This window comes from Bradyrhizobium guangzhouense (assembly GCF_004114955.1).
Classification (GTDB): Bacteria; Pseudomonadota; Alphaproteobacteria; order Rhizobiales; family Xanthobacteraceae; genus Bradyrhizobium; species Bradyrhizobium guangzhouense.
Map to the genome: position 1 here is coordinate 2608149 of NZ_CP030053.1, position 110791 is coordinate 2718939.

Genomic DNA, 110791 nt, shown 5'->3' on the forward strand with positions numbered 1-110791 from the left:
TGGAGACGGTCGGCCAGCTCGCCGGCGGCATCGCTCACGACTTCAACAACGTGCTCTCCGCCATCATGATGGCGAACGACTTCCTGCTGAACGCGCACAAGCCGACCGATCCGTCGTTCCAGGACATCATGCAGATCAAGCAGAACGCCACGCGTGCTGCGACGCTGGTGCGGCAGCTGCTCGCGTTCTCGCGGCGGCAGACGCTACGGCCGCAGGTGCTCGATCTCGGCGATGCGCTGTCCGACCTCACCATGCTGCTGCGCCGTCTGATCGGCGAGAAGGTCAAGCTCGACCTGATTCACGGCCGCGATCTCTGGCCGGTCAAGGTCGACGTCTCCCAGTTCGAGCAGGTCATCGTCAATCTCGCGGTGAACGCGCGCGACGCCATGCCCGACGGCGGCAAACTGATCATCCGAACCGCCAACGTCGCGACGGAAGAGGCGGGCAAACTCGCCTACAAGGGCATGCCGGCGGCGGATTATGTGCGGATCGAGGTGGCCGACACCGGCACCGGCATTCCCGCCGATATCCGCGACAAGATCTTCGAGCCGTTCTTCTCGACCAAGGAAGTCGGCAAGGGCACCGGCCTCGGCCTTTCGACCGTCTACGGCATCGTCAAGCAGACCGGCGGCTTCATCTACGTCGATTCCGAACCGGGACAAGGCACATCGTTCCACATCTTCCTGCCGCGCCACCACGCCGAGCCGGAGGTGGAGGTCGAGCAGCCCGCCGCTGCGGCCGCCGCGACGAATGGCGCTGCCAAGGACGCTGCGCCGGTCGCCGTGGAGACCAAGCCTCGCACCGATCTCACCGGGCAGGGCACCATCCTGCTGGTCGAGGACGAAGAGGGACTTCGCGCGCTGAACGCCCGCGGCCTGCGCTCGCGCGGCTACACCGTCGTCGAGGCCGAAAACGGCGTCGAGGCGATGGAGATGCTCGATGAGCAGAGCGGCGCGATCGATCTTGTGGTTTCCGACGTGGTGATGCCGGAGATGGACGGTCCGACGCTGCTCAAGGCGATGCGGGAGAAGAACCCTGACATCCGCTTCATCTTCGTCTCCGGCTACGCCGAAGACGCCTTCGAGAAGAGCCTGCCCGAGGGCCAGCAGTTCGACTTCCTGCCAAAGCCGTTCACGCTCAGCCAACTCGTGGCGGCGGTGAAGGAGACGATGACGAAGCAGGGGTGAGCATGGGGGCGAAGGCGCCTCATACTCCGTCATTGCGAGCGTAGCGAAGCAATCCAGGATCTTTCCGCGGGAGCAGTCTGAATTGCTTCGTCGCAAGGGCTCCGCAAGAGGGGAGGGAGCGGAATTCTTGCCGAGATAGTTGCCGGTAACCCGCGACCACAGCTCCCGTCGTTCCCCAGCCAACCCCCCGTTAAATATGGGCTTTTACCATATACCCGCGACCGAGGGCCGCAGACGGGGGTTCCAAAACCGGCTTCCCTTTTGTAAACGGCTGCCCATCTTACTGGCACGTCCCCATGCCGGGGATTTGGGAAACGAACATGAATTTCTCGCAATGGTCCCGCCGTCTCGTGAAGACGATTGCCGTCGTCCTGGCGCTCGCGCTGCCGACGGCGCTTGCGATCTCGTCCGCCGATGCCCGCGTTGGTGGCGGCTTCTCGTCGGGGTCGCGCGGCTCGCGGACCTTTTCGGCCCCGCCGTCGACCACGACCGCGCCGGGCTCCGCCTCGCCATTCAACCGCACCTATAGTCAGCCTGGCGCCGGCATGAACAATGCTTTGCCTTCGCGCGGCGGCCTGTTCGGCCGCGGCGGCGGTTTCCTGGGTGGTCTTGCGGCCGGTTTTCTCGGTGCCGGCTTGCTCGGCATGCTGTTCGGTGGCGGCCTGTTCGGCGGTCTCGGCGGCCTGTCGTCGTTCCTGGGCCTGATCATCCAGATCGTGCTCGTGGTGTTCGTGGTGCGGCTGGCGATGTCCTGGTGGCAGCGCCGCAACTCGCCGCAGGCGGCCTACGCAGGTGCGGGACCGCAGGCGAGCTATCGCAGCGGTCTTGGTTCCGGCCTCGGCAGCGGCTTCGGCGCCAACAACGCGCCGCTCGAGATCAAGCCCGCCGACTACGAGGCGTTCGAGCGCCTGCTTGGCGACATCCAGTCCGCGTGGTCGAACGAGGACGTTGCGAAACTGCACACGCTCGCGACGCCGGAAATGGTCTCCTATTTCGAGCAGGACCTTGCCCAGAACCGCGCGCGCAATGCGGTGAACAAGGTAACCAACGTCAAGCTGTTGCAGGGCGACCTCGCAGAAGCCTGGCGTGAAGGCGAGACCGACTACGCGACCGTGGCGATGCGTTTCGCGCTCACCGACAAGACCGTCGATCGCAACACCGGAGCGATCGTCTCCGGCAGCGAGCAGCCAGGCGAGGTCACCGAGGTCTGGACCTTCGCCCGTCGTCCAGGCAGCCCCTGGGAATTGTCGGCGATCCAGCAGACCAACTGATCGCACGCAGAACAACAAACGAGGGCGTCGTGCTTCGGCACGGCGCCCTTTTTCATTGAGCCGCCGATATCCCGATACGGCCGAGCATTTTCCGTGAAGCACTTAATTGCTTGTTGCCCGCGCCGAGCTCCCGCAATTTCGCGCTAGCCATTCGGAGAAGGAGATATTCGGTGAGCCAGTCTGTCGCGCGCTCCAGGACACATCATGACAACAGCGCGAGGAATCCGTCCCTGCCGCTGGAGGCGATCGAGGCTGCCTATGACCGGATCGAGGCCGAACGCGACCGCAATTGCTGGATCCATGTCCGCCCGCGGGAGGAGGCGCTGGACATATGCCGCAAGCTCGTGGCGCGCGCGCGGACCGGCGAACATCTTCCGCTGCTCGGCATTCCCTTTGGTGTGAAGGACAATATTGATGTCGAGGGGATGCCGACCACCGCCGCATGCCCGGCGTTCAGCTACACGCCCTGGCATTCCGCGCACAGCGTCGAACGCCTCACCTCGGCCGGTGCAATTTGCCTCGGAAAGACCAATCTCGATCAGTTCGCCACAGGCCTGTCTGGCGCGCGTTCGCCTTATGGCGCCTGCGCCTCGGTTGCCGATGCGCGCTATGTCTCGGGCGGCTCGAGCTCCGGGTCCGCGGTCGCCGTGGCGGCGGGGCACGTGGCGTTCGCGCTCGGCACCGACACCGGCGGGTCCGGCCGCATCCCTGCCGGCTTCAACAACATCGTCGGAATCAAGCCGACCGTCGGGCTGGTGTCGTCACGCGGGCTGGTGCCGAATTGCCCGACGATCGATTGCGTCTCGGTGTTCTGCAACACCGTCTGCGATGGCGAGGCGATCCTCGACATTATCGAAGGGTTCGACTTCGAAGACCCCTACAGCCGCCGGCCCAGGGCGTTTTCTTTCGCCAGTGGAGCGCTGTCATCGTTTCGGTTCGGCCGCATTGCGTCAGCCGATCTCGAATGCTTCGGCATGCCGGAATGCGGCGAGCTCTATGAGCGCGCCTGTGAGCGTTTCACCGTGATCGGCGGAACGGCTGTTGAGGTGGACTTCGCTCCGTTCCGCCAGGCCGGGGAGTTGATGTTCAGCGGACCCTGGGTGGCGGAGCGGCACTCGGCCATCGCCTCGCTCCTGGACATCGAGTCCGGCTCCCTGCTTGATGTCACCAAAACGGTTCTCGCCTCAGCCGCAGGCTATTCGGCGATCGACACGTTTGGCGCCATTCACCGGCTGCAGCGTCTTCGTCGCGACGTCGAGGCGATCTTTGCGGGGATCGATGCGCTGGTGGTCCCGACCGCACCGCGGCCGTTCACGCTGGAGGAGATGTTTGGCGATCCGATCACTCTCAACAATCGCCTCGGCTACTACTCGTACTTTGCCAATCTGCTCGATCTTTGCGGCGTCGCGGTTCCGAACGCGACATTGCCCGATGGCATGCCGATGGGCGTGACCTTGCTGGCGCCGGCCTGGCACGATCGCGCACTGATCGGACTGGCGCGGCGGTTCGAGGCCGGCGCAGGCGAAGCGGCTTTCGAATTGAAATCGGGCGCCTGAAGCCCGGCGATTATTCCATCTCCCGCCCGAGCACCGAAAGATCCAGGATCGATATCACGGATCTGTCGTACCGGATCACGCCTTCCGCCTGGAGCCGCGCGAGTTGCACGGTTACCCATTGGCGGGTCGATCCGATGAGATTGGCGAGATCGCCGTGGGTAAACGGCATACCGACGATGATCTCGTTGTCGCGCCGCACGCCGTAGACGTGCGACAGGAAGATCAGCAGGCTATGCAGCCGCTCGGTCACCGAGCGCGTCCCGAGCATCTGCGCCATCGCCGAGTAGCAGCGCGCCTTGAACGCCAGGGCATCCAGCAGGGCGACGGCGATCTCAGGCGATTCCAGCGCAAGCCGCCGCAGCGCCGGTCCGGGCATGAACGTCAACTGGCTGCGTTCGGCCGCAACCGATGTCCACATGTGCGGGCCCGTTCCGAAGATGTCGGGGCCGCCGACGAAGTTGCCGGGAAACCAGTAAGCGAGGGTGACCTCGCGCCCCGACGGCGCCGCATAGTAGCTGCGGATGCGGCCCTCGCTGATCAAATAGATCCCGGCCTGTGCGTCGCCTTGAGACCAGACCAGTTGGCCGGCTTCCAGCGTCTTCTCGCGTCCGATCGCACGCAAACGATTGCGATCGGCTCGATCGAGGCCGTCGAGCAAGCCCGGCAGTGGCCTGACGAGATCGTCCGACTCGGCCAGCATCACACCTGCCGCTATCGCGCTGTTCGCCCTGTGCATGGCCGGCTCCGCTGTGAGACCCGGCATCGATTATTCAAGAACCATGCCAGCGCGCTGCGGCCCGTCTCTCGATCTGCGAATTCGAGGCGGTCAGCTCGCGTCCGACTGATTGAACGCCCGCAACCCTTCCGCGCGGATGACGTCGAGACAATCCTTCTTGAGGGAGAGATAAGTTGGCTCGACCATGATCGAACTCGACCGCGGGCGCGGCAGCTTGACCGCGACATCGCGCAGGATGCGGCCGGGTCCCGCGCTCATGATGAGAACGCGGTCCGCCAGCACGATGGCTTCATCGATGTCATGGGTGACGAACACGATGGTCGACTTGATCCGGTCGCGCAGCTCCAGCAGATTGTCTTGCATCACCGCCCGCGTCTGCGCGTCGAGGGCCCCGAACGGCTCGTCCATCAGCAGCACGCGGGGCTGATTGGCCAGCGCTCGCGCGATCGCCACGCGCTGCTGCATGCCGCCGGACAGCGTGTTCGGATAGGCGTCGGCGAAGCGCTTGAGACCGATCATCGCGATCAGATCGTCGGCAATGGCATTCGCTTCCTTCTTTGGCTTCCCATGCATCCTGGGGCCATGGGCGATGTTCCTGCGGACGGACTTCCAGGGGAAAAGATGCGGCTGCTGGAACACCATGCCGACATCGGGCCGTGGGCCGTGGACAGGCGAACCCTCCACCAGGATGTTGCCTTCAAACGGCACTTCCAGTCCGGCGATCGTATTGAGCACCGTCGACTTGCCGCAGCCGGAGGGCCCGACGATGCAGACAAACTCGCCAGGCGCGACGTCAAACGACACGCGATCCACCGCGATGGTCTGCCCGCGGTTGGTCTCAAACACGATGCTCAGGTCTGAGACTTGAATGGCCGGTTGCTTCCGCGCCGGTTCCACGGAGGCCGATGCGCTTGCCAGGGCCAATTTCACGATCGATCGCGATCCCGACATCAGCGCCACCAGACGGTACGTTCGGCCAAAGCCGCAAACAGCCGGTCGGCGACGAACGATATCAACCCGAGCGCGGCGAGGCCGCCCATGACCTGGCCCGTCTGCATGTTCTGCTGCGCAATCTCGATCCTGTAGACAATGCCCGCGAAAGTGCCTGCAAGTTCGGCCGCGACCAGCGTGTAAAAGGAGATGCTGACGGCGGTGCGTAACCCGACCACGATGTAGGGCAGCGCGCCCAGCAACACGATCTCCTGGAGCATCTGCCGCCGTGGCGTGCCGAGCATCAACGCCGCCCGGATCAGGCCGCGGTCGACCTTCTGCACGCCGATGTGCGTCGAAAGCCAGACCGTGAAGAACACGCCCCATACGACGAGGAACAGTTTTCCCGCCTCCGACAGGCCGAACCAGAGAATGACGATCGGCACGAAGGCAATCGGCGGAATTGGCCGCAGGATATGGAAGAGCGGCGACAGCAGGCTGGAAATGACGGGGAATTGGCCGGTAAGGATGCCGAGCAGGATGCCGAGCGCGCCGCCCACGATGAATCCCGTGGTGACGCGAAGGAGGCTGGCCGAGAGATCGCCGAGGAATTGTCCGCTTCGTATCCATTCGAGGACAGCCGCAGCAACCACCGTCGGCGGCGGAAACAGCACCATGTTGACGGCCCCGGAGCGGGACGCCAATTCCCAGAGGCCGACGAACAGGGGCAGCGACAGCGCTCCGACCAGAAGATTGATGCGGCGAAGACGAGCTGAATCCGACCGCCGATTGCGACCATCACCGCGGAGAGCAATCTCTTGTGGGGCTGAGGTGCCGTCCTGCATGGCTGTGCGGGCGCCTATTTCCATGAAAGGGTGACACGTTCGGGGGCGATCGTCTTCAGTGGCTCGGTGACAACGACCTTGCTGAAGTCGGGCATGACAGCTCCGGGAGGATGGTTGCCGCTCTCGAGGCGCCATGCCGAGTGGGTCTTGAGGATCTCGACCAGGCGGTTGTCGAGACGCACGTGGTAAACATAGTCGGTCCAGATCGGGGCCAGTTCGTCCCGCTTCATGCCGACCGCGTCCGCCACCACCGTGATCGCATCCTCCTGATGCGCCTTCGTCCAGGCCTCGGCATCGATCAGTGCGGCGATGAACGCCTCGACCAGTGCGGGGTTGGCATCGAGATAGGGCTTCATCACGACGATGTTGAACGTCTCGGAGTAAGTGCCTGCAGTGTCGAGCTCGGCGACGGCTTCGCCCAGGGCCTTCTTCGCGTTGGCGATGTGGGGCTCCCACGTGTCGATCGCGTCGATGCTCCCTGCGGCGAGTGCCGGCAGCATCTCCTGCGGCCGCAGGTTGACCAGGGTGACATCCTTGGCCGCCAATCCCGCCGATTTCAGCAGCGTGGCCGTGTACACCTCGCTGCCGGTGCCGGCGGTGAATCCGATCCGCTTGCCGCGAAGATCTGCCTTGGTCTTGACGCCGGCCTTGGCCGCGACGACCGTCTTGAGGTCGGAATATTCCATGCCCGCGACGAAGGCGATGGGCTGGCCTGCCATCGCCGAGGCGGTGACCGGCGCCTCGGCCGTCGTCGCGATGTCGGCGCCGCCTCCGATCACGGTGTCCAGGCATTGCTTGCCGGACGTGAAGTTCGAGACCGTGATGTCCAGTCCGTGCTTTTCGAACATCCCCTTCGATTTGGCGACGATCGCAAGGCCGGAGATCGGCCCGAGGTTTTGCGCAAGCCGGGCTTTGAGCAACTCCGCGGCCGAGGCGCAGCCTGGACTGATGGCAAGGCAAAGCGCCACATAGCCGGCAATCGCTGAAATTGGGCGGACGGTGTTCCAGTGCATGACGATCTCCCCTCGTGCCGCGCCCGGCGGCAGCCCCGATGCGATCGCGGATACCGCCCTGAACGGCTTCCGCCACAGACTCCCGCGTCCTCCCTGGCCGGCCGCTTGAGGATCGGCCTATGTCGGCATGCTCGCCCGGCGCTACGATCCCGGGAAGCAATTAATCGACACGGCTCGGGGACGACGGCCTCGGGACGACGGCCTCGGGGTGACGGCCTCGGGACGACGCCCTTCGGGCAATCGGCGCGATGGTGTGTCAGCAAGGCGGCGCCGTCCCGTCCTGACGGAACCTTCGACTGCGTGCTACATTGGGGTTCGTCGCTCCCACGCTCACGGACCCCTCCCATGAAATACGAGCTTTACTACTGGCCCGAGATCCAGGGCCGCGGTGAATATGTGCGGCTGGCGCTGGAGGAGGCGGGTGCGGCCTACGTCGATGTCGCACGCGGCCCGCGTGGCTCGGCTGCGATGATGAAGATGATGGACGCGCACAAGGGCACGCCGCCCTTTGCGCCGCCGTTCCTGAAGGCGGGCAAGCTCGTCATTGGCCAGACCGCCAACATCCTGCTCTATCTCGGCGCGCGTCATGGGCTCGCGCCGAAGACGGAAGCGGGCCGACTCTGGGTACACCAGCTTCAGCTGACCATCACCGATTTCGTGGTGGAGATTCACGACACCCATCATCCGCTCGGGCCCTCGCAGTATTACGAAGACCAGAAGGCGCCCGCAAAGAAGCGCACGGCCGATTTCTGGGACGAACGCGTGCCGAAATATCTCGGCTATTTCGAGCAGTTGCTCGACGACGCCGGCGGCGCCCATGTCACCGGCCGACGTCTGACTTACGTCGATCTCTCGCTGTTCCAGATCGTCGATGGCCTGCGCTATGCGTTTCCCAAGCGCATGAAAGCGTTCGAGAAGAATATCCCCGGTCTCGTCGACCTGCATGACCGCGTCGCCGCTCGGCCCAACATCAGGTCCTATCTCGCCAGCGAGCGCCGCATTCCCTTCAACGAGCAAGGCATCTTTCGACGCTATCGCGAGCTGGATTCCTAGGTCACCACACTCCCGGCAGCAGGCGATAGCGCACCCGCGCCGCGTAGTCGGCATAACCTGATAGCCCCTCCATCAGCGTGCGCTCCTCGATGCGGATGCGGACCGCGAGCAAGAGGACCAAGAGCGGCGCGATCGCAAGGCCCCACCACGAGCCGAGGGTCAGCGGCACGCCTGCGAAGAACATGAGCATGCCGCTGTACATGGGATGGCGGACGTGGGCGTAAGGCCCTGATGAGATCACGTGCTGGGCGCGCTCGGCCTGCAGCTTCACCACAGGCGCGGCGAACGAGTTCTCGCGGAATACCCGCATCGTGAACAGCGTGCAGGCCAGATACAGCGCGAAGCCGACTGCCTGCAATGCGAGCGGCACGTTGGAGGCAACAGCGCGCCGGTCGAGACCGATCGCAACCAGCCAGACCAGGATCGCCAGCATGAAGGCGATGATGAAGCCCTTGTCGGCGCGCGGCTGTTCCCTCTGGATGACAGGGCGGAGCCGCTCTGCCAGCAATCCCGGATCGATCCGGTGGAGCCACCAGCCGCAGAGCGGGCCGAGCAGGGCGGAGGTGACGAGGAACAGCCAGGCCGACGGCCAATGCAGCGTGCCCGCGGAGGCGAACAATATCGCGCCCATCGCAACGACGAAGATCGTGTTCTGCAACAACAGGCGTGCGATCATGCGCGGTTCCCGCGGGCAGTCTCGCACTAATATGGCCGCGCTCTCAGGCAAAGTTGCGACCGCACACGCGAAAGGCCCGGTCGACGGGACCGGGCGATCCATCGCATAAACGCCGGATCAGGCGAGCTGATCGATCCGGGTGCCTTGACCAGGCGGCAGGGGCGCCGGCGGCGTCGGCTGGTAGGTCGGGTCGGTGTCTTTGGTCTTGGTCTGGTCGTCCGGCTGCTTGGTCGTGTCGTAGCTCGGGACCACGATCGTGACAGGCGGCGGCGCAACGCTGGAAACGCTCATCCACAAATCCTCACAGATTGAACCTGATGAGCGTGCCCTGTGAGGGACGAAAGGTCCGTCAAGCCGATCGTTAAAATGCGAGGGATCTGGCGCGAAAAGATGCGCCTACTCGTCCTTCGGCCGCGTGATCGCGATCGCCGCGTCCGTCTTGGTGCGGGTGCATTCCATGTTGAGGCGCTTGTAGCGCATCGTGATCTTGTCGCCGCGCAACAGGCCCATGCGCTTCAGGCAGCGCGTTGCGCCGGTCGTGGTGTCGTCTTTCGTCACCGTGAAGATGATCGCGGCTGCGGAGGCCACGAGATCATAGAATTGCGGCGTCGGCTTGCGGTCGCCCTTGGCGTAGAGCTCGTTGGAATAGGCCGCTCCTTGCGCGCGACAGCCGAGCGAAAGCTCCTTCGCGGCGGGGTGGGTGAGGTAGATGATGTTGGCGGCCTTGAAATTGACCTTCAGCCCGTCGATGCCGCCGGCGAGCTGTTTTGCGATGTCGTCGCACTGGTCGGCGCGGGCAGGCGCGGTGAGGGTCACAAGGCCGGTGATTGCGGCGGCGACAACAATCGCGCCGCGGACGTCCAATTTGAAAATCATGATGAAAAGCCCCTTGAGCGCGCGCATTCAACCGTCGCCGCGCGCGAAGCGCAAGGGGTGCAACCGGGCTCGACCGGGCTCAACTACAGCTATTGAACGCCGGCGGCAGAAATGGCCGCCATGACACCGAATCGGGATGCCGGGCCGCACCAGGACGCCTTCCCTTTGTGGCAAAAAAGCTTAGAAAGCTTCTATGCTTAGAGGCCCGAGAGGGCTGCAAAACCCGAGATCGCTCATGAACGCTCCCACCGCCTTCCCCGACGCCTCAAAACCCGTCCCGCCCTACAAGCACACCCCGCTGTTCCCGCTGGGCAAGGACGAGACGCCCTACAAGAAGATTTCGTCCGAGGGCGTCCGGGTCGAGAAGGTCCTGGGGAAAGACATGCTGGTGGTGTCGCGCGAGGCGCTGCGGGCGCTGTCGGAAGCGGCTTTCGGCGACATCAATCACTATCTGCGCCCCGGCCATCTGAAGCAGCTCCGCGCGATCCTGGAGGACGGTGAGGCCAGCCCGAACGACAAGTTCGTCGCGCTGGATTTCTTGAAGAACGCCAACATCGCTGCCGGCGGCGTGCTGCCGATGTGCCAGGACACCGGCACCGCGATCATCATGGGCAAGAAGGGCTGCAACGTCATCACCGACGGTGAGGACGAGGCGGCGCTGTCGGAAGGCGCGCGCGATGCCTACCTGCGCCGCAATCTGCGCTACTCGCAGGTCGCCCCCTTGTCGATGTACGAGGAGAAGAACACCGCCAACAACATGCCGGCGCAGTGCGAGATCTATGCCGAGGGCGACGACGCCTACAAGTTCATGTTCATGGCCAAGGGCGGCGGCTCCGCCAACAAGAGTTTTCTGTTTCAGGCCACGCCCTCGGTGTTGACCAAGGACCGGCTGCTCGCCTTCCTGAAGGAAAAGATTCTCACGCTCGGCACCGCGGCGTGCCCGCCTTATCACCTCGCGATCGTGATCGGCGGCACCTCGGCCGAGCTCTGCATGAAGACGGTGAAGCTCGCCTCCGCCCGCTATCTCGATGCGCTGCCGACCCACGGCTCGCCCGACGGCAACGCCTTCCGCGACGTCGAGATGGAGAAGGAAATCCACAAGATGACGCAGTCGCTCGGCGTCGGCGCGCAGTTCGGCGGCAAGTATTTCTGCCACGACGTCCGCGTGATCCGCATGCCGCGCCATGGTGCCTCGCTGCCGATCGGGCTTGGCGTGTCCTGCTCGGCCGACCGCCAGGTGCTCGGCAAGATCACCAAGGACGGCGTCTATCTCGAGGAGCTCGAGCATAATCCGGCGCAATATCTGCCGCAGGTCGAAGAGGCGCTCGGCGGCGAGGTCGTCAAGATCGACCTCAACCAGCCGATGAAGGATATTTTGGCGACGTTCTCGAAGTATCCGATCAAGACCCGGGTCTCGATGAGCGGCACGATGATCGTCGCACGCGATAGTGCGCATGCCAAGCTGCGCGAGCGGTTGGAGAAGGGCGAGCCGCTGCCCGACTATTTCAAGAACCATCCGGTCTACTACGCCGGCCCCGCCAAGACGCCCGAGGGCTACGCCTCCGGCGCGTTCGGACCGACCACGGCGGGCCGCATGGATTCCTTCGTCGACCAGTTCCAGGCCGCCGGCGGCTCCATGGTGATGGTCGCCAAGGGCAACCGCGCGCCGGCCGTGCGTGAGGCTTGCAAGAAATATGGCGGCTTCTATCTCGGCTCGATCGGCGGCGCGGCGGCGAACCTCGCCGAGCACTGCATCAAGAGGGTCGAGGTGCTCGAATATCCCGAGCTCGGCATGGAGGCGATCTGGCGCATCGAAGTCGTCGACTTCCCGGCCTTCATCATCATCGACGACAAGGGCAACGACTTCTTCAAGGAGTTGAATTTGGGTTGAGGCTACTTTCCCCGGACGCGACGCGGCATGAAATGCTGCGCTGCTGATCCGGGGTCCATTGTCGCGCAGCATGGGTCCCGGCTCTGCGGAGCAGCGTTACACGCCGCGCCGCGTCCGGGAGACGAGCCTTACGCCCTTGCGCCGGTGAACGGGAAGCTGCCCATCGGGCCGATGCCCATCTCGCCGTTGATGTTGTTGCCGGCGACCTTCCCGCTGAATTCCAGCGTCAGCGGCATCGGGTTGGTGATCGAGACTTTCCAGGAGACGCTGTCGCCGTTGACGGTGCCGTCGAAAATCTCGGCGGTATTGCCGTCCGCACCCTGCGTGCCCGTGAGCGTGCCGCCCGTTTCCTTCAGGCTCAGCGTCGCCTGGCGCTCGCCCATCGGCGTCGTCATGGTCAGATTCCAGTTGCCGTCCACGGCCATTCGCGTCTCCCGAACAATATCCCGGCGGGCTACGACGATCCGCAGCCAGTCCAAGCCTGAGCCTATAGCGCAACTCGGCGCGCGCGCCTAACCCGACGTGAGCGGCCATCAAGCGCGGGCGGCGGCGCGGCGGCGGCTGGTGACGACAAGCCGAAACACCACGTACTGCACGGCGAAGGCCAAAACCTTGGCGCCGCCGGCGATCACCGAGATATAGAAGGCCCACAGCTTCAGATCGCCGGTCCAGGCGACGATGATCGTGCCGGCGCCGAGGGCGAACATCAGCGCGGCCCAGGCATAGCCCGCAGCGGTGACATATTCCGGCGCGGTCTCGACCACCATCGGCGGCATGTAGCGTAGCATCCAGCCGCGCTTGAGCATGATCGCGCCGATCGCGAAATGCGCGATCGCGGGCTTGGCCAGCATGAAGCGGGGATCGTTGGTGAGCAGCGTCACCGTGCCGAGCACGATGACGAGCGCGAGGCTCGCATAGGTCATGTAGCCGAGCTCGCGCCCCTTGACGCGGGCATAGATCACCTGCGCGACCGCACCCGCTATCGCCACCGACGTCGCGAGAATGACGTTGTCGGTGATCAGATAGATCACCAGGAAGACGATGGCCGAGAGGAAGTCGGAGGCGAGGCGGGCGAATACGTCCTTCATTGTCGGTCCTGTCTCACTGGGCTTCCGGCAGCGCGCCTTCAGGCGCACCATACTTGATCTGCCGATATTCGGGATACCATTTGGTGAAGTAGATCGCGCTGTTGCGGGCCGCGAAGGCGACGGCGAGGCCCGACCAGACCGGCAGGCCGGGGAAGTAGAGCAGCACGATGTTGGCGAGCATCATCAGCAAGGCGGCGACGGTCCATGCCGCGGTGATGATGTAATTGGCGGTGAGGAAGCCGGGCATAGCCGCGGTTTCGGCCGGAACGGATTCGATCGCGTATTGCAGCGTGAAGGGCCGGCGCGCCAGCATCGAGCCGAGCGAGATGACGAAGATTCCGATATCGACCGAGAGCTTGACGCCGAGCGCGCTGAGCGTGGGGTGCAGTGCGAGGAAGAGGCCGATGCCTGCAAACAGGATCGCCGAGCCCGCGGCCAGGATCTTCACCGAGCGGCCGCGCACGACGTCGATTGCGATCGTTGCGAGACAGATCGCCGAGCCCGCGAACACGGCCACCATGGCCGAGGTCATGAACATCAGGGCCGTGTAGACGCCGTAGGGGGCAAGGATCAGGAAGATCGTCATGGATGCCTCGGTCGCACCAATCTTTACGATGTCAAGATTGATAGTTCAGCGCCGGCGCTGGGTCAAGCGAAATCTTTACAGTGTCAAAATGACGTGAACGACCTGTAAAAACTCAATTGTCGCAACGGCTTGGTTCGACAGTTCGTCGGCCATGGCGGCCCAGGGCAGGCGCGACAGGATGGTCAGGGCGCAGGACACCAGAAGGCCGATGGTCAGGACAATGCCGCCGACGCGGCAGATCGTGAATCGGAGCGAGCCCGGCGTCGCATACATGCCGAGCGGATGCAGCAGCCGCGACAGCAGAAGCGCGCCCATCAAGAGGTGAATGCGCAAGGGCGACGCGCCCGACATCTCCAGAAGCGCCACCATCAGCGCGATGATCGGGACGTATTCCATGAAGTTGCCATGCGCCCGGATCGCACTGCGCAGGTTTTCGTTGCCGCCGTCGCTGAAGGGCGCCTTGCTGCTTCGTCGCAGCCGGATGACCTGCAACGCGAGCGCGACGTAGATCAGCGCGAGGATGGCGAGGTAGTTCGCAGTGATCGCGGGGACGTGCATGCGAAGTCTCCTCTTGCCGTCATTCCGGGTTGCGCGAAGCGCGAACCCGGAATCCATGGTGAGACAGTCTCTGTGGCCTGATGGATTCCGGGCTCACGCTTCGCGTCCCCCGGAATGACTGGGAGTTATTACGCCGCTCCCACCCAATTGCCGTGGAAGCCGTCAGGCACGCGATGGCCGAGCTGCACCAGCGCGGCGGGGCCGGCTTCGATGTCGGTGGCATTGAACACGGCGAGGTCGCTGCGATTCTCTCGCGCGCGCCAGACCACCGCCAGCAACCAGCCGTCGCCTTCCGCCGCATCCTTCGATCGCTCGACGAACACAGGCTCGGAGATGGTGTCGCCCGCCGGGAGCAGATACTGGCCGAGCCGCTTGCCGGTGCCGTCGACGTGAACGATGCCTGACAATGCGCCAAACATCGGCAGCCGCGGATTGGCGCAGGCGTACCAGCCGTGACGGCTCTTCAAGCCGGCGCGGCGATCGTCGATGCGCGGGAATTCGCCGGTGATATCGTCCAGATAGGTCTGCTGGAAGCGGTCGGTCTTGCCAGAGAGGTCGAAAGCCCAGCGGCAGTGGCGGGCGCGCGACTTCTCCGGATCCGTCGGCCGGCTGTCGGGATGCGGAAAAAGCGGGGCCTCTTCGAACTGCATGACGTCGGCGATGATGCGGTCGCCGTCCTCCCACGCATTCATGACGTGGAAGACGTAGCAGGCCTCCGCGCGAAACCAGACGATGTCCCTTGCCGCGCCGTTGCGCTTCATCACGCCGACATAGGCGCCTTTCTCAGGCTCCCACGCATAGGGCGGCTTGCCGCTCATTGCACGCTCCATGCTGCCTGATATCGGGAGGATCGGAAACAGCACATGATTTTCGGTGACGATGAAGTCGTGCACCATGCTGGCATAGGGCGTCTCGAAACGCTCGAAGCGCGTCACCTTGCCGCCTGCATCGATCGATCCGTAGGAGAGGGCAGGCGTCAGCGGGCCCGCGGCATTGTAGCCGAAGAACACCAATTCGCCCGTAACAGGATCGACCTTCGGATGCGCGGTGAAGGCACCGGCGAGACGGCTCTGGTAATTGCAATAGCCGCGCGTCTCCAGCGTGCCGGGCTCGATCTCGGTCGGCAGATGTCCTTCCTCGAGCGCGAGCAGCTTGCCGGCATGGAAGATAATGTTGGTGTTGGCGACGCCGCCATCGGTCAGGTTTTGCGGCGCATCCGGCAGCCTGCGACCGAATCCGCCGAACAGCGCGCGGCCGGCATCGTGCTCGGCGAGCCATTTCGGCGTGCGGACCCAGCGGTTGCGGTAGGAGGCGCGCCCGTCTTCGAGATGAAAGGCGTGCAGCATGCCGTCGCCGACGAACCAGTGCGCGCCGGGGGAATCGAACTGCGGATTGGGGCCGTTGCGGTAGAGCGTGCCGTTCAGCTCGCGCGGCAATTCGCCGACGATCTTGAGGAAAGGCGCGTCCGCCTCGAACGGGATCGGCGCGATATTGTTGCGGCGCTCGGCGACGGCGTCCTGGTGCACGGCGTATGCCTCCCTATCTTTACATCGTAAAGATCCATAGGGCCAGGCGCGGCTTCCGTCAAGTGAAATCTTTACACTGTCAATATTGCGTCATATAGCTTGCAAATGGCCAAGAGCAACACCAAGGGCGACACCAAGGGTGCAACGGCGCGTAGTCCGCGCAGCCCCAAAAAGACATCACAGGCGTCTCGTCCAGCGCGCCGCCCGACGGCTGCGAAGACGGAGACGCCCTATCATCACGGCGCCCTTCGCGAGGCGCTGCTTCAGGCGGCAGAACGGGTATTGGAGCGCGATGGGCTGGCCGGGCTGACGTTGCGCGCGGTGGCACGCGAGGCCGGCGTCTCGCATGCCGCCCCGACCCACCATTTTGGCGATCTCACCGGGCTCGTCAGCGAACTCGCGGCAATCGGCTTTCGCCAGTTCAATGCGGCGATGGCCGCGTCCTGTGACGCGGCGACCTCGCCGCTGGAGCGCGCGCTGGCGCGGCCCAAGGCCTATGTCGCCTATGCCCAGGCGCATCCCGGCATGTACGGGTTGATGTTCCGCACCGAGCGCCTCGACTATTCCAGGCCGTCGTTGCACGAGGCCGCGGAATCCTCCTTTGCCGGCCTTGCCAATGCCATCAGCGCGATGCGGCAGGAGCCGATCAGTGGCCACGCGCTGACCATCGAGCAGGGCGCCGCCATCGCGCGGGCCTGGTCGATGGTGCACGGCTTCACCATGCTGCTGCTGGACGGACGGCTCGAGGATATTTTGGAGCGGCTGCCCGCGGGCACGACGGCTGAGCAACTCCTGGAAGCGATCCTGAAGTCGACGGTGGCTGGACGGCTGCCCACCAATACCTGATCGAACGAAACGCCCGCAATTCGTTGTGAACCCTCGCCATGCTTGGGCGTTGAGGCCCCATGGCAAGATTACCTCGCGCACCCTGGAAGCGTCCAAATCCGCGCAAACGGGCGGGCAAGACGTCCAAACATCTTACCTCCGCGCAAAAATCGGCAGCAAAGGCGAGTGCGCGCCGCGCTGGCCGCCGCTATCCCAATCTCGTGGACAACATGCGCATGGCAGCGAAGAAGACCACCAAGGCGAAATCCTCCAGGACGTCACCGGCGAGAAAGGCGCGCAAGAGCGCCGCCCGCAAGACCGCAAAGGCGCGCAAGCGCCGTGCGTCGACGCAAGAAAAGGATCCGCGCGGCGGCCTGACCGCGGCAGGCCGCAAAGCCTTCGCTCGCAAGCAGGGTGCGCATTTGCGCCCCGGCGTCACCAAGCGAGCCTCCGAGATGACGCCGCAGGAGATGCGGCGCAAGGGCAGTTGGGCGGTGCGCTTCTACGGTCGGGCGAAGCTGCCGCCTTTGGTCGATGCCAAGGGCCGGCCGACGCGGCATGCCCTGTCGGCTCATGCCTGGGGCGAACCGGTGCCGAAGACTGTGGCAGCCGCGCGCCGCATCGCGGCTAAGGGCGAGCGTCTCTTGGCGCGCTATCGGCGTATCAAGGAAGCAGGCCGGTGACATGCGACATGCGAGATGCCGCGGAACTCACGTCCTTGCACATTCTTCACTGTGGGCAAGCATCAAACCTTACCGGGATAGGCCTGACAGCGGCGCGGAATCGTTCTAGAAGAGCGGCTTCGCTCAGGCTCAAGCAGCCTCGTCCGCGTCCTCATTACACTTGATCATGCCAGCCATCGCTCCCCGCAAAGCCTATCGCGTCGGCCGTTCCAAGACCGGACTTGGCCTCTTCGCCACCATGCCGATCAAGAAGGGCACAAGGATCATCCGTTATTTCGGTCCGATCCTGGACTGCCGGATTCCCGGGCAGGATGAGATCGAGAACAAATACCTGTTCGAGCTCAACGGCCGCTGGACCATTGACGGCTCGGTGCGCAAGAACCTCGCCCGCTATATCAACCATTCGTGCCGGCCCAATGCGGAATCCGACGTGCGCCCGCGTGAGCGGAAAGTGTTCATCCGCGCCATCAAGAACATCGAGCCGGGCGACGAGATCAACTACGACTACGGCACCGATTATTTCAAAGCCTATTTGAAGCCGATCGGCTGCAAGTGTCCGTCCTGTGAAAACAAGCGCAAGAAGCAGCGTGCCGAGGCCCGTGCCGAGCGCGCCAAGGTGAAGGCCCGCGCGGAGCGCAAGGCCCAGAAGGCCGGCGCGAAAACCACCGCGGCGAAAAAGAAGAAGCTGAACGGCAAGCATTTTGCCGGCAAGGTCGGCCGCGCGAAGGCGTAGCTTGCGCGCGACGGCCGCCGGCTTTCGCACCAGTCCCTGATTGGTCCTCAGGCTGCTAGGCGCTTCGCTGCGCGTCCGGGACACGAGAGCATCACGCAGCCACCGCACTCCCGCTCTTTCGCAAGCCCACATATTGCAGCTCGGCGAACACACCCGTCGCGATCGCCTGCGCCACGACCATGAGCGCGCCGGCGAAGTTCGGCGACACCGCGCCGGAGAACAGCAGCGCAATGCTGCCGACCGTCCAGGCGGCGTTGCCGACGACGACCAGCAGCACCAGCGGCCTCAGTACCATTGTGCGCGAAGCAAGCCAGCCGACCAGCGCGGTGTAGACGATCAGGAACAGGCCGGTTTCACGCAGCAGCGCCTCGGGCAGACTGAACAGTGTGGCGAATGCAGCTGCACCGAAAGTCAAACCGAGCGCGGAAACGCCGCTGAAGACGGCGTCGGCGAGCAGGGCACGGCGCAGGAAGCTGGATGCGTCGATCATTAGAGGTCTCCATGGTTGGGGTGGCTTGGGTAGGCTTGTGGGAACTCAAGGCCTCCTGCGCCACCAGGCGCGGAGCAGGCCGCCGAGGCGGGACGGGCAGAGGCTTCTGCCGACGCTGTGCTCGAAGGCAGTGACATGGGCGACGACATAGTCGCCGGTCGAATGAACCAGCGGCTCCGGCATGTTGAGGCTGCGCGCCAGCATCCGGGTCGCGAACGTCATCGCCCAGGGAAGCAGGTGGTCTGCAAGGGTGCGGTAGAGCAGCAGCGCGATCATGGTCATCTCCTGTGCCCAGGAAGATGCGCTGGTCAGGGGCCCAATTCGATTACCTCGCGGGTAATGGAAGGGGTGAAATGCGCATGATAGGTTTTGGACCATGAACGCACATGCATCCACGGCACGCGCCGAACCCAGCCAGCCGATCCATATCGGCGATCATTTGCGCGAATGGCGGCAGCGCCGCCGCATGAGCCAGCTCGACCTCGCCGGCGAAGCCGAGATTTCGGCTCGGCATCTGAGTTTCGTCGAGACCGGCCGCGCCGCGCCCTCGCGCGACATGGTGCTGCGACTCGCCGAGCGCCTCGATGTGCCGTTGCGCGAACGCAACGTGCTGCTGGTTGCCGCGGGCTTTGCGCCGGCCTTCCCGCAGCGCCCGCTGGAGGATCCCGCCTTGAAGTCAGCCCGTCAGGCGATCGACCTCGTGTTGAAGGCGCACGAGCCCAATCCGGCGCTGGCCTATGACCGGCACTGGAACCTGGTCTCCGCCAACCGCATGGTTGCGCCGCTGCTCGCCGGCATCCCGGAGCGGCTGCTGGCGCAGCCCCTCAACGTGCTCCGGCTCGCCTTTCATCCCGAGGGACTGGCGCCACGCACGGTCAATCTCGCGGAATGGTGCGCGCATCTGCTCGAGCGTTTGCACCGGCAATGCGAGGCGACGGCCGATCCGGAGCTCGTCAAGCTCTATCACGACCTCAAGAGCTATCCGATTCCGGCGCGCGCGGGCCCGCTGTCGGGCGATCATGTCGCGATTCCCTTCAAGCTTCGGCATGACGGCGGGATACTAAGTTTCTTCTCCACCACCATGGTGTTCGGCACGCCCGTCGACATCACCCTGTCGGAGCTTGCGCTGGAGACGTTCTTTCCGGCCGACGAGCGCACCGCCGCCTGGCTGAAGCAGGCGGCAGCAAATCTGGTTTAGCGCCCTTGCCTCGGGCGGTGTTCGGCTTATCTTCCGACAAAACCGCATCGCCCGAAGGAGGCGCTCATGAGCACCCTCAAACCGCTCCAGATCGATGTCGTCTCCGACGTGGTGTGTCCCTGGTGCTATATCGGCAAGCACCGGATCGAGAGCGCGCTCGCGCTCGTGCCCGACGTTCCGGTCAAGCTGAACTTCCGTCCGTTCTTCCTCAATCCCTGGGTGCCGCGCGAGGGCATCAGCCGTGAGGATTACCTCACCACCAAGTTCGGCTCGGTCGAGGCCTATAAGAGCATTGCCGGCCGCGTCGTTACGGCGGCAGGCGAGGAGGGGCTCGTCTACAAGCCGGAGCTGGTCGCACGCCAGCCCAACACGACCGATTGCCATCGCCTGATCCTCTGGGCCGAGGCGATCGGCAAGGCGCCCGAGATGAAGCAACGCCTGATGGAGCTGTATTTCCGCGACGGTGGCGATCTCACCGACGTGAACGTGCTGGTGCAGGCGGCCACCGATGTCGGGCTCGATGCCGACGACGTGCGCAAACGCCTGGCCACCGACGAGGACGTCGCGCGTGTGTCGGCCGATGCGCAGGAGGCCGCCGACAAGGGCATCTCCGGCGTGCCGACCTATGTCTTCGCCCAGAAATATGCCGTTTCCGGCGCGCAGGATCCGAACCTGCTCGCCCGCGCCATCCGCCAGGTGTCGGCGGAGATCAACGCGCAGGCGGCGGAGTAGCCTCGGTTCGTTTGCGGAGCAGGTGGACTACGCGGCGCGCTGCCGCGCGTGCGTAGCCACGCGTGATGAGCGCCGCGTGAATGAGCGCCACCATCGGGTCGTATCGTCGCAGCGGGATCAGCACATCGCCAATCGCAAGGCGGTCGCGCCAGATCGGGTTGATCATGGGATGGTCGGCGCTCGCGGTGGAATCCGCACTCGCGATGGTGGGATCGGCGCAGAAATGGCGCGTCAGGTCGAGCGTGAGCTGCACGCCCGGTGAATATTTTGCGAAGCGCTCGTCGATGCCGAGCTTGAAGAAGAAGGCGCGATCCTGGTGGCGCAGCACGATGCCGGCTGCCACCGGCGTCGTCCCGGCGCGCAAGCAGACGATCTCGCATTGCGCGGTCTCGGCAAGCGCGGGGACGGCGCGGCGGATGAAGGTCGCATCGCCCGTGTCCTGAAGCAGCGCGGTGCCGCGCTTGCCCTTCCAGCCGCCGGCTTCGAGTTGCAGGAAGGTTTCGAGCGCGGGCTTGATCTCGTCGACCTTGCGCGCGACCTCGAAGCTGATCGCGCCGTGCTCCGCCAGGCGACGACGCTGCCGGCGCAGCTCCTTGAGCTTCTTGGCACCGAGCGCCTCGTGCAGCAGCCTGTCGCCATCCTGCGTCGCATCGAGGCTGGCACGGAGGTGGAAGCCGAGCCCGCGCGGCTTCAGGCCGGCCCGGCCGAGCGCTTCCTTGATCGAGCCCATTGCGGCGCCATCAAGCGCGACGTCCCGCAGAACCAGCGCATGCGCGCCAGCTTCGCGCGCCCGCTGCAGCAGGCGTGCCGTGGCCTCGGCCGACACGTCGCGGTCGATCAGCGGGCTGCACAGCGTGCCATAGGGATGCGCGCTCACCAGTGCGGGCAGGGGGATTTTGAGGGCATGCCAGAGCGAGACCACCGGCATGAGCCCGATCAGTCGCGTCGAGGAGCCTGCGGTTACGGACAGGGCCGAAGCACCGATGCGGCCGCGCGCGGTTGCGCTGACGGCGAGCTCCCAGGCGGGCAGATAATAGCCGTTCGGCTCGACCGCCCGCTGCGCCAGCGCGCGCCATTGGCCAGGCTCGATCGCTTCCAGCGGGACGAGCGCGGGCGTTGCATCCTTTGCCGATGCCGGATTGATCGCAGCCTGGTGCGCGATGTCGACCACGTCCCGTCGTCCCCGTTCACGCCGACATCAGCCGGCGTTACGCCGTCATGCTTAGCGCAAAGATTGGAAGATACCGTTGGGATGCGCGTTCAATTCGAGCGGTAGTGTTAACCGTTCGTTGACCACAGGCGGCCCGGCTCGGAGTGCAGCAAGGAGAAGGCGATACCCATGAACATGCTATAGGCGAGCACCATCGCGAGAGAGAACGCTGCGGGAAGTACGCCGAGCTCCAGGCGCGCTGCGAATGGTCCTCTTCCCAGAATCGGAAAGTAGAGCAATCCCATCGCGATCCAGCCAATTATGCCGAAGACGAATCCCTTCACGATCGCGTTATGGCCAGGCAGCAGGTGGTAGGTGGACCGGAAAAGGATGCCGAGCACGAAAGTGCCATTAACGAAGGACATGGCCCAGGGCACGGTCGGGTGGACCGCGCCGCCGAGCCAATCGCTCAGGCCATGCTGAAGGTCCCGGTAGGGGTGAAAAGTCGGAAGCCATTGCATCCAGCGCTTCAAGAACATGACGGTGCTGTGGGCGGCGTTGCCACACAGGCCGGCCGCGATGGATTTCCAGACCTTATGGGCTTCTATCTGATGCATCGCCCTTTCGCTGGGTCCATCATCGATCGGCCGGTATAAAATGGTCGCGGGCGGTCACCGTCTGTCCGCTCGCAACATCGGTCGACCCGATCTCGACATCGACAGCCGACTTCGGCAATTGCGCTGGAGGAACCTGCACCGACATCCTGATCTCTCGGGTCTGGTCCTGCCCGACCTCGACGATCAGCCGGCCGTCCGGCTGGCGCTCGATGCCGGCGATGCGCGCCGTCGCATCCGGCAAACCCGAGACCTCGATCGCGAATGATCGCGCCATGCCTTTGTTGAGGATGCGAACGGTATAGTCGTTGCGTACCCCACCGTCGGCGAGCTGTACAAACAGCGGATTGCGCTCGTGCAGGACATTGATGCTCATCGTGCTGCGTGTCGCGAGAGCATAGAGCATGACGCTGCCGACGACGGCGATGGCCGCGGCATAAATCACCGTGCGCGCGCGGATCAGGCGGTAGATCGGCGCCTTGCCGTCGCGGCGGCGCTGCATGTTGATGTCGGTGTCGTAGCCGATCAGGCCGGCGGGCCGGCCGATCTCGCGCATGACGTTGTCGCAGGCGTCGATGCACAGGCCGCACTGGATGCAGCCGAGCTGGATGCCGTGGCGGATGTCGACGCCGGTCGGGCAGACATTGATGCATTGGTGGCAGTCGACGCAGTCGCCGGCAAGATCGCCATGGGCGCGGACGGCTTCGGCCTTCTTCACCGACATGCGTGGTTCGCCGCGGTCCCGACGATAGGTGACGTTGAGCGCCCACTCGTCGGTCAGCGCCGCCTGGATGCGCGGCCAGGGGCACATGTAGATGCAGACCTGCTCGCGGGCGTGGCCGGCGAAGAGGTAGGTCGTTGCGGTCAGGATGCCGATCCAGAGATAGGCGATAATGGGAGCCTGGAAGGTGGCGAGATCCTTCACCAGTGTCGGAGCGTCTGCGAAATACAGAACCCACGCGCCGCCGGTCCACCAGGCGATCATGATCCAGAGAAAGTGCTTCAGCGCGACCTTGCGGACGTGATCGAACGTCCAGTAGCGCTTGTCGCCCTGCATGCGCTCGCGCCGGTCGCCCTCGACCCAGCGTTCGACGGCGTAGAACAAGTCGGTCCACACCGTCTGCGGGCACATGTAGCCACACCACAGCCGGCCGGCGACCGCATTCATCAGGAACAGCGTCATCGCCGCGATGATGAGGAGGCCGGTGAAATAATACACCTCCTGCGGCCACAACTCGATGAAGAAGAAATAGAAGCGGCGATGCGGAAGGTCGATCAGCACGGCCTGGTCGGGCAGGCCGGGCCCGCGATTCCAGCGCACGAAGGGCAGCAAGTAGTAGGTTCCGAGCGTGACGCAGAGGATCGCCCATTTGATGCGGCGGAACCGGCCGTGCACAGACTGTGGATACACCTTCTTGCGCTTCTCGTAGAGAGGCCCCTCGATGAAGGTATCGTCAGTCATGGCAAATTCCCCCGCATCACAACCGGCCATCCGCACGTTCAGGAAAACGCGCAGCCGCTGCTCAGCCCCAGCTTCTTGAATACGATGGCTGCCGGGCAGAAGCCCGTGAACGAGGCCTGCAACATGTTCAGCCCCGCGAAGGCCGTCAGCAGGTACCAATACGCATTGACATAGGTGCCCAGTGCAAGCCCCAGCAGGACGACGAATCCAGCGAAGGCGAGAACGGCTCGATCGACATTCATGGCATGCTCCTTTTCAAATAAGGTCTCGTTACGAACGGGTCAGACCGGCTTCGGTCCAGGCGACGATGCTTCGCGCGTCCATCGCTCCGGCCTGGCGGGCGATCTCGCGGCCTCCGTCCATCAGCAGCAGAGTCGGAATGCCGCTGATGTTGAGGCGCGACGACAGCGCGGGCGCGTTGTCCGAATTGAGCTTCAATAGCCGGACCTTCGGCTCCAGTTGCTGTGCGGCGCGCTCGAACATGGGCGCCATGGCGCGGCATGGGCCGCACCATGGCGCCCATACATCGACGAGCACGGGAATGTCGTTGTTGGCGACGTGGCGGCCGAAGGCTTCTTCGTCCACCTCGATCGGATGACCGGTGAACATCGGCTGATGGCAGGCGCCGCAGCGCGCGCCCTGCGGCGCGCGGTCGGCAGGCAGGCGGTTGATGCGCCCGCAACTTCCACAGACGATCTGGCGTGTCGTGCTCATGTGCCCGTTTTGACCTCCTTGAGCTTTGAGATGTTGAGCTTGTCGAGGACGAAGCGCTCGTAGAACGGTTCGCTCTCGCCACGCCGCATCTTGCGCAGGAAATACTTTTCGAAGGCGACCTTGGCGTAATGCACCCATTCACCCTTGGACGACCAGTTGACATTGCGCGGGGGGATCTGGGGCTGCGCCAGGAAGGCGACGCCGGAATCGCCGAAGTCGGCGAGACAGATCGCGTTCCAGGTCGGCACCGAGGTCGGATTCTTGCCACGCAGCAGGGCACCGATGTTCATCGCGGTAGCCGTCACCATGGATTCGATCATGAAGCCGGTCTTGGGCACGCCGACCGGCACCGGGGTTGCGCCGACCGGTGCGATCGCCACGCAGACACCGACGGCGAAGATGTTGGAGAAGGTCGGGTTGCGCTGATGCTTGTCGACGATGACGAAGCCGCGAGGGTTGGTCAGCTTCTCGATGCCGCGCACTGCTTCGACGCCGCGAAAGGCGGGCAGCATCATTGAATAGGCGAAGGGTAGCTCGTGTGCCTTGCGGGACGTGCCGTCGTCGGCAAACTCCTCTACCGACATGACGCCCTCGTCGATACGATCGACGCGGGCATTTGTGATCCACTTGATATGCTTCTCGCGCAATTCACTTTCGAGAAGGCCCTTGGTGTCGCCAACGCCGTCCAGTCCGAGGTGACCGATATAGGGTTCGGAGGTGACGAAGGTCATCGGTACCCTGTCGCGCAGTTTTCGTCTGCGCAGCTCGGTTTCCAGGATGAAGAGGAATTCGTAGGCCGGCCCGAAGCAGGACGCGCCCTGAACCGCGCCGATCACCACCGGCCCAGGGTTCGCGGCAAGCTTCTCGAAGGCTTCGCGGGCGCGGGCAGCATGGTCGACGTGGCAGATCGACTGGGTATGACCCTGAGGCCCAAGGCCCGGAATTTCGTCGAACGCGAACTCAGGCCCGGTCGCGACGACCAGATAGTCATAGTTGATCGACGTGCCGTCGCCGAGCTCGACCCGGTTCTCGGTTGGGTGGACACGCTTTGCACCCTGCGTCAAAAGCTGCACGCCCTTGCGTTTCATGATATCCGCAAGATCGATCTCGATCTCGTCGCGCTTGCGCCAGCCGACCGCGACCCAGGGATTGGATGGGACGAAGTGATAGACCGCGCCTTGTGCGACGACGCTGAGACGATCGTCCGGTCTCAGCTGCGGTAGCAGTTCATAGGCCATGAGCGTTCCGCTCAGGCCGGCTCCGATTACGACAACTTCCGCCATGGCTACCTCCGTTGGATCAGGGCTGCCTCGCCGGTTCAGTTCCGGCCGTCACGCAGCTCTTGACGATATATTCGTAACTTCGTATATACGCAAGTATGAAAGTTGATGCTGAAGTGATGGAACGTGCCGCCGATCAGGCGAGCGAATTGTTGAAGGCGCTCGCCAACCGGCACCGCCTGCTGATCATCTGCCAGTTGATCGACGGCGAGCGGTCGGTCGGCGAACTCGCCGAATTCCTGAACCTGCGGGATTCCACCGTCTCCCAGCATCTTGCGCTCCTTCGCAAGGACGGTCTGGTGTCTGCCAGACGTGAGGCGCAGACGATCTTCTATTCGATCGCGAGCGAGCCGGCCCGCGAAGTGCTGAAGACCCTCTACGAAGCGTTCTGTGCGCCGAAATCGGCCAGGACTAGGTAGAGCCTAGGAACGATTGGACGGGAACGCCTTGAGCGAGATCAACGCGTCGGAGCCTGACGCGGATGAATGTTCGCTGCGGCGTGGCGATGCTTAGATGATGACACGGAATTGTCCCATGCAACGGTTGGCGAGATGCTTGAGCGTGCTGGCCGCCTTCGCGGCGATCGGCCTGTCTGCAAGACCAGTCACGGCGGCCGAAACCTTCGTCGTCGCGCCGCAATCCATCGCTGATGAAAAGGCCGTGTTCGCCACGGTCGAAAGCATCAGCGTGGTGCCGGCGCGCGGACGAATCGGCGGCACGGTGGCTCAGCTCAAGGTCAGGGAGGGCGATCGCGTTGCCGCCGGTCAGGTGATTGCAACCATCGGCGACGAAAAACTGGTCCTCCAGATGAAGTCTCTCGACGCGCAGATCGAAGCCCTTCAGGCGCAGGCGAACCAGGCGCAGCTCGACTTCACCCGGACCGAGGGACTGGTCGAGCGCGGCATTCTGCCCCGGGTCAAGCTCGACGAGCAGCGCACCGCGTTGAACGTTGCCGACAACGGCCTGCGCGCCAAGACCGCCGAGCGTGCGGTGATCAACGAGCAACTCAACCAGGGCCAAGTACTCGCGCCGGCGGACGGACGAGTGCTGAAGCGGCTGATCACCATAGGGTCAGTGGTGCTCGCGGGCGATCCCATCGTCACGGTCGCTCAACAGGATTTCAAGCTGCGGCTTCGCGTGCCGGAACGGCATGCACGGTTCCTCAAGGCGGGCGACAAGATTCGCATCGACGGTGCGGAATCCGTCGGAGAAGCTGCCAAGTCGGGCGTCATCGATCTCGTCTACCCTCAGATCGAGGAGGGACGCGTGATTGCGGATGCGACCGTCGAAGGGCTCGGGGAATATTTCGTCGGTGACAGGCTGCGGGTGTGGATTTCCGGCGGCGCAAGAACCGCCTTCGTCGTTCCGGAAAGCTACGTGACCACCAGGTTCGGTATCGATTACGTCAGGCTCCAGAAGGACAGCCGGACCATCGACGTACCGGTGCAGCGTGGCCGCGAATTGCCGACCCCGGCACTGCCCGATGGACTCGAGATCCTGTCCGGCGTTTCAGCCGGCGACCAGCTGGTGCGGCCGTGAATCTTGGGCTGTCGGGGCGGCTCACCAGGGCGACGATCGCATCGCCACTTACGCCATTGTTTCTGCTCGCGGCGCTCGTCGTCGGCCTGATCGCGGTCGTCATGATACCGCGCGAGGAGGAGCCGCAGATCAGCGTTCCCATGGTCGACATTCGCGTCAATGCGGACGGGCTGCGCGGACCGGATGCGGTTGAGCTCGTCACCAAGCCGCTGGAGTCGATCGTCAAGGGCATCGACGGGGTCGAACACGTCTATAGCCAGACCGAGGACGACCGCGTGATGGTTACCGCGCGATTTCTGGTCGGCACCAAGTTCGAGGACGCGATCCTGCGGGTGCACGAGAAGATCCGCGCCAATCTCGATCGGATCCCCATTGGTATTTCCGAGCCGCTGATCGTCGGCCGCGGAATCAACGACGTCGCGGTGACCGTGCTGACGCTATCGCCGAAGCCGGAGGCTGCAGCGCGCTGGACCGACCGGGATCTTCACCAGCTAGCCGAAAAGCTGCGCGCGGAGCTTATGAAGGTCGACAATGTCGGACTGACCTACATTTCGGGGGGCGCCCCGCAGCAGATTCGGGTCGAGCCTGATCCGGAGAAACTGTCGCTGTTCGGGATCACGCTGCAGCAGCTCGTCGCCAAGGTGAAGGATGCCAATCGTTCCTTCCTGGCCGGCCAGGTTCGCGATGCCGGCACCGTACGTAACGTCGCGGCCGGCCAGACGCTGTCGGGCATTCCAGACATCGGACTACTACTCATCACGACCCGCGACGGCCGGCCGGTCTACGTCAAGGACGTCGCCGCCGTGATCGTCGGCCCGAGCACCGTCGAGCACCGGGTCTGGAGCGATGCGCGTGACTCGAACGGGCAGTGGGCGCGCGCGCCGGCAGTCAGCCTCGCGCTTGCGAAGCGCGCCGGCGCGAATGCCGTGGTGGTGTCGGAGGATATTGCCAAGCGTCTCAATGACCTGAAAACACGTCTGATCCCCGACGACGTTCAGGTGACGGTGACCCGCGATTATGGTGAAACCGCCAACGAGAAGGCCAACGAGCTGCTGTTCCATCTCGGGCTTGCGACGATCTCGATCGTCGTGCTGATCGCGATCGCGATCGGCTGGCGCGAGGCGCTGGTGACGCTCGTCGTCATTCCCACGACGATCCTCCTGACGATGTTTGCCGCCAATTTAATGGGCTATACCATCAACCGCGTCAGCCTGTTCGCATTGATCTTCTCGATCGGCATCCTGGTCGATGATGCCATCGTCGTCGTTGAGAACATAGCGCGGCATTGGGGCATGCGCGATGGTCGGTCGCGGCTGCAAGCCACCATCGAGGCGGTCGCCGAGGTCGGCAATCCCACCATCGTCGCGACGCTGACCGTGGTTGCAGCCCTGTTGCCGATGCTGTTCGTATCGGGCCTGATGGGCCCCTACATGGCACCGATTCCGGCCAATGCCTCGGCTGCGATGCTGTTCTCGTTCTTCGTCGCCATGGTGGTCGCACCATGGCTGATGTTGAAGCTGGCGCCGAAGGGCGAGACGTCGCCTGCGCATGCCGCGCATGACGAGGGCCGCCTGGGGCGACTTTACCGCCGCTTTGCCACTCCGATCGTCCGCAGCAAGCGCTCGGCCTGGATTTTCCTGCTTGGCGTCGGCGTCGCGACGCTGTTGTCAATGACGCTGTTTGCGACCAAGTCGGTGACGGTCAAGCTGCTGCCGTTCGACAACAAGTCCGAGATCGCGGTCGTCGTCGATCTGCCGGAAGGGGCGAGTCTGGAGGCGACCGAGCGCACGCTGTTCGGCGTCGCCGAGACCGCGCGGCAATTGCCTGAGGTCACCTCGTTGCAATCCTACGCCGGCACACCGGCGCCCTTCAATTTCAACGGCCTTGTACGGCACTATTATCTGCGAGAAAGACCTGAACTCGGCGAGGTCCAGGTCAATCTGGCGGCCCGCGGTGAGCGCAAGCGCGCCAGCCACGAGATCGCACTCGAGCTGCGCGAGAAGCTGAAGGCGCTCGATCCGCCCACGGGAACCAGCATCAAAGTGGTCGAGGTGCCGCCCGGACCGCCGGTGCTTTCGACGCTGCTGGCCGAGGTTTACGGACCCGATGCGGCGACGCGCCGCGCCGTCACGGCCGAGCTCAAGAAGGTTTTCGCGGAAGTGCCGTTCATCGTCGATGTCGACGATTCCATTGGCGAGAAGCGACCACGGCTGCGACTCTCGATCGATCAGGACCGGCTTGAATTCTTTGGCGTCGAGCAGCGCGACGTCTATGACACGATCCAGACCTTGTTCGGCGGCACCTCAATCGGCTACTCGCATCGCGGTGAGGATCGCAATCCGATCGAGATTGCGGTGCATCTCGGCAAGCGCGACCTGGTCTGGGACGAGGCACTCGCCTCCACGCCCGTGCCGGCCAATACGCTGCCCGGCAGCAAGACAGTGGTTGAACTCGGTCAGGTCGTGAAGGCGACCATGGAGGAGGGATCACCGACGATTTTTCGCCGCGATGGACGTTTCGCCGACATGGTGATGGCGGAGCTCGCCGGCCGCTTCGAGGCGCCGCTCTACGGCATGCTGGCGGTCGCGGACCGGGTCGATGCCCATGATTGGGGCAAGCTGCCGAAGCCCGTGATCAGCCTGCATGGCCAGCCGACGGATGAATCGCATCCCACGCTGTTGTGGGACGGTGAATGGGAGATCACCTGGGTGACCTTCCGCGACATGGGAGCTGCCTTCGGCGCTGCCATCCTGGGCATCTACGTGCTTGTCGTCGCCCAGTTCGGAAGCTTCCGCCTGCCGCTCGTGATCCTGACGCCGATTCCATTGACGCTGATCGGCATTCTCGTCGGGCATTGGTTGCTTGGTGCCCCGTTTACTGCCACCTCGATGATCGGTTTCATCGCACTTGCCGGCATCATCGTTCGCAACTCGATCCTGCTCGTCGATTTCATCCGCCACAGTGGCGCCGAGGGCAAGTCGTTGCGCGACGTCGTGCTTGAGGCCGGCGCCGTTCGCTTCAAGCCGATCCTGCTGACCGCGCTTGCCGCCATGATCGGCGCCGCGACCATTCTGCTTGATCCGATCTTCCAGGGGCTGGCGATCTCGCTTCTGTTCGGCCTCGCGTCCTCGACGCTACTCACCGTGCTCGTCATTCCGGCGATCTACATCGCCTTGCGCACGCCGCGCGAGGTGGCTTCCACCCCGATCAAGCCCAGTTAGCGAGGGTCCGATGGACAAGAACTACGTCGATATCACCAGAAACATCTCGGCCAATTTGAAGAAGCTGCGCAACGACATTCCGGACACGATGAAGGGATTTGCCGCGCTCGCCCAGGCCGCGACGCGTGACGGAGCGCTGGACAAGAAGACCAAGGAGCTGATTGCGCTCGCGCTCGGCGTTGCCGCGCATTGCGACGGGTGCATCGGCTTTCATATCGAAGCGCTGGTCAAGCTGGCTGCGACACGCGAAGAAGTCGAGGAAGCGCTTGGTATGGCCGTCTATATGGGTGGCGGGCCGTCGCTGATGTACGCCGCTGACGCGATCGCGGCGTATGAACAGTTCCAGCAGCAAGCGGTCGCTGCCTGATCCGATCGGGTGTCAAGTCGAGCGAACAGGACCGGGCGCAGTCTCTCGTCCGGTCCCGTCAGCCCTGTTGTGCTACTTACCAGCGGTCGTCGCCGACTCCGACGCCCACGCTGACACCAGGCGCGCGAATGCCGACGCCGGCGTGCGGGCCGTCATCCCAATCGCGGTAGGTGTGGCGCTCGTAATAGCGTTGCCTCGGCATGCGGGCGTAGGAATCGCGTACGATCACGCGTGCGCCGCCATGGGTGCGGTAGCAATTGCCGGCGTCATCGCAGACGAGCCGGACCTCCTGAATGAGATCCGGGCTGGTGTAGTCGCTGGTCGTGTAGAAATCCGCAGCCTTCGCCCCGCTCCCTGCCGTGAGCGCGCCGACACCAGCCAGCAGTGCAATCGTTAACGTCCTCATCCTGTCCTCCTCCGAAGCTGCCCTCGGCGGTAACAAGAATGAGAGGCCGTGATCGTTCCGGCTGAATTACAGGTTTTTCCCGGAACCTGATTGTCGCGCGGCGTGATGTTTCGCTAGATCGGCTCGTACGCTTCCGAGCCGCAGATGTCCTCGGCTTCCGCGCGCCGCCGGTCGATGATCTTCCCGCCCGATATCGTGACGATGTAGGTCTGGGTGCCCAGTGCCGAGCCAGTGGCGGAGGTGAGTTGTGCGCGCACGCAGGCAGTCCACCCCGATCCGCGGACCTCGTGATGAGGCAGGGCGACCTGCACATCGTGCGGATAGGATGTGTTGAGAAAGACCACATCAATCTGCTCGCGGACCACGCGCTTGACATCCGGCGGCGGCTCGGGCGGTGGCTGTTCGGCTTCTTTGATGCGCATGAACTCGGGCACCGGCGCGCGGCTGTCGGCAAAGCCGCACGCACCGAGCGCGAGGACGCAGGCAAGCAGCGCCACATGAGCAACAATCCGCAACATTCGTGAAGGTCCCCCTGCGGGCCAACAGATAGGCGCGAATTCGACGTGACGAAGTCCTGCTCGATCAACATTTGCTGAAGGACTGGCGCGCGCCGTCTTTGCTATTAACGCACTGCCGCTAGTTTGTACCCCGGATAAGGGGGATCGCGCCAATGAAGATGTTGATCCCCCTGACTGCGGTGTTGGGGCTGACGGTTGCTTCGGCGCAGGCGCAGATGGGCGGCGGCCGGCGCCATCCCGACGAAAGCGGCCCTTGGAGCGGGGCACGTCAAAACGAGCCTCCCAAGAAACCAAAATTGTGAAGCGGGTGGTGGCGGGGCGGCTGCGAATTCGGCTGGGCCTCGTCCTGCTGCTTGCGGTGCGGCCATGCCTCGCCTGGGAGAGCCGGGGCGGCGATCCCGGCGTTCACGCTTTTCACCCCTGCGCAAGATCACGTCCGACAATGTCGGCCAACTCGTCCGCGCCTTCGAATTGCACACCGGTGATGTCGCTGTGCGTCCGCCGAACGTCACGCGGCAAACCAAGTTCGAGGCGTTCGGGCTGCTCTGCAACAAGCCACCGTGGGGAGAGATGGTCGCGGCCGAGCTGAAAGCCGCAAGATTGTCTGCCCGATGAACGTGATGCTCGCGTGCGTATCGTGCGAACGGTCGTTCACACCGTGCGCGCTATTGCACGAAGGCGAGGCCGACGCGCCTGTCGTTTCGCCAAACCGCGCGGCAATCGCGCACGAAGTTGTCGCATGAAATCGACAGCGTGAACGAATGCGGCAATAAACCAGGGTTTTCAAGGTCGATCGCGGCGCCGCTGTCCGAGATGTTGCGCACCGTGCAAGCCACTCCGCGGCCTTCAAAGGTGACCGTACCACCCTTGAAAACCCGATGACGCTGCGTTGCACGCTTCTCGATCATCCGCGTTGGTCCATCGTGACGATTGTGAAATAGCGCATACAAATTGCGTTGATCTAAACTCAATACTGGCGCTACTTGCGCAGCGCTTAAGATTTCGTTTACGACGTTGAGGCGGCGAGTTACTCCGCCGCGTTTACCCTGCAAGCCTTTCTTTTATGGCGTTACGCGCCGATGGAGATTCCGATGAAGACCACGCTTTCGCTTTTGTTCGCCGCAGCGCTCTCGCTGACATCGATGCCCGCCCACGCCGTCAAGTGGGATCTCTCGACCATGACCTGCAAGCAGTTCCTCGAGAGCGGCGAGGACAACATAGCGGTCGTGCTGACCTGGATGGACGGCTGGTACAAGGGCGACGAGGACAACGCGATCATCGACACCGAAGTGTTCATCGAGAACGCCAAGAAGTTCGGTGCCTATTGCGCAAAGAATCCGACCGTCAGCGTCGTCACCGCGGCCGACGAAATTCTCGGCAAGTAGGTCTTGAAGTAGTCTTGAAGCGAGTTGGGCGAGGCGTGATTGCGATCGCGCCTCGGCCTCTCGCTTCGACATCACGGTCATCGAGAGCCGCGATGCGCTTTGCGCTCACGCGGCCCTCTTCGTCTCAGACGATGCTCAGCCCGGCAGCATCGCGAACGCGCTCGACACCATCGCGACCTGCTTGTTGTCGGTGGCCGAGAGCAGGGTGACGCGGCCGAAGCTCATGGTGCGTCCGAGCCGTACCACGCGCGCGTCCGCCAGCACGTCCGACGAGGCGACCGCGCGCATGAAATGCGTGGTCTGGTCCACCGTCGTCATCGGACGATAGCCTCTGTTGGCGGCGAGATTCGCAATCACCATCGCGGTGTCGGCCAGCGCCATCAAGGCCTGGCCGCAGACAACGCCGCCGTTGCGGCACAGCTTCTCCGAGAACGGCATGCGGAGCAGCGCGCCGGGCTGCCAGTCCGGCGCATCGGCTGGCGGCGTGTACTCGATGCGCTCGACGGAGAGGTTGAGATCCTGGACCCAGGGCGCAAAGACCTCGCCGAGGATGCGTCTGGCCTCGGCGATGCCGAACTCGACTTCTGGCTGTGATGGCATTGCGCTCGTTCCCTCCTGTGTTGCCGAATGTTTCGCCCACTCTGCCCGCTTGGGCGCGGTAAAGTCACTGCTGCGGTCGGCTTGAAAATGCCTGACTTCGCCCGATATGATGCCATGCTTGGGAGCGGGTGGACGATGTTGCGTCGATGTGTCCTGATATTCTGCCTGGCCGCGCTGGGTCTGGCGCTGAATGGCTGCACCAAGTGCGGCCCGATCTGGGACGACTGGCTCCACGGGCCGAAATCGTGCAGATCGGATCGGCTCTAGCGGGTTGAAGTGGCGCTCGGCGCCGGCAGGACGGGCAGGGTGTGGTATCCGCCCCCTCTATCCATGAATCAGGGAGTGAGTAATGAAGCTTTTCCGTGTGGTGGCGGTGCTGGCGCTGGTGGCTGGACCAGCCTTCGCTCAGGAGTCGCCCCATATCAACCTGATGGCAGATGGGCCGGGCAAGACCGACGACGAGAAGGCCGCGGATGCCGAGCGCGACAAGGCCTATAAGGAAACGCTGAAGAAGATTCCGGACGCCAAGGCGTCCAACGATCCCTGGGGCGGAATGCGCGCCGACCCGCCGAAGAAGCAGCCCGCGCCGAAGACCTCGGCCGCCACCAGCCCGCCCAAGAAGCCCAAGGCCGGTACGGCCGCCAATTGACCATGGCTCGGCGAGCTGACGCCTCCGGCGGGACTCGCCTTCGCCGGATACGGATCCTACATTCCTTCGCAGTGTTGCGTTGAGGAGGCAGGACATGGCGGACCGCCCGCGGGACCTCGCCGAGCGGATGGCGCGCCGGCGCAAAGCGGTCGCTGGATCGGGCGACCCGGCTGGCGACGGCTATCTGCGCGAGAGCTTCACCCTGCCGCGTGCGGCGGCGCGGGCAAGGGCGCAGGCCTTTTTCGCGCGGTATCCGAAGGCGGGCTATATGAGCGAGGTCGAGACCTGGCGCGAATTGCCTGATGGCGACATCGAATTCACCATGCGGCGGTTGCCCAGCGCGGACTAGTCGTTCCGGTTCCAGCCGATCCGGCCGGTTCAGGCGGTCTTGCGCCCGATGGCCTTCAATTCCCGGTCGATGCGCAGCTGCACCCGACGGATCGCCAGGAGGTCTATCTTCGTCTCGGTCTTGCCTGTCTTGGTCGCGTCGCCGATCCGGAACTGCCATTGCCAGATGCCCGGGATCGCGGTCTTTGCAACCGTGAACTCAACGCCCCTGTGATTCATGGTCAACCTCCACGATTCACCTATCCATGATCGCTAACATGTTGGGCGTGATAATATTCCGTCGACAAGCGAAATTTGCCGTTAAGTCGAGGAAAATTCACGAAAATCCCGAAAGCGCGCGCAGTTCGAAGCATGCGAAATCAGATTCCGAAAGCCGGGATCGATGATCGCGTTGCAGGCGTCCGGATCCGCCGTCTCGTTAGGCCCAGGAACTCTGTTCATGGCAGGAGAACGACGGAGGAGGGCGGCTGAATCGGCGGCAGAGGCGCCGTTCGCCACGGGCGAGCCAATGCGGCAGTGCAACCGGCGTGGCCGGCGTTGCCGGAACTTCTTGTGCACATCGGGTAGGCGAAGGAGCACTCGCAACGAATGCGCCCATGCCTTGCTTTTCCACTTTTGCGTGCGGTGCAATTGTGATCTTCTCAGTCCAGACGACAGGGACTCGCGTGTCGTGCAAGGGGACGACGTGAACTGGCTCAGACATCTCGCGCAGCGTTGGGGGGCACGACATCTCCCCTTGGTCTGTCCGCAATGCCAGCAGCCGGCGTCGTCGCATGTGTACAAGCGAGGGCGCTTCAAGCTCGGTGACGAGAGCCTCGTCTGCGAGCAGTGCGGCGAGGCCAGCGTGGTCACCTTCTGGCGTTTCGAAGGCCTGGCAAGCCATGACGATCGCACCTCCTTCATGGACAGGCGCGGCTGGCAAACGCATCGCGCGGACGTCGCCTGACGCGCACGCGACATGCGCGTCCATACAAAAAAAGCCCGCCAGGGGAGAGCCGGGCGGGCAGAAGGTTATTGGAGGCTGAGGTGCTGGGCTGCAACACCATAGCCAAATGACCGTAGCCCGCTCAGCTTACGACAGCCTGACAGAACGGGTCGGATGGGGATCCCCGAGCACGGTCGAATTCCTCGCGCCGAACTCCAGTTGAACTCCAGCCGAACTCCAGCCGAACTCGATGAGTCGGCAACGCAACGTGTCCGCCAAGAAGCCGAAGACCCCGCTCGGGCGGAGCGGGGTCGACTGGGTATGGAGGCCCGGTGTTGGTCCACCGGACAAACCGACGCTAGAGCATTCGGCTTGCAGATGCCTGACGTGAGGCTTGCGCGAGGCTTGCGATCGGATTCGTGCGTCCCAATTCAGACATCTCCGCGCACAACTTCAGACACAACACTTGGCGACACTCTCCGCGCACGGCGAAGCCATGGGGGATACGTGGCGCGCCGATAGCGGGGTGGCATCATGGACAAGGTTGAGCGGTCATTCGCCGCCGCGACGGCGGCTGGCTTCGTGGTGTTGGTGATCGGGATCGTGCTGCTGGCGCTGATGTAGCCGCAGCCCGGCCGGCACGCGCCGGCGAGAACTTGCGAAAACAACCCCATGCACAGTAGGCCGCGATCTGTTTCGCCTGGCCTTTTCCCTCGTGCACCCTGACCTCGTCCAAGGGCACCTGTAGATCGGCGGCGCGTTCCTCGGCGGGACGGACCAGTCTCACATTTTGCGGAAGCCAGGGGCGCGCCCTGCTTTCATGTTATGGTCCCGCGCCGCATCGGAGATGGCCAGGGAGATGGTCATGGGCTTCTGGCTTTTCGTCGTCATCTCGGTTGGATCGATCCCGCTCGCCGGCGCGATGGCGCGCGAGCGCAACAGGTCGTCCCGAAGGTGGTTTTGGATTGCCGCCCTCGTCGGCCCTCTGGCGCCCTTGCTGCTGCTGATTCTCGGGGATGCGAAGCGCCCGGCCGCTGCGAATTAGGAGGCTTTTCAGGGCGCAACGAAGTGCAGGACGACGGCCGCCGCGATGCAGAAGCCAATGGAGACGGCTGCTCCATAGCGATGATATGGCCAGGCCCCGCCCGCGACCAACACGAGCCCGGCAGAGGCGGCTAGCTTCAGCGCGTTCATGACCATGTGCCCAGTCTGGGTCGCGCCTCGCCTTGGGAACACTCACAAATTCGAACCCGGGGACTTCCGGAGGTCAAAATCCCCCCAAATCGGATATATACCCTCTAGACATGTAGAACAAACCCTGATATAGAATGGGCATTCTCCGAGGAATGCGCCATGGCCCAGAAGCCCTCAAAGATACGTGAGTTCCAGAAGCGGTTTCCCGATGAGGATAGCTGCCTAACTCACCTGATGCGCACGCGGTTCGGCGAGCGGTTCACCTGCTTCAAGTGCCAGAAAGAGGCGACCTACTACCGCGTGAAGGCGCGTCGGTCATTCGAGTGCGAGCATTGCGGCTATCAGGTCTATCCGACCGCTGGCACCCCGTTCGAGAAGACCCGTACCAGCCTGCGGGACTGGTTTTATGTCATGTTCCTGTTCTGCGAGACGCGGAACGGTGTGGCGGCCAAGGAGGTGCAGCGCCAGCTAGGCGTGACTTACAAGACGGCATGGCGCATGTGCCATCTGATCCGCCTGTACATGGGCTACGTCGATGGCGACTTCCCAATGGGCGGCCCCGGCAAGACAGTTGAGATCGACGAAACGTTCATCGGCGGCCACGACAAGATCGGCGAGGACGACAAGGCGATTGTCATGGGCGTCATTGAACGGGGCGGGGACGTTGTTACCCGCGTCGTGCAGGCCCGCACCAAGGCTCACATTCTGCCGCACGTCGTGCGGTTCGTGAAAGAGGGATCGCGCGTCCACACGGACGAAGCATCGAACTTCAAGCTGCTCACTGAGAAGTACGGCTATGACCACGAAAGCGTGGATCACTCTGCCAAGGAATACGTGCGCGGCGACGTGCACACCAACTCAATCGAGTCTTTCTGGTCGCAGGTGAAGCGCGGGATCAACGGGACTTACGTTTGGGTTTCGAAGAAGCACTTGCAGCTTTACCTTCGCGAGTTCGAGTATCGCCATAACTTGCGCCGTCAGCCTGCCTTGATGTTCGAGCTTCTTTTGCAGGCTTTTCCTCGGGTACGGGTTGAGTGACCATTGCCTGCAAAAGCTGATCAAACCTTTTTCGGGCGGAGTGCTTGTGGTCCGTCATCCGTGCAGCTCCCTTCTAGATTTCTCGACCAAATCCTGTCTTTGCGATACCCATTTCAGTAGTTCGTCCCGAGCTTTACCAAATGAATTTGCCGAAGCCACTACCATTTGGCGCAACTCGCTATTGGCAGCGGGGACGGTGTCGTTGAGTTTCATCCAGACTGATATGTTGTTGCGGTACGCATCTGCGGCAATCATGAAATTAATGAGCGGTTCTTTTGGAAATAAGATGCGATTGATCTCCACTCGATAATCTCTCTCCTGTCCCAGCAAATCATCATAGAGAGAGGTCTCCATTGCTTTTGACGCGGCCCTAATCCCATCCAATTTGTCCAGATATCCCTTCGCCTCTCCGACTGGGCGCGCTAAAAATCTGTCAAGCAGGACTTGGTTGGCAGGTATGAATATTCCCTGGTCCGTCTTGTTCATCTGTTCCGAGATGCGATCTAATCGGTTCGACAGATTCTCTTTGTACTGTGTCGATCGAAAGATGCTCTGATCTGCCACTATTGGGGGCTTTGGAACTTCCGCTGGTGCGCTCCTGAGGGACCTCGCCGCCGCCAATTCCTCCCTCGTCGATTTAAGTTCGCTGTTCACATGATCGAAGGCGAGAAAGGACCCTAACGCGAGCCCAAATATGGCGAGCCGTTTGAAGAGCCTATGTCGCTTTTCTGGGGGCCAGAATTGATCAATCCGTTCAATTGTTTCCGGGTGCCAGAAGTTCTTGCTTAGAAGCTGATCTATAAGAAATGGCACGGTCGTTACCCACCATAGCCAGTAGGTAATGACAGCCCAACCGAACTCCCATAGCCGCGCCAGATAATCGCCCATTCGCACGTCTCCCGCCGCGCTAGACCGACTCTAGCGCTAGTGGCAGAAGCCCTCCATGTACACGATTCAGCGTACATGTTCAAAGGGTATATATCTGCCCCAAATCTGCAAAGAACATATTGCGAACAGAGAACAGATGGTGTACATTGCGGATATCGACGACCCGCCGCGCCAATCGTTTGTCCCGCACCCGAATCCTCGCCATAAGGAGCACGACCCAATGTCCACCACTGCCCTGCGTATCGTCGAAGGATCTTCCATGGACAAGAGTAAAGCTCTGGCTGCCGCGCTCTCCCAGATCGAGCGCCAGTTCGGCAAGGGCTCGGTGATGAAGCTCGGCAAGAACGACCGTTCGATGGACATCGAGGCGGTGTCGTCAGGCTCGCTCGGGCTCGATATCGCGCTTGGCATCGGCGGCCTGCCCAAGGGCCGCATCGTCGAGATCTACGGGCCGGAATCCTCGGGCAAGACCACGCTGGCGCTGCACACGGTGGCGGAAGCCCAGAAGAAGGGCGGCATCTGCGCCTTCATCGACGCCGAGCACGCGCTCGACCCGGTCTATGCCCGCAAGCTCGGGGTCAATATCGACGAACTCTTGATCTCCCAGCCCGATACCGGCGAGCAGGCGCTGGAAATCTGCGACACGCTGGTGCGTTCGGGTGCGGTGGACGTGCTGGTGGTCGATTCGGTTGCGGCGCTGGTGCCGAAGGCCGAGCTCGAAGGCGAGATGGGCGATGCGCTGCCGGGCCTGCAGGCCCGCCTGATGAGCCAGGCGCTGCGCAAGCTGACGGCCTCGATCAACAAGTCCAACACCATGGTGATCTTCATCAACCAGATCCGCATGAAGATCGGTGTGATGTACGGTTCGCCCGAGACCACGACCGGCGGCAACGCGCTGAAGTTCTACGCCTCGGTCCGCCTCGACATCCGCCGCATCGGCGCGATCAAGGAGCGCGACGAAGTGGTCGGCAACACCACGCGTGTGAAGGTGGTGAAGAACAAGCTGGCGCCGCCCTTCAAGCAGGTCGAGTTCGACATCATGTACGGCGAGGGCGTCTCCAAGATGGGCGAAATCCTCGATCTCGGCGTCAAGGCCGGCATCGTCGAGAAATCGGGCGCCTGGTTCTCCTATGACAGCCAGCGCCTCGGCCAGGGCCGCGAGAACTCGAAAGCGTTCCTGAAGTCCAACCCCGACATCACCGCCAAGATCGAGACCGCGATCCGCCAGAACTCCGGCCTGATTTCCGAGCAGATCCTGGCCGGCACGCCCGAGAGCGACGCCGACGGCGAAGAGCCCGCGGACGAGTAAGCCTTCGAGTAACAGTTCGCGAGGAGCGGGCGCTGAGGACGTTGAGTTGCCGACGTCGTCAGCGTCCGTTTTCGTTTTGCGTTGGAGTGGGGGCGTGATGAGGCGTCTGATCTTGACCGGCTGGGGCGGCGGCAGCGAGCTTGCGCGATCGGGTTTGGCTGAGATCGTCATTCCCTTCCATTTTCAATTTGCGTGGGGGCCGCTTCCGCCGGCGGAAAAACTCTCGGCATATTTAGCGGCCTACACGACGGATCTAGGACCGGCCGAGCACTGGTCGGATTGGGTCCGCTGGCCACGGGGCGCCAAGGGGCGCAAATCGTCACTGGCCGAATTTTGCGAGCCGTATGACAAGGTCGAGCTCTGGTTCGCCGCGACTGTTCGAGACCAATTGCAACTCGTCTGGTTGCTCGATCACCTGAGCAACTATCCAGCGCTGGCGCAGAAGCTCGGGCTGCGATTGCTGGATTCCGATCTGATGTTCAGTCCCGACTATGATTTCGCTAAGGGGGAACGCCATATTCCCGTCGGACGAGTTGGCGCGAAGGAATTCGAGATTGCAAAATTGGCGTGGTCGGCCTACCGCGCGCCGACCCCGGAGGCCTGCATCGATCTGCTTCACCGCGATCTGAGTGCCTTGCTGATGCTGCGGCCGGCCTTGCTCGAGCTACTGGCAGAACTCCCGTCTCCATTGACAGGGCTCGGTGCGACCGAGACGCGATTTCTGGAGATGCTTGACTGGTATGTGAACACGAATGCGCTGTTCCATTTGCGCTCGCTACGGGGCACTTACGTGTGGGGTGAGGTCGAACTGGGATATTTGCTCGAAGGCCTCGCCCTCGGTCCCAAGCCAGCTGTGGCCGGGCTGGGCGAAGAATTGCGCACCATCGACCTTGGCGATCTCAGAGGCCGGCACGAGGTTTATCTCCGCAGCCGGCTGTCGTTGACCGAGTTCGGCAAGGCCGTCCTGGCTCATCAGGAGGATTTCAGTCGCCACAATCCGATTGATCGTTGGTGGGGCGGCACGCACCTGACCAACGAGCGGCTGTGGCGCTACGGCACTGTCTTGACGAAGCCCTGAGGCCACGAGCATGACACGGCTCATTGTTACGACAGACTCGTCGATCGCCGGCGCCATTCAAGGAGCGGGCCTCGCCGATCTGGAGGAGGGGCGGTCTTGGCGGGAGAAAAGGACTTCCTTCCTCCGATACAACCCGATCAAGCGCTGGTGGGGCGGTGCGCTTCTCACCAACGAACGTCTCTGGCGGTGGGATGCCCGAGGGCGGTCGTTGATCGCACCTGCCTGACAAAGCCGCTATCTGGTCATGACGCTTCGGTATCCAATTCGGTTGAGAGGACGGCGTGTCACATTTGATCCTGACAACAGACGATCACGCTGCACATTGTTTGCGCCCGACATGTTTGGCAAATGAAGTCGTCGGCTTCGATCTTCGCTTCGTCACGGGACAATTGCCGACAGAGGCCGAGCTTGCCGTCTTGCTGGAGCCGCGCTCGTCCAAGCATGACCGCGAGGGCAAGCACTGGCTCGATCATTTTCGACGGATGGGGATAGGGCGAACGACTGACCGGACTCGCGGTCTCCTGGAATTTTGCGATACGTTCGACTCGATCGAGCTTTGGGCCGATCCAAACGCCAACGCTCAACTCATCCTCATCTGGCTGCTCGATTTTCTTCGTCCCTACAAGGAAGTCTCATCGAAGTTGAGCCTCGTCCAGGCCGACGATGAGATCGCCAACTATCTCCCGGAATCACTGAAGGAATGGAAGCTGCCAGTGTTCAAGGTCACTGACCGCCACCTCGCGCTTGCCAGCCGAGCCTGGCAGGCCTGGCGCGCTCCCACTCCGGAAGGCTGCTTTGAGCTCCTGATGCAGGACACGACGATCCTGCCGCGACTTCGCCCCGCGATCATCGCATTGCTCGAGGAGCTTCCGGATAGTCTGAACGGCATCGGGGCCAGCGAGCAACTTATGCTGGAAGCTCTCAGCTATGGCTGCACCGATCCGGGCCAGGCGCTTTACGCGGCGCGGGACCGACGTGTCATCAACGAAGGCGAGGCGGGCGACCTGTTCGATGAGCTCGCGCAATGTCCCGAGCCGCTCATTTTCGGATTGGGTGAGGGGCCGTTCGATCCGAGTGAGCACACCCGCTACCAGCGGTATCGCAGGGCAAAGGTCGGCCTCACCAAGCTCGGTCAAGCGGTGGTGGAAGCGGAGGATGATTTTTCTCGTCACAACCCGATCAAGCGCTGGTGGGGCGGCACTGAATTGACCAACGAACGGCTCTGGCGCTGGGATCGCGAAATCCGTTCGTTGGTTGCGCCTGCCTGACGGCGTGCATGCTCAATATGTTCCTGTCTTGCGTATCAATTTTGAGAGGCGACTGTGTCTCATTTGATTTTATCCACGAACCATCTTGACGAAAGCGTGCTTCGCCAGACGCGCCGCGCGAACATGGTGCTCGGATTTTACCCACGCTTCGTCTGGACAAAATTGCCTTCCGCGGAGCGGCTTTTGACGGGGCTGGAGCGCCGATCGGCAAAGCACTGCAATCCGGGCGATCATTGGCTCGATGACGCTTCTCGAGGTTCGCTGGAAGGTTTCGGAACGCGCGACATCGGCTTTTTCGAGCTGTGTGCGAAGTTCGACTCAATTGAAATATGGGTCGATCCCCGACCAAATGATCAGCTTGTGCTGGTCTGGCTGCTGGACCTGCTTCGCCCCTACAAGGAGATCACAACGAAACTGAGCCTGTTGCACACAGACGATCATGTTGCGGACTATGCTCCAGAGTCTGTCGCAAAATGGAAGCTGCCGGCCTTCAAGGTGACCGACAATCACCTCGCGATCGCAAGCCGCGCCTGGCAGGCCTATCGGGCGGAAACGCCAGAGCCTTGTTTCGATCTTCTGATGACGGATTTGATGATCCTGCCGAGACTTCGATCGGCGTTCATTGCCTTGCTTGAAGAGCTTCCGGACAGCGTGACGGGCCTGGGTGCCACTGAAATGGATATTCTGGACTTTGTGAACGATGGGCACACCGACCCAAGACGTGTCACCGAGGCGAGGTGGATGCGCGATGTGCTCGAAGAAGGCGAAGCGCGTGATGCTCTGCTCGAGCTGGGCGCACATTCGGCGCCAGCGGTCCTGTTGGGCGATCCGGCTTTCAACAATGAGGACCGCTATTTCGGCAGGAGCGAGTGGAAGGTCACGCTGACCGAACTCGGGCGTTCCATTTTTTCGCGCGAGGACGATATGTGGCGCCACAACCAGATCTATCGCTGGTGGGGCGGGACTGAATTGACCAACGACAAGCTCTGGCGCTGGGATCGCGACAGCCGTTCGTTGATTGCGCCTGCCTAGTCTACATTGCTCAAAGGTTTGAAGATCAATTTGAGACGCGATTGCGTCTCGTTTTGGAGTAGGGCACGGGGGCCATGAAGCGCGTAATCCTGACCAGTCCGTCCGGCGTTGGACTCACCTACGCCGATCGCGCCGACATGGTCGTCCCGCTGATCTTTCGATTCGTCTGGGGCCCGCTGCCGACGTCGCACCACCTTGGGGAGTACCTCACGGGAGGCTATTTCAGAGGCGACCCGGAGGTACGTTGGTCCGACCTTGTCGCGCGGTCGCCCCAGAGCGGTCTCGCGCACAAGGAGCTTGGACTGGTCTGGTTCTGCAAGGCCTATGGTGTTGAAGAGATCGAGCTGTGGTTTGATCCCAGCCCGAGCAACCAATTGCAGCTGGTCTGGATCCTCGACTATCTCCGTTCCGAGCCATACGCGGCGGAGCGTACAAAGCTGCGACTCGTCGATTTCGATTTGCTCGGAGCAGACGGCGACAGGCTTCGCGATCATGCCATCCGGCAATTGGAGGTCACGGAGCCCGACTTCGAGGACGCCCGCATCGCCTGGGAGGCCTACCGGTCACCAACGCCGGAGCTCGTTTCGGGGCTGCTCAATCGGGAGTTTCACACGCTCCCGTTCCTGAAGCCGGCGATGGAAGAATTGTTGGCAGAATTGCCGTCTCCAGTCAGCGGACTGGGCGCGACGGAAGCGCAGCTTCTCGACCTGATTGCGAAGGGGCACAATCGCACCAAGGAGCTGTTTGAGCCGGGCGGGCTGCTCGAAACGCGTGTGTTCGACCAATGGGAGCTGGGTCCGTTGCTCGAAGGGCTGGCGTCCGGCCCGATGCCGGCGATCGCGGGTCTCGATCCAAAACTTTCAACTCTCCCACGGCACGATGCGAGAGGTCGCAACGCCGCCTATCGTCGGAGCCGGCTGTCGCTGACCGAATTTGGCCAGGCCGTCCTTGCAGGCCGGGAAGATTTCCGCCGCCACAATCCAATTCGGCGCTGGTGGGGTGGCACGCTGCTAACCAACGAACGGCTGTGGCGGTGGGATTGCGAAGGCCGATCGTTGGTTTCACCTTAAGTGCCGTAGGGTGGGTTAGCCTCGCGGATTGCGCGAAGCGCAAACCGCGCGGCGTAACCCACCATTGTTCGTCTCTGCGGAAGCAGAAGTGGTGGGTTACGCCGACGACTGCGCTTTGCGCAGCCGCCCGCTAACCCACCCTACAAAGCTTACTCCGCAGCTTCTGCGTAATCGCTGACCGGCGGGCAGGACAGTAGGGTGGGTTAGCCTCGCGGATTGCGCGAAGCGCAAACCGCGCGGCGTAACCCACCATTGTTCGTCTCTGCGGAAGCAGAAGTGGTGGGTTACGCCAGCGACTGCGCTTCGCGCAGCCGCTAGCTAACCCACCCTACGAGACCACCCGTTGTGGCTTACTCCGCGGCCTCAGCGTAATCGCTGACCGGCGGACACGAGCACACCAGATTGCGGTCGCCATAGACGTTGTCGACGCGGCCCACGGGGCTCCAGTATTTGTCGGTGCGCGAAACACCTGATGGGAAGCAGCCTTCGCTGCGGGCGTAGGCGCGCTTCCAATCGTCGTCGGCGATGTCGTGCACGGTGTGCGGGGCGTGACGCAACGGTGACGCCTCGATCTTGAAGCGGCCGGCCTCGACCTCGGCGATCTCCTTGCGGATCGCGATCATGGCATCACAAAAACGATTCAGCTCCGCCCTGGATTCCGACTCGGTCGGCTCGATCATCAGCGTGCCCGGCACCGGGAAGCTCATGGTCGGGGCGTGGAAGCCGTAATCGATCAGGCGCTTTGCGATGTCGTCCACGGTGACGCCCGATGTCGTCTTGAGCGGGCGGGGATCGACGATGCATTCATGCGCGACGCGTCCCTTCTCGTTCTTGTAGAGCACCGGGAAATGCGCATCGAGCCGCGCTGCGATGTAATTGGCGTTGAGGATCGCGATCTCGGTGGCGCGCTTCAAACCTTCGCCGCCCATCATCAGGATGTAGATGTAGGAGATGGTGAGGATCGAGGCCGAGCCGAACGGCGCGGCTGAAACCGGACCCACCGGCGCGTCACCTTTCGTTGCCGGATGGCCGGGCAGGAACGGTGCGAGATGCGCCTTGACGCCGATCGGGCCCATGCCGGGGCCGCCGCCGCCATGCGGGATGCAGAAGGTCTTGTGCAGGTTGAGGTGGCTGACATCGGCGCCGTAGTCGCCGGGCCTGCTGAGGCCGACCTGCGCGTTGAGGTTGGCGCCGTCGAGATACACCTGGCCGCCATGACCGTGTACGATGTCGCAGATCTCCTTGATGTGCTCCTCGAATACGCCGTGGGTCGAGGGATAGGTGATCATCACGGCGGCGAGATCGGTCGAATGCTTTTCCGCCTTGGCGCGGAGATCATTGACGTCGACGTCGCCGTTTTTCTCGCAGGCGACCACCACCACGTCCATGCCGACCATCGCGGCCGAGGCCGGGTTGGTGCCGTGGGCGGAGGAGGGGATCAGGCAAATCTTGCGATGGCTTTGCCCGCGCGCCGCATGATAGCCGCGGATCGCAAGCAAGCCTGCGTATTCGCCCTGCGCGCCCGAGTTCGGCTGCAGCGAGATCGCGTCATAGCCGGTGATGTCGCACAGCCACTTTTCCAGCCGCGCGAACAGCGCGTGATAGCCGGCCGCCTGCTCGCGCGGAGCGAACGGGTGCAGCGCGCCGAATTCCGGCCAGGTCAGCGGCATCATTTCGGTGGTCGCGTTCAGCTTCATGGTGCAGGAGCCGAGCGGAATCATCGCGCGGTCGAGTGCGAGGTCGCGATCGCTGAGCTTGCGCATGTAGCGCAGCATCTCGGTCTCCGAGCGATGCGCGTGGAACACGGGATGGGTGAGGAAGGCGGTGCTGCGCTTCAGTGCCTCCGGCAGCGCCTCGCGGGTGGTGGCGTCGATCTCGGCGTAGGCAAGCGTGCCGCCGAAGGCGCGCCAGACGGCTTCGACCGTCGCCGGCGTCGTGGTCTCGTCGAGCGCGATACGGAGCGCCGTTTCGCCAATACCGAGATTGATCTTTTCGTCCGTCGCGCGCGCGATGATTTCGGCGCGCTTGGCGCCGGCATCGACGCTGAGCGTGTCGAAGAAGCTGTCCGATTGCGGCGCGAAGCCGAGCTTGCGCAGGCCGGCTGCGAGCACGGCGGCGCGGCGATGCACGGTGCGCGCGATTTGCGAAAGACCTTCGGGGCCGTGATAGGTCGCATACATCGCCGCGATCACCGCGAGCAGCACCTGCGCGGTGCAGATGTTGGAGGTCGCCTTCTCGCGGCGGATGTGCTGCTCGCGGGTCTGCAGCGCCAGGCGATAGGCCGGCATTCCGCGGGAATCGACGGAGAGGCCGACGATGCGGCCGGGCAGCGAGCGCTTCAGCGCATCGCGCACCGCCATGTAGGCCGCGTGCGGACCGCCATAGCCCATCGGCACGCCAAAGCGCTGCGCCGAACCAATAGCGATGTCGGCACCGAGCTCACCGGGCGAGGCGATCAGCGTCAGCGCCAGCAGGTCAGCGGCAACGATCGCGAGCGCGCCCTTGGCCTTCAGCGCTGCGATCGCGGGCCGGAGGTCGCGCAGCGCGCCGGACGAACCAGGGTATTGCAGCAGCGCGCCGAGCACGTCTGATTTGTCGAGATCGGTGAGGGGATCGCCGACGACCAGAGTCCAGCCGAGCGGCTCGGCGCGGGTGCGCATCACCGCCAGCGTCTGCGGATGCACATCCTTGTCGACGAAGAAGGCCTTGGCTTCGACCTTCGAGTGCCGCTCGGCGAGCGCCATGGCTTCGGCGGCGGCGGTCGCCTCATCGAGTAGCGAGGCGTTGGCGACGTCGAGGCCAGTGAGGTCGCAGATCATGGTCTGGAAGTTGAACAGCGCCTCGAGCCGGCCCTGGCTGATCTCGGGCTGATAGGGCGTGTAGGCCGTGTACCAGGCGGGGTTCTCCAGGATGTTGCGCTGGATCACTGCGGGCAAAATCGTGCCGGAATAGCCTTGGCCGATCAGCGAGGTGAACACCTGGTTCTGCGCCGCGAGCTCGGCCATGTGGGCGATCGCCTCGGTCTCGCTGAGCGGCTTGCCGAGATCGAGCGGGGCGGCCTGCCGGATCGAAGCGGGTAGCGTCTCCGCCATCAGGGCGTCGACGCTTTTGGCGCCGACGGTTTCCAACATGGCGGTGACATCGCGCGCGGAAGGCCCGATGTGGCGGCGAACGAAGGAGGTGGTCTCGCCATTGGATTTGCGGTGCGCGGTCATCATGGGTCCTCGCTTTAGATTTGGCTGGCGCCGTCATACCCCGCGAATGCGGGGCATCCAGTAAACGCAGGCGTCACGGCTTGAACCGAGAAGGCGCGGCGTACTGGATCGCCCGCCCCAGTGCGCAGTGCGCACAAGGCGGGCGATGACACCGAATATGAGGTGAGAATTTGCTTCATCTCACGCCGTATGGGCCTTGTAGGCGGCTTCATCCATGAGGCCGCCGAGCTCGCTCTTGTCCGCAATCCTGATCTTGAAGAACCAGGCCGCGGCTTGCGCGTCCGAGTTGACCAGCGCGGGCTCGGCGGCGAGCGCGTCGTTGGTCTCGAGCACTTCGCCGGAGATGGGCGCATAGACGTCGGAGGCGGCCTTGACCGACTCGACGACGGCGGCGGCTTCAGCCTTCTTCAAGGTGCGGCCGACCTTGGGCAGCTCGACGAACACGACGTCACCGAGCTGGGACTGCGCGTAGTCGGTGATGCCGACGGTGGCGACATCGCCATCGATCGCCAGCCATTCATGGTCGGAGGTGTACAGCGTCGTGGTCATTTTCTTGTCCTCAGCGTTTGTAGGTGTTTTTCACGAAGGGCATGGCGGCGACGGTGAGCGGCAGACGCTGTCCGCGCACCTCGGCGAAGAGTTTTGTCTCGAGCGCGCTTAAGGCAGTGGGCACGTAGCCCATCGCAACCGGCGCATTCAGGCTCGGGCCGAAGCCGCCCGACGTGACCTTTCCAACGGGCTCGCCACCCGCGCTGTCAGCAAACAGCAGCGCGCCCTCGCGGACCGGGGCACGACCCTCAGCGCGCAGGCCGATGCGGCGGCGGGATGCACCGTGATCGAAATGGGCGAGAATTTTTTCGGCACCGGGAAAGCCGCCGGCGCGCGCGCCGCCGCTGCGTCGGCTCTTCTGCACCGACCATTCCAGCGCGGCTTCGACCGGCGTGGTCTCGGTGTCGATGTCGTGACCGTAGAGGCAGAGGCCGGCTTCCAGCCGCAGGCTGTCGCGGGCGCCAAGGCCGATCGGCATCACATCGGGATCGTCCAGGAGCGTCCTGGCGAGATGCTCGGCGTCGGTCGCGGGGACCGAGATCTCGAACCCGTCCTCGCCGGTATAGCCGGAGCGCGAGACGAAGCATTTGATGCCGGCAACCTCGTGCGGGCCAGCGTCCATGAACTTCATGGAAGGCGCTTCTGCACATAATTTCGCCAGCGCTGACTCGGCCTTCGGACCCTGCAGTGCGATCAGCGCGCGATCGGCAAGCGAATCGATGACGCAGGTGTCCGACAGATGCGCGCGCAGATGCGCCTCGTCCGCGTCCTTGCAGGCGGCGTTGACCACCAGGAACAGGTGGTCGCCGAAATTGGCGACCATGAGATCGTCAAGGATCCCGCCATCTTCATTGGTGAACTGGGCGTAGCGCTGCCGTCCCGGTGCGATCGCCACGATGTCCTGCGGCACCAGCCGCTCCAGCGCGCGGGCGGCGTCCTCGATGCTCCCGGATTTCGGCCGCAGCGCGAGCTGGCCCATATGGGAGACGTCGAACAGGCCCGCCTGCTTGCGGGTATGGAGATGCTCTTTCAGCACGCCCGCAGGGTACTGCACGGGCATGTCATAGCCTGCGAACGGCACCATCTTGCCGCCAAGGGACACGTGCAGGTCGTGGAGGGGGGTACGTTTCAGGGAGTCTTTGTCGTCACGCGCCAGCATCTCAAGGGGCCCTCGGCGGTTCCCCAGGGACGATTCCCCGGAAGCAACCCATCGAAGCCCCATCTGTCGCTGTGCCTGAGAGTATTATCCCGTCGGCGGACGCTGGTCCGGGTGTTCGGCCGGTCAGCGCCTCTTTCCAGATGTCGTCAAAGCCACGCGGTCCTTTTGCCTGAGAGTTTCCGGGGCGGTTGCTCCTTCGGCGCCGGCAATGAAGCCGGTCTCTCCCGACGTGGCCGTACGATACAGATGGGTACAGACCACAGGCCGGCCAAGCCTGTCAACGCGCCCTTTTCGGCTTTCAACGGGATTACGCGGCTGCGGCAACGCTTTGATCTCTCTGCACAGTTTCTGGACAGGAAAGCTGGCCTTGTCTAAAAGCGCTTTGGCCCGCAGATATCAGCCCAAATCGTCAGGTTTGGATGGCAAATTGGCGGGTTCTAAAGCGCGATGAGAGTCATCGCGCTTTAGCTCTTTGTTTGAGCATGATCCTTCCGGAAAACCGCTTCACACTTTTCCGGATCATGCTCTAGCACACCCGATTGGATGAACATGAGCGGCGTCAACGAGATCAGGTCGACCTTTCTGAACTTCTTTGCCGAGAACGGCCACGAGATCGTGTCGTCCTCGCCATTGGTGCCGCGCAACGATCCGACGTTGATGTTCACCAATGCTGGCATGGTGCAGTTCAAGAACGTCTTCACCGGCGTCGAGAAGCGGCCGTACCAGCGCGCCACCACCTCGCAGAAATGCGTGCGCGCCGGCGGCAAGCACAACGACCTCGACAATGTCGGCTACACCGCGCGCCATCTCACCTTCTTCGAGATGCTCGGCAATTTCTCGTTCGGCGACTATTTCAAGGAGCGCGCGATCGAGCTGGCCTGGAAGCTCATCACCAAGGATTTCGGGCTGAAGAAGGACAAGCTGCTCGTCACCGTCTACCACACCGACGACGAGGCGCACGGGCTCTGGAAGAAGATCGCCGGCTTCTCCGACGACCGCATCATCCGCATCCCGACCTCGGACAATTTCTGGGCGATGGGCGACACCGGTCCGTGCGGCCCGTGCTCGGAAATCTTCATCGACCGCGGTGACCATATCTGGGGCGGTCCTCCCGGCTCGCCGGAAGAGGACGGCGACCGCTTCCTCGAATTCTGGAATCTCGTGTTCATGCAATACGAGCAGGTGACGAAGGAGGAGCGCGTCGATCTGCCGCGTCCCTCGATCGACACCGGCATGGGCCTCGAGCGCATGGCCTGCATCATGCAGGGCGTCGACAGCGTGTTCGAGACCGATCTGTTCCGCCATCTGATCGATGCGACGTCGTCGGCGCTCGGCAGCGGGCCGAACGAGCAGACCGTCGCCTCGTTCCGCGTCATCGCCGATCACCTTCGCTCCTCCGCCTTCCTGGTCGCTGACGGCGTGCTGCCTTCCAACGAGGGCCGCGGCTATGTGCTGCGCCGGATCATGCGCCGCGCGATGCGCCATGCGCAGCTGCTGGGCGCGAAAGAGCCGCTGATGCATCGCCTGGTCTGGGCGCTGGTCCGCGAGATGGGCCAGGCCTATCCCGATTTGATGCGCGCCGAAAACCTGATCGAGGAAACGCTGCGTCTGGAAGAGACCCGCTTCCGCAAGACGCTGTCGCGCGGCCTCGCCATCCTGGACGAAAAGAGCGCGTCCTTGAAGAAGGGCGACATGTTCGACGGCGACGTCGCCTTCACGCTCTACGACACCTACGGTTTTCCGCTGGACCTGACGCAGGACGCGCTGAAGTCGCGCGGCATCGGCGTCGATCAGGCCTCGTTCACCGATGCGATGGAGCGGCAGAAGGCCAAGGCGCGCGAATCCTGGAAGGGATCTGGCGAAGCGGCGTCCGAAGCGATCTGGTTCCCGCTGCGCGAGAAGCTCGGCGCGACTGAATTTTTGGGCTACGAGACGGAGAGCGCTGAAGGCGTGGTCTCCGCGCTCGTGAAGGACGGCGCGGAAGTGGCCAGCCTCAAGGCCGGCGACACCGGCGCGCTGCTGCTGAACCAGACGCCGTTCTATGCTGAGTCAGGCGGCCAGGTCGGCGACACCGGCGTGCTGACGGGTGAGGGCGGAATCAAGTTTCGCGTCACCGACACGCAGAAAAAGCTCGGCGATTTCTTCGTTCATGTCGGCAACGTCGAGAGCGGCGAGCTGAAGGTCGGCACTGCGCTGCAGCTCGAAGTGGATCACAGCAGGCGCTCGTCGATCCGCGCGCATCACTCGGCGACGCACCTCATTCACGAGGCGTTGCGCCAGGTGCTCGGCGATCACATCGCCCAGCGCGGCTCGATGGTCGCGCCCGACAGGCTGCGCTTCGACTTCGTGCATCCGAAGCCGATCACGGCGGAGGAGCTGGCCCGCGTCGAGGACATCGCCAACGACGTGGTGCTGGAGAACGACGAGGTCACGACCCGCGTCATGGGCGTCGACGAGGCCCGCGAGGCCGGAGCGCGCGCGCTGTTCGGCGAGAAATACGGCGATGAGGTCCGCGTCGTCTCGATGGGCAAGACCGCGCGCGAGCGCGGCGCCAATGCGCTCGGCTGGTCGGTCGAGCTCTGCGGCGGCACGCATGTGCGGCGCACCGGCGATATCGGCCTGATTACGCTGACCGGCGAGAGCGCGGTGGCTTCCGGCGTGCGCCGTATCGAGGCGCTGACCGGCAATTATGCGCGCCGGCACGCCAACGAGACCATGGCGCTGGCGAAGACTGCGGCGAATGAGCTGCGCACCTCGCTCGACGACGTTCCCGCGCGCATCACCGCGCTGATGGAGGAGCGCAAGAAGCTCGAGCGCGAGCTGTCGGACGCCCGCAAGAAGCTGGCGATGGGCGGCGGCGCGGCTGCCGGTGGCGGCGCAGCTTCTAGCGTGCGCGAGGTCGGCGGCGTCAAGCTGATGGCGCGCGCGGTCGAGGGCATCGAGATGAAGGATCTCAAGAGCCTCGCCGACGAGGCCAAGAAGCAGATCGGCTCCGGCGTGGTCGCCATCATCGGCGTCGCCGAGGACGGCAAGGCGGGCGTCGTGGTCGGAGTCACCGCGGACCTGACCGCGCGCTTCAACGCCGTGAATCTGGTGCGCGTCGCGTCCGAAGCGCTCGGCGGCAAGGGCGGCGGCGGCCGGCCCGACATGGCGCAGGCCGGCGGCCCCGATGGGGCCAAGGCGACCGAGGCGCTGGCGGCGATCGAAAAAGCGATGGGGGCAGCGTAAATCGCCATGCGCCTCGTTCCGAAAGGACGTGGCTCATCCGATCCCGATTTGAGGGATCGCCTCTACGAATTGCTGGAGCACGATCCGTTGGCCTACTCGGTCGGGTCGCGCTTCATTCAGATCATCATCAGCGTCATCGTGGTCGACGTCATCGCGATGATCCTGGCTTCGGTACCGGAGCTGGACGCGCAATACGGCGTGCTGTTCTCGGCGATCAAGATCGTCTCCATTGTCGTGTTCGCGCTGGAATATGCCGCACGGCTGTGGACGGTGGCGGGCCACACGCCGCGCAAGGGCTCGGCGCTTTCTGACCGGCTCGGATATGTCTTCTCGGCGCTCGGCATCATCGACTTCATGGCGTTCGTGCCGGATGCGATCGTGCTGGCCATCGGCCGGCACGCGACGCTGGCGGCGCTCGGCGTGCTGCCGTTCTTCAAGCTGATCAGGTACTCGCCGGCGATGCGCTCGCTGCTGGCGGCCGTGCATGCCGAGCGGCGGGCGCTGATCGGCTGCGTCGTCATCCTGATCGGCGTGGTGCTGACCTTTGCCTCGCTGCTCTACGCGATCGAGCGCGACGTGCAGCCGACCAAGCTCGGCACCATTCCGGATGCGATGTGGTGGGCAATCGTGACGCTCGGCACCGTCGGCTATGGCGACGTCGTGCCGGTGACGGCGCTGGGAAAATTCGTCTCGGTGTTCGCGATCATCTCGGGCTTTGCCATGATCGCGCTGCCGGTCGCGATCATCTCGACAGCCTTCGCCGAGGAGGTGAAGCGGCGCGACTTCGTCGTGACCTGGGGCATGCTGGCCCGGGTGCCGCTGTTCTCGCATCTGTCGGCAGGAGAAATCGCCGACATCATGCGGCTCTTGCGCGCACGCACGATCGAGCAGGGCGAGATCTTGGTGCGGCGGGGCGATGCGGCCTCGTCGATGTATTTCATCACCGCCGGCGAGGTCGAGATCGCGCTGCCGAGCCAGCATGTGCGCCTCACCGACGGCACGTTCTTCGGGGAGATCGCGCTGCTGCATAAGACAAAGCGCAGCGGCACCGTGACGGCGACGCGCAAGACGCGCCTCTTGGTGCTCGACGCCCAGGACTTTCACGCCCTGATCGCACGCATGCCGACGCTTGCCGCCCATGTCCACCAGACCGCGAAAGCGCGGCTGGAGGAGACCGGCGATCTTGCGGCCGCCGAGCTCGCGCAGGCCGAGCGCGACGGCAGCGGCCGCTGAGCGGTCAGCCCTTCTTCAGGAAGACATATTCGGCCGAGTAGGGCGCGCTTTTGAATTCGCCGGCCTTGTCGCAAGAACCCTCGAGCTTGCCGCCGTGGGTGTTGATGCGTTGGACCGTGGTTACAGGCGTCAGCACGCCGCTGCCGCGGTGGGAGGCGACTTCCAGCTTCAGCCAGGGGATATCGGCAGCCGTAGCGCCCGGCGCGTTGCCGATGGCCTTGCCGACCACCGCGCTGCCGTCGGCGTGCTCCCAGTTCGGGCCCGCATAGTGGCGGCCGATGGTCTTGCCGTCGGAGAGCAGCGTCGCGATCGGCTCGCGGAAGGCCCAGGCGAGCTTGCCGTCGGTGCCGGCCTTGCACTCATAGACCTGCGCGCCCTCGGCGTGGACGCTGAGCACGACGCTCTCACCTGATGCGGCGATGGCGGCGGGAAGCTCCGCAGCCCCTGCTGCTCCAATCATGGCCGCGAGTGACAACAGGCACGGGGCAGCGAACTTGACGAACATGGTCGGTCTCCACAAAGGGTTCTCAGAAAACGAATGGGCCGCGCCTGCGCGCGGCCCATCATGATGTCTAACCCCGATCGGGCGAAAATAATGCCGGCGGCAGCTTACGCCGCCAGCGCCTTCACCAGATTGTCAGCGACCTTGTCGAGGAAGCCGGTGGTCGAGAGCCAGCGCTGGTCGGCGCCGACCAGGAGCGCGAGGTCCTTGGTCATGTAGCCTTCCTCGACCGTGTCGACGCAGACCTTCTCCAGCGTGCTCGCGAACTTCGCCAGCTCGGCATTGTTGTCGAGCTTGGCGCGGTGCGACAGGCCACGGGTCCAGGCGAAGATCGACGCGATCGAGTTGGTCGAGGTCTCCTTGCCCTTCTGGTGCTCGCGGAAGTGGCGGGTCACGGTGCCGTGAGCGGCTTCGGCCTCGACGGTCTTGCCGTCGGGGGTGAGCAGCACCGAGGTCATCAGGCCGAGCGAGCCGTAGCCCTGCGCGACGGTGTCGGACTGCACGTCGCCGTCGTAGTTCTTGCAGGCCCAGACATAGCCGCCGGACCATTTCAGCGCCGAGGCCACCATGTCGTCGATCAGGCGATGCTCGTAGGTCAGGCCCTTGGCGTCGAACTCCTTCTTGAACTCCTTGTCGAAGATTTCCTGGAAGATGTCCTTGAAGCGGCCGTCATAGACCTTGAGGATCGTGTTCTTGGTCGAGAGATAGACCGGATAGCCGCGCAGCAGGCCGTAGTTGAAGGAGGCGCGGGCGAAGTCGATGATGCTGTCGTCGAGATTGTACATCTCCATGGCGACGCCGGCGCCCGGCGCCTTGAACACTTCCTTCTCGATCACGGTGCCGTCCTCGCCGACGAACTTCAGCGAGAGGGTGCCCTTGCCCGGGAACTTGATGTCGGTGGCGCGGTACTGGTCGCCATAGGCGTGGCGGCCGATGATGATCGGCTTGGTCCAGCCCGGAACCAGGCGCGGCACGTTCTTGCAGATGATCGGCTCGCGGAAGATCACGCCGCCGAGGATGTTGCGGATGGTGCCGTTCGGCGACTTCCACATCTGCTTGAGGTTGAACTCCTTCACCCGGGCCTCGTCCGGGGTGATGGTGGCGCACTTGACGCCGACGCCGACCTTCTTGATCGCCTCGGCGGCGTCGATGGTCACCTGATCGTTGGTGTGGTCGCGGTATTCCATGCCCAGGTCGAAATACTGCAGCTCGACATCCAGGAACGGGTTGATCAGCTTGTCCTTGATGTACTGCCAGATGATCCGGGTCATCTCGTCGCCATCGAGCTCGACGACGGGATTGGATACCTTGATTTTTGCCATGATCGGAGAAGCCTTCTTGGGAACTGGTGGTGGAAATCTCCCGCGCTATAGCACCGCCCGGGGGCGGGCGGAAGCGGAGCGGTTATGCACTTTCAGCCCATCTTTTCGCCGAGATCAGTCATTCCGGCGAGGCCGGAATGACCGATGCGGCACCTTGTTTGGGCACCCATCCCGCGCGCGATCCGGGGTCCTTCCGGAGCGCCTCTAAAAGGCGGCCTGGGTCGCCGTGCCGGCTACGATGTACCAGGTGACGAACAGGCCCGAGATCAGGGCGCCCGGCAGGCTCGATCCGGTCCGTCGCCAGGTGAAGGTCGCGATCACGGCGACGATGGCGAGCAGCGGTACGAACTGGATGGCGACGATGGTCGAGAGCGGCACGAAGCCGGGATCGGGCAGCGGGTTGAACAGCTTTCCGGTCAGCCAGAGCGTGCCGTATTGCAGGACCAGCAGCACGATGAAGCCCAACGTCAGCGCCAGGATGTTGGTCAGGTAAAGCGCGAGCCGCGGCGCCTCCATCGTCGAGAAATTCCGGTGCAGCACGTCCAGCGCCACCACGAAAAACGCCGTGAACGGAATCAAATAGATCAGGAAGATCAGAACCTGCTTCACGTTCATCAGCTTCAGCGCGACGATCCAGAAGCGGAAGTCGATCTTGAAGGCGAGGTCGGCGAGCCACAGCGCGGCGTATCCGACCGCGACCGAGACAACCGCGATCACGAGCGACTGGCCGACCAGCCCGGCGCGGCTTTTGCGCTTCGGGGCAAAGCCCATCAGCGCCAGCGTGATCAGGCCGTTGATGATGGCCCAGACCAGGATCTGGTTGGTGATGCCCTGCGGCAGGAACGCTGACGGCGTCACGAAGGTGCCGCCCAGCGCAAAGGCCGGATAGTAGGTCAGCGCCGGGATGAAGGCCGAGAGAATGAAGGCCGTGGTCCAGCGCCGGCCCGTTGTGGCGTGATGCGGCGGCATGGTGCCGTCGGCGACAGCCGGCAGGCGCAGGCGGGAGAACATCGGCGCCTCCAGCAGGCCGTCGAAGGTACCGATCAACAGCACGACGAAACCGACCAGTGCGATCAGCGTGCCGAGCTCCTTGCTGAACCAGATCTGGTCGTCGGCCGGCCGAGGCGTACCGCCTTGCAACGTCTTGGCGAACCACTCGAGGCTGTAGCCGATCGCCTCATGCGAGATGTGCTCGGCCGGGTGCGTGATCGCCGGCGTGTACAGCACCCGCGCCGTGCCGGCCGCCGGATCGCCATAGACCTTGCCCGGCTCGACCGGGCCTTGCGTGCCGAACATCGCCCACAGCTTGGGGCTCTTCGTCACGTCGCGGGCGCGCTCGACGCCCCACATCAGGGTCGAGAATTCCTCGTACTGGGCGAACACCAACGCTACATTGCGCGGCCAGCTCGTTGTGCCATCGGCCGCGAACGGCTTGCCGGTCGAGGAGCCCTCCAGCACCATCGACTTGTAGCCGTCAGGCATCGCAGCGGCTGCGGCCAGCACCGTCCAGCCGCCCATCGAGTGACCCTCGAGGCCGATATTGGCCTTGTCGACGATGTCGAGGCTGCGCAGATAAGCGAGGCCGTCGGGGCCGCCAAAGCCGTTGGCGAAGGCGGGCGGGTCGCTATAGCCATGGCCGGTCTGGTCGAGCGCCAGCACGACATAGCCGCGACGGGCGAACTCGATGGCGAAGCCGTCCTGGGTCTCGCGCGAATTGATGTAGCCGTGAACGGCGAGGATGCCCGGCGCCGGGGTCTGCGCGGTGGCATTCGCGGGGATGTAGAGCAGGGCACTCATGGTGTTGCCCTTGGCGCCCTTGAACCTGACATCCTGGATCCGGATGCCGCCTGAGGTCTGCGTCAGATGGGCGATCAGGCCGCCCACCACGATCAGGACCAGTCCCAGAAGCGCCAATTTCCATCGGCTCAGCATCGCCATCCCCCCACTCAATTGTTGCTTCAGCTCAGGCCTTTCGGCTTCGCTTTGGTTGTGCTTGATAGCCATATCCGAAAGCAAAGCGCGCGCAAGCCGGGCGGCGAAATCGTCCCCAATTGAGGTGCGATTGCGGTTTCGCAAACGCCGCTAACCCTGTTATCTCCGTTGAGAAAATTGCGCCGCGCGGAAGGCGGCACGACTGCGTCGATGAGGGCTTGGATCAGTGTCTTCAAACAGAGCTTCAGGCTTTTCGGACGCCCGAGACGAACGCTGAACCAGAAAGTGAACTGAGAATGTCCGGCACCGACAAGACCAAGGCAGGGCACGCCATCGACGGTCCCATCGTGATCCTGGTCGAGCCGCAGCTCGGGGAGAACATCGGCATGGCCGCGCGCGCGATGGGCAACTTTGCCCTGAGTGCCCTGCGCATCGTCAACCCCCGCGACGGCTGGCCGAACATTGCCGCACAGCGGGCCGCCGCCGGCGCCGACCACATTCTGCAGAAGGTCGAACTGTTCGACACGGTGGAGCAGGCGGTCGCCGACCTCGATTTGCTGTTCGCCACCACCGCGCGCCCTCACGACCAGGCCAAGCCGGTGGTCGGGCCGGAAGCCGCAGCCAGCGAGATCGCCGGGCATATTGTGGCCGGCGGCAGGTGCGGCATCCTGTTCGGCCGCGAGCGCTGGGGCCTCACCAATGAGGAGGTCGGGCTCTCCAACCGCATCATCACCTTCCCGGTCAATCCGGGCTTCGCCTCGCTCAACCTCGCCCAGGCCGTGCTGCTGGTCGGTTATGAGTGGTTCAAGCAGGCGACGGCAGGCGCGCTGCCGCACGGCATGCCGGAACGTTCCGAGCGCGCCTCGCAGCACCAGATGCAGGCCTTCTTCGACAATCTCGTGCGCGAGCTCGACCGCGTCGAATTCCTGCGCCCGGCCGAAAAGCGCGACACCATGCTCGTCAACCTGCGCAACATCTTCAGCCGGATGGAGCCGACCAAGCAGGACATGCACACCCTCCATGGGGTGGTGATGGCGATCGCGGAGGGACGCAAGGGCCCGGCCAAGGGCGGCGTACTCGATGGCGAGCAAGCCACCCGCCTGCGCGCGCTGCTCGCCGAGCATGGGCAGGCCGGCGGCGCACCCGATAGCGGCTCGACCGTGCGCGGCCTCGCGCGCTTGCTCCGCCGCAACCCGACGGATGCCGAACGCCTGCTCTGGCAGGCGCTGACGCGCGACCGCCGCTTCGCAGGCCAGTTCAAGCGCCAGACGCCGGTCGGCCGCCACATTCCGGACTTCGTCTCGTTCCCGCATCGGATCGCGATCGAGCTGGTGAACCCGGGCGAGGGTGAGCCGATTGCCGCCGACCGCGCGTTGCGGCGCGCGTGGTTGGAGGCGCGGGATTATCGCGTGCTGGAGATTCGGGCTGCGGATGTGGAGCGGGATCTCGAGGCGGAGCTGGTGCGGCTGCAGGGGATGGTGGAGCAGAGTGCGTAATTCACTTGCCCGGCTGGTCCAGGAACGCATAGAGCGTCGCGATCCTGCCATCCTCCAGAGTAATGACGTCCCATCTGATGGTCACAGGGGGATCGTGCGTCTCACATTTACGACACGACGGGGTCTGTCGCGGGCCGTTCGCGCGCTGATCGATCATCTCGCGGCTGGTTTTTCTAGAACGTTGGTGTCGTGGGTGGACTAGCCGAGCAAACGCAATTCGCGCCTCCGCTCGTCTAGGCGACGGGGCTCCGGACACTGGGGCGCTAGGGTGGCAATTGCCGCCGATTAGAGCGGGATGGCGTGGACCTATTCGTTTGACAGCCCGATCGCACGTTGCGCGAACCGCGCTATGCCGGGGTCGTCAGAAGATCGAGTAGTCGATTCCATTCTTTTTCAAGTCATGAACGAAATCGTCCGGGACTCTCGGAAAGTGGCAACGATTCCGCCCATCCGGCCCATGCATCGGGAGTTCGGCATCCACATGAAGTTGAAGTTCGCCTAGCTGCTTCGGCGGCCGTAGTGCGCGCTGGCGTTCACTCCATAGAGTTTGAACTCTGCGCTCGTCAAAAGCATCAACTGAGATGTTCAAGCCAACAAACTCCCCGTGAGGCAATTATAATATCACTTATCCCGGCGGAGCGTTACGTCAGGGCTGCATAAAGGTGTGGATATAGGCTTGAAGTGACTTGTAGTATGCGGCAGCTCAAGCCTGAGTCGAGCTAGATGGAGTTTGAGTCGAATGACCGGACCGCAACAAGTCTATAGTCAGCCGGCGCGGAATGCGGAAGAACTCCGCCGGCGCAGCGTTCGCCCGATACACAGCGGTCATATTTGGCACGGCACCGATCAGATCGGTTGGATCGAGAATGGCGGCGTGTTCAGCGTCGCGACGAAGAAGAAGTTTGCGATGCTCGACGACGACGGCAATCTGTACGACCTGAATGGTCAGTCACTGAATTTAAGCCTTCAACAGGTCAATAGCGGCGGTCGCCTCGGGCCGGACAATCATGCACACGCCGTTGCGCGCTTCAAGGAACTCGGAGATGGCTAGCTCTCAGCCGATCATGGAAGTCCAAGTCTTCCAGCACCCTAAAGGCCATGTCTTGGGAGTCTTTAGACTAGGCGATCCCCGACCGGGCAAGGTGAACGCCTATTCGGCGGCAATGCCGATTGTTGAAGCACTTGAGTGCGCGTTGAAGATCGCACGGTCCAGGTCGGCCGATGTCGTGGTCGACGATCCGCACGGGCGCTTGTTCTGGAGACACTAGCGCAGTGCTGCGAGCGCTCATACCTTCAAGACGTATTGCAGAGCCGGCTGCCCCGAAAGTTCGTCCGTTACCGCGGTTGGCTCTTTAGATATCGTTGCGGCCGCGAGACGCTTCGATGGCTCATTCTCTACGCTGACGATGGCCTCAACATAAAACGATTTGATTTTTGCGTCTCGCGCTAATCCTTGCTTCAATTCGGCTATCGCGGCCGCGACAAGGCGTTTGGCGTGGCCCTTGCGGCGGTACTCCCTTGCGACAGCCACGCCAGCCTGAAAACAAGGTAGCCCGTTCAAAAGCTGGGCGGGGACCATTTGAACCAAGCCCACCACTTTCTTCCCGTCCAGCTTTGCATAGGTCATACGATTTACGCCAGGCGCGGGGTGGTCGAGATGGACGATGAGCTCCCGATCCAATGCACCTTTTTGCACGATTAATTCTCCGTCGCGCAGCGCCCGCTGAAATGACGGTAGAGAGTCGTGCGGGTCAGTCATTTGCGGCAAGGTTTTCTCCGGGCGCCGAGTTCAAGCAAATATATAACATCCGGCGTCGCTCAACGCTACGTGGCGTTCCGTTCTTATGCTGGCTTCGCCTCACGGTCTCTCCCGAATGGTCAGTCTCTCTCTGCGGCCTAATTCAAACTACGACGCGCGCCCAAGCTGCACTTCGCGCGGCGGCGCGAAGCGCGGTCGGCGTGCGTAACCCATCACTTCTGTTTCTGCAGAGACGAACGGTGGTGGATTACGCCTTCGGCTAATCCACCCTACGAGATCTGATCGATCATCTGGCGGCGGGGTTTTCCAGGACGTTGTCCTGAAGCCACGAGCCTCATTTATTGGCACGTTTCGTGCCTCCGAAAGCGGCAGGCGGCAAATGCCTAGCGACGGAGACCATGACATGAAACGCGAAGACCTCACCGAGAAGCTGCTCGACATCAAGCGCGAGAAGGGCTGGAGCTGGAAATACATCTGCGAAAAAATCGGCGGTTATTCCGAGGTGCTGATAACAGGCGCGATCCTCGGCCAGATGAAGCTGACGAAGCCGCAGGCTGCCAATGCCGCCGAGCTGTTCGGCCTGTCGAAGGCCGAGACGTCGATGCTGAACGAGACACCGATGCGCGGCATGCCGATGCCGCCGACCGACCCCCTGATCTATCGTTTCTATGAGCTGGTGATGGTCAACGGTCCGGCCTGGAAGGCGTTGATCGAAGAGGAATATGGCGATGGCATCATGTCGGCGATCGACTTCGACATGGTGATGGAACGCTTGCCGAATCCGAAGGGCGATCGCGTCAAGATCACGATGTCAGGCAAATTCCTGCCGTACAAATATTACGGCGCCAGCGGCAACGTGCCGGAGTACGGCTTCAAGGAAGGCTGAGGCCCTTCGTCATTGCGAGCGAAGCAATCCAGAATCTTTCCACGGCGGCAGTCTGGATTGCTTCGTCGCAAGAGCTCCTCGCAATGACGACGAGACATGTCAGAGGATCGCGCCGGGCGTGTACTTGGCAGCCTCGGGCTTTGCCTTGGCCAGCGCGTCCACCTGCTCAGCAAAATAGTCGACCTGAGCGCCGGCATCGCCGGAATTGGCGCGGCCGTGATCGAGCACTTGGGCGAGCTCGGCTTCACTGAGGCCGAGGCGCTGGTCGGCGGCGAGGCGCTTGAGCAAATCGTTCTGCACGATCTTGCCGGTGCGCAGGTCTCTGATGGCAGCGACGGCGTGCTCCTTGATCGCCTCATGCGCGCCTTCGCGGCCCGCGCCCTTCTTCACTGCTTCCATCATGACAGTGGTGGTGAGCAGGAAGGGCAGGTACCGATTCAGCTCGGTCGCGACGACCGCGTCGAATATTTCCATCTGGTCGAGCACCGAGAGCAGGGTCTCGAGCAGGCCGTCCATGGCGAGGAAGGCATCGGGCAGCATGACGCGGCGGACCACGGAGCAGGAGACGTCGCCTTCGTTCCACTGATCGCCGGCAAGCCCGGCGGCCATCGCGAGATAGCCCTTCAAGACGACATGCAGGCCGTTGATGCGCTCGCAGGAGCGGCTGTTCATCTTGTGCGGCATCGCGGAGGAGCCGACCTGGCCCTTGGCAAAGCCTTCGCTGGCAAGCTCATGGCCCGCCATCAGCCGCAGCGTCTTGGCGAAATTGCCGGGACCGCTGGCAAGCTCGGTCAGCACGCTGACGGCGCGGAAGTCGAGGCTGCGCGGATAGACCTGGCCGACCGCATCGAAGCTCCTGGGCAGGCCGAGATGGACGAGGATGCGCTGCTCGAGTGCGCGCGCCTTGCCGGCATCGCCGTTGAACAGGGTGATCTGGTCGAGCCGCGTGCCGACCGCGCCCTTCAGACCGCGCGCGGGATAGCTGTCGAGCACGCTGACGAGGCTCTGATGCGACACCAGCATCTCCTCGCCGAACATGGCGATGCGCTTGCCGAGCGTGGTGACCTGCGCGGCGACGTTGTGCGTGCGCGCCGTGAACGGCATGTCGCGGAATTGCTTGGCGTGCCTGGCAAAGCGAATCAGCGCGGCGATGCTCTTGGTCTCGACCAGCTGGAGACCGCGATAGACCTGCAGCTGCTCCACGTTCTCGGTGAGGTCGCGGCTGGTCATGCCCTTGTGCAGGTGCTCGTGACCGGCGAGATCGCAGAACTCCTCGATTCTAGCCTTGACGTCGTGGCGGGTGATGCGCTCGCGCCGCATGATGGAGGCGAGGTCGACCTGGTCCTTCACGCGCTCGTAAGCCTCGATCACGCCATCGGGCACCGGGATACCGAGATCGCGCTGCGCCTTCAGCACGGCGATCCAATAGTCGCGTTCGAGGCGAACCTTGCCTTCGCCGCTCCAGATGGCGCGCATCGCGGGCGAGGCATAGCGTTGGGCAAGGACGTTGGAGATGTGATCCTGTGACATGCCGCCCATTTGGCACCGCCAGGAGCCGGCTGCAAGCCCGGGAGCGTGAGGGGTGGATGGGCCTTCCATGCCCATCCCCCGCCCACCGTTGAGATTACGTGCCGGCCTTCACCTCGGCCGCCGCGACCGCGATCAGCTCGCTCATCTTGGCCCGAATCGCCTGCTCGGTGAGGGCCACGTTCCTGGCGGCGAAATCGGCCATGACCTTGCGCAGGACGTCGCCATCGCCGGCCTCCTCGAAATCGGCGGCGACCACCTCCTTGGCATAGGCGGCGGCGGCTTCGCCCGTGATTCCGAGCTTTTCGGCCGCCCACAGACCCAGCAGCCGGTTACGGCGGGCCACCGCCTTGAATTTTTGCTCCTCGTCGAGGGCAAACTTCTTCTCAAAGCCTTCTTCGCGCTTGTTGAATTCGCTCATGCGTCTTCCGATTCCTCCGGGGGGCTGCTGGACGTGGCGGCCCTCGTTGCGAGGGCCCCCGCGCATGCCTAGATAGAGGGCAGGATCGGCGAAACAACGAGCCGTAAAGCCGCAGGCAAGGTGGTATAAGTCAGCGTCGGATGGGCCGGATCGATTGTGCTGGGACAGCCAATCGGATAGGTTGCCTAAAGGCTTGGTTCCCGTTCTGTTTCCCTTGGCGTTTCCAGGGATTGAGATGGGGTTCCAGGTCGTTCACGGCAGCTCCGCTGTGGGTCGTAACCTGGTAACCGGAGCACACCAAATACATGGATTTCAACAAAACACGGTACATCCCAATGAGCCGTCGGCGTCGCATTTATGAAGGCAAGGCAAAGGTTCTGTATGAAGGCCCGGAGCCCGGTACCCTGATCCAGCACTTCAAGGACGACGCCACCGCGTTCAATGCCAAAAAGCATCAGGTGATCGAGGGCAAGGGTGTCCTCAACAACCGGATCTCGGAGTACCTGTTTCAGCACCTCAACGACATCGGGGTGCCGACCCATTTCATCCGCCGTCTCAACATGCGCGAGCAGTTGATTCGCGAGGTCGAGATCGTGCCGCTCGAGGTGGTGGTGCGGAACGTCGCCGCCGGCTCGCTGTCGCAGCGCCTCGGCATCGAGGAGGGCACCCAGCTGCCCCGTTCGATCATCGAGTTCTATTACAAGAACGACCAGCTCAACGACCCCATGGTGTCGGAAGAGCACATCACCGCGTTCGGCTGGGCCACGCCCCAGGAGATCGACGACATCATGGCGCTCGCCATCCGCGTCAACGATTTCCTCACCGGCCTCTTCCTCGGCATCGGCATCCGCCTCGTCGACTTCAAGATGGAGTGCGGCCGCCTGTTCGAGAACGAGATGATGCGCATCATCGTCGCCGACGAGATCTCGCCGGACAGCTGCCGTCTCTGGGATATCAAGTCGAACGAGAAGCTCGACAAGGATCGTTTCCGCAGGGATCTCGGCGGCCTGCTCGAGGCCTATACCGAAGTCGCAAAGCGCCTCGGCATCCTCATGGAGAACGAGCGCCCGCAGGGCACGGGTCCCGTGCTGGTGAAGAGCTGAGAGGAATATCGACGTGAAGGCACGTGTTACCGTTACCCTGAAGACCGGCATCCTCGATCCGCAGGGCAAGGCCATCGAAGGCGCGCTGAAGTCGCTCGGCGTGGACGGCGTCGCCAGCGTCCGCCAGGGCAAGGTGTTCGACATCGAGCTCGCCGGCGCCGACAAGGCCAAGGCCGAAGCCGCGCTGAAGGACGCCGCCGACAAGCTGCTCGCCAACACCGTGATCGAGAACTACGCGATCGAGATGAAGGCATAGGGGTTGGCAGAATGGCCGACGTCACTGCGGAATTGATGTTCGAAGTGATGAAGTCGATTCAAGCACGGCTTGCGCAGGTGGACGGCAAGATCGACGAAATGAATCAGAGTTTGCAAGCTTTGCGAGTTTCGCAAAATGCGACCCGTCAGGAGATTACGGGCGTTTTTCAGGAAATCGCGAGCGTTCATGCGACCCTCGTACGACATGAGGGGCGACTTGATCGAATCCAAAAACGTCTCGAACTGAGCGGCGCACCTACATCATGAAAGCTGCCATCCTCGTTTTCCCTGGAATTAATCGCGAGCGCGATATGGCGCGCGCGCTGAAGCTCATCTCGGGCCATGAGCCGGCGATGGTGTGGCATGCCGAGACCTCGCTGCCTGCTGGCACCGACCTCGTGGTCGTGCCCGGCGGTTTCTCGTATGGCGATTATTTGCGCTGTGGCGCGATCGCGGCGCGGGCGCCTGTAATGGATGCGGTGCGCGGCTATGCGGCCAAGGGCGGCCTCGTGCTCGGCGTCTGCAACGGTTTTCAGATCCTCTGCGAGTCGGGTCTGCTGCCGGGCGTGCTGATGCGCAATGCGCGGCTGAAATTCATCTGCAAGGACGTGCATCTGCGCGTCGAGCGTTCCGATACCCCGTTCACCCGCGGCTACAATGCCGGCCAGGTGATCCGCGTGCCGGTGGCCCATGGCGAGGGCAATTACGAGGCGGATGAAGAGACCATCAAGCGGCTCGAGGGCGAGGGGCGTGTGCTCTATCGCTATTGCTCGGCCGAGGGTGTGGTCGACGAGGCCAACAACATCAACGGCGCGGCGCATTCCATCGCCGGCATCGTCAACGATGGGGGCAACGTGCTCGGCATGATGCCGCACCCGGAAAACCACGTCGAAGACATCATGGGCTGCACCGATGGCCGCGGCCTGTTTGCAGGCCTCACCGCGCATCTGGAAAAGGCCGCCTGATTTCTGTCGGTGCTAACCAAGCGCCCGCTCGCCGCGAGGAGCCGCCGAGCTATGCGTTCGGCTGAGAGAGCGGCTTTCGCTTCACCCGCTTGATCGTCCCGGAGAAGGTGAACAGCGGGCGGCCGGCAGATGCCAGCTTGCCCCGCAGGAAGATCAGCGAGCCGCCGGCGCGGGAGACGTCGCCGGTGCATTCGACCAGCTCGCCCTCGCGGGCCGCATCGAGGAAATCGCAGGCGAAATTGGTGGTCACGGCCGGGCTGTCCAGCTCGTGGGTGGCGATTGCGAACAGGCAATAATCGGCGAAGGCCATGAAGCAGCCGCCATGGACGTTCCCGGAGCCGTTGAGGTGCTTCTTCTCGACCCGGAAGGCGCAGCGGACGCTGCCGTCGTCCTCGACCTTGTGCCAGAACGGGCCGATATGGCTCTCAAAACTGTCGCGAATCCAGGTCCGCCAACCGCTGAATTCGCCCTCGGTGGCGACATGCAGGTCGGGCCGGCGGGGAGCGGGGACTTTGGTCAATTCGTGCAAGGAAATAGGGCCTTCAATTACGGGTCTTCAGCCCTTAAATCCGATCCGTCAGCGCCTTGCAATTCCCGATCGCCGCCGACCCACCTTGCAAAACGTGGGACAGCGGGAAAATGCGCCATAAAGGGCTTTTCGAAGCCGTCCGATCTTCCTAAGAACGGCAAAACGCCGCCGAAAGCCCCTGAAGCCATGACGAACGAACCCAAGATCACCCCCGAACTGGTTGCCGCCCACGGGCTCAAGCCCGACGAGTATGAGCGCATCCTGAAACTGATCGGGCGGGAGCCGACCTTCACCGAGCTCGGCATCTTCTCGGCGATGTGGAACGAGCACTGCTCGTACAAATCCTCGCGGATCCATTTGCGCGGCCTGCCGACCAAGGCGCCCTGGGTGATCCAGGGTCCCGGCGAGAATGCCGGCGTGATCGACATCGGCGACGGCCAGGCCGTGGTCTTCAAGATGGAGAGCCACAACCACCCGAGCTACATCGAGCCGTACCAGGGCGCGACCACCGGCGTCGGCGGCATCTTGCGCGACGTCTTCACCATGGGCGCGCGCCCGATCGCCTGCCTCAATGCGCTGAGCTTCGGTGCGCCCGAGCATGCCAGAACCCGGCATCTCGTCTCCGGTGTCGTCGCCGGTGTCGGCGGTTACGGCAATTCCTTCGGCGTGCCGACGGTCGGCGGCCAGGTGCGCTTCCACACCCGCTATGACGGCAACATCCTCGTCAACGCGATGGCGGTGGGTCTCGCCGATGCCGACAAGATCTTCTACGCGGCGGCCTCCGGCGTGAACATGCCGATCGTCTATCTGGGCTCCAAGACCGGCCGCGATGGCATCCACGGCGCCTCGATGGCCTCGGCCGAGTTCGACGACAAGTCCGAGGAGAAGCGCCCGACGGTGCAGGTCGGCGATCCCTTCGCCGAGAAGCTGCTGCTCGAGGCCTGCCTCGAGATCATGGAGAAGGGCTGCGTCATCGCCATCCAGGACATGGGCGCGGCGGGGCTGACCTGTTCGGCGGTCGAGATGGGCGCCAAGGGCGACCTCGGCGTCGACCTCGATCTCGACGCGGTGCCGACCCGCGAGATCGGCATGAGCGCCTACGAGATGATGCTCTCGGAAAGCCAGGAGCGCATGCTCATGGTGCTCAAGCCCGAGAAGGAAAAGGAAGCCGAGGCGATCTTCAGGAAGTGGGGCCTCGACTTCGCGGTGGTCGGCTACACCACGCCGAGCAAGCGCTTCGTGGTCAAGCATGGCGGCGACGTCATGGCCGACCTGCCGATCAAGGAGCTCGGCGACGAGGCGCCGCTCTATGACCGCCCGCACGTGCCCTCCGCCGCGCTGCCGGTCGTGCATGCGCGCGAGGTGCCGGCCCCGATGGGAGTTGGCGCCGCGCTGGAGAAGCTGATCGGCACGCCCGACATGTGCTCAAAGCGCTGGGTCTGGGAGCAGTACGACCATGTCATCCTCGGCAACACCATGCAGCGTCCCGGCGGCGATGCCGCGGTCGTGCGCGTGCAGGATGGGCCGAAGGGCCTGGCGCTGACCGTCGACGTCACGCCGCGCTATTGCGAGGCCGATCCATTCGAGGGCGGCAAGCAGGCGGTGGCGGAAGCCTGGCGCAACATCACCGCCGTCGGCGGCAAGCCGCTTGCGATCACCGACAATCTCAATTTCGGCAACCCTGAACGGCCCGAGATCATGGGCCAGTTCGTCGGCTGCCTGAAGGGCATCTCGGAAGCCTGCCGCACGCTCGACTTCCCGGTCGTCTCCGGCAACGTCTCGCTCTACAACGAGACCAACGGTCGCGCGATCCTGCCGACGCCATCGATCGGCGGTGTCGGCCTGCTCGACGATTTCACCAAATCGGCCTCGCTCGCCTTCAAGGCCGAAGGCGAGGCCATCCTCCTGATCGGCGAGACCCATGGCTGGCTCGGCCAGTCGGTTTACCTGCGCGACATCTGCGGTCGCGAAGAGGGGGCGCCGCCGCCGGTCGATCTCGCCGCCGAGAAGCGCAACGGTGACTGCGTGCGCGGCATGATCCATGCGGGCACGGCGACCGCGGTGCACGATCTCTCCGACGGTGGCCTCTTGATCGCGCTCGCCGAAATGGCGATGGCAAGCGGCATCGGCGCGAAGCTCTTGGCGGCCCCGACGTCGCTGGTCTCGCAGGCCTATTGGTTCGGCGAGGACCAGGCGCGCTACCTCGTCACCGTGCCGGAAACCGAAGCCGGCCGCGTGCTCGCCAAGATGCGCGGCTGCGAGGTGCCCTGCGTGCGCATCGGCACCACCGGCGGCGATGCGATCGCGATCGCAGGAGAGGCGCCTGTCACGATCGATGCGCTGCGGACGTCATTCGAGCGCTGGCTGCCGGAGTACATGGGCGGCAAGGCGGCGTAAGGCGACCGCCGCATTCTCCGGCGCAATCACGAGCAGGAGAGGGCGTGCCCTACAAGACCCGCGTCGCGCCGGGAATCGTCCGCAAGGCGGCTGTCACGGCCCAGCTGAAAATCACCGTCATCACGAACACCGTCAAAGCCTTCACGACGGCAGGCAGATTGTAGTCGAACAGCCAGTATTGCAGCCACAGCGTGATCGGGTAGTGCACCAGGAACATGCCGAAGGCGGCGGATTGCATCGGATCGAGCAGCATCGCTGAGCCCGACTGCCTGAATCGCTGGAAGAAGGCCAGGATCAGAAACATGATGGCCACGCTGAAGACGGTGACGTTGAGCGCGTAGATTCCTTCATACCAGTTCGGCTGTGGCGACGGATTGCCGAGTATCTGTCGCTTGATGAAGATCAGCACCCACAGCAGGCAATACGGAACGATCGCCAGGACCAGCCACTCCCAGCTCACCTTGGCCATCCTGCCCTCAGCCGAGAGCAGTCCGCGATCCATATTGGCAACGCCGATGCCGGCGCCGAAGAAGAAGTAGGTCGCATAGAGCATCACGCGCCCATGCTGGACCGAAAACGGCCCGAACTCGAACCAGCTGCTGGGTCCGAAATACATCAGCCCGGGGACATAGAACGCGGCGCTGACGGCCAGCATGACCGCGAAGAATTCCGCGGGTCGGCGCCGTCCGCGCACCGAGAGGCGGTTGATAGGGTCGAGCAGGTTGGGCCAAATCCGGTACAGGAGGCACGCGATCAGGTCGAAGGCGAACAAGACCCAGAGGAACCAGATCGGCCCCGATGGCCACGGGCCTTGCGTGATCGTGGTCCACCAGAACTGCGAAAAGCCGATCTCGGGATTATTCCGCAGCGAGATGGCGTAGTAGGCGATCGGAATGACCGAGAATGCGCAAACCACGAAAGGGATGCCGAGCCGGCGGACCCGGTCTTCCAGATAGCTCGCCGGTCCCTTGCGGGCGATTCCCGACCACGCGAACAGCCCCGACAGGAAGAAGAACATCGCCATGAAGAAACTGTCGGTGGCGAGCACGATCATGTCGAAGCCGAAGAAGAACTTCGGGTCGGTATGACCGAAATAGGTGTAGGGGATGACGGCATGATGCAGCAGCACCACCAGCGTCAGGAAGGTGCGGGCGCGGTCGAGCGATAAATTGCGCGTCTTGGCCTTCGGCTCGGCATGCGTCTCTGCGCTCATCGTCGCAGACGTTGACATCGTTGTCATGGTCGCCCCAATCGCGTTTCCCATCCCGGCTGGACCCTGCCCCCGGGAACCCGATTCAGCAGGCGCAGTTTGCGCCGCGACATTCTTCCATCGTGCCCCAGGAACCAGTTCCGCGCAACGCGGTTAGCGTTCCCGAAACGGTGAGTGGCCGCCGATTGAGGCGGCCAATGTTGCGGAGCTGGCGATGACGATCCTGAAATGGGCATTGATATTCCTGCTGATCTCGATCGTGGCCGGTGTGCTCGGCTTCACCGGCATTTCGGCCGCGTCCGCCGACATCGCCCGCTTCCTGTTCTACGTCTTCGTCGTGATTTTCCTGGTGTTACTTGTCCTCGGGCTCACGGTCTTCAGGGCGTGACCGCAGGACTCATTCCCGGGCGCGCGAAGCGCGAACCATGGCGCGCAGTTGCGCACCTGTGCTCGGGTCGTTCGCGCCATCCCTGAATGACGGTATCAGCGCTCAGCCGACTTCCTCGATCTTCACCTTGTCCGGATAGAAAGCGAGATGGCCTGAAATCTCCGTCATTGCGGGGAAGGGCGTCTCATAGGTCCAGATGGCGTTGTCGAGCGTCTTGCCGTCGGCCTTGATGCTGTAATAGCTGGCGTCGCCCTTGTAGGGGCAGTGGGTGGTGCGCTCGGTGCGCTCCAGCAGCGCCATGTTGGCATCTTCTCGCGGCAGATATTGCACCGCCGGATATCTGGCCTCCTTCAGCGTCAGCGCCTTGGAGCTCTCGGCAATCACGATGTCGCCCGCCGTCACGCGGACGCGGCGGGGGTTTTGGGTGATGGTGATGGGGTGGTCGGGGCCTGGAAGCTTCATGATTTCGCGCCTTTTCGATCGATCCGCCGCTCGCGGCACTTTGTCGTGCCTTTATCCTGATGGGATCAGGGATATAGTGTCTGAAGGCGTGACGTAGAAGGCCGTTCACGCTAAGTTTGCCCCTGCCGGCAAGCGTGGCTTTACGAACCCGGGCTCCGGCAAACGATTCGACGCTGAGCCTGTCAGCCGACCACAAGGAGTAAGAGCCGAATGCCCATGGACGCCCACGATATCGAGGCGATGATCAAGGCAGCGATCCCCGATGCCGAGGTGACCATCCGTGACCTCGCCGGCGATGGCGACCACTATGCCGCGACCGTGATCTCGGAATCCTTCCGCGGCAAGTCCCGCGTCCAGCAGCATCAGATCGTCTATCGGTCCCTGCAGGGCCAGATGGGCGGCGTGCTGCATGCGCTGGCGCTGCAAACCGGCGTACCAAGTGCTTGACTAGATTGCAGCTGACCTGATCTCACGACGGGGACCCTGATGGCTGCGGACAATCCGCGCGGTGCGATGTTTCGCGTCATCGTGCCGAACCAGCCCAGCCGCGTCACCAATGCCGAGCTGTTCTTCGACCTCGTCTTCGTCTTCGCGGTCACGCAAGTTTCGCACACGCTGCTGAACCACTTCACGCCGTCGGGCGCGCTCGAGGTCACGCTGCTGTTCCTGGCCGTGTGGTGGGTGTGGGTCTACACGGCCTGGGTCACCAACTGGCTCAACCCCGACCTGACGCCGGTCCGCATCCTGATCTTCCTGATGATGCTGGGCGGCCTCGTGCTGTCGACCACGATCCCGACGGCCTTCGATGGCCGCGGCCTGTGGTTCGCGATCGCCTACGCGGCCATGCAGGTCGGGCGGACCGCCTTCTGGCTGTTCGCGACCCCGCGCCATCGCACTGCTGTCCGGCACAATGCGATCCGCATCCTGGTCTGGCTCTGCGGCTCCGCGGTGTTCTGGATTCTCGGTGGCCTCGCCCATGGCGAGGCGAGGCTGTGGTTCTGGAGCGCGGCGCTCGGAATCGAATACGTCTCGCCGGCGGTCCGCTTCTGGGTCCCGAAACTCGGCTTCTCCTCGGTCGAGGCCTGGGCCGTCGAGGGCGGCCACATGGCCGAGCGCTGCGCCGGCTTCATCATCATCGCACTCGGCGAAGCCGTCGTCGTCAACGGCGCGACCTTCGCCGAGCTGACTTGGAGCGCGGACAACATTCTGGCTTTCGTCGCGTGCCTAGTCGGGAGCATCGCGATGTGGTGGGTCTATTTCCACAAGGGCGCCGAAGCCGGCTCCGAGGTGATCTCGAAAGCGGCCGAATCCGGCCGGGTGGCGCGGCTCGCCTATACCTATCTGCATATGCCGATCGTCGCCGGCATCATCCTGACCGCGGTCTCGGACGAACTGGTGCTGAAGCACCCGACCGGGCATTCCGATCTCCGCACCATCGTCAGCACGATCGGCGGGTCCCCTGGTGTTTCTGGTCGGCACCATCCTGTTCAAGCACTCGATCCGCGGCTTCCTCCAGCTCTCCCACGGCATCGGCATCATCCTGTTGCTGGCGCTGTGGTGGTTCGCCGCCGATCTCTCGCCGCTCTGGCTGACGGTCGCGACGAGCGTGATCATGATCGTCGTCGCGGTGTGGGAGTCGGTGTCGCTCGGATCGAAGCCGGAAGAGGCCAGGGAGCGCTGAGGCGCCGGAGCTTCTACTCCGCCGCCTCCAGCGCATGCACCGAGAACATCTTCGCGGAGTCCGTCCAGCTTTCGCGCACCCGCCAGCCGGCGCCTTGCGCCAGCGCAGCGAAGCGATCGAGGCTGTATTTGTAGCTGTTTTCGGTGTGAATGCTCTCGCCCGGCCGGAACGAGAAGCTGGTGCCGAGCAGGCGCACCGTCTGGTTCTTCCGGCTGATCAGATGCATCTCGATCCGGTGCCGGTCGTGATTGTAGATCGCGCCATGGGTGAAGGCCGACAGGTCGAAATTGCCGCCGAGCTCGCGGTTGATCCGCACCAGCACATTGAGATTGAACCGTGCGGTGACGCCTGCGGCATCGTTATAGGCGGCGTGGAGCAGGCGCTCCTCTTTCTCGAGGTCGGCGCCGATGATCATCTGCGCGCCCTTGCCCAGGATCTGGCGGGCACTCCTCAGGAAGGCCTGCGCTTCATGCGGCTCGAAATTGCCGATGGTCGAGCCCGGGAAGAAGCCGACCTTCGGCATCGACGCGACCGCCTTGGGCAGCTCGAACGGCGTGGTGAAGTCGGCGGTCACCGGATAGATGCCGAGCGAGGGGAAGTCGCGCTTGAGCCCGTTGGCCTGCGCTTGCAGGAAGTCGCCGGAGATATCGACCGGCACATAGGCGGCGAATCTGGACTGGTTCAGCAGCAGGCGGACCTTTGTGGTCGCGCCGGCGCCGAATTCGACCAGCGCCGCATTCTCGGGAATGATCTTTGCGATCTCGCTGCCGCGCTCCTTCAGGATCGCAAGCTCGGTGCGCGTCGGATAATATTCCGGCAATCGCGTGATCGCCTCGAACAGCTCCGATCCGGTCGCGTCGTAAAAATACTTCGGCGACAGCTTTTTCGGCTGCTGCGAGAGGTCCTCGATGGCCTCACGGGCGAAAGCGGTGGTCTGTTCGTCGGGGAGATGGGCTTCGGCCAAAGCGCTGGCGTGCACATTCATGATACTCTCCTGAACGCGCTGTCCGGCGCGTATTCGTCGTCGGATGAGAAACTAGAAATAGTCCGCGAGCCGCAACCCCGTGAATTGCCAGCGGTGGTGCGGATAGAAGAAGTTGCGATATGTGACGCGGCTATGACCGTCGGGGGTCGCCAGCGAGGAGCCGCGCAGCACCAGCTGGTTGACCATGAACTTGCCGTTGTACTCGCCGAGCGCGCCTTCGACGGCGCGGTAGCCGGGGTAGGGCGAATATGACGAACGCGTCCATTGCCAGACGATGCCGAAGGCATCGTTGAGCTGCCTGGTGCGGGCCGCGACCTCCCATTCCATCTCGGTCGGCAGATGCTTGCCGGCCCAGCGCGCAAACGCATCGGCCTCGTAATAGCTGATGTGGCAGACCGGCGCGTCGGGATCGACCGGCTTGACGCCGGCAAGCGTCATCACATGCCACTGCCCGTCCATCTCGCGCCAATGGCCCGGCGCCTGCCAGTCTTCCTTGCTGGCCGCGGCGAAGCCGTCCATCAGCCACAGCGTCGCACGCTGATAGCCGCCGTCGCGCATGAAGGCGAGCCATTCGCCGTTGGTGACGAGATTGCGCGCAATCCTGACCGGGCCGACCAGGGCGCGATGCGCCGGCTTCTCGTTGTCGAAATGAAAGCTGTCGTCGACATGACCGACGGTGTGGATGCCTTCGTTCAGCGTCAGCCAGTCCTCGGCGGCGCGCGTCGCAGCCGGAAAACGCCAATCCCTGTCATAAGCGGGATAGACCGGGTTCTGCGCGAAGGCGTGCAGGATATCGGTGAACATCAGTTCCTGATGCTGCTGCTCGTGGTTCAGCCCGACCTCGACCAGAGGCGCGATCTCGCGGAGCTTGTCCTCGCCGGCCTCGCGGAAGAATTTGACGACGGCCGCATCGACATGGCTGCGATAGGCGCCGACCTCGGTGGCGCTGGGCCGCGTGATGTCGCCGCGATGATTGCGGGCGTGGCGGGGGCCGGCGCTGACGTAATAGGAATTGAACAGGAAGGCGAAGTCGGGGTGGAACGGTCGGTAGCCCGGCGCATGCTCGCCGAGCAGAAACTGCTCCCAGAACCAGGTGGTATGGGCCCGGTGCCATTTCGCCGGACTTGCGTCCGGCATGGACTGGATCTGCTGGTCCTCCGGCGACAGCGGGGCGGCCCGCCGCTCAGTCTCGGTACGGACGGCCAGAAACCCGCTCTCCAGCGCCTGCGCGAGGCCGCCAGGGGCGGCCGATGGTGACGAAAGCGGCGGATCGGCCGTAGCGGAGGCTTGTTTCGTCACGTTTTTCTCCAGACAGGACAAGAGAACGTTGTTGGCGAGACCGGGTTCCAAAACCAAGGTTCGTCCTAGATAGGCGCTCCGTTACGGTATGAAAGTCCTCCCCGGTGATGATATTCGTGTCATCATGCAATGGCGTCGGGGCCGCCCCGGCCTGATGTCCAGGGATCGCTCTTTGCCATTTTACTTTGGATGCACAACGGTTTGGGCTACATATATAGGCAGGTATCGGGTTAGATCGGCTGAGCCGGCCCGGATTGACAGGTGAGGGCTCTGCCCCAGAAGGACACGGATATGAGCATCGCGGAATTCATCGACAACGAAGTGAAGTCGAACGACGTGGTTCTATTCATGAAGGGGACGCCGCAGTTTCCGCAGTGCGGTTTCTCCGGCCAGGTCGTGCAGATCCTCGACCACGTCGGTGTCGGCTACAAGGGCCTCAACGTGCTCGAATCCGCCGAGCTCCGTAACGGCATCAAGGAATACTCGAACTGGCCGACGATCCCGCAGCTCTATGTGAAGGGCGAGTTCATCGGCGGCTGCGATATCGTGCGCGAGATGTTCCAGGCCGGCGAATTGCAGCAGCTCTTCTCCGAGAAGGGCGTCGTCGTCGCGGCCTGATCCGTGACCGCGCTGACGCGTCGCATCGGCGAGGTTCAGCTCGACGTCGTCGTCGCCGACATCACGAGCCTCGGCGTTGACGCCATCGTCAACGCCGCCAATTCGTCTCTTCTTGGCGGAGGCGGCGTCGATGGCGCGATCCATCGCGCGGCCGGCCCCGACCTGGTCGCCGAGTGCCGCATGCTCCACGGCTGCAAGACGGGCGACGCGAAGATCACCAAAGGCTACCGCCTCAAGGCCGCCCACGTGATTCACACGGTTGGACCGGTCTGGAACGGTGGTACGCTGGGTGAGGACGATCTGCTCGCGGCCTGCTATCGCCGCTCGATAGAGCTTTGCGGGAAGCACAAGCTGTCCTCGGTCGCATTTCCCGCGATTTCGACTGGGATTTTCCGCTTTCCCGGGGACCGGGCCGCGAAGATTGCGATCGATACGACCGTTCAGGCCCTGCCGGCCGCGCCGTCGGTCGGCCACGTCATATTCTGCTGTTTTTCGGAGGCCAGCGCCGTCCTCCACACGGACGTCTTGGCACGGCACGGCAGCCCTTGTGCCTGACGACGCGCCCAGTACACTTCGCCAGCCATGTTCCGGGGAGGGGATATGATTTCACGTTTTGCACTGACTGCGCTGGTCTGCGGCGCGCTTGTTTCGTTGGGCACGATGTCGCTTGTGCGCGCGGAGGGCACCTACGAGATTCCGGCTGGCGCGCATTTCAATCAGGACAAGCTCGCCAAGGTGAGTGAGTTCTTCAAGAACGAGGTCGCGACCGGCAAGATCGCGGGCGCAACCGTGCTGATCAACCAGCACGGCAAGCCTGTCTATCACGAGGCCTTCGGCGTGCAGGACGTGGTCAGCAAGGCGCCGATCACCGACAAGACCATCTTCCGCCTGTCGTCGCTGACCAAGGTGATCACCTCCGTTGTGGCGATGCAATTGATCCAGGACGGAAAGATCAAGCTCGACGATCCGGTCTCGAAATACATTCCCTCGTTTGCAAATGTGAAGGTCGGTGAGGAGAAGAAGGCCGCGGACGGCGCCAAGACGCTCGAGCTGGTACCACTAGCCCGGCCGATGACGGTAAAAGATCTGATGACTCAGACCTCGGGCATTACCTACGGCTTCTATGGCGACAGCCTCGTTCGCCAGGCCTATCGCGCCGCCAACATCTATGCCGGCGATTTCGACCTCGCCGAGTTCGCCGAACGCATCGCAAAGCTGCCGCTGCACAATCAGCCGGGTGCGCTGTGGCAGTACGGCCATTCCACCGACATTCTGGCGCGGATCATGGAGATCGTGTCTGGAAAGTCATTGTTCGAACTCGAGAAGGAAAAGCTGCTTGGTCCGCTTGGTATGACCGATACAGGCTTCTTCGTCACCGAACCGGAGAGGCTGAAACGGCTCGCCCAGCCGCTGCCGAACGACAGCAATTTCCGGGTTGGCCGCGAGTACAGGACTGAGGTTCGCCAGAAATGGGAATCCGCCAGCGGCGGCATGGTGTCGACCATGGCGGACTTTTCGCGATTTGCGCAGATGCTGGTCAACGGCGGCAGTCTCGACGGCAAGACCATTCTCAAGCCCGAGACGTTCAAGCTGATGACGACCGACCAGATCGGCCCGGACTCCGGCGTCGATCGCGACTATTTCTACTTCCCCGGCGACGGATTCGGTTTCGGCCTTGGGTTTGCCGTGCGCACCGATCCCGGCAATGCCAAGCCGCCGCCGCCCGGCGACCTCGGGGAATTGAAGTGGGACGGCGCCAGCGGTTGCTATTTGGTGATCGATCGCAAGCAGGACATGTTCTTCGTGCTGCTGGAGCAGACCCCGACCGAGCGGCAGCGCGTCCAACGGACATTGAAGCAACTGGTCTATGAAGCCATGGAGAACTGACATGTTCGGGCGCCGCGCGCTCGTCGCGGCGCTCGTTATCTTGTTCGGTGTGGTCGGTGCGCAAGCAGGCTCTGAGAGCCGCGCGCACAGCTTTACGCCTGATGGACTCGCCAAAGTCTCCGATTACATCAGGAACGAGATCGCGACCGGCAAGATTCCGGGCGCGATCCTCCTGCTCCAGCAGCACGGCAAGCCGGTTTATTACGAGAATTTCGGCGTCCGCGATGTCGCGACCGAGATCTCGATGAGCGCGGATACGATCTTCCGGCTCTATTCGATGTCGAAGCCGGTCACCGCAGTCCTGGCGATGATGCTGGTCGAGGAGGGCAAGCTCGCAATCAGCGATCCCGTCTCGAAATACATTCCGGCCTTTGCCGACATGAAAGTCGGCGTCGAGAAGAAAGCCGAAGACGACAAGGTGTCGCTGGAGCTGGAGCCGCTCAAGCGCGCGGTCACGATCGAGGACCTGATGCGCCATACCTCCGGGATTCCTTACGGCTATTATGGCGGAGACCTGGTGAACAAGCTCTATGCAGACGCCGGTCTGTTCGACAACAAGACTTTGACCAATGCCGAACTGGTCGCGAAGATCACCACATTGCCGCTCGCCGAACAGCCCGGCACGATCTGGGACTACGGCCTCTCGATCGACGTGCTCGGCCGCATCATCGAGGTGATATCGGGGAAATCGCTGTTCGCGTTCGCGAAGGAGCGGCTGCTCGATCCGCTCGGGATGAAGGACACCACGTTCTATGTCGCCGATCCCGCCAAATGGCCGCGCATCGCCGAGCCGATGCCGCAGGATCGCGTGCTCAGTCCGATGGCAAAGGTGCGCGATATCAGGAAAACGCTGCGGTGGGAGTCCGGCGGCGGCGGCCTGGTCGGCACCATCGGCGACTATGCGCGCTTCGCGCAGATGCTGGTCAATCGTGGCACGCTCGACGGCCGACGCTATCTCAAGCCGGAAACCATCGCCTTGATGGCATCGGACCACGTCGGTCCCGAAACCCATGTCGAGCGTGACAGGAATTTTTATCCGGGCGAGACCAGCGGCTACGGCCTCGGCTTCGCCGTGCGTATATCGGTTCCGGCGGGTACGTCGTGGCCGCTTGGCGAATATCGCTGGGATGGCGTCGGCGGCACCTTCTTCTTTGTCGATCCCGAAGACGATCTGTTCGGAATCTTCATGGTGCAGACGCCGTCGCAGCGCGGCCGAATTCAGCTCGCGCTGAAGACCCTGATCTATCAGGCGATGGGGCGGTAGCGTTCGCCGCCGCCGTAGCCCGAATGAAGCGAAGCGCAATCCGGGAGGATTGTCCCGCGAGGTGAGAACCCCGGATTTCGCTTGCGCTCCATCGGGGCTACGTCACCCAACTACGCTCCCCGAGCGATTTCTCGCACGTAGCCGATCGTCTCCTCGATCTGGCTCGCATTGACGTCGAGATGGGTGCAGGCGCGGATGCGGCCGTCCATCATCGCGAGCGTCACGCCGCGCTGGCGCAGGGCTGCAACCATCTTGTCGCCGGGGATGCCGGCGCCATCAGGCTTGAAGAACACGAGGTTGGTCTCGGGCTCCTGTACCTCGATGCCCGAGATCTGCGACAGACCGCGGGCGAGGGCGCGCGCATTGGCGTGGTCGTCGGCAAGGCGCTCGACGTGATGGTCGAGCGCGTAGATGCAGGCAGCCGCGCAGATTCCGGCCTGCCGCATCGAGCCGCCGAGACGCTGCTTCCATTGCCAGACCGCGTCGATGAATTCGCGGGTGCCCGCGAGCACGCCGCCGATCGGTGCGCCGAGACCCTTGGAGAAGTCGATCCAGGCCGAATCCCAACCCGCGGTCATGTCGCGCGGCGAGATTCCGCTCGCCACCGTCGCGTTCAGCAGGCGCGCGCCATCCATGTGCGTGACGAGGCCGTGTTGCCTGGCGATCGCGACGATCTCGTCGAGCGCGGCCTTCTTCCAGATCGTGCCGCCACCGATATTGGCGGTCTGCTCGACGCTGACGACGGTCTGTGGCGGCTGGTAGCGCGTGCGCGGGTGCAGAGCTTTGCGGAGCGTCTCCGGCGTGAACTGGCCGTCGGGCCCCTTGAGCTGCGTCACCTGGAAGCCGCCGATCGCGGCATGCGCGCCGCCTTCGCGGGCGATGATGTGCGCGGTCTCATGCGCCAAAATCTCGTCGCCGGGACGACAATGCACCAGCGTCGCGGTGACATTGCACATCGTGCCCGAGGGCATGTAGACCGCGGCTTCCTTGCCCATCAACTCCGCGACGCGCTCGCACAGCGTATTCACGGTCGGATCGTCGCCGACCTGCTCGTCGCCGACATCGGCCCGCGCCATCGCCTCGCGCATCGCAGCCGTCGGCCTGGTCTGCGTGTCCGAGAGCAGATTGATGCGCACCGGCGGCGCCTTGGGGTCGAAGGGGGGAGGGGTGTAGAGCATGGTTGATCTCGTCATTTCATCTAGTCGAACAATTGCGGTCTGATGCCTTGCGCGCCGTGAAGGACGGCACGGATTTCGACGTGGTCGGGCTGTACCGTGTAGAAAATCAGATGTGATTGGAAGCGGAAACGTCGGTAGCCTGCCGCGAGTTCATCTACTTGCTGGCCGATTAGAGGAAAGTCGGCGCGAAGTTCGAAGGATCGGATCAAGCCGGCGTAGTAGGCCTCGGCCTGATATTTGCCGAACCGGCTTTCGCTGAAGTCGTAAATGTCGATCAGATCGGCTCGGGTACGCTCCGACAGCCGGTACTCAGCCATGGCGGCGTTGAGCAACACGTTGGCGCGCTACGGCGAGGATGTCGTCCGGCGTGTCCGAGGTGAAGGTGTTGCAATCGGGCTGAGCGAATAGCGCTTGATATCGGCGGACCTGCTCATCACGGGGGAGCTTGGCCCACGCCTCAAGCTCGGCTTCGGTCGGTGTTGCCGAGGGAGTGATATTGGCGAACTGGTCGGTCGTCTGGGACATTGAGAGGCATCTTAACACAACAAAAAGGCCCCGGAAACCGGGGCCTTTGAGCAGTGGATCGCACAGAGATATCAGCGCGAATAGAATTCGACGACCAGATGGGGCTCCATCTGCACCGGGAACGGCACGTCGGAGAGGCCGGGGATGCGCACGTATTTGGCGGTCATCTTGCCGTGGTCGACTTCGAGATAGTCGGGGGTGTCGCGCTCGGGAAGCTGGCTGGCTTCGAGAACGTGGGCGAGCTGCTTGGAGGCTTCCTTGACCTCGACGACGTCGCCGATCTTGACCTGGTAGCTCGAGATGTTGACCTTGCGGCCGTTCACCTTGATGTGGCCGTGATTGATGAACTGGCGGGCGGCGAAGATCGTCGAGACGAACTTGGCGCGGTACACGACCGCGTCGAGACGACGCTCCAGCAGGCCGATCAGGTTCTCGCCGGTGTCACCCTTGAGGCGGCTCGCCTCGACATAGATGCCGTGGAACTGACGCTCGCTGATGTTGGCGTAGTAGCCCTTCAGCTTCTGCTTGGCGCGCAGCTGCACGCCGAAGTCCGAAAGCTTGCCCTTGCGGCGCTGGCCGTGCTGGCCGGGGCCGTACTCGCGGCGGTTCACGGGGCTCTTCGGGCGGCCCCAGATGTTCTGGCCCATACGGCGATCAATCTTGTACTTCGCCTCACTGCGCTTAGTCATCGCGTCCTCTTCGGTTGCATGGTTTGAGGAAACGCGCCCTCCTGTGTGACGGGATGAGCCCGGCACCGACAGGTCCGATCCCCAAAGCTCAAGGGACCAGACCACGGGTCGCGAAACGCTTCGCGGGCCGAAACCGGCCCGCGAGCAGGCGGCTTTTAGTGGAGTTTGGGGTTCGCTGTCAATGCGAATGGCCCCGGAATCATGCCCCGACGGCCCGGATCGGCTTGGCGCCTGCCGCGCGCAATTCGGCAGCAATTTCAGTGTTCAGGGCCTGTTCTAGTCGGGTCAGGACCCGGGCGATGGGGGCAGCGTCCGTGACCCGGTGGTCCCAGCGGATCACGACATGGATGGTCTGGTCCGGCTCGACAAGGCCATAGCTGACTATGAACGGGCCGGGCGTGATGGGGTGGAGCTCGCCGCCGCCATAGGCGGCCACCGAGCTCACCGCGAAGCTGCCGAACCAATTGCCGCGCTGCCGGCCGAAATTGAGGCCCACCGCCCAGGACAGGCGCCGCAACGGCAGCGGTAACCGGGTGACCCGCATGATCTTGCGGAACATGGGAACATCTTCGACCGGGGCCGTCTTGGCGCGTCGGATCTCATGGTCGACCGCGGCCAGCGTCATGGCCTCGGGGGCCGCGATTCGCTGCGGCATGACGCATTCCTCGCCATCCTCGAGCCGGGCGATCGCTACCGACGCCACGCTGTCGGGGAGCTCGTAGAGCGTCGGCCAGGGCCATTTGGCGTAGACGGTGCGCAGCACCGGCTCGTCCCTGGCCACCAGGGCGAATGCCTTGACGAACATCGCCGCCCAGCCGACCGGCGCCATTGCGGCCGCGCGGGCCTCCAGCAGGGGGCGGATATTGAGCGAGCGGGAGAGCGACACGAAGGGCACGCCCATCGAGGCGTACATCAGGTCGATGATCAGGCGACGCGGCAGGGAAATGTTCTTGGGCTGACCGCGCATCGTTCTTTCGGTTCCCGCGGACTGACATGGGGGGCGAGAGGCGGCCGACCCTAGCAGCACTGCCGTTCCCGGCAAGCCTCAAGAGCCGGGACCGATGCTCAGCGCCTGATCCCGTCGAACGCCGCCATGATGCCGCGCTGGAACAGCGACCAGTCGAACCCGAGCGCGATCGCGCGGTAGCCGCGGTCGATGAGCTGGTTGGCCTGCTCGGCGCTGCGCGCCACGCCGCCGATCGGTACCCCGCTTTTGAGAATCCCGGCCTCGGCCCGCGCGATCAGCGCCAGTAACTCTGGATCGTCCATCTGGCCGCGCTTGTTGATGGAGGTGGCGAGATCGCCGGGGCCGATGACGGCAACGTCGATGCCTGGGGTCGCCATGATCTCGTCGATGCGGTTGACGGCATCGACATGCTCGATGGTGATCATGCAGATCATCTCGTCGTCGGCTGACGCCATGTAGTCGGGCATCGACTGGCCCCAGCGGAACGGCGCGTGGAACGGTCCCCAGAGCCGGTCGCCGCGCGGCGGGTAGCGCACGCTGCGCACCGCCTTTTCGGCATCGTCGCGATTAGTGATCATCGGGAAATTGATGCCGAAGGCGCCGATATCCATCGGCGCTTTCGCAAGCCAGGGCTCGTTCGCCGCGATGCGCACCAGAGGCGTGCATGGCGTGCCGGTCGTCGCTGCGATCATCGCATGCGCTTCGGTGAGCCCGATCGGGCCGTGCTCGAGATCGACGATGATCCAGTCGAGCGAGCGCGCCATGATCTGGACCATCTGCACGCTCGGGATCGTTGCGATCGCGCCGAAGGCGGGGCGGCCTTCGCTCCATAATTGGCGAAGGCGGTTGAGCGGCTTTGCGGGGACCGACATGGGATGACCTTGCGCGAGCTGACGATGGCGAAGCCTAGCAGCGCCTCGCGTCCGCGAAAAGTCAGGCGACTGCGCGCCCGCCGAAGAATGGCGTCAGCGTGGCGCTGAGGCCATGCACGCGGTTCGATGTGAAAATCATTTCGGCGCCGGACGGCGCGATGCCGCTTGTCGGCGCACCCAGCAGGTCGGAAACGCGGCGGGCGATAGCTGGCGCCGGGTCGATCCAGTCCACCGGCCAGGGCGCAAGCCTTTTCATCCGGTCGAGCAGCAGCGGATAATGCGTGCAGGCGAGCACCACCGTGTCGGTGCGTGCGCCTGCGTCCGCGGCATCGCCGACGAAGCAGGGGGTGAGCTCGGCGAGGATGTCGCCGTCGCTGATCGCCTGGCCGCTGAGCTCGGCTTCAGCGAGCGAGGCAAGCTCGGGCGAGCCGACCAGCGTCACCTCGCAGCCCTGCGCGAAATCGCGGATCAGTGCCTTGGTGTATTCGCGCTTCACCGTGCCCTTGGTGCCGAGCACCGAGACGCGGCGGGTCTTCGAGCGGGCGCAGGCCGGCTTGATCGCCGGCACCGTGCCGACGAAGGGCACGGAATAAGCGGCCCGCAGATGCGATAGGACCAGGGTGGACGCCGTGTTGCAGGCGACGACGACGAGATCAGGATCATGGGCGCCGATCAGCTCCCCCATCAGTGGCACGACGCGGGCGATGATTTCGTCCTCGCTGTGATGGCCATAGGGGAAGAAGGCGTCGTCGGCGACGTAGGTGTAATGCGCGTCCGGGCGCGCGGCCACGACCTCACGCAGCACGGTGAGGCCGCCAAGACCGGAATCGAATACCAGGATCGTCGGGGAGTTGGTCACGTCGCTACCTTAAGCCCGCCATGGTTACCATTCGGTTTTTGGGGCGGTTTTGCGGCGAGAACGGCCCGCGTCCCAGTTTGGAGCGATTCAATTTCACGTCGGCCGCCTGGACCCGCTATCAGCCATGCTGCACAGCGATTGGGACATCCGTAAGTTTTCGGGAGCCGACATGATCAGAAACACGACGAACGGCTGGGGGAGCGTTGCCCGGTGGTTTCACTGGGGCCTGGCTCTGGCGATCATCGGCATGATCGGCTTCGGCTGGTGGATGAACCATATCCCGCCGCGTGCCGACAGGTTCTTCTACCGCTCGATCCATGCCGATATCGGCTATGTGATCCTGCTGCTCACGGTGCTGCGCCTCGCCTGGCGCGCCATCAACCCGACGCCGGCGTTGCCGGCCGAGTCCTTGCGCTGGCAGAAGATCGCGGCCCGTGTCAGCCAGGGCGGGCTTTATCTCGTCGTCATCCTGGTCGCGATGCTGGGTTGGGCGCATTCGGGTGCGCGCTCGCCCAACTATTCCGACTTTTTCGGCCTGTTCAACGTGCCGCAATTGACCTCTCCGGACAAAGCCGCGGCCGGCGCCTATGAGGATCGGCATATCTTCTTTGCCTATGTGCTGCTGGCGCTGATCGTAATCCACTTCGTCGCGGCCCTCTGGCACCACTTCATCCGCCGCGACCGCGTCGTCGCGCGCATGGTGACGGACGAGGTGGGGTAGGGGACGATGGAGGAGTTTTGGGCGCGCTCTCTCCACGTCGTCATTGCGAGCGCAGCGAAGCACTCCAGAATCTTTCTGCAGGCGGCAGTCTGGATTGCTTCGCTGCGCTCGCAATGACGGGGTAGGATGCAGCGACGCGACTGACCCAGTTCGCCCGTAAGGAGACACCATGCTCACCGTCCACCATCTCGGCAAATCGCAATCCGAACGCATCGTCTGGCTCTGCGAGGAGCTCGGGATTCCCTATGAGCTGAAGCGCTATGCACGCGATTCCGTCACCATGCTGGCGCCGCCGGACTACAAGGCGCTACATCTTGTCGGCGCCGCGCCCGTCATCACCGACGGCGATCTGGTGCTCGCCGAATCCGGCGCCATCGTCGACTACATCATCGCCAAATATGGCAACGGCCGCCTCGTGCTCCGCACTGACGATCCCGACTTCGCGCAGTTCCTCTACTGGTTTCACTTCGCCAACGGCACCCTGCAGGCCGGCATGGGCCGGCTGATGCTGCTGAACCGGCTCAAGCTCGCAGATGACAATCCGATGCTGGTCGCGATCAGGGCGCGCGTCGACCGTGCCTTCGACCTTGTCGATGCGCGCGTGCGCGATGCCGAATATCTGGCGGGTGGCAGCTTCACCACGGCCGACATCATGACGGTCTTCACGCTCACCACGATGCGCTATTTCCAGCCCTATGACCTCGCGCGCTGTCCGAACGTGGTCAAATATCTCGGCCGCGTCAGCGCGCGCCCGGCCTACCGTCGCGCGATGGAGAAGGGCGATCCCGGCATGGCGCTGCTGCTCAGCTGAGCCGCGCGCCGGCAGCGATCATCTCGGCACATGCTTGGTTGCGCGTTCGATCAGGTCGTTCAGCCGCGAGATGAATTTCGCCAGGATTGGCGAGGCATTGGCCTTGTGGTAGCCGACGACGAGGTCGATCGTCGGCGCCTTGCCCTTCAGCGGGCGGCTGACGACCGACCAGGGCAGGAAATTCTTGATATAGCCAGGCAGCAGCGCAAAGCCGCGGGTCGAGGCCACCATCGACACCGCCATGACGATGTTATCGGCCTCGTGCGCCGTTGAGATCGTTAGCCCGCTCTGGCGAACATAGGTGTTGATGATCTTGAGAAGCTCGGGCGCCGTCCCGGAGACGTTGACAAAGGGCGTGCCCTCCAACTTCCCCAGCTCGATGCGATCGAGCTTGGCCAGGCGGTGGTCGCTCGGCAGCACCGCGACGAGCGTCTCCTCGAAGACCGTCTTGTAGACGAGGTCGGCCGAGCCCGTCTCGCGCCGCATGAAGGCGAGGTCGAGACTGCCGCGCGTCAAACCCTCAGCCAGCACGGGTGAGAAATCGCTCGTGACGGTGACATCGATGTTCGGCAACTCGTCGCGCAGCACGCGCATCGCCTCCGGCAACCAATCAATCTCCTGGCCGGTGAGGAAGCCGAGCGCAAAGCGCGATTTCTCGGGGCGGCCGGCGCGCCGCGCCGCCTCGATCGCCGCATCGGCCTGTGTCAGCGCAAGGCGCGCGTGATCCAGGAAGGCTTTTCCCGCCGCCGTCAGCTCGACGCCATGCACGCTGCGGGCAAACAGCGGAACGCCGACCTCGTATTCGAGATCGCGGATCTGGCGGCTCAGCGACGGCTGCGCGGTATGCAGGCGCTTTTCGGCGGCGACCGTCAGGCTGCCTTCCTCGGCGACGGCGATGAAGTAACGGAGGTGACGCAGCTCCATGGGCAAGGGCCTCTCAACACGGCGCGACGAATGCGTGCCTTTTGGCAAACCTATCGCACGCGATGCGGTGTGTCCCTCCCATACCTATCAGGCATGAGGGGCAACTAACAAAGTCTTGGCGGCAAAAGCCGGCTTTTCCTATTTCACGGGGGCGATGCTGCTGGCCCCAATCGAACCGGCTGCACCGGAAGAAACGCAAAACAAGGGATTCCCATGACGTCGCCGGTTGTATTGATCACAGGCGCGCTCGCCGGTATCGGCCGGGCGACCGCCATTTCCTTCGCACGATCCGGCCACCGGGTGATCGTGTCTGGCCGGCGGGACGATGCCGGGCAGGTATTGGCTGCGGAATTGCGCGACCTCGGCGCAGAGGCCGAATTCGTCAACGCCGATGTCCGCGAGGAAGTCGAGATTCGCGACCTCGTTGACAAAACGGTCGCGCGGTTCGGCCGCCTCGATATCGCGGTCAACAACGCCGGGGTCGAAGGCTCGCCCGGCCCGGTTTGGGAACAGACCGAGCAAAGCTACACCGACATCTTCAACACCAACGTGCTCGGAACACTCCTCAGCATCAAACACGAGCTGCGTGTGATGAAGGCGCAAGGCGCGGGCAGCATCATCAACATCTCCTCGACCATGGGCGAGCGGGGCGCGGCCAATCTGGCGCTCTACACTGCAAGCAAGCATGCCGTCGAAGGCCTGACCAAATCGGCAGCGCTGGAAGCAGCGGCTTTCGGCGTGCGCGTCAACGCGGTCGCCCCCGGACCGACGGATACCGCCATGCTCGATCGACTGACTGGTTCGCCGGAGAAGAAAGCGGCGTTTTACGCGGCCGTGCCGCTCAAGCGCGGCGCGAGGCCGGAGGAGATCGCGAACGCGGTGCTGTTCGTCGGATCGGAGCAGGCCTCGTTCATCACCGGCCAGATCATTCGCGTTAACGGCGGCAAGACCGCCAGCTAAGCCGCGTCCGGTACGGGCGTCGTTGCCACCACGACAACAAGGAGAACGACCATGACTGATCTCAAGGGAAAGACCGCTCTCGTCACCGGCGCTTCGCGCGGCATCGGTCGTGCCTCGGCGCTGGCGCTCGCGAAGCGCGGCGCGCAGGTGCTGGTGCATTACGGCCAGGGTGCCAAGGAGGCGGAAGCCGTCGTCGCCGAAATTCGCAAGAACGGCGGCCGCGCCGATGCCATTGGAGCCGATCTCGGCGCGCCTGATGGCCCGCATCAACTGGCGAGCCGCGTGCGCGGCATCGTTGGCGACCGGCTCGACATCCTGGTTGCCAATGCCGGTGTCGCCAAGGCGGCCGTCATCGAGGAGACCACGATTGCCGATTTCGACCGGCTGTTCGCCGTCAACGTCCGCGCGCCGTTCTTCCTGGTGCAGCAATTGCTGCCGATCTTGCATGAGGGCAGCAGCGTCGTGCTGGTCTCGTCACTCGCAGCCCGCGCGGTGGTCGGGACGCTGCCGGCCTATGCCGCGACCAAGGGCGCGATCGATACGCTGGTGAAGCATTTTGCGGCGGCGCTCGGCACGCGCGGCGTGCGCGTCAACGCGGTGGCGCCCGGCGTGGTGGGCACCGAGATGTCGTCCTTCACCAAGACCGATGCAGGACGCGACTACACGCTCGGCATGCAGACCTTAAAGCGTATCGCCGAGCCCGACGACATCGCCGACGCCGTCGCTTTCCTCGCGTCACCCGATGCGCGCTGGATCACCGGCGACACCATCCACGTCGACGGTGGCTCGAAGCTCTGAGCCATGGCCGGGCGGCTGAAGCCATTCGGCTGCCTGGTTCACGCAATCTTGTTCGTGGTCGCGGCTTGCGCCGCGGCCAGCTGCTTCTGCAGGCGATCGATGTTCTGCAGCAGGCGCTGGCTGGTCAGCACCAGGAAGTAATAACCGAACTGCGGGTCCTGGAAGTAGATCTCGAGCAGGCGGTCGTAGGTGATCGTGAGCACCTGGCCGTCTTCGATGCATTCGATCGTTCCGGTGCGGCGGTTGTCGGGCGTGAGGAAGCCGAGCTCGCCCATCAGCGCGCCGGGCCCGATCTCGACGCCGATCTCCTTGACCAGGAATTTCCCGGTCACGGTGAGCAGCATCTCCTGGGCCGGATCGCCGAGCTTGAACAGGGTGTCGCCGCGGCGATATTTGCGCTCGGTCATGAACGGCTTCAGCCATTCGATCGACATGTCGCCTTCGGCGGCATGGCGCGCCTTCTTGACCAGCTTGAGCATCTGCCGAAGCCGAAGGGCGTTGATCGGAAGCATCAGGAGATAGAGCAGGAACGTGGAGACGTTGGCGGAGAGCGCGCCGAAGATGGCGAAGAACGCGCAGCCGATCATGTTGGCGACGCGCAAGGGCACCATCGTCCGCATCAGGAGGGTGGCGACGAAGAAGCCGGCGCCGATCGTAGCGAATAGATTGGCCAGCGTGATGTTATGGACGAAGATCTCGAGCAGCCGGTTGAAGATCGCGTCCCAGGTGACGTTGTTGGGGTCGAGGCCCATCTGGATCAGGATCTTCGCGATCCTGAGATTGTCCGTGGCCGCATCGAGAATGCGGTCAAGGATGGAGGAGACGTCTACACTGCCGGACGGCATGGTACTATCCCTGCGTAAGGTCTTCAGTCCTGGTCGTTAGGCTCGAAACCTATAGCCGAAATCGAATGACGACCGCTTGAATGAAACCTTCGGTCGCCGTTCCGCAACAGGCAAATTTTAGCCCGAACCGGCGTTTCGGCAATTGCCCGTTCGTTGCGCGCATGATCCGGCCGCTCCTGTGATTCGGGCTGGCGCCGGTGGATTTCAGCGTCCGGGAGTGGCGCTCAGCGCCAAAAAGGGACAGGAGGTGGGTTACGGCTTGACGCCGGGCTGGATGACCTGCTGCTCGACGAGGGTCAGGTGCCCTGGCAGCGAACCAGCGCGCAGCTGCATGGCGACGCTGTTGGCCTCCTCCAGGGTGAAGTTGCCCGAGATCTGAACCGAGCCGCCGGTGATGGGCTCGCGGATCACGGGGGCCGAGATGACCGTGTCGTCGAGCGCGATGGCGATGGGCTTGCCGATATTCTCTTCAGTGAGATGGGCGAAACGTCGCGTGCCGCGTCCGTTGAAGCGGAAGGAGACGACCGGATCCTTCGTGCCGGGTGCGAAGCTAGGCGCGGCATTGCTGACGTCCTCGCCGTCGAGCGCGCTCTCCTTGGCGACCAAGTAGGGCCGCTTGTCCTTGAATCCGAGCAAGACCTCCGTGCCCTCGGGCGGTTTTCCGGATTGCGCCAGCTCCGGTAGCATCGAAACATCGACCTGGCGGAGGCTGACCTTGACTCTCCGGGCGAAGATCGCGGTGATGCGCTCGGGATCGGTCACGCCGGGCAGGAAGATGCGGATACGGTCAGGCCCGTCAGGGATGGCGCTGACAAGCTTGACGTCGGCATCCTTGAGGCGCTGCTCGATCATCGCGATGGAATCTCCGACCAGCTCGGCCAGCCGCGCCTTGGATGCGGCATCGGTGGGCGCGAGCCGGACCGTGTTGTCGCCGCCATCGGTCACGGAAACCGCATGCGATGGCACGCCTTCCGCGGCTGCGGCGAGCTTGCGCGCGAGCAGGTCGCGTCCCTTCGCGTCGGCGATCTTCACGTCGACTCCGCCGTCGCGGATCGCAAGATCGGAGAAGGCGATATGGCCGTCGTGCAAGATCTTGTAGACGTCGTCGCGCAGATCCGTGACGACGCTCTCGCGCAGGCCCTCGCTGTCGACCTTGTAGATGATGCGCGACCCGCCCAGCTTCTCCATCTTGTCGCCGACGAAGGCTGCGATCTTTGCGCGTAGCTTGTCGAACTGGCCCTCAGCGAGCGCGGCGCGCGGCAGGGCGATCGCGATGGCGACCGAGACCATGACGGCGAGCCGTCCGGTTCGCTTCCTCAGGGCCCTGGTCATGGTCTTCCTTACATATGTTGTGCGTGGTGTCGCACGAAGCTTGTGCCTGTCCTTGGTCCGCCCATCGCACGGGGAGGTTCATTGCATTGATAAAGGTTAAAATAAGTATTTTATATCAATAGCTTGTCTCCGTAACCGGGATACGAATTTGCGTGACCGGGATACACGTGCTAGTTCAATACATGGTGGAGTAGGTGGTCGATGGTCCCTGCGAACAAGCGCGTCAGGAAGTATCGCAGCCAAGGCGGCGCGGCCGATCTCGTGCGGGTCGAGGTGCTGATTCCGCCGGCGGCGCGCAACGAGATATTGGCTCTCGCCTCGCGCATGCGTGCCGAGCATCGGCGGATCAAGGAGCTGCAATCGCTGCTTGACAACGCACTCCGTCTCTACGGACCGCGCATCCTCGACAATGTCGATCTCGATCGGCTTCCCGATCTGCGCGCACGCGCCGCAGTCGCTGCTCGCGCCATGATCGATCGTGGCGACGCCAGGGCATTCGCGATGGGCAAGAAGATACTGGACCGCGTCAAGGCTGCGGAGAATTGAGATGGCGCTTAGCAAGTTGCAGAGCGATATTCTTCGACTGCTCGCCAAGAACCGGTCCGACAGCAGCGATCTTGCCGGTGGCTTGATGCTCAACAAGGATTGGGAGCGGCGATCTGATGACATCGATATCTTTCACGATACCGACGAAGAGGTCACCGACAGCGCAAAGGCAGATATCGCCGTCCTCGATGCGGCCGGTTTCAAGACGCATCGCGATTACATCATCTATGGCTGCGTCGACGCCACGATCTCACGCGATTCCGAAACGACGATCATCCAATGGTTTGCCGAAACGCGGATCCGGTTCTTTCCGCTCGTCAAGGACGAGCAATGGGGGGCTCGGCTTCATCAGGCTGATCTGGCTGTCAACAAGGTGCTGGCGGCCGCAGGCCGCTCGAAGGCACGCGATATAGCCGACATTGTTGCCATCGGCCGCGACTATTGTCCGCTCGGACCACTCGTGCTTGCCGCTGCTGGTAAGCCGCCCAACTTCTCCCCAGTGCGAACCCTGGACGAAATCCGTCGCCATGCGCTGTCGATTCCGGCCGAGGAGTTTGCCGTGGTGAGAGGACTACCGCTTGAATGGACGGCGGCTTTCATTCGCGACGAGGCGCTGCGGCTGATCGATGCTGCCCGCAGCTATGTGATGGCTGCACCCCCCGCACTGACGGGCATATTGGCCGTCGACAAGGCGAACGTACCGATCGAGATCTCGAATTCAGCACCTGCCGACGTGATCCTGCGAAAGGCGACTGCGGAGCCTGAGGTGATGCCGGCGCCGGCCGATTTCAACGCGATAGAATGGACGCCAGATCGCCCTTGAGCAGCTCGTGCGATACCGCCTTGCGCGCAAGCGGCGAGTTGCATCCGGCAATGGACGAACGCCAAATCATCGATCATTCTGGTTCCGCTCGGCCGGCCAATCGGCCGAGGCCCCCGCCGCACCAAATGTCAAAAGACAGGCGGCGAGGGACTGGATCTGAGGGAGGACGGAATTCCATGACGGGCATCCACGCGCTCGATCGGCTTATTGGCGATGATTATCCGGAGCTTTTGACGGACGCGGAGGTCCGGGCCTTCGAGCAGGTCCCGTATGCCGATCGGGTCGCGGCCGAGAGCACCTATGATGCCATCAGGCTCGGCGCCGCGCGCAACCCCGACGGCGCGGCGATCCAGTTTCTGCAAAATGCCGATCCCGCCGACACGCCTGTTGTGGTCACCTACCGCGACTTCATCGCGCGCGTCACGCAGGCCGCCAACGTGTTTCACGCCCTCGGGGCGGAGAAGGGTGACGTCATTTCCTTCATGCTGCCGCTGCTGCCAGATGCCTTCGTGACGCTGTTCGGCGCCGAGGCTGCCGGCATTGCCAATCCCGTCAATCCGCTGCTCGAGCCGCACCAGATTGCGGAAATCCTGGAAGCGGCGAATACGAAGATCCTGGTGGTGCTCGGGCCGGTGCCGGGCACCGATATCTGGCAGAAGGTCGAGCAGATCCGCCCCTCACTCAAGCACCTCAAGGCGATCGTGCAGGTGGCGGGCGTCGGCGATCCGGAGCAGGGCATCTTTGCGTTCAATGATCTGATCAAGCAGCAGCCGGCGGACCGGCTTGTCAGTGGGCGCAAGATTCTCGCCAGCGACATCGCCGCCTATTTCCATACCGGCGGCACCACAGGCACGCCAAAGCTGGTGCGGCATACCCATGCCAACCAGGTCTATCAGGCCTGGGCGCTCGGCCTGCTGCTGAAGTCGAAGCCCGGCGCCAATCTGCTGTTCGGCATGCCGCTGTTTCACGTCGGCGGCTCGCTGACCCAGGTTCTGCTGATGCTATCGAGCGGCGGCTCGCTGGTCGTGCTGTCGCCGAGCGGCTGGCGCAATCCGAACGCGGTGAAGAACATCTGGGGCCTGGTCGAGCGCTTCAGGCCTGAGGCGCTGTCGAGTGTGCCGACGGTGCTCGCCGCGACGCTCGCGGTGCCGCCTGAGAATGCCGACATCTCCAGCTTGAAATATGCAGCCGGCGGCGGCTCGGCGATCCCAGTCGCGGTGGGATCTGCGATCCAGGACAAGCTCAAGCTGCCGGTGGTCGAGGTCTACGGCATGACCGAGACCTCGAGCGTGCACACGCTGGCTTATCCGTCTCGGCCGATCCGGCTCGGCTCGGTCGGCCTACCCATGCCTTACGCGCGCGTGCGCATCGTGCAACTCGATGCCGACGGCAATCTGATCCGCGACTGCAAGGTGGACGAGATCGGCGTCGTCATCATGGCCGGGCCCGGCGTGTTCGGCGGCTATCTCAACGACGCCCACAACAAGGGCGCCTTCGTCGACAAGGTCTGGGTCAATTCCGGCGACCTCGGCCGGTTGGATGCCGACGGCTATCTCTGGATCACCGGCCGCGCCAAGGACCTCGTGATCCGCGGCGGCCACAACATCGATCCGGCCCCGATCGAGGAGATCATGTTCCGCCATCCGGCCGTCGGTTTTGCCGCGGTGGTCGGCCAGCCCGATGCTTACGCAGGCGAGCTGCCGGTCGGTTACGTGCAGTTGAAGCCCGGCGCGTCAGTCGAGCCGGGCGAGCTCGAAGCCTGGGTGCGCGAGCGCACGCCGGAGCGCGCCGCCGTCCCGGTGCAAGTCATCCCGATCGACCCGATGCCGGTGACCGGCGTTGGCAAGGTCTTCAAGCCGCAGCTGCGCTGGGACGCGGCGCAGCGCGTGTTCTCCAAGGTGTTGATGCCGCTCGTCGCGCGCGGCATCGACTGCAAGGTGAAGGTCGGCGCGCACGGCAGTCACGGCTCGATCGCGACGGTGACGCTCACGGGCCTGCCGGCCGATCAGCGCGAGGTCGTCGCCGGCGAGGTGCACACGCTGCTCGCGCCGTTCGTGATGCGGCACGAGGTGGTGCAGGCATAGATAAGGCAGGCGCAGGAATCGTAGGGTGGGTTAGCTGATCAGATGCACGAAGTGCATCTGATCAGCGTAACCCACCACTTCTGTCGCCGCTGCGGAGAAGAAGAGGTGGGTTATGCCTTCGGCTAACACACCCTGCGAGATCTCACTTCGCAGTCGTTTCACGCCGGCATCGCGGTTTCGATCAGGCGCACCCAGAACGAGGCGCCGTGGCCGAGGATGTTGTCGTTGAAGACGTAGGCCGGGTGGTGGCACGCCGGGCTTTCGCCCATGCCCACCAGCACCATTGCGCCGGGGCGCTCTTGCAGCATGAAGGAGAAATCCTCCGCCCCCATCATCGGGATGATGCGGTCGTTGACGCGATCGGCACCGACGATGTCACGGGCGACGTCGGCGGCGACGCCGGCTTCGCGCGCATGATTGAAGGTTACCGGATACATCCGCGTGTATTTCGTCTCCGCCGAGCCGCCATAGGCGCGGGCGACGCTGTCGGCGACTTCGCCGATCCGGCGCTCGACGAGATCGCGCACCTCGGGATCGAGCGTGCGGACGGTGCCGCTGAGCTCGGCGGTCTCCGGGATGATGTTGAAGGCAGTGCCGGCGTGGAATTGCGTGATCGAGACCACTGCCGACTGCAGCGGATTGACGTTGCGCGCGACGATCGACTGCAGCGCGCCCACGATCTGCGAGCCGATCAGGACGCTGTCGATGGCCTGGTGCGGGGTGGCGCCGGCGTGGCCGCCCTTGCCGCGGACGGTGATCTGGATGTTGTCCGATGAGGCCAGCAGCGGGCCCGGCGTAGTGGCGAAATGGCCTTCGGCGAGACCCGGCATGTTGTGCATGCCGTAGACCTGGTCGATGTTCCAGCGCGTCATCAGCCCGTCCTCGACCATGGCCTTGCCGCCGCCGCCACCTTCCTCGGCGGGCTGGAAGATCATGACCGCGGTGCCGTCGAAATTGCGCGTCTCGGCGAGGTACTTTGCCGCGCCCAGCAGCATCGCTGTATGGCCGTCATGACCGCAGGCGTGCATCTTGCCCGGGATCTTCGAGGCGTAAGGCACATCGGCGGTTTCCATGATCGGCAGCGCGTCCATGTCGGCGCGCAGGCCGATGGCCTTGCCGGAGGCGGACTTGCGGCCACGGATCACGCCGACGACCCCGGTGCGGCCAATGCCCGTCACCACCTCGTCGCAACCGAATTCGCGCAGTTTGTCGGCGACGATGCCAGCCGTGCGGTGGACTTCGTAAAGCAACTCCGGGTTCTCGTGGAAGTCATGGCGCCAAGCGGCCATTTCGTCGGAGAGGGCGGCGATGCGGTTGACGATGGGCATGGGTTTGGGTCCGTTTCTTCTTCAGGGAGCGGGCTAGCGTCGCCTAACGTACCGGCTGGTGTGGCGTCTTGGGTTCCGAGCGGCGAGCAGCGGCCTACGCGCGTGGCGCCGGCCAAGATGCTTTCTACGCCGTGATTTGGCGGAGGGGGAGGGCGGAACAAACGGCGCGGCAAGGTGGCATGGGATGATGGGGCTTAATAGGTATCATCGTCCGCGAGCGACGTGGCCTCGAGACTGGCGGCGGACCCCTGCAAATATTAGCTGTCAATCACGGATCATTGACTGACAGATATTGAAATCTGTCAGCGAGACGTGTATATCCGTTCGCGGACGCTCCGATTGGGCGTCCCGTGGTCATCCCTCCCGGGGAGCCTGAGGTCCGAACCATCTGCGGATCTCGGCGCGTAGTTTTGGGGGCGGGACCGCGGACGAATGGAGACCTAAGACAATGACGACCGAAATCATCAACTTCACCGGCGCGATTGGGCATTGGCTCAATTTGCTGGTTGCGCGCCAGATCGCGGCGCAGGCTGCAAAACTGCCTCATTAAGGCGAGAGCTTTCCGAAACGACCGGTCAAGGGCGCTTCGGTGAGCATCCTTCGCCGGAAGACCTTAGTCCTCGAGTGGGAACATGGTGCTGGCATGAACGAAGCTGTTGTCTTGACGCCGGAGCGGATCCTCGAGGTGACCGAGGACGTCTTGCGGCGCTATGGACTTGCCAAGGCCACCGTGGTCGACGTTGCCCGCGCGCTCGATGTGAGTCACGGCAGCGTCTATCGCCATTTCCCGAGCAAGGCCTCGCTGCGCGAAGCCGTCGCCAAACGCTGGCTCGACCGCATCGATGCACCGCTTCTGGCGATTGCGAACGAGCAGGGCCCGGCGCCCGACAGGCTCGATCGCTGGCTGCGCACGCTGTTCGCGGCCAAGCGCTCGCGCGTGCTCGACGATCCCGAGATGTTCGACACCTATCTGACGCTGGCGCGCGAAGCCTGCGCGGCCGTCAAGTGCCACAAGGACACCATGATCGACCAGATCGCGGCAATCCTGGCCGACGGTGTCAAGCAGGGCGAGTTCGCGGCTGATGACGTCAAGATGACGGCGCGCGCGCTGTTCGACGCGACCTGCCGCTTCCATCATCCGGCTCATGCCGACGAATGGAAGGATGCGGAGCTGTCGGCCCGTGTCGATGCGACGCTCGCGCTGCTGCTGCGCGGTTTGAAGGCGTAGAGTCCCCGTTAGCTGACCCGTTTGCCCTGAAGCACAGCGCTGTGGCGGAGCGAGTGCGCGGCGGAGGTTTGCCTTCGTGGCTGAAAGTCGCCATTGGACGACGGCACGACCGGCGGACTCTCCGGATAGGCAGTGATCGCGATCTCAACGTCGTTCTTCGATCGCTTTCGAAGCCGCTCGAATGTGAGTTCCTGATCCAGCGTGGGGCAGCGGAAGTGGACGACAGCGGTATCCGGCAGGCGGCAAAGCTCGTCGATGAGATCGCCGACCGTGATGATGGGGGGATGCGCGGCTGCCTTGTGATGACCCTTACTCATGACCCTCTACTCCTTCACTCAGCTAACAGGGACGGAATAGCCTCCGTTCCAATCCGCTCGGCAGATTGAGAAATTTCATGTCACTCGAGGTATTGCGGCAGCGCTGCTGCTAAATTCGCGTCAGCCCGCAAGCCGCGGCGAGCCGCACCAGCTGCGCGTCCGTGCGCGCGCCGGTCTTGGTCTTGATCAGATAGTGGTAGTTCTGGACCGTCTTGACGCTGAGATTGAGCTGCGCTGCGATCTGCTCGGAGGTGGCGCCCCCCGCGAACTGGCGCAAAATCTCGATTTCGCGTTCGCCCAACTGATCCAGCGCTGATCCCGCCGACAGGCTGTCCTCGGCCAGCACACGTGCGATGTCGTCGCTCATGGCGCGCTCGCCGCGCGCGACGCATCGGATCGCGTTGACGACCGCGGAGGGGGCGCTGCTCTTGGTGACGAAGCCGGACGCGCCGGCATTGAAGGCCGCTTTCACCAGCACGGCCTCGTTGTGCATGGTGAAGACGAGGATGCGCGCCCGCGGGTTGCGCGCGCGGATGTTGCGGATCGCCTCGAGCCCCGAGGCGCCCGGCATCGAGATGTCCATCACCACGACATCGGGGTCATGACTTTTGAAGGCGCCGTAGGCATCTGCGGCGTTGTCGGCTTCCGCCACGACATGGAGATCGCCCTGGCTTTCCAGCACGCGCCTGTAGCCCTGGCGGACGATCGGATGGTCGTCGACCAGGAGCACGGAGATGCCTGAAGTTGCGACCTCGCTCATGACAGCCTCACGCAGCAAGCGGAATCGTCGCGGCGACGCTGAGCCCGCGCCTCGCGGGCAGGATCGACAGCGAGCCGCCGGCCGCCGTGACGCGCTCGCGGATGCCGGTGAGGCCGAAGCCGGCGGAGCGCGCCACGCGCTCTGCATCGCCGCCGCCATCGTCCTCGACACGGATCAACAGCGCGCCATCCTCGCCGGCACAACGTTCGACGTGCAACGAGATCTCGCGCGCTGCACCGTGGCGCAGCGCATTGGTCAGGCATTCCTGGGCGACGCGATAGGCAGTGGTGGCGGCCGGGCCGCTGATGTCGGTGAGGTCGCCTTTGAGATCGAGCTGGATCGTCGGCTGCGTCGCGCTCTGCGAGCGCCAGCTGTCGACGAGGTTGACGAGGCTCGCCTCGAGCCCGAGCTCCTCGGGCAGCGGATTGCGCAGCCGCTTCAGCGCATCGCGCAGCGAGGCCATCAGATGGTGCGTGGCCTGCGAGATCATGCGCGCATCCTGCGCGATGCCATTGTGGTCCTGCTGCGCGTTCGCGGTCTCGATCGTATTGGCGAAAGCGAGGATCGCCGAGAGATTTTGCCCGAACTCGTCATGCAGCTCGCGGGCGAGCGCGCGTCGTTCGTCGTCGCGGATTTCGATCAGGCGCCGTGTCAGCGCGGCGCGCTGTTCGGTCGCCTCTTTCAGCCGGCTGCCGAGCGCTTCGACGGCGCGGCCGATCATCGCAAGCTCCATGGAGCGGAAGCGCGGCAGCTTTGTGCGATACTGGCCGCGCGCCATGCGTTGCAGGGCGGTCACGATGCTGCGTGCCGGCGCCAGCGTGTGCGCGATCGCAAGCGAAGCGAGCAGCGCGATCGCCGCCGCCATCAAAAGCGCAACGTCGATCACGTTCAGGATATAGTCCCAGGCGAGCGAGATTGAGGCGGCCTCATCCGGCGTCGCAACCACCGTTCCGGCGGCGGCGGCGCGTGGGCTGACGGGGCGCACCACCTCGGCGTGGCTGCCGAGGAAGGTTGGAACGATGGCGGCGAACCAGCGCGGCGGGGTCCGGCCGATCCCTTGGCTCTGGCCGCAGAGCGGCCTCTCGAATGCGGTGGCCGGCTGGAACTCGACGCAGACACCGGGCGCAATCAGTTTCACCGTCTCCAGCGTGCGCCATTCGGGAACCGGCATGAGATGCTCCCGCATCCTGCTGCTGCGCAGCAACAGCTCGTGCCAGTACAAGCCCTGGAGCGCCTGTGCGACCCGTTGTGCAGAGGCCGCCGTCGCGCGGTCGACGCTGCGATAGGCATCGAACGTGGCCCACATGGTTGCCGCGCCCAGGCACAGCGCAACGATGAGAAGCAGACGGGCGACAAGCTGAAGCACGAGGCGCATGCGATCACCCCAAAGTTTGGTAGACTGAGCCTAACAACGCCGTCGCGCCTTGCCAATTGTAGGGTTTGGGCTCGATTGCAGCTCGGGCAAATTTCCCAAGCCGGATTGGGCATGGGTCTTTGGACCTGAAGCGGCGGCTTTGATCTAATCGGGGTGGAAATATCGCAGGCTGGTCCCTGCAAGTCAGGAGCGGTGCAGCATGAGTTCGGTGACGATTGGACCGATCGCGGGCTCGAATGCCGACCCATCCGAGCGCAGCGCGCTGTTGTTCTGGATGATCTTCACGGGGCTGTCGATCTTCGCAATGGTGCTGCTGTGGCGGTTTGGCCTGATCCATCTGATGCTGACATCGGACCGGACCTACATTTCGAGCGTGATCGCGGTGCTCTATCTCGTCACCTGCGGCCACTGCTTCCTGCGCACGCGGGCGATTGCCCGTGAGGGTGCGGCCGCGCGGCGCTGCCGCGCGGTGCTGGCGGCGCCCGATGGCAGCAAGGCGCTCGATGCGCGCGCGACGACGTTGCCGCGCGGACTGGTGCGCGATCACATCGAAAGCCTCGTGACGAAAGCCGCAGCGCAGGATTACCGCCCGGTCGACCAGACGCTGCTGCTGCGGACGCTCGCCGACCGCTTGCGCGGCTCCAACGGGTTCGGCGCCTTCGTCTCCGACACGCTGATGAAGCTCGGCCTGCTCGGCACCATCATCGGCTTCATTATCATGCTGGCGCCGATCGCGGGGCTGGATGCCGCCGACAAGGTCGCCATGCGCTCCTCGATGGGGCTGATGAGCGACGGCATGGCGGTCGCGATGTACACGACGCTCGCCGGTCTCGTCGGCTCCATCCTGGTCCGCATCCAGTACTACATGCTCGATGCCGCGACCCAGCGCGTGTTCTCCGATGCCGTGGTGCTGACCGAGACCTATGTGACGCCGGTTCTCGAGCGCCAAGGCGCTGGAACTAAAGGCGCCGGAACGCCGTCATGATGGATGATTTCGGCCTCTATCCGCGCGAGGAGCCGTTCGATCCGCTGGGCGTGATGCTGTTCAAGGCGCTCCAGGTGGTCGCCTTCCTGTTCTTCCTCGCGCTGCTCGCGGTCTCGCCCGATGCCAAGGAGGGCAAGATCGACTCCAAGGCCGAGTTCATGATCACACTAGACTGGCCGGACAATCATCCCGACGATCTCGATCTGTTCGTGCAGGATCCCGCCGGCAACATCGCCTGGTATCGCCACCGCGAGGCCGGCTTCCTCACGCTCGATCGTGACGACCGCGGCGGGGCCAATGACTTCATCGTGGTCAACGGCAAGAAGATCGCTTCGCCCATCCGCGAGGAGATCGTCACGCTGCGGGGCATCCTGCCCGGCGAATACACCGTCAACGTCTCGCATTTCGTCGCCACGACCGGCGAGCCCGTGACGGCCAATGTGAAGGTGCAGAAGCTCAACCCGACCGCGCAGGTGATCTTCGACAACAAGTTCACGCTCGACCACACCGGTGACGAGAAGACCGCGGTGCGGTTCCGGCTCGATGCCGAAGGCAAGGTCATCGATGTCAACCAGCGGCCGAAATCGCTGATGGAGACCTTTCGCAGCACCTGGCGCAATGGGGCCGATCTCGACCCGAGGACCGGTGTGAGCAGGAACGCGACGAGGATCCGCCGTGATTAATCTGCAGACGGTCATCCTCTCGCTGTCGGTCGCCTATGCGGTGATCGGAGCGCTCCTGCTGGTCGTGCTGGTCTACGCGCGGCTGCACTGGTCGCTGAAGGCGGTCGCGGTGGTCGTAACCAGCGCCTTCTACGTCGTGAGCTTCACGGAAATGCGCGGGCTGCTCGGCTGGGCCAGCAGCGAGCGGCTGCCGACCGCCTTCAAGCTGCTCAAGGCGCGGATCGTCGAGCCGCATTCGCTGGCGGGCGATCCCGGCTCGATCTATCTGTGGGTCGAGGAACTCGATGAAGATCATCGTCCGAGCGGCATTCCGCGGGCTTTCCGCGTCCCCTACAACGACACCCTGGCCGACAAGACCCATGCGGCGGAGAACGAGATTGCCGCGGGCCATCCGCAAGGCGGGCGTGCGGCGGACTTTGGCGGCGGCGAGGGCAGCCTGATCGACATGGTCCGGGAATATGTGACGCCCAAGGCCGTCCTCGAGACCAGCGGCGGCGATTCCTCGACCGGGGAGTTCATTGCCCCGCCATCAGGCGCGCAAGGAGCTGTCTTCACGCCGCTGCCGCCACCCCGGATGCCGCCCAAGGACGAGCAATAAGGCCGAGCAATAGGCTCCCCACCATTGCGGCGGCGTGGCGCTGGTCAACTGGCCTGCGCTGGCGCATCTTGTTGACCTCCCTCAAATTGGCTTTATCGGCTTCCAATAAGATGATGAGGGTGGAGGGTGTGTGCTTCTCGCTGTCTTCTCGGATATCCACGGCAACCGGCAGGCGTTCGAGGCGTGCCTGAAGGTGGCCCGCGCCAGGGCTGCGGAGCGGTTCATCCTGCTCGGTGATTTCGTCGGTTATGGTGCCGACCCGGAATGGGTCGTTGACACCGCCATGGATCTGGTCGCCCATGGCGCCGTCGCCGTGCGCGGCAACCATGACGAAGCCGTCAACACCACCACCGAAAGCATGAACAACGAGGCTCAGATCGCGATCGAGTGGACCCGCGGGCGGCTCGACGCGGCGCAGCGGCGGTTCCTGGCTGAACTGCCGATGCTGGTGGAGGACAGCGATCGCCTGTTCGTGCATTCGGAAGCCTCGAGCCCCAAGCGCTGGCATTATGTCCGCTCGACCACGGATGCCGCCAAGAGCTTGATCGCAACGCCGGCCCACGTCACATTCTGCGGCCATATCCATCGGCCCGCGCTCTATTCGATGTCGGTGACGGCGAAGATGACGAGTTTCGTGCCCAAGACCGATGTGTCGGTGCAACTGCTGCGCGGCCGGCAATGGCTCGTGGTGCTCGGCTCGGTCGGCCAGCCGCGCGATGGCGACCCAGCCGCATCTTTCGTGCTGTTCGACACTGTCTCGTGCCAGGTCACCTATTGCCGCGTGCCCTACGACATCGCGAGCGCGGCAAACAAGATCCGCGAGAACGGCCTGCCGCCCTGGCTCGCCGACCGGCTGTCGCAGGGGCGCTAGAGGCCGATGCCCAAATCCCTGATCAAGTCAGGCGCTGTCATCGACGGCTACACGATCGGCGAGTGCGTCCATGCCGGCGGCATGGCGACGCTGTGGACGGTCACCCATCCCGGTATCGATGGCCCGCTGCTGATGAAGGTCCCGCGGGCCTCCGAAGGCGAGGACCCCGCCGCGATCGTCTCGTTCGAGATGGAGATGATGATCCTGCCGCGACTCGCCGGCCCGCACGTGCCGCACTGTTATGGCACCGGCGATTTTGCGCACCAGGCCTACGCCGTGATCGAGCGCATTCCCGGCACCACGCTCTACAAGCGGCTGCCTGATCTGCCGCTGCCTTACGAGGAGGCGCGGCTGCTGGTTGCCAGGATCGCGGCTGCGCTCGCCGATCTGCACCGCCAGAACGTGATCCATCACGACATCAAGCCGAGCAGCGTCATGTTCCGGGATAGCGGCGAGGCCGTGCTGATCGATTACGGCCTGTCGCACCACGATCACCTGCCCGACCTGCTGCAGGCGGAGTTCCGTCTGCCTTACGGCACCGCGCCCTACATGGCGCCGGAGCGGCTGTTGGGCGTGCGCGACGATCCGCGCAGCGACCTGTTCTCGCTCGGCGTGCTGCTGTACTTCTTCACGACCGGCGAACGTCCGTTCGGCGAGGGCGAGACGCTGCGCGCGATGCGACGGAGGCTGTGGCGCGATCCGCATCCGCCGCGAAGCTTGCGCGCCGACTATCCGCCCTGGCTCCAGGAAGTGGTGCTGCGGTGTCTCGAGATCGAGCCGGTCCGGCGCTATCCGACTGCCACGCAGCTGGCCTTCGATCTCGCTCATCCTGATCAGGTCAGGCTGACCGCGCGTTCGGAGCGGATGAAGCGCGATCCCCTGAGCGTGGCCTGGCGGCGCCGTTTCAACCAGGATGCCGCGCAGCCGCGGGCGAAGCCGGATGTCGCCGAGCAGATCGCCTCGAGCCCGATCCTCGCGGTCGCGCTCGATACGGTGGAAGGTGAGCCGGAGCTGAACGAGGCGCTGCGCGTCACCACGGAGCGCATTCTCGCCACGCTGCCGTCAGCGCGGCTCGCTTGCATCAATGTGTTGAAGCTCAACCGCATCGCCATCGACAAGACGCTGGACGAGCAGGGCTCCAACAAGCATATCGATCGCCTGGTCGCGCTCCGGCATTGGGCGACGCCCCTCAAGCTCGACGAGAGCCGGCTGTCGGTTCACGTGCTGGAGGCGGTCGATCCGGCCACGGCGCTGCTGGAATTCGCCGAGGTCAACCAGGTCGACCACGTCATCATCGGCGCCCGGCAGAGCTCATTCAGGCGCACATTGCTTGGCAGCGTCTCGGCCAAGGTGGCGGCGGAGGCGACCTGCACCGTCACCGTGGTGCGGCCACCGCGGATGGCTGTTGCCAAACCGGACGCTGGCGTGGTGTGGGGCTAGGAAAGAGTCACGCCGCGTGTGCGGTGTGGACCGAGCGCTTGCGACGGATCGGCCAGGTGAAGTGCGGGCCGGCCTCGCCGTGATCCGCATTGCCGCCGAAGTACTGAATGATCTCACGGCAGGGCTCGCAGTTGAAGAGGTTACGCGACGCGGACGCCTTGGTCATTTCCTTCAGGCAGTTCGGGCAGTGCGGTTTCATTGGTTTAGTCCAAAAAAGAATTTCAATGCCGGCGCGGTGACCGGAACGGGTGGTCCAGGTCCACAGTCTCGGCGCCCGGATCGTCGTGCATGTCGCCGTCGCTGCGTTCGAGCCGACCGAAGAAATAGTCGAGGTTCGGATGCGGACGGCGCGGGATGCGACACCTGCGTTTCGGCTGACGCTTGACCAGGGAGATCTGCATGGCGTCAGATCCGGTTGCGACGCGCCGAACGTGCCGGGACCCGCACCGGTCCGGCCGATGGGCCGAACACAACGAACGCACAAAAACCAATCCACAACGCCACGCCAGTCCAGACCAGGGTCGTCGTCATGATGTGCTCCTGTCAAATCAGGCAGGAATCACTTGCGGTGATTTGCACGAATCAGGGAAGTCCGGACGAGTACGGGTCGCGGTTGCAATTTTAGGCATTGCGCGTCGCAACACCCGTAAAGGCCGCAGATTTGCGAGCGCGTAGTGCCCGTCAGATGGCCTCGCCGCGAGCCCCGAGCGCCGCGTTGCGGATCGCTGCAATATTATTCTTGTAGGCTTCCTGCGTGCCGCCCTTGAACACGGAGGTGCCGGCGACGAAGGCGTTGGCGCCGGCCGCTGCCAGCGCGCCCGCGACGTCGGGGCCGACGCCACCATCGACCTCGATGTCAACGGGACGTCCCGCCGTCATCGCGCGAATGTCGCGGATCTTGCCGATTGCGGAGGGGATGAAGGCCTGGCCGCCGAAGCCGGGATTGACCGACATCACCAGCACGAGATCGACGAGATCGACCACATATTCGAGCACGCTGATCGGCGTGCCCGGATTGAGCGAGACGCCGGCCTTCTTGCCGAGCGCGCGGATGGCCTGGAGCGAGCGGTGCAAATGCGGACCCGCCTCGGCATGCACGGTGATGTGGTCGCAGCCGGCCTTGGCGAAGGCCTCGAGATAGGGGTCGCAGGGCGAGATCATCAGATGCGCATCGAACACCTTCCTGGTGTGCGGGCGCATCGCCTTGATGACGTCAGGGCCGTAGGAGATGTTGGGGACGAAGTGCCCGTCCATCACGTCGAGATGGATCCAGTCGGCGCCGGCCGCATCCACCGCGCGGACCTCCTCGCCGAGCCTGGAGAAATCCGAGGCCAGGATCGAGGGCGCGATGGCCAGGGGGCGGTGGGCGAAAGCTTGGGTCATGGCGCTGTTTCCCGGGACGGCAAGGGCGAATGGCCTCGCCTAACATGGGCCTCACAGCCGGGCAATGCAGGGGCGGTGAGCTTCCTGTGGGCGGAAATTTCTGCCGCCGGCGGCATGAATTGCCGATGGTCCCGCTCCCCGCAAAGGGCGGACGGGCCGGATTTCATTGAGCTTTTTCGCTGGCACGACGCTTGCTGACCTCAATGGCCGGAACATTGGCCGCGGCATGCCGCATGGGTTGGAGTTGTGCAATGTTGTTCGCGCTTGGTGCCGTCTCGACTGCGCTTGATGCCATTCAATCGCTGACGAGCTCGAAATCGTCCTCGACGCAGCAGACGGGATCGTCAGGAGGCGCGACCAATCCGTTTGCGATCGACAGCAGCAACAGCATCAGCAGTTCAACCAGCAGTGCAGCTCCGTCGGTGAATGCGGGCTACTATCCGCAGATCTCGCCGGACACGATGAATGCGTTGTTCGCAGCACAAAGCCAGTCGAATTCATCGACCGGTTCCACATCGTCGAGCGCGACCTCGACGAGCCGGGATGACGCGCTGAAGGATCTGTTCTCGAAGCTCGACGCCAATGGCGATGGCCAGATCAGCAAGTCCGAGTTCGAGAACGCGCTCGGCGCCGGCGGCACCAATCTGGCGCAGGCCGACGACGTGTTCTCCAAGCTCGATACCAACTCCGACGGCAGCGTCAGCCTCGATGAGATGTCCAAGGCGCTGAAGGGCGCCGGCCATCACGGCGGGCACCACCACGCCCACGCGGCGAGCGGCTCGGGCGATGCGTCGGGCAGCGGTTCGGATTCCTCGTCATCATCGTCGAGCGGCGGGTCGACCTCGACCACCACGACCGGCGCCGACGGCTCGACCACCACCACCGTCACCTATGCCGACGGTTTCAAGATGACGACGACGGTGCCGGGCGCTTCCAGCTCGCAAGGCGGCGCCGGCGGCGGCAATTCGCCTTATGACTGGTTCGGCCAGATGATGCAGCGCCAGGCCCAGACCGCAGCGGGCTCCGCAGCCTCATCGATGTCGATGAGCGTGTAAGCGCGCGTCCACTGTCGTCGCCCGGCTCGACCGGGCGACCCAGTCCGCCGCGGCGTCTCGCTTCAATGACAATCGCTTCTGGAATACTGGATCGCCCGGTCTTCGCCGGGCGATGACACCTGCCTTGAGGAGAGAACGCGCCTTCCCCTCACTAGCCAAACCGGTCCTTCCACGCGGGCTGCGCGCCGGGGAACGGCAGCGCGGTCGCGTTGTAGACGCCGCGGGCGATGGCGCGGGCGACCACGTTGGCGGCGACCATGCCGAGCTCGGTGAGGCCAACGATTGGATCGATCGGCTTGGCGCATGTCGCGGCGGCGAACAGCACGTCACCATCGGTCGGGGCATGCACCGGATAGATCGCGCGCGCAAAGCCGGTATGCGCGATCATCGCCAGCCGCTTGGCCTGGGGCTTGGTCAGCACCGCATCGGTGACGACGATGCCGATCGTGGTGTTCTCGCGCTCGGTTGCGGCAGGGCCGCCCTTGATGCGCAGCTTGAGCATGTCATCGGCGAATGTGCCGGGCAGTCCACGGCCGCCGAACTCGCCGCCGACCTCGAACGGTGCCGCCCAGAACCACGGTCCGTCGCCGACGGTGGCGCTGCCGACGGCATTGACGGCGATGAGCGCTGCGACCTTGACGCCGCCGCTGGTGACGGCGGATGCCGACCCGAGCCCGCCTTTGAACGTCGCGGTGGTGGCTCCAAGGCCCGCACCGACGCTGCCGAGCGCAAACTCGCTTCCGGCTGAGGCGGCTGCGGCATAGCCGAGATCGCGATAGGGCGCGAAGCGGCCCCATGCCTTGTCGCCGCCGTTGAGCAGATCGAACAGGATCGCACCCGGCACGATCGGGATCAGCGCCTCGCGGACGCGGAAGCCGCGGCCCTGCTCGGCGAGCCAGGCCTGGATGCCGCCGCCGGTCTCGATGCCGAAGGCAGAGCCGCCCGACAGCGCGATCGCGTCGACGCGCTCGACCGTATTGGCAAGGCCGAGCAGCGCGTCCTCGCGCGTGCCGGGGCCGCCGCCGCGGATGTCGATTGCCGCAACCGCCGGCTCATCGAACACGATCGCCGTCGCGCCAGACGCAAGCTTTGCGTCATCGGCGTGGCCGACGCGGACGCCGGCAATATCGGTGAGGAGGTTTTTCAAGGACGGCGCTCCATGCGGCTGGCACGGTCTCAGCGATAGCGCACGGGAGCGGCGCGCTCAACTCGCCAGCGCCGTCCTGAGCATCTTGGCGAGCTCCGACTTGCGGTAGGGCTTGGCCAGCAGCAGCACGCCGGAATCGAGCCGGCCATGGTGGACGATGGCGTTTTCCGTGTAGCCCGAGGTGAACAGCGTCTTCAGCTCCGGTCGCCGCCGTGTCGCCTCGTCGGCGAGCTGGCGGCCGTTCATGTTGCCGGGCATGATGACGTCGGTGAAGAGCAGATCGATGTCCCTGTCGGCATCGATGATGACCAGGGCTTCGGCGGCGTTGGCCGCCTCGAGCGCGGCATAGCCGAGGCTCTTGACCTGGGTCACCACATACTGCCGCACCAGCGCGTCGTCCTCGACGATCAAGATCTTCTCGTCTCCGCCGGCGATGGGCACGTTCTGAAGCTGCTCGTATTCGGTCTCCTGCACGCCGGTGGATCGCGGCAGGTAGATCTTCACGCTCGTGCCGTGGCCTTCCTCGCTGTAGATCTTGATGTGTCCGCCGGACTGCTTGACGAAGCCGAACACCATGCTGAGGCCGAGGCCCGTGCCCTTGCCGACCTCCTTGGTGGTGAAGAACGGATCGAACACCCGCTCCAGCAGCGCGGCCGGAATGCCCGAGCCGGTGTCGCTGACCGCGATCATCACGTAATTGCCGGCGACGACATCGGGATTCATGCTGGCATAGCCGTCGTCGAGGAAGATGTTGCGGGTCTCCAGCACCAGCGTGCCGCCGTCGGGCATGGCGTCGCGCGCGTTCAGGGCGAGATTGAGGATCGCAGTCGAAAGCTGGCTCGGGTCGATCAGCGCCGGCCAGGCGTCCTCGGTGAGCTGCGGCATGATCGTGATCTGCTCGCCGAGCGTCGGATGCAGCAGCTTTGCGGCCTCCAGCACCAGCGCATTGACGTCGATCTCGCGCGGCTGGAGCGGCTGTTTGCGGGCGAACGCGAGCAGATGCTTGGTCAGCTGGGCGCCGCGCTCGGCGGCGTCGTCGATCAGCTTGGTGATGGCGGCAAGCTCGGGCCGGTCGGCGACCGCGTCCGCCAGAATGCCGATCGTGCCGGTGATGACGGTGAGCACGTTGTTGAAGTCGTGGGCGACGCCGCCGGTCAGTTGGCCGATGGAATCCATCTTCTGCGCCTGCCGGAACTGGGCTTCGGCAGCCTGCTTCTCGGTCAGGTCGCGGCCGATGAAGAAATGGCGCTTGACCGGTTCTGACCAGTTTCCAACCCAGTTCAGCGAGACCTCGTGACCGTCATAGTGGTAATAGCGCGCCTCGAAGCTGCGCTTGGTCTGACCGCGTCGCGCAACACGCATCTCTTCGCGCGTCCTGTCCAGATCGTCGGGATGGATGAACTCGGTCGCGCTGTGCCCGATCATGTCCTCGGGGCTGAAGCCGAGGATATCCTTCACGCTCGGGCTGACCTGGATGAAATTGCCGTATCCATCGGTGACCAGGATCAGGTCCTGCGAGGTCTCGAAGATGCGCTCGCGTTCCTCGATCTCGCGGCGCAGCTTCTCGCGCGATTGCTTTTCCTCGGTGATGTCGTGGGCGATCTTGGAGGCGCCGATGATCTCGCCATTGTCCGATCGCAGCGGCGAGACGTTCAGGACGACATCGATCTGCCTGCCGTCCTTGCGGATGCGGACGGTCTCGTGCTGCGCGATCGACTCGTTGCTGCTGATGCGGTTGAGAAGACCCCTGGCTTCGGCCTTGCGGTCATCAGGCACCACGAGATAGATCGACTGGCCGATGGCTTCAGTGGCCGAATAGCCGAACAGGCGCTCGGCAGCCCTGTTCCAGCCCGTGATGCGGCCGTCGAGCGACTCGGTGATGATGGCATCGTTGGAGGATTCGACCACGGCGCCGTAGAGCGCGAGGCGCTTGCCGTAATAGTCGCGCTCGAACGCCGATTGCTCGCGCAGCCGGCCGAGGAGGCCGACCGTGGTTGCCTGGAGGCGGACGTTCTCGATCAAGAGCACGGCGAGCACGAAGCTCGCGGCGCCCAGGCCGTAGATGCGTCCGGCATAGAAGCCGAGGTCGTAGCGCGCGACATTGACGATGGCCGACAGCGCGATGTCGAACAGCCAGGCGCACATCGTGACCATCAGCCAGACGTCGATCACGGTATGCGGCTTGCGGAACCACAGCGTGATGAGCGCCGCGAAGCTCAAGGACCAGATGAAGGACACGACGCCGATCATGGTGGCGGTGTAGCGACCATCTCTCAGCATGACCGGCAGCAGATCGTGCCGCGCGGTGACGGTCCAGCCGACGAGGATCATCGCGACGATCACGCCGAGGGCAACGAACAGGATGGTACGCCCGGTTGGTCCGTCGACCTTGTTGCCGCCGTTGCTATCCTTCAGCCATGCATAGGCCAGCACGAACAACGGGAATCCGCCGTGCCAGATCATGTACAGCCAGACCGTCGTCTGGGGGCCGGCGCCCAGCAGGCCGGTGGGCGAGAACAGTCCAGGAAAGGTGAGGGCATGGGTCACCGCCGCGGCTGCGGTGAACAGATACCCGATCGAGAGCAGCAGCAACGCGCGGCTGCGCAGGACCGTGAATTGCGACAGCAGCAGAACCGCGGTAATGATGTCGCTGACGGCGAGCGCCGACTGGTAGCTGGCCACGAAGGCCGGCACCTGGATCAGGGGGGTTCCCGCAAAGGGGACAATCAGCGCGAACAGGATCGCGGAGATACCGACGATCGCCAACGCTGCAGTGCGATCGCTCTGCGTGGCCGGCAAGGTCGAAAGGAATGTGCTTCGGTCGTTTCTGGCGTGCACGTTGACCTCTCGCAGGGGCAGCATGGGTAGTCCACGTGACTTCATTGGCCGGCAGCCTTGAGAGTCGGCCTTGGCGTGTCGGCCCTGGCCTCCATGGTAACCGGCTCTGGGCGCGTGTCCCGAGGGGATATGCCCACGACTCAACCGAGGGTTACAGCTTACTTAACTCGGCCAGGGAATCGGAATAGGGAATCGGTAAGGTTGGCTTTACTGGACGGACCCATACTGCCTTGCGGTACGTCGCCGCTTGAATTGAACCAATTAATGATGCGAATCCGGGAGTTGTTCCCATGCCCCGTGTCCTTGTTGTGGATGACCAGAAGGACGTCCGCGCCATGGTCTCGATCGTCCTTCGGGTCAACCATTATGACGTGGTTGAAGCCGAGAGCGGTGTCGCTGGCCTGAAGGCCTTTGGCGAAGAGGTTTTCGACGCCGCCATTGTCGACATTTTCCTGACTGACACCAGCGGTATCGAGGTCATGGCCGCCATTCGTGAGCGGGTTCCCGGATTTCCGATTGTGGCGGTGTCGGGCATGACGACACTGGATTTCATCGGTGAGGCGCCGGGTCTCGATGGCGTGGTCTGCCTGCAAAAGCCGTTTCGGCCGAACGACCTGCTGCAAGCGCTCCGGAAGGCACAGGCAGCGGCGGGCGGCGAACTGTCTGCAGCCGTCTGACCAGGCTTGCAAAAAGAAAACGCCCCGGCGAACCGGGGCGTTGACGTCAATCTGACCAAAAGGTCAGGTGCCTGTCTTAGGTGCCGTTGGCATTGAGCTCGGCGTAGCCGCCCTTGGCGTCCCACTTGTAGACGACATAGTCGATCTGCTTGATGTCGCCCTTGGCGTCATATTCCAGCGGACCGAGCACCGTATCCCACTTGCCGGCCTTGATGGTCTCCATGACTTTCTTGGCATCGGTGGTGCCGGCCTTCTTGACGGCCTGCGACCAGACCTGCAGCGCGGCATAGGTGTAGAGCGTGTAGCCCTCCGGATCGATGCCCTTGGCCTTGAAGGCCTCGACGATCTTCTTCGCGGTCGGCTTGTTGCGCGGATCGGGACCGAAGGTGAAC

The 110791-nt window shown here is 63.7% G+C and carries 119 protein-coding genes, 1 pseudogene and 1 riboswitch (2 of these 121 only partly in view); of the genes and pseudogenes, 59 read left to right on the top strand and 61 right to left on the bottom strand.

Annotated elements, in window-relative coordinates:
• The 3 genes from cckA to atzF form a co-directional block, all read left to right on the top strand.
• Positions 1–1187, top strand: partial view of a cell cycle histidine kinase CckA gene (cckA, locus tag XH91_RS12415; protein WP_128950866.1) — the final stretch only. The gene continues 1399 nt to the left of window position 1, outside the view; the window shows 1187 of its 2586 coding nt (coding positions 1400–2586); the start codon falls outside the window, past its left edge; the stop codon is at positions 1185–1187.
• A 296-nt stretch (positions 1188–1483) separates the two neighbouring features.
• Positions 1484–2458: a Tim44 domain-containing protein gene (locus XH91_RS12420; RefSeq protein ID WP_128950867.1), complete on the top strand. Its 975-nt coding sequence runs from the start codon at positions 1484–1486 to the stop codon at positions 2456–2458.
• A 170-nt stretch (positions 2459–2628) separates the two neighbouring features.
• Positions 2629–4014, top strand: a complete 1386-nt coding sequence (gene atzF / locus XH91_RS12425; protein WP_128950868.1) for an allophanate hydrolase — start codon at positions 2629–2631, stop codon at positions 4012–4014.
• 10 nt (positions 4015–4024) lie between these two features.
• Here atzF and XH91_RS12430 read toward each other — a convergent pair whose 3' ends face one another.
• The 4 genes from XH91_RS12430 to XH91_RS12445 all read right to left on the bottom strand — a co-directional run bounded on the left by XH91_RS12430 (position 4025) and on the right by XH91_RS12445 (position 7538).
• Positions 4025–4750 carry a Crp/Fnr family transcriptional regulator gene (locus tag XH91_RS12430; protein WP_164938278.1) on the bottom strand — a complete coding sequence of 242 codons (726 nt, stop codon included), beginning with the start codon at positions 4748–4750 and terminating at the stop codon, positions 4025–4027.
• A 90-nt stretch (positions 4751–4840) separates the two neighbouring features.
• Entirely contained in the window at positions 4841–5680 is an 840-nt protein-coding gene (locus XH91_RS12435) for an ABC transporter ATP-binding protein (protein WP_164938327.1), read from the bottom strand.
• Positions 5681–5700: 20 nt separating this feature from the next.
• On the bottom strand, positions 5701–6525 hold the full coding sequence (locus XH91_RS12440; RefSeq protein WP_245477312.1) for an ABC transporter permease: 825 nt from the start codon (positions 6523–6525) through the stop codon (positions 5701–5703).
• 14 nt (positions 6526–6539) lie between these two features.
• On the bottom strand, positions 6540–7538 hold the full coding sequence (locus XH91_RS12445) for an NrtA/SsuA/CpmA family ABC transporter substrate-binding protein (protein ID WP_128950872.1): 999 nt from the start codon (positions 7536–7538) through the stop codon (positions 6540–6542).
• A gap of 345 nt (positions 7539–7883) precedes the next feature.
• On the opposite strand from XH91_RS12445, the gene XH91_RS12450 reads away from it, so the two are divergent.
• On the top strand, positions 7884–8591 hold the full coding sequence (locus tag XH91_RS12450) for a glutathione S-transferase (protein ID WP_128950873.1): 708 nt from the start codon (positions 7884–7886) through the stop codon (positions 8589–8591).
• 1 nt (position 8592) lies between these two features.
• Here the strand turns inward: XH91_RS12450 and XH91_RS12455 are convergent, their stop codons facing one another.
• The 3 genes from XH91_RS12455 to XH91_RS12460 all read right to left on the bottom strand — a co-directional run bounded on the left by XH91_RS12455 (position 8593) and on the right by XH91_RS12460 (position 10143).
• Positions 8593–9267: a methyltransferase family protein gene (locus tag XH91_RS12455; RefSeq protein WP_128950874.1), complete on the bottom strand. Its 675-nt coding sequence runs from the start codon at positions 9265–9267 to the stop codon at positions 8593–8595.
• Between the two features lie 117 nt (positions 9268–9384).
• A complete protein-coding gene (locus tag XH91_RS38795; RefSeq protein WP_164933706.1) occupies positions 9385–9558 on the bottom strand; it encodes a hypothetical protein in 174 nt (57 codons plus the stop codon).
• 105 nt (positions 9559–9663) lie between these two features.
• Positions 9664–10143 (bottom strand): hypothetical protein, encoded by a 480-nt coding sequence (locus XH91_RS12460; RefSeq protein ID WP_128950875.1) that lies wholly within the window; start codon positions 10141–10143, stop codon positions 9664–9666.
• Between the two features lie 235 nt (positions 10144–10378).
• Between XH91_RS12460 and XH91_RS12465 the strand changes: the two genes are divergently transcribed.
• On the top strand, positions 10379–12034 hold the full coding sequence (locus XH91_RS12465) for a fumarate hydratase (RefSeq protein WP_128950876.1): 1656 nt from the start codon (positions 10379–10381) through the stop codon (positions 12032–12034).
• A 128-nt stretch (positions 12035–12162) separates the two neighbouring features.
• Here the strand turns inward: XH91_RS12465 and XH91_RS12470 are convergent, their stop codons facing one another.
• From XH91_RS12470 to XH91_RS12490, 5 genes are all read right to left on the bottom strand, one after another.
• Positions 12163–12459 carry a hypothetical protein gene (locus XH91_RS12470; RefSeq protein WP_128950877.1) on the bottom strand — a complete coding sequence of 99 codons (297 nt, stop codon included), beginning with the start codon at positions 12457–12459 and terminating at the stop codon, positions 12163–12165.
• Between the two features lie 108 nt (positions 12460–12567).
• Entirely contained in the window at positions 12568–13122 is a 555-nt protein-coding gene (locus tag XH91_RS12475) for an inner membrane-spanning protein YciB (protein WP_128950878.1), read from the bottom strand.
• Between the two features lie 13 nt (positions 13123–13135).
• Positions 13136–13708 carry a hypothetical protein gene (locus XH91_RS12480; RefSeq protein WP_128950879.1) on the bottom strand — a complete coding sequence of 191 codons (573 nt, stop codon included), beginning with the start codon at positions 13706–13708 and terminating at the stop codon, positions 13136–13138.
• 75 nt (positions 13709–13783) lie between these two features.
• Complete coding sequence (locus XH91_RS12485) at positions 13784–14266, bottom strand: MAPEG family protein (RefSeq protein ID WP_164938279.1); 483 nt, start codon at positions 14264–14266, stop codon at positions 13784–13786.
• A 128-nt stretch (positions 14267–14394) separates the two neighbouring features.
• On the bottom strand, positions 14395–15792 hold the full coding sequence (locus tag XH91_RS12490) for a carotenoid oxygenase family protein (protein WP_128950881.1): 1398 nt from the start codon (positions 15790–15792) through the stop codon (positions 14395–14397).
• Positions 15793–15897: 105 nt separating this feature from the next.
• Here XH91_RS12490 and XH91_RS12495 point away from each other — a divergent pair, with 105 nt between their 5' ends.
• The 3 genes from XH91_RS12495 (at position 15898) to XH91_RS12505 (ending at position 18033) form a co-directional block, all read left to right on the top strand.
• Positions 15898–16638: a TetR/AcrR family transcriptional regulator gene (locus XH91_RS12495; RefSeq protein ID WP_128950882.1), complete on the top strand. Its 741-nt coding sequence runs from the start codon at positions 15898–15900 to the stop codon at positions 16636–16638.
• A 215-nt stretch (positions 16639–16853) separates the two neighbouring features.
• A complete protein-coding gene (locus tag XH91_RS12500) occupies positions 16854–17300 on the top strand; it encodes a DUF6321 domain-containing protein (protein WP_245477313.1) in 447 nt (148 codons plus the stop codon).
• 166 nt (positions 17301–17466) lie between these two features.
• Positions 17467–18033 carry an SET domain-containing protein gene (locus XH91_RS12505; protein ID WP_128950884.1) on the top strand — a complete coding sequence of 189 codons (567 nt, stop codon included), beginning with the start codon at positions 17467–17469 and terminating at the stop codon, positions 18031–18033.
• 91 nt (positions 18034–18124) lie between these two features.
• On the opposite strand, the gene XH91_RS12510 is transcribed toward XH91_RS12505, so the two are convergent.
• Both XH91_RS12510 and XH91_RS12515 read right to left on the bottom strand, forming a co-directional pair.
• Positions 18125–18523, bottom strand: a complete 399-nt coding sequence (locus tag XH91_RS12510) for a hypothetical protein (protein ID WP_128950885.1) — start codon at positions 18521–18523, stop codon at positions 18125–18127.
• 45 nt (positions 18524–18568) lie between these two features.
• Positions 18569–18799, bottom strand: a complete 231-nt coding sequence (locus XH91_RS12515) for a hypothetical protein (protein WP_128950886.1) — start codon at positions 18797–18799, stop codon at positions 18569–18571.
• Between the two features lie 100 nt (positions 18800–18899).
• Here XH91_RS12515 and XH91_RS12520 point away from each other — a divergent pair, with 100 nt between their 5' ends.
• Complete coding sequence (locus XH91_RS12520; protein ID WP_128950887.1) at positions 18900–19721, top strand: helix-turn-helix domain-containing protein; 822 nt, start codon at positions 18900–18902, stop codon at positions 19719–19721.
• A gap of 66 nt (positions 19722–19787) precedes the next feature.
• The gene (locus tag XH91_RS12525) at positions 19788–20453 is read left to right on the top strand and encodes a DsbA family oxidoreductase (RefSeq protein ID WP_128950888.1); all 666 of its coding nucleotides are present in this window, start codon (positions 19788–19790) and stop codon (positions 20451–20453) included.
• Here the strand turns inward: XH91_RS12525 and XH91_RS12530 are convergent.
• The 6 genes from XH91_RS12530 to XH91_RS12555 all read right to left on the bottom strand — a co-directional run bounded on the left by XH91_RS12530 (position 20431) and on the right by XH91_RS12555 (position 25676).
• Positions 20431–21624: a GNAT family N-acetyltransferase gene (locus XH91_RS12530; RefSeq protein WP_128950889.1), complete on the bottom strand. Its 1194-nt coding sequence runs from the start codon at positions 21622–21624 to the stop codon at positions 20431–20433. The genes XH91_RS12525 and XH91_RS12530 overlap by 23 nt on opposite strands.
• Positions 21625–21731: 107 nt before the next feature.
• A complete protein-coding gene (locus XH91_RS12535) occupies positions 21732–22220 on the bottom strand; it encodes a DUF6789 family protein (protein WP_128950890.1) in 489 nt (162 codons plus the stop codon).
• A gap of 19 nt (positions 22221–22239) precedes the next feature.
• Positions 22240–23679 carry a cytochrome c oxidase accessory protein CcoG gene (ccoG, locus tag XH91_RS12540; RefSeq protein ID WP_128950891.1) on the bottom strand — a complete coding sequence of 480 codons (1440 nt, stop codon included), beginning with the start codon at positions 23677–23679 and terminating at the stop codon, positions 22240–22242.
• Positions 23680–23717: 38 nt separating this feature from the next.
• Positions 23718–23921, bottom strand: coding sequence for a YgaP family membrane protein (locus XH91_RS12545; RefSeq protein ID WP_128950892.1), 204 nt, complete (start codon positions 23919–23921; stop codon positions 23718–23720).
• 28 nt (positions 23922–23949) lie between these two features.
• Positions 23950–24393, bottom strand: coding sequence for a thioredoxin TrxC (gene trxC / locus XH91_RS12550; protein WP_128950893.1), 444 nt, complete (start codon positions 24391–24393; stop codon positions 23950–23952).
• A complete protein-coding gene (locus XH91_RS12555) occupies positions 24390–25676 on the bottom strand; it encodes an NAD(P)/FAD-dependent oxidoreductase (RefSeq protein WP_128950894.1) in 1287 nt (428 codons plus the stop codon). The genes trxC and XH91_RS12555 overlap by 4 nt, the downstream gene beginning before the upstream one ends.
• A 116-nt stretch (positions 25677–25792) precedes the next feature.
• On the opposite strand from XH91_RS12555, the gene XH91_RS12560 reads away from it, so the two are divergent.
• The 4 genes from XH91_RS12560 (at position 25793) to XH91_RS12575 (ending at position 30800) form a co-directional block, all read left to right on the top strand.
• Positions 25793–26092: an ArsR/SmtB family transcription factor gene (locus XH91_RS12560; RefSeq protein WP_245470739.1), complete on the top strand. Its 300-nt coding sequence runs from the start codon at positions 25793–25795 to the stop codon at positions 26090–26092.
• 94 nt (positions 26093–26186) lie between these two features.
• A complete protein-coding gene (locus XH91_RS12565) occupies positions 26187–27212 on the top strand; it encodes an efflux RND transporter periplasmic adaptor subunit (protein ID WP_430648549.1) in 1026 nt (341 codons plus the stop codon).
• Positions 27209–30433 carry an efflux RND transporter permease subunit gene (locus XH91_RS12570; protein ID WP_128950897.1) on the top strand — a complete coding sequence of 1075 codons (3225 nt, stop codon included), beginning with the start codon at positions 27209–27211 and terminating at the stop codon, positions 30431–30433. The genes XH91_RS12565 and XH91_RS12570 overlap by 4 nt, the downstream gene beginning before the upstream one ends.
• A 10-nt stretch (positions 30434–30443) precedes the next feature.
• Positions 30444–30800, top strand: coding sequence for a carboxymuconolactone decarboxylase family protein (locus XH91_RS12575; RefSeq protein WP_128950898.1), 357 nt, complete (start codon positions 30444–30446; stop codon positions 30798–30800).
• A gap of 76 nt (positions 30801–30876) precedes the next feature.
• Here XH91_RS12575 and XH91_RS12580 read toward each other — a convergent pair whose 3' ends face one another.
• Entirely contained in the window at positions 30877–31206 is a 330-nt protein-coding gene (locus tag XH91_RS12580; RefSeq protein ID WP_128950899.1) for a hypothetical protein, read from the bottom strand.
• A 113-nt stretch (positions 31207–31319) separates the two neighbouring features.
• Positions 31320–31724, bottom strand: coding sequence for a hypothetical protein (locus tag XH91_RS12585; RefSeq protein ID WP_128950900.1), 405 nt, complete (start codon positions 31722–31724; stop codon positions 31320–31322).
• A gap of 152 nt (positions 31725–31876) precedes the next feature.
• Between XH91_RS12585 and XH91_RS38800 the strand changes: the two genes are divergently transcribed.
• Both XH91_RS38800 and XH91_RS12590 read left to right on the top strand, forming a co-directional pair.
• Complete coding sequence (locus tag XH91_RS38800; RefSeq protein ID WP_164938280.1) at positions 31877–32026, top strand: hypothetical protein; 150 nt, start codon at positions 31877–31879, stop codon at positions 32024–32026.
• Between the two features lie 64 nt (positions 32027–32090).
• Positions 32091–32339, top strand: coding sequence for a hypothetical protein (locus XH91_RS12590; protein ID WP_245477314.1), 249 nt, complete (start codon positions 32091–32093; stop codon positions 32337–32339).
• Between the two features lie 50 nt (positions 32340–32389).
• Here the strand turns inward: XH91_RS12590 and XH91_RS12595 are convergent, their stop codons facing one another.
• Positions 32390–32632 carry a PilZ domain-containing protein gene (locus tag XH91_RS12595; protein WP_128950901.1) on the bottom strand — a complete coding sequence of 81 codons (243 nt, stop codon included), beginning with the start codon at positions 32630–32632 and terminating at the stop codon, positions 32390–32392.
• Positions 32633–32815: 183 nt separating this feature from the next.
• Between XH91_RS12595 and XH91_RS12600 the strand changes: the two genes are divergently transcribed.
• Complete coding sequence (locus XH91_RS12600) at positions 32816–33109, top strand: HdeA family protein (RefSeq protein ID WP_164933703.1); 294 nt, start codon at positions 32816–32818, stop codon at positions 33107–33109.
• A gap of 135 nt (positions 33110–33244) precedes the next feature.
• Here the strand turns inward: XH91_RS12600 and XH91_RS12605 are convergent, their stop codons facing one another.
• The gene (locus XH91_RS12605; protein WP_128950903.1) at positions 33245–33709 is read right to left on the bottom strand and encodes a PaaI family thioesterase; all 465 of its coding nucleotides are present in this window, start codon (positions 33707–33709) and stop codon (positions 33245–33247) included.
• A gap of 349 nt (positions 33710–34058) precedes the next feature.
• On the opposite strand from XH91_RS12605, the gene XH91_RS12615 reads away from it, so the two are divergent.
• Complete coding sequence (locus XH91_RS12615) at positions 34059–34358, top strand: lysozyme inhibitor LprI family protein (protein ID WP_128950904.1); 300 nt, start codon at positions 34059–34061, stop codon at positions 34356–34358.
• 94 nt (positions 34359–34452) lie between these two features.
• A complete protein-coding gene (locus XH91_RS12620; protein ID WP_128950905.1) occupies positions 34453–34707 on the top strand; it encodes a hypothetical protein in 255 nt (84 codons plus the stop codon).
• 29 nt (positions 34708–34736) lie between these two features.
• Here XH91_RS12620 and XH91_RS12625 read toward each other — a convergent pair whose 3' ends face one another.
• Positions 34737–34925 carry a hypothetical protein gene (locus XH91_RS12625; protein WP_128950906.1) on the bottom strand — a complete coding sequence of 63 codons (189 nt, stop codon included), beginning with the start codon at positions 34923–34925 and terminating at the stop codon, positions 34737–34739.
• Positions 34926–35391: 466 nt separating this feature from the next.
• Between XH91_RS12625 and XH91_RS12630 the strand changes: the two genes are divergently transcribed.
• The 3 genes from XH91_RS12630 (at position 35392) to XH91_RS12640 (ending at position 37863) form a co-directional block, all read left to right on the top strand.
• On the top strand, positions 35392–35652 hold the full coding sequence (locus XH91_RS12630) for a hypothetical protein (protein ID WP_128950907.1): 261 nt from the start codon (positions 35392–35394) through the stop codon (positions 35650–35652).
• A gap of 844 nt (positions 35653–36496) precedes the next feature.
• Complete coding sequence (locus tag XH91_RS12635; RefSeq protein ID WP_206736862.1) at positions 36497–36676, top strand: hypothetical protein; 180 nt, start codon at positions 36497–36499, stop codon at positions 36674–36676.
• Positions 36677–36984: 308 nt separating this feature from the next.
• Positions 36985–37863, top strand: a complete 879-nt coding sequence (locus XH91_RS12640; protein WP_128950909.1) for an IS1595 family transposase — start codon at positions 36985–36987, stop codon at positions 37861–37863.
• A 54-nt stretch (positions 37864–37917) separates the two neighbouring features.
• Here the strand turns inward: XH91_RS12640 and XH91_RS12645 are convergent, their stop codons facing one another.
• Positions 37918–38751, bottom strand: coding sequence for a hypothetical protein (locus XH91_RS12645; protein ID WP_128950910.1), 834 nt, complete (start codon positions 38749–38751; stop codon positions 37918–37920).
• A 220-nt stretch (positions 38752–38971) separates the two neighbouring features.
• Here XH91_RS12645 and recA point away from each other — a divergent pair, with 220 nt between their 5' ends.
• From recA to XH91_RS12675, 5 genes are all read left to right on the top strand, one after another.
• On the top strand, positions 38972–40060 hold the full coding sequence (gene recA, locus XH91_RS12650) for a recombinase RecA (RefSeq protein ID WP_057747344.1): 1089 nt from the start codon (positions 38972–38974) through the stop codon (positions 40058–40060).
• Between the two features lie 97 nt (positions 40061–40157).
• Complete coding sequence (locus XH91_RS12655) at positions 40158–41138, top strand: hypothetical protein (RefSeq protein WP_128950911.1); 981 nt, start codon at positions 40158–40160, stop codon at positions 41136–41138.
• Positions 41139–41419: 281 nt separating this feature from the next.
• Positions 41420–42406, top strand: coding sequence for a hypothetical protein (locus XH91_RS12665; protein WP_245477315.1), 987 nt, complete (start codon positions 41420–41422; stop codon positions 42404–42406).
• Positions 42407–42460: 54 nt separating this feature from the next.
• Positions 42461–43438 (top strand): hypothetical protein, encoded by a 978-nt coding sequence (locus tag XH91_RS12670; protein ID WP_245477316.1) that lies wholly within the window; start codon positions 42461–42463, stop codon positions 43436–43438.
• Between the two features lie 74 nt (positions 43439–43512).
• Positions 43513–44508: a hypothetical protein gene (locus tag XH91_RS12675; protein WP_128950913.1), complete on the top strand. Its 996-nt coding sequence runs from the start codon at positions 43513–43515 to the stop codon at positions 44506–44508.
• A gap of 350 nt (positions 44509–44858) precedes the next feature.
• Here XH91_RS12675 and gcvP read toward each other — a convergent pair whose 3' ends face one another.
• The 3 genes from gcvP to gcvT form a co-directional block, all read right to left on the bottom strand.
• A complete protein-coding gene (gene gcvP / locus XH91_RS12680) occupies positions 44859–47723 on the bottom strand; it encodes an aminomethyl-transferring glycine dehydrogenase (RefSeq protein ID WP_164938328.1) in 2865 nt (954 codons plus the stop codon).
• Positions 47724–47903: 180 nt separating this feature from the next.
• On the bottom strand, positions 47904–48272 hold the full coding sequence (gene gcvH / locus XH91_RS12685) for a glycine cleavage system protein GcvH (protein WP_128950915.1): 369 nt from the start codon (positions 48270–48272) through the stop codon (positions 47904–47906).
• 10 nt (positions 48273–48282) lie between these two features.
• On the bottom strand, positions 48283–49431 hold the full coding sequence (gene gcvT / locus XH91_RS12690; protein ID WP_128950916.1) for a glycine cleavage system aminomethyltransferase GcvT: 1149 nt from the start codon (positions 49429–49431) through the stop codon (positions 48283–48285).
• Between the two features lie 148 nt (positions 49432–49579).
• Positions 49580–49668: riboswitch (glycine riboswitch) on the bottom strand.
• A 312-nt stretch (positions 49669–49980) separates the two neighbouring features.
• On the opposite strand from gcvT, the gene alaS reads away from it, so the two are divergent.
• Positions 49981–52659, top strand: a complete 2679-nt coding sequence (gene alaS / locus XH91_RS12695) for an alanine--tRNA ligase (protein WP_164938281.1) — start codon at positions 49981–49983, stop codon at positions 52657–52659.
• A gap of 6 nt (positions 52660–52665) precedes the next feature.
• Positions 52666–53892, top strand: a complete 1227-nt coding sequence (locus tag XH91_RS12700) for a cyclic nucleotide-gated ion channel (protein ID WP_128950918.1) — start codon at positions 52666–52668, stop codon at positions 53890–53892.
• A 4-nt stretch (positions 53893–53896) separates the two neighbouring features.
• Here the strand turns inward: XH91_RS12700 and XH91_RS12705 are convergent, their stop codons facing one another.
• The 3 genes from XH91_RS12705 to XH91_RS12715 all read right to left on the bottom strand — a co-directional run bounded on the left by XH91_RS12705 (position 53897) and on the right by XH91_RS12715 (position 57648).
• Positions 53897–54397, bottom strand: coding sequence for a DUF3455 domain-containing protein (locus XH91_RS12705; protein ID WP_128950919.1), 501 nt, complete (start codon positions 54395–54397; stop codon positions 53897–53899).
• A 104-nt stretch (positions 54398–54501) separates the two neighbouring features.
• A complete protein-coding gene (locus XH91_RS12710) occupies positions 54502–55716 on the bottom strand; it encodes an NADP-dependent isocitrate dehydrogenase (RefSeq protein ID WP_128950920.1) in 1215 nt (404 codons plus the stop codon).
• A gap of 204 nt (positions 55717–55920) precedes the next feature.
• Complete coding sequence (locus XH91_RS12715) at positions 55921–57648, bottom strand: alpha/beta hydrolase family protein (RefSeq protein WP_245477317.1); 1728 nt, start codon at positions 57646–57648, stop codon at positions 55921–55923.
• Between the two features lie 296 nt (positions 57649–57944).
• On the opposite strand from XH91_RS12715, the gene XH91_RS12720 reads away from it, so the two are divergent.
• Together XH91_RS12720 and XH91_RS12730 are read left to right on the top strand one after the other, a co-directional pair.
• The gene (locus XH91_RS12720) at positions 57945–59144 is read left to right on the top strand and encodes a TrmJ/YjtD family RNA methyltransferase (RefSeq protein ID WP_128950922.1); all 1200 of its coding nucleotides are present in this window, start codon (positions 57945–57947) and stop codon (positions 59142–59144) included.
• Positions 59145–59883: 739 nt separating this feature from the next.
• Positions 59884–60195 carry a hypothetical protein gene (locus XH91_RS12730; RefSeq protein ID WP_128950923.1) on the top strand — a complete coding sequence of 104 codons (312 nt, stop codon included), beginning with the start codon at positions 59884–59886 and terminating at the stop codon, positions 60193–60195.
• A 234-nt stretch (positions 60196–60429) separates the two neighbouring features.
• Here the strand turns inward: XH91_RS12730 and XH91_RS12735 are convergent, their stop codons facing one another.
• Entirely contained in the window at positions 60430–60903 is a 474-nt protein-coding gene (locus XH91_RS12735) for a GNAT family N-acetyltransferase (RefSeq protein ID WP_128950924.1), read from the bottom strand.
• Between the two features lie 403 nt (positions 60904–61306).
• Here XH91_RS12735 and cynS point away from each other — a divergent pair, with 403 nt between their 5' ends.
• Positions 61307–61789: a cyanase gene (gene cynS / locus XH91_RS12740; protein WP_128950925.1), complete on the top strand. Its 483-nt coding sequence runs from the start codon at positions 61307–61309 to the stop codon at positions 61787–61789.
• Positions 61790–61888: 99 nt separating this feature from the next.
• On the opposite strand, the gene purB is transcribed toward cynS, so the two are convergent.
• Both purB and XH91_RS12750 read right to left on the bottom strand, forming a co-directional pair.
• On the bottom strand, positions 61889–63328 hold the full coding sequence (gene purB, locus XH91_RS12745) for an adenylosuccinate lyase (protein ID WP_245477318.1): 1440 nt from the start codon (positions 63326–63328) through the stop codon (positions 61889–61891).
• Between the two features lie 85 nt (positions 63329–63413).
• Positions 63414–63737 (bottom strand): DUF1476 domain-containing protein, encoded by a 324-nt coding sequence (locus XH91_RS12750; protein WP_128950926.1) that lies wholly within the window; start codon positions 63735–63737, stop codon positions 63414–63416.
• 335 nt (positions 63738–64072) lie between these two features.
• Between XH91_RS12750 and purC the strand changes: the two genes are divergently transcribed.
• Genes purC through purQ form a run of 4 tightly spaced genes read left to right on the top strand, consistent with a single transcriptional unit; the run spans position 64073 to position 66060 of the window.
• Positions 64073–64840 carry a phosphoribosylaminoimidazolesuccinocarboxamide synthase gene (gene purC, locus XH91_RS12755; protein ID WP_172782948.1) on the top strand — a complete coding sequence of 256 codons (768 nt, stop codon included), beginning with the start codon at positions 64073–64075 and terminating at the stop codon, positions 64838–64840.
• A 13-nt stretch (positions 64841–64853) separates the two neighbouring features.
• Complete coding sequence (gene purS / locus XH91_RS12760) at positions 64854–65096, top strand: phosphoribosylformylglycinamidine synthase subunit PurS (protein WP_128950927.1); 243 nt, start codon at positions 64854–64856, stop codon at positions 65094–65096.
• A gap of 11 nt (positions 65097–65107) precedes the next feature.
• Positions 65108–65362 (top strand): hypothetical protein, encoded by a 255-nt coding sequence (locus tag XH91_RS12765; protein WP_128950928.1) that lies wholly within the window; start codon positions 65108–65110, stop codon positions 65360–65362.
• The gene (purQ, locus tag XH91_RS12770; protein ID WP_128950929.1) at positions 65359–66060 is read left to right on the top strand and encodes a phosphoribosylformylglycinamidine synthase subunit PurQ; all 702 of its coding nucleotides are present in this window, start codon (positions 65359–65361) and stop codon (positions 66058–66060) included. Before XH91_RS12765 ends, purQ begins: the two co-directional genes overlap by 4 nt.
• A gap of 49 nt (positions 66061–66109) precedes the next feature.
• Here the strand turns inward: purQ and XH91_RS12775 are convergent, their stop codons facing one another.
• Complete coding sequence (locus tag XH91_RS12775) at positions 66110–66589, bottom strand: PaaI family thioesterase (protein WP_164933699.1); 480 nt, start codon at positions 66587–66589, stop codon at positions 66110–66112.
• 186 nt (positions 66590–66775) lie between these two features.
• On the opposite strand from XH91_RS12775, the gene purL reads away from it, so the two are divergent.
• Positions 66776–68986, top strand: a complete 2211-nt coding sequence (purL, locus tag XH91_RS12780; protein ID WP_128950930.1) for a phosphoribosylformylglycinamidine synthase subunit PurL — start codon at positions 66776–66778, stop codon at positions 68984–68986.
• Positions 68987–69035: 49 nt separating this feature from the next.
• Here the strand turns inward: purL and XH91_RS12785 are convergent, their stop codons facing one another.
• On the bottom strand, positions 69036–70226 hold the full coding sequence (locus XH91_RS12785; protein ID WP_128950931.1) for an acyltransferase family protein: 1191 nt from the start codon (positions 70224–70226) through the stop codon (positions 69036–69038).
• Positions 70227–70410: 184 nt separating this feature from the next.
• Here XH91_RS12785 and XH91_RS12790 point away from each other — a divergent pair, with 184 nt between their 5' ends.
• Positions 70411–70584 carry a DUF1328 domain-containing protein gene (locus tag XH91_RS12790; protein ID WP_128950932.1) on the top strand — a complete coding sequence of 58 codons (174 nt, stop codon included), beginning with the start codon at positions 70411–70413 and terminating at the stop codon, positions 70582–70584.
• Positions 70585–70686: 102 nt separating this feature from the next.
• On the opposite strand, the gene XH91_RS12795 is transcribed toward XH91_RS12790, so the two are convergent.
• Entirely contained in the window at positions 70687–71046 is a 360-nt protein-coding gene (locus tag XH91_RS12795; RefSeq protein WP_128950933.1) for a DUF427 domain-containing protein, read from the bottom strand.
• A 210-nt stretch (positions 71047–71256) separates the two neighbouring features.
• Between XH91_RS12795 and XH91_RS12800 the strand changes: the two genes are divergently transcribed.
• Positions 71257–71493 carry a BolA/IbaG family iron-sulfur metabolism protein gene (locus XH91_RS12800; RefSeq protein WP_057747323.1) on the top strand — a complete coding sequence of 79 codons (237 nt, stop codon included), beginning with the start codon at positions 71257–71259 and terminating at the stop codon, positions 71491–71493.
• Between the two features lie 39 nt (positions 71494–71532).
• Positions 71533–72727 (top strand): annotated as a pseudogene (locus XH91_RS12805) (low temperature requirement protein A).
• A 13-nt stretch (positions 72728–72740) separates the two neighbouring features.
• Here XH91_RS12805 and egtD read toward each other — a convergent pair.
• Complete coding sequence (gene egtD / locus XH91_RS12810) at positions 72741–73712, bottom strand: L-histidine N(alpha)-methyltransferase (protein ID WP_164938282.1); 972 nt, start codon at positions 73710–73712, stop codon at positions 72741–72743.
• Positions 73713–73763: 51 nt separating this feature from the next.
• Positions 73764–75062 carry an ergothioneine biosynthesis protein EgtB gene (egtB, locus tag XH91_RS12815; RefSeq protein WP_164933713.1) on the bottom strand — a complete coding sequence of 433 codons (1299 nt, stop codon included), beginning with the start codon at positions 75060–75062 and terminating at the stop codon, positions 73764–73766.
• A gap of 240 nt (positions 75063–75302) precedes the next feature.
• Between egtB and grxD the strand changes: the two genes are divergently transcribed.
• The 4 genes from grxD to XH91_RS12835 are packed head-to-tail and all read left to right on the top strand — an operon-like array spanning position 75303 to position 78780.
• Positions 75303–75629, top strand: coding sequence for a Grx4 family monothiol glutaredoxin (grxD, locus tag XH91_RS12820; RefSeq protein ID WP_128926634.1), 327 nt, complete (start codon positions 75303–75305; stop codon positions 75627–75629).
• A gap of 3 nt (positions 75630–75632) precedes the next feature.
• The gene (locus XH91_RS12825; RefSeq protein ID WP_128950936.1) at positions 75633–76184 is read left to right on the top strand and encodes an O-acetyl-ADP-ribose deacetylase; all 552 of its coding nucleotides are present in this window, start codon (positions 75633–75635) and stop codon (positions 76182–76184) included.
• Between the two features lie 45 nt (positions 76185–76229).
• Positions 76230–77516, top strand: coding sequence for a serine hydrolase domain-containing protein (locus tag XH91_RS12830; RefSeq protein ID WP_128950937.1), 1287 nt, complete (start codon positions 76230–76232; stop codon positions 77514–77516).
• Between the two features lies 1 nt (position 77517).
• Positions 77518–78780: a serine hydrolase domain-containing protein gene (locus XH91_RS12835; RefSeq protein WP_164938283.1), complete on the top strand. Its 1263-nt coding sequence runs from the start codon at positions 77518–77520 to the stop codon at positions 78778–78780.
• A 110-nt stretch (positions 78781–78890) separates the two neighbouring features.
• Here XH91_RS12835 and XH91_RS12840 read toward each other — a convergent pair whose 3' ends face one another.
• The 7 genes from XH91_RS12840 to murI form a co-directional block, all read right to left on the bottom strand.
• Positions 78891–79958, bottom strand: a complete 1068-nt coding sequence (locus XH91_RS12840; protein WP_164933695.1) for a threonine aldolase family protein — start codon at positions 79956–79958, stop codon at positions 78891–78893.
• 20 nt (positions 79959–79978) lie between these two features.
• Positions 79979–80293 (bottom strand): type II toxin-antitoxin system RelE/ParE family toxin, encoded by a 315-nt coding sequence (locus XH91_RS12845; protein WP_245477319.1) that lies wholly within the window; start codon positions 80291–80293, stop codon positions 79979–79981.
• Positions 80268–80483 carry a hypothetical protein gene (locus XH91_RS12850; RefSeq protein ID WP_128950940.1) on the bottom strand — a complete coding sequence of 72 codons (216 nt, stop codon included), beginning with the start codon at positions 80481–80483 and terminating at the stop codon, positions 80268–80270. The genes XH91_RS12845 and XH91_RS12850 overlap by 26 nt, the downstream gene beginning before the upstream one ends.
• A gap of 71 nt (positions 80484–80554) precedes the next feature.
• Complete coding sequence (gene rpsD / locus XH91_RS12855; protein ID WP_128950941.1) at positions 80555–81172, bottom strand: 30S ribosomal protein S4; 618 nt, start codon at positions 81170–81172, stop codon at positions 80555–80557.
• 199 nt (positions 81173–81371) lie between these two features.
• Positions 81372–82139 (bottom strand): acyltransferase, encoded by a 768-nt coding sequence (locus XH91_RS12860; protein ID WP_128950942.1) that lies wholly within the window; start codon positions 82137–82139, stop codon positions 81372–81374.
• A 98-nt stretch (positions 82140–82237) separates the two neighbouring features.
• Entirely contained in the window at positions 82238–83011 is a 774-nt protein-coding gene (locus tag XH91_RS12865; protein WP_128950943.1) for an HpcH/HpaI aldolase family protein, read from the bottom strand.
• 61 nt (positions 83012–83072) lie between these two features.
• Positions 83073–83870 carry a glutamate racemase gene (gene murI / locus XH91_RS12870; RefSeq protein ID WP_128950944.1) on the bottom strand — a complete coding sequence of 266 codons (798 nt, stop codon included), beginning with the start codon at positions 83868–83870 and terminating at the stop codon, positions 83073–83075.
• Between the two features lie 169 nt (positions 83871–84039).
• Between murI and XH91_RS12875 the strand changes: the two genes are divergently transcribed.
• Together XH91_RS12875 and XH91_RS12880 are read left to right on the top strand one after the other, a co-directional pair.
• Positions 84040–84591, top strand: coding sequence for a cytochrome b (locus XH91_RS12875; protein WP_128950945.1), 552 nt, complete (start codon positions 84040–84042; stop codon positions 84589–84591).
• Positions 84592–84760: 169 nt separating this feature from the next.
• Positions 84761–85402 (top strand): glutathione S-transferase family protein, encoded by a 642-nt coding sequence (locus tag XH91_RS12880; protein ID WP_128950946.1) that lies wholly within the window; start codon positions 84761–84763, stop codon positions 85400–85402.
• A gap of 18 nt (positions 85403–85420) precedes the next feature.
• On the opposite strand, the gene XH91_RS12885 is transcribed toward XH91_RS12880, so the two are convergent.
• Complete coding sequence (locus XH91_RS12885) at positions 85421–86326, bottom strand: LysR substrate-binding domain-containing protein (RefSeq protein WP_128950947.1); 906 nt, start codon at positions 86324–86326, stop codon at positions 85421–85423.
• A 213-nt stretch (positions 86327–86539) separates the two neighbouring features.
• Here XH91_RS12885 and XH91_RS12890 point away from each other — a divergent pair, with 213 nt between their 5' ends.
• A complete protein-coding gene (locus XH91_RS12890; RefSeq protein ID WP_128950948.1) occupies positions 86540–87286 on the top strand; it encodes an SDR family NAD(P)-dependent oxidoreductase in 747 nt (248 codons plus the stop codon).
• A 51-nt stretch (positions 87287–87337) separates the two neighbouring features.
• Positions 87338–88084, top strand: a complete 747-nt coding sequence (locus tag XH91_RS12895; RefSeq protein WP_128950949.1) for an SDR family NAD(P)-dependent oxidoreductase — start codon at positions 87338–87340, stop codon at positions 88082–88084.
• Positions 88085–88122: 38 nt separating this feature from the next.
• On the opposite strand, the gene XH91_RS12900 is transcribed toward XH91_RS12895, so the two are convergent.
• Both XH91_RS12900 and XH91_RS12905 read right to left on the bottom strand, forming a co-directional pair.
• On the bottom strand, positions 88123–88929 hold the full coding sequence (locus XH91_RS12900) for a Crp/Fnr family transcriptional regulator (protein ID WP_128950950.1): 807 nt from the start codon (positions 88927–88929) through the stop codon (positions 88123–88125).
• 252 nt (positions 88930–89181) lie between these two features.
• On the bottom strand, positions 89182–90261 hold the full coding sequence (locus XH91_RS12905) for a SecDF P1 head subdomain-containing protein (RefSeq protein WP_128950951.1): 1080 nt from the start codon (positions 90259–90261) through the stop codon (positions 89182–89184).
• Positions 90262–90462: 201 nt separating this feature from the next.
• Here XH91_RS12905 and XH91_RS12910 point away from each other — a divergent pair, with 201 nt between their 5' ends.
• The 3 genes from XH91_RS12910 to XH91_RS12920 all read left to right on the top strand — a co-directional run bounded on the left by XH91_RS12910 (position 90463) and on the right by XH91_RS12920 (position 93714).
• The gene (locus tag XH91_RS12910) at positions 90463–90807 is read left to right on the top strand and encodes a hypothetical protein (RefSeq protein ID WP_128950952.1); all 345 of its coding nucleotides are present in this window, start codon (positions 90463–90465) and stop codon (positions 90805–90807) included.
• Between the two features lies 1 nt (position 90808).
• Positions 90809–91630, top strand: a complete 822-nt coding sequence (locus XH91_RS12915; RefSeq protein WP_128950953.1) for a hypothetical protein — start codon at positions 90809–90811, stop codon at positions 91628–91630.
• Positions 91631–91806: 176 nt separating this feature from the next.
• Positions 91807–93714: an acyl-CoA synthetase gene (locus XH91_RS12920; protein WP_128950954.1), complete on the top strand. Its 1908-nt coding sequence runs from the start codon at positions 91807–91809 to the stop codon at positions 93712–93714.
• 158 nt (positions 93715–93872) lie between these two features.
• Here XH91_RS12920 and XH91_RS12925 read toward each other — a convergent pair whose 3' ends face one another.
• A complete protein-coding gene (locus XH91_RS12925) occupies positions 93873–95042 on the bottom strand; it encodes a M20 aminoacylase family protein (protein ID WP_128950955.1) in 1170 nt (389 codons plus the stop codon).
• A gap of 643 nt (positions 95043–95685) precedes the next feature.
• Here XH91_RS12925 and XH91_RS12930 point away from each other — a divergent pair.
• Complete coding sequence (locus tag XH91_RS12930) at positions 95686–96270, top strand: TetR/AcrR family transcriptional regulator (RefSeq protein WP_128950956.1); 585 nt, start codon at positions 95686–95688, stop codon at positions 96268–96270.
• Positions 96271–96278: 8 nt separating this feature from the next.
• On the opposite strand, the gene XH91_RS12935 is transcribed toward XH91_RS12930, so the two are convergent.
• The 3 genes from XH91_RS12935 to XH91_RS12945 form a co-directional block, all read right to left on the bottom strand.
• Complete coding sequence (locus XH91_RS12935) at positions 96279–96587, bottom strand: hypothetical protein (RefSeq protein WP_128950957.1); 309 nt, start codon at positions 96585–96587, stop codon at positions 96279–96281.
• Positions 96588–96696: 109 nt separating this feature from the next.
• Positions 96697–97347 (bottom strand): response regulator, encoded by a 651-nt coding sequence (locus XH91_RS12940; protein WP_128950958.1) that lies wholly within the window; start codon positions 97345–97347, stop codon positions 96697–96699.
• A gap of 7 nt (positions 97348–97354) precedes the next feature.
• Complete coding sequence (locus XH91_RS12945; protein ID WP_128950959.1) at positions 97355–98722, bottom strand: sensor histidine kinase; 1368 nt, start codon at positions 98720–98722, stop codon at positions 97355–97357.
• 199 nt (positions 98723–98921) lie between these two features.
• On the opposite strand from XH91_RS12945, the gene XH91_RS12950 reads away from it, so the two are divergent.
• From XH91_RS12950 to XH91_RS12970, 5 genes are all read left to right on the top strand, one after another.
• Positions 98922–99707: a MotA/TolQ/ExbB proton channel family protein gene (locus tag XH91_RS12950; RefSeq protein ID WP_128950960.1), complete on the top strand. Its 786-nt coding sequence runs from the start codon at positions 98922–98924 to the stop codon at positions 99705–99707.
• Positions 99704–100390 (top strand): DUF2135 domain-containing protein, encoded by a 687-nt coding sequence (locus XH91_RS12955; RefSeq protein ID WP_128950961.1) that lies wholly within the window; start codon positions 99704–99706, stop codon positions 100388–100390. The genes XH91_RS12950 and XH91_RS12955 overlap by 4 nt, the downstream gene beginning before the upstream one ends.
• Positions 100383–100988, top strand: a complete 606-nt coding sequence (locus XH91_RS12960; RefSeq protein WP_128950962.1) for a hypothetical protein — start codon at positions 100383–100385, stop codon at positions 100986–100988. Before XH91_RS12955 ends, XH91_RS12960 begins: the two co-directional genes overlap by 8 nt.
• A 130-nt stretch (positions 100989–101118) precedes the next feature.
• Positions 101119–101859: a metallophosphoesterase family protein gene (locus XH91_RS12965; RefSeq protein ID WP_128950963.1), complete on the top strand. Its 741-nt coding sequence runs from the start codon at positions 101119–101121 to the stop codon at positions 101857–101859.
• 6 nt (positions 101860–101865) lie between these two features.
• Positions 101866–103299 carry a serine/threonine protein kinase gene (locus tag XH91_RS12970; protein WP_128950964.1) on the top strand — a complete coding sequence of 478 codons (1434 nt, stop codon included), beginning with the start codon at positions 101866–101868 and terminating at the stop codon, positions 103297–103299.
• Between the two features lie 7 nt (positions 103300–103306).
• On the opposite strand, the gene XH91_RS12975 is transcribed toward XH91_RS12970, so the two are convergent.
• The 4 genes from XH91_RS12975 to rpe form a co-directional block, all read right to left on the bottom strand.
• Complete coding sequence (locus tag XH91_RS12975) at positions 103307–103498, bottom strand: hypothetical protein (protein ID WP_128950965.1); 192 nt, start codon at positions 103496–103498, stop codon at positions 103307–103309.
• A gap of 22 nt (positions 103499–103520) precedes the next feature.
• Positions 103521–103700, bottom strand: coding sequence for a hypothetical protein (locus tag XH91_RS12980; RefSeq protein ID WP_128950966.1), 180 nt, complete (start codon positions 103698–103700; stop codon positions 103521–103523).
• A 4-nt stretch (positions 103701–103704) separates the two neighbouring features.
• Complete coding sequence (locus XH91_RS39890) at positions 103705–103830, bottom strand: hypothetical protein (RefSeq protein WP_283810004.1); 126 nt, start codon at positions 103828–103830, stop codon at positions 103705–103707.
• Between the two features lie 150 nt (positions 103831–103980).
• Positions 103981–104682: a ribulose-phosphate 3-epimerase gene (rpe, locus tag XH91_RS12985; protein WP_128950967.1), complete on the bottom strand. Its 702-nt coding sequence runs from the start codon at positions 104680–104682 to the stop codon at positions 103981–103983.
• A 251-nt stretch (positions 104683–104933) separates the two neighbouring features.
• On the opposite strand from rpe, the gene XH91_RS12990 reads away from it, so the two are divergent.
• Positions 104934–105737: an EF-hand domain-containing protein gene (locus tag XH91_RS12990; RefSeq protein ID WP_128950968.1), complete on the top strand. Its 804-nt coding sequence runs from the start codon at positions 104934–104936 to the stop codon at positions 105735–105737.
• 151 nt (positions 105738–105888) lie between these two features.
• On the opposite strand, the gene XH91_RS12995 is transcribed toward XH91_RS12990, so the two are convergent.
• Both XH91_RS12995 and XH91_RS13000 read right to left on the bottom strand, forming a co-directional pair.
• Positions 105889–106884 (bottom strand): P1 family peptidase, encoded by a 996-nt coding sequence (locus tag XH91_RS12995; RefSeq protein WP_128950969.1) that lies wholly within the window; start codon positions 106882–106884, stop codon positions 105889–105891.
• Positions 106885–106941: 57 nt separating this feature from the next.
• Positions 106942–109746 (bottom strand): PAS domain S-box protein, encoded by a 2805-nt coding sequence (locus XH91_RS13000; RefSeq protein ID WP_164938284.1) that lies wholly within the window; start codon positions 109744–109746, stop codon positions 106942–106944.
• 266 nt (positions 109747–110012) lie between these two features.
• Here XH91_RS13000 and XH91_RS13005 point away from each other — a divergent pair, with 266 nt between their 5' ends.
• The gene (locus tag XH91_RS13005; RefSeq protein WP_128950971.1) at positions 110013–110399 is read left to right on the top strand and encodes a response regulator; all 387 of its coding nucleotides are present in this window, start codon (positions 110013–110015) and stop codon (positions 110397–110399) included.
• Positions 110400–110475: 76 nt separating this feature from the next.
• Here XH91_RS13005 and XH91_RS13010 read toward each other — a convergent pair whose 3' ends face one another.
• On the bottom strand, positions 110476–110791 hold the 3' end of the coding sequence (locus XH91_RS13010; RefSeq protein ID WP_128950972.1) for a branched-chain amino acid ABC transporter substrate-binding protein. Its footprint extends 803 nt past the window's final position; 316 of the gene's 1119 nt are visible here — the last part of the coding sequence; its start codon lies off the right edge, out of view; its stop codon occupies positions 110476–110478.

Bases quoted from the DNA above. Each gene is read 5' to 3' on its own strand.
- XH91_RS12420 (WP_128950867.1), top strand. From the start codon at position 1,484: ATGCCGGGGATTTGGGAAACGAACATGAATTTCTCGCAATGGTCCCGC.
- XH91_RS12430 (WP_164938278.1), bottom strand. From the start codon at position 4,750: ATGCACAGGGCGAACAGCGCGATAGCGGCAGGTGTGATGCTGGCCGAG.
- XH91_RS12440 (WP_245477312.1), bottom strand. From the start codon at position 6,525: ATGCAGGACGGCACCTCAGCCCCACAAGAGATTGCTCTCCGCGGTGAT.
- XH91_RS12445 (WP_128950872.1), bottom strand. From the start codon at position 7,538: ATGCACTGGAACACCGTCCGCCCAATTTCAGCGATTGCCGGCTATGTG.
- XH91_RS12450 (WP_128950873.1), top strand. From the start codon at position 7,884: ATGAAATACGAGCTTTACTACTGGCCCGAGATCCAGGGCCGCGGTGAA.
- XH91_RS12455 (WP_128950874.1), bottom strand. From the start codon at position 9,267: ATGATCGCACGCCTGTTGTTGCAGAACACGATCTTCGTCGTTGCGATG.
- XH91_RS38795 (WP_164933706.1), bottom strand. From the start codon at position 9,558: ATGAGCGTTTCCAGCGTTGCGCCGCCGCCTGTCACGATCGTGGTCCCG.
- XH91_RS12460 (WP_128950875.1), bottom strand. From the start codon at position 10,143: ATGATTTTCAAATTGGACGTCCGCGGCGCGATTGTTGTCGCCGCCGCA.
- XH91_RS12465 (WP_128950876.1), top strand. From the start codon at position 10,379: ATGAACGCTCCCACCGCCTTCCCCGACGCCTCAAAACCCGTCCCGCCC.
- XH91_RS12470 (WP_128950877.1), bottom strand. From the start codon at position 12,459: ATGGCCGTGGACGGCAACTGGAATCTGACCATGACGACGCCGATGGGC.
- XH91_RS12475 (WP_128950878.1), bottom strand. From the start codon at position 13,122: ATGAAGGACGTATTCGCCCGCCTCGCCTCCGACTTCCTCTCGGCCATC.
- XH91_RS12480 (WP_128950879.1), bottom strand. From the start codon at position 13,708: ATGACGATCTTCCTGATCCTTGCCCCCTACGGCGTCTACACGGCCCTG.
- XH91_RS12485 (WP_164938279.1), bottom strand. From the start codon at position 14,266: ATGCACGTCCCCGCGATCACTGCGAACTACCTCGCCATCCTCGCGCTG.
- XH91_RS12495 (WP_128950882.1), top strand. From the start codon at position 15,898: ATGGCCAAGAGCAACACCAAGGGCGACACCAAGGGTGCAACGGCGCGT.
- XH91_RS12500 (WP_245477313.1), top strand. From the start codon at position 16,854: ATGGCAGCGAAGAAGACCACCAAGGCGAAATCCTCCAGGACGTCACCG.
- XH91_RS12505 (WP_128950884.1), top strand. From the start codon at position 17,467: ATGCCAGCCATCGCTCCCCGCAAAGCCTATCGCGTCGGCCGTTCCAAG.
- XH91_RS12510 (WP_128950885.1), bottom strand. From the start codon at position 18,523: ATGATCGACGCATCCAGCTTCCTGCGCCGTGCCCTGCTCGCCGACGCC.
- XH91_RS12515 (WP_128950886.1), bottom strand. From the start codon at position 18,799: ATGATCGCGCTGCTGCTCTACCGCACCCTTGCAGACCACCTGCTTCCC.
- XH91_RS12520 (WP_128950887.1), top strand. From the start codon at position 18,900: ATGAACGCACATGCATCCACGGCACGCGCCGAACCCAGCCAGCCGATC.
- XH91_RS12525 (WP_128950888.1), top strand. From the start codon at position 19,788: ATGAGCACCCTCAAACCGCTCCAGATCGATGTCGTCTCCGACGTGGTG.
- XH91_RS12535 (WP_128950890.1), bottom strand. From the start codon at position 22,220: ATGCATCAGATAGAAGCCCATAAGGTCTGGAAATCCATCGCGGCCGGC.
- ccoG (WP_128950891.1), bottom strand. From the start codon at position 23,679: ATGACTGACGATACCTTCATCGAGGGGCCTCTCTACGAGAAGCGCAAG.
- XH91_RS12545 (WP_128950892.1), bottom strand. From the start codon at position 23,921: ATGAATGTCGATCGAGCCGTTCTCGCCTTCGCTGGATTCGTCGTCCTG.
- trxC (WP_128950893.1), bottom strand. From the start codon at position 24,393: ATGAGCACGACACGCCAGATCGTCTGTGGAAGTTGCGGGCGCATCAAC.
- XH91_RS12555 (WP_128950894.1), bottom strand. From the start codon at position 25,676: ATGGCGGAAGTTGTCGTAATCGGAGCCGGCCTGAGCGGAACGCTCATG.
- XH91_RS12560 (WP_245470739.1), top strand. From the start codon at position 25,793: ATGGAACGTGCCGCCGATCAGGCGAGCGAATTGTTGAAGGCGCTCGCC.
- XH91_RS12565 (WP_430648549.1), top strand. From the start codon at position 26,187: ATGATGACACGGAATTGTCCCATGCAACGGTTGGCGAGATGCTTGAGC.
- XH91_RS12575 (WP_128950898.1), top strand. From the start codon at position 30,444: ATGGACAAGAACTACGTCGATATCACCAGAAACATCTCGGCCAATTTG.
- XH91_RS12580 (WP_128950899.1), bottom strand. From the start codon at position 31,206: ATGAGGACGTTAACGATTGCACTGCTGGCTGGTGTCGGCGCGCTCACG.
- XH91_RS12585 (WP_128950900.1), bottom strand. From the start codon at position 31,724: ATGTTGCGGATTGTTGCTCATGTGGCGCTGCTTGCCTGCGTCCTCGCG.
- XH91_RS38800 (WP_164938280.1), top strand. From the start codon at position 31,877: ATGAAGATGTTGATCCCCCTGACTGCGGTGTTGGGGCTGACGGTTGCT.
- XH91_RS12590 (WP_245477314.1), top strand. From the start codon at position 32,091: ATGCCTCGCCTGGGAGAGCCGGGGCGGCGATCCCGGCGTTCACGCTTT.
- XH91_RS12595 (WP_128950901.1), bottom strand. From the start codon at position 32,632: ATGATCGAGAAGCGTGCAACGCAGCGTCATCGGGTTTTCAAGGGTGGT.
- XH91_RS12600 (WP_164933703.1), top strand. From the start codon at position 32,816: ATGAAGACCACGCTTTCGCTTTTGTTCGCCGCAGCGCTCTCGCTGACA.
- XH91_RS12605 (WP_128950903.1), bottom strand. From the start codon at position 33,709: ATGCCATCACAGCCAGAAGTCGAGTTCGGCATCGCCGAGGCCAGACGC.
- XH91_RS12615 (WP_128950904.1), top strand. From the start codon at position 34,059: ATGAAGCTTTTCCGTGTGGTGGCGGTGCTGGCGCTGGTGGCTGGACCA.
- XH91_RS12620 (WP_128950905.1), top strand. From the start codon at position 34,453: ATGGCGGACCGCCCGCGGGACCTCGCCGAGCGGATGGCGCGCCGGCGC.
- XH91_RS12625 (WP_128950906.1), bottom strand. From the start codon at position 34,925: ATGAATCACAGGGGCGTTGAGTTCACGGTTGCAAAGACCGCGATCCCG.
- XH91_RS12635 (WP_206736862.1), top strand. From the start codon at position 36,497: ATGGGCTTCTGGCTTTTCGTCGTCATCTCGGTTGGATCGATCCCGCTC.
- XH91_RS12640 (WP_128950909.1), top strand. From the start codon at position 36,985: ATGGCCCAGAAGCCCTCAAAGATACGTGAGTTCCAGAAGCGGTTTCCC.
- XH91_RS12645 (WP_128950910.1), bottom strand. From the start codon at position 38,751: ATGGGCGATTATCTGGCGCGGCTATGGGAGTTCGGTTGGGCTGTCATT.
- recA (WP_057747344.1), top strand. From the start codon at position 38,972: ATGTCCACCACTGCCCTGCGTATCGTCGAAGGATCTTCCATGGACAAG.
- XH91_RS12655 (WP_128950911.1), top strand. From the start codon at position 40,158: ATGAGGCGTCTGATCTTGACCGGCTGGGGCGGCGGCAGCGAGCTTGCG.
- XH91_RS12675 (WP_128950913.1), top strand. From the start codon at position 43,513: ATGAAGCGCGTAATCCTGACCAGTCCGTCCGGCGTTGGACTCACCTAC.
- gcvP (WP_164938328.1), bottom strand. From the start codon at position 47,723: ATGACCGCGCACCGCAAATCCAATGGCGAGACCACCTCCTTCGTTCGC.
- gcvH (WP_128950915.1), bottom strand. From the start codon at position 48,272: ATGACCACGACGCTGTACACCTCCGACCATGAATGGCTGGCGATCGAT.
- gcvT (WP_128950916.1), bottom strand. From the start codon at position 49,431: ATGCTGGCGCGTGACGACAAAGACTCCCTGAAACGTACCCCCCTCCAC.
- alaS (WP_164938281.1), top strand. From the start codon at position 49,981: ATGAGCGGCGTCAACGAGATCAGGTCGACCTTTCTGAACTTCTTTGCC.
- XH91_RS12700 (WP_128950918.1), top strand. From the start codon at position 52,666: ATGCGCCTCGTTCCGAAAGGACGTGGCTCATCCGATCCCGATTTGAGG.
- XH91_RS12705 (WP_128950919.1), bottom strand. From the start codon at position 54,397: ATGTTCGTCAAGTTCGCTGCCCCGTGCCTGTTGTCACTCGCGGCCATG.
- XH91_RS12710 (WP_128950920.1), bottom strand. From the start codon at position 55,716: ATGGCAAAAATCAAGGTATCCAATCCCGTCGTCGAGCTCGATGGCGAC.
- XH91_RS12715 (WP_245477317.1), bottom strand. From the start codon at position 57,648: ATGCTGAGCCGATGGAAATTGGCGCTTCTGGGACTGGTCCTGATCGTG.
- XH91_RS12720 (WP_128950922.1), top strand. From the start codon at position 57,945: ATGTCCGGCACCGACAAGACCAAGGCAGGGCACGCCATCGACGGTCCC.
- XH91_RS12730 (WP_128950923.1), top strand. From the start codon at position 59,884: ATGACCGGACCGCAACAAGTCTATAGTCAGCCGGCGCGGAATGCGGAA.
- XH91_RS12735 (WP_128950924.1), bottom strand. From the start codon at position 60,903: ATGACTGACCCGCACGACTCTCTACCGTCATTTCAGCGGGCGCTGCGC.
- cynS (WP_128950925.1), top strand. From the start codon at position 61,307: ATGAAACGCGAAGACCTCACCGAGAAGCTGCTCGACATCAAGCGCGAG.
- purB (WP_245477318.1), bottom strand. From the start codon at position 63,328: ATGGGCGGCATGTCACAGGATCACATCTCCAACGTCCTTGCCCAACGC.
- XH91_RS12750 (WP_128950926.1), bottom strand. From the start codon at position 63,737: ATGAGCGAATTCAACAAGCGCGAAGAAGGCTTTGAGAAGAAGTTTGCC.
- purC (WP_172782948.1), top strand. From the start codon at position 64,073: ATGAGCCGTCGGCGTCGCATTTATGAAGGCAAGGCAAAGGTTCTGTAT.
- XH91_RS12765 (WP_128950928.1), top strand. From the start codon at position 65,108: ATGGCCGACGTCACTGCGGAATTGATGTTCGAAGTGATGAAGTCGATT.
- purQ (WP_128950929.1), top strand. From the start codon at position 65,359: ATGAAAGCTGCCATCCTCGTTTTCCCTGGAATTAATCGCGAGCGCGAT.
- purL (WP_128950930.1), top strand. From the start codon at position 66,776: ATGACGAACGAACCCAAGATCACCCCCGAACTGGTTGCCGCCCACGGG.
- XH91_RS12785 (WP_128950931.1), bottom strand. From the start codon at position 70,226: ATGACAACGATGTCAACGTCTGCGACGATGAGCGCAGAGACGCATGCC.
- XH91_RS12790 (WP_128950932.1), top strand. From the start codon at position 70,411: ATGACGATCCTGAAATGGGCATTGATATTCCTGCTGATCTCGATCGTG.
- XH91_RS12795 (WP_128950933.1), bottom strand. From the start codon at position 71,046: ATGAAGCTTCCAGGCCCCGACCACCCCATCACCATCACCCAAAACCCC.
- XH91_RS12800 (WP_057747323.1), top strand. From the start codon at position 71,257: ATGCCCATGGACGCCCACGATATCGAGGCGATGATCAAGGCAGCGATC.
- egtD (WP_164938282.1), bottom strand. From the start codon at position 73,712: ATGAATGTGCACGCCAGCGCTTTGGCCGAAGCCCATCTCCCCGACGAA.
- grxD (WP_128926634.1), top strand. From the start codon at position 75,303: ATGAGCATCGCGGAATTCATCGACAACGAAGTGAAGTCGAACGACGTG.
- XH91_RS12830 (WP_128950937.1), top strand. From the start codon at position 76,230: ATGATTTCACGTTTTGCACTGACTGCGCTGGTCTGCGGCGCGCTTGTT.
- XH91_RS12835 (WP_164938283.1), top strand. From the start codon at position 77,518: ATGTTCGGGCGCCGCGCGCTCGTCGCGGCGCTCGTTATCTTGTTCGGT.
- XH91_RS12840 (WP_164933695.1), bottom strand. From the start codon at position 79,958: ATGCTCTACACCCCTCCCCCCTTCGACCCCAAGGCGCCGCCGGTGCGC.
- XH91_RS12850 (WP_128950940.1), bottom strand. From the start codon at position 80,483: ATGTCCCAGACGACCGACCAGTTCGCCAATATCACTCCCTCGGCAACA.
- rpsD (WP_128950941.1), bottom strand. From the start codon at position 81,172: ATGACTAAGCGCAGTGAGGCGAAGTACAAGATTGATCGCCGTATGGGC.
- XH91_RS12860 (WP_128950942.1), bottom strand. From the start codon at position 82,139: ATGCGCGGTCAGCCCAAGAACATTTCCCTGCCGCGTCGCCTGATCATC.
- XH91_RS12865 (WP_128950943.1), bottom strand. From the start codon at position 83,011: ATGTCGGTCCCCGCAAAGCCGCTCAACCGCCTTCGCCAATTATGGAGC.
- XH91_RS12875 (WP_128950945.1), top strand. From the start codon at position 84,040: ATGATCAGAAACACGACGAACGGCTGGGGGAGCGTTGCCCGGTGGTTT.
- XH91_RS12880 (WP_128950946.1), top strand. From the start codon at position 84,761: ATGCTCACCGTCCACCATCTCGGCAAATCGCAATCCGAACGCATCGTC.
- XH91_RS12885 (WP_128950947.1), bottom strand. From the start codon at position 86,326: ATGGAGCTGCGTCACCTCCGTTACTTCATCGCCGTCGCCGAGGAAGGC.
- XH91_RS12890 (WP_128950948.1), top strand. From the start codon at position 86,540: ATGACGTCGCCGGTTGTATTGATCACAGGCGCGCTCGCCGGTATCGGC.
- XH91_RS12895 (WP_128950949.1), top strand. From the start codon at position 87,338: ATGACTGATCTCAAGGGAAAGACCGCTCTCGTCACCGGCGCTTCGCGC.
- XH91_RS12900 (WP_128950950.1), bottom strand. From the start codon at position 88,929: ATGCCGTCCGGCAGTGTAGACGTCTCCTCCATCCTTGACCGCATTCTC.
- XH91_RS12905 (WP_128950951.1), bottom strand. From the start codon at position 90,261: ATGACCAGGGCCCTGAGGAAGCGAACCGGACGGCTCGCCGTCATGGTC.
- XH91_RS12910 (WP_128950952.1), top strand. From the start codon at position 90,463: ATGGTCCCTGCGAACAAGCGCGTCAGGAAGTATCGCAGCCAAGGCGGC.
- XH91_RS12915 (WP_128950953.1), top strand. From the start codon at position 90,809: ATGGCGCTTAGCAAGTTGCAGAGCGATATTCTTCGACTGCTCGCCAAG.
- XH91_RS12920 (WP_128950954.1), top strand. From the start codon at position 91,807: ATGACGGGCATCCACGCGCTCGATCGGCTTATTGGCGATGATTATCCG.
- XH91_RS12925 (WP_128950955.1), bottom strand. From the start codon at position 95,042: ATGCCCATCGTCAACCGCATCGCCGCCCTCTCCGACGAAATGGCCGCT.
- XH91_RS12930 (WP_128950956.1), top strand. From the start codon at position 95,686: ATGAACGAAGCTGTTGTCTTGACGCCGGAGCGGATCCTCGAGGTGACC.
- XH91_RS12935 (WP_128950957.1), bottom strand. From the start codon at position 96,587: ATGAGTAAGGGTCATCACAAGGCAGCCGCGCATCCCCCCATCATCACG.
- XH91_RS12940 (WP_128950958.1), bottom strand. From the start codon at position 97,347: ATGAGCGAGGTCGCAACTTCAGGCATCTCCGTGCTCCTGGTCGACGAC.
- XH91_RS12945 (WP_128950959.1), bottom strand. From the start codon at position 98,722: ATGCGCCTCGTGCTTCAGCTTGTCGCCCGTCTGCTTCTCATCGTTGCG.
- XH91_RS12950 (WP_128950960.1), top strand. From the start codon at position 98,922: ATGAGTTCGGTGACGATTGGACCGATCGCGGGCTCGAATGCCGACCCA.
- XH91_RS12955 (WP_128950961.1), top strand. From the start codon at position 99,704: ATGATGGATGATTTCGGCCTCTATCCGCGCGAGGAGCCGTTCGATCCG.
- XH91_RS12970 (WP_128950964.1), top strand. From the start codon at position 101,866: ATGCCCAAATCCCTGATCAAGTCAGGCGCTGTCATCGACGGCTACACG.
- XH91_RS12975 (WP_128950965.1), bottom strand. From the start codon at position 103,498: ATGAAACCGCACTGCCCGAACTGCCTGAAGGAAATGACCAAGGCGTCC.
- XH91_RS12980 (WP_128950966.1), bottom strand. From the start codon at position 103,700: ATGCAGATCTCCCTGGTCAAGCGTCAGCCGAAACGCAGGTGTCGCATC.
- XH91_RS39890 (WP_283810004.1), bottom strand. From the start codon at position 103,830: ATGACGACGACCCTGGTCTGGACTGGCGTGGCGTTGTGGATTGGTTTT.
- rpe (WP_128950967.1), bottom strand. From the start codon at position 104,682: ATGACCCAAGCTTTCGCCCACCGCCCCCTGGCCATCGCGCCCTCGATC.
- XH91_RS12990 (WP_128950968.1), top strand. From the start codon at position 104,934: ATGTTGTTCGCGCTTGGTGCCGTCTCGACTGCGCTTGATGCCATTCAA.
- XH91_RS13000 (WP_164938284.1), bottom strand. From the start codon at position 109,746: ATGCTGCCCCTGCGAGAGGTCAACGTGCACGCCAGAAACGACCGAAGC.
- XH91_RS13005 (WP_128950971.1), top strand. From the start codon at position 110,013: ATGCCCCGTGTCCTTGTTGTGGATGACCAGAAGGACGTCCGCGCCATG.